We start from the raw sequence: 115343 nt of genomic DNA, 5'->3' as shown, positions 1-115343 counted from the left end.
TCGATACTCCGAGCTCTTTAGCAGTCTTTGTTTTGTTTCCTTTATTCTTCTTCAATATCTTTTGAATTATTTTCGCTTCATACCCTTCCAGCAATTCTGCTAAAGTGTAATCACTAGAGACTGTTTCAGCAGAATCCTGCACTACTTTATCGCCGGTGATAGCCAAGTCCGGAATATGCTCTGTGTCGATAAATACTTCATTGAATTTCATAAAAATGATAGCTCGTCCGAGAACATTTTCAAGCTCCCTCACATTGCCTGGCCAATCGTAGGCAGCGAGGTGATTAATGGCCCGTGGAGTCAACCCTTCCACATTTCTACCGTAATCTTGATTTATTTTTCTTATAAGATGTTCACTTAACGCTTCTATATCTTCTTTTCTTTTACGAAGAGGGGGAATGTGAATAGGCATTCTATTTAAACGATAATACAGATCCTCTCGGAATGACCCGTCTGCAATCCCTTTTTCAAGATTAACATTCGTGGCAGCAATCACTCTGACGTTAATGGTAATTGCTTTTGTTCCACCTACACGTATGATTTCATTTTCTTGAAGAACCCTTAATAGTTTTGCTTGAGTATTAGCAGATAATTCTCCAATCTCATCGAGGAAAATACTACCGTTATTTGCTTCTTCAAATAGCCCTTTCTTGCCACCTCGCTTGGCACCAGAAAACGCACCTTCTTCATAACCGAACAATTCACTTTCCAATAAAGATTCAGAAAGGGCAGCACAATTAACTCTGATAAATTTGTTATATTTGCGGCTGCTTGCGTTATGGATAGCGTGGGCAAAAAGTTCTTTCCCCGTGCCGGACTCCCCTCGTAATAAAACAGTTGCCGGGGTTTTCGCGCCTAGTTTTGCTTGTTCAATGGCAAGGCTCATTTCTTCAGATGATCCGATGATATCCTCAAAAGAATACTTGGCTTCGAGTGTTCTGATAATTTGCCTTGCCCGATCCAACTCAGTGGTAAGCGTCTGTATTTCGGAGACATCGTGAATGACACCAACACTCCCTTTTAACTTGCCATCCACTATTATTGGTGCGACGTTTACAATGACTTCCTTTTTTGATGGACCTACTTTTAAATTAACACCACGAACAGCTCTTCTAGTTTCCAGTACCTTCATATGCATACTGTCACCTTCATAAATATCTGCTGTTGCAGGCTTACCAATGACTTGTTGTTCTTCAAGTCCAGTCAACCTCGAGTATGCAGGATTTATCATCAAGCCCCTGCCATATTCATCTACAACGGAAATCGCTTCATCAGACGACTGAATGATCGCTTCAAGCATGGTCTGAATACCTTTTAGGTTTGTAACTTCCTCTGCAAGGTTCATAACTTCTGTGATGTCCTTGAAAACAGCAAATGCACCAATTACCCTTCCATCTTCATCAATAAGAGGAGATCTTGTTGTAATGATTTTTTTACCGTTTTCAAGTAGCATTTCTTTATTCTTTTCTACTTTTTGCGTATGTATCACATCTTGCAGTCTGCTTGTTGGAACATTTTCCAAAATATGTTGACCAAGCATATGCGCTTTTTTTATTCCTACTATTTTTTCAGCACTTTTATTGTAGATGATAACTTTGCCGTGTTGATCGACCACCATCAAACCATCATGTAGCAGATTAAATATGAGGTCGCGTTTGTGGGATTCATATTTCATTTTTGCAATCAGTTCTTCTTTTTCTTCTACCAGAGTTGCTGTAATGTGAGCCACCGTTCCAGGAACGAGAACCGTTCTCGGGTTCTTCGCCTCACGAAGCTCTCGAAATACCTCGTCCGAACCAGTCGCTTCAATGATTATATCTACCTTCTCAGATAAGAAATCTTTCCAATCTCGACCGACTGTAATTCCCATGTCTTTTGCAAGCTCCAAGCCAGGTGCCGCCTGGTTAATATCGACAACAGCAAGCAAATGGAACATTCCTGAATGCGTTAACATTTTTAATATCGCAGAACCGCCTTTACCAGCACCAACTACTAATACTGTCTGCATAATAAACCCCTCTACACCTGTTACATTTATTTCTCATACTATTTGCGAATTGAAAGAAAATTCACAGTCTTCTTTAAAAGGTATGAAATTTTTTGCACACTTTTATCTTAAATGTTTTTTCTCTTCTATGCAAGGTATTTTCTGCTATAATGGAAACCGAAAGCTTTGAAAGTGAGGCCAACAATTGATATGCAACGAATAATTGCTTTGATTATTTTATTGATTCCAGGAATCATAGCTGTATATGGTATAAAATTAATGCGTGACATGGTATTTAATATTGCACACCCATTAATTCCTTCATTAACCTTGCAATTCATTATCGGATTTCTATTTTTTTTAGTGGGATTATGGTTTGTCGCTGGTTTCATTTTTCACAGAGACCGCAAGCGGAACAATGTTCAAAAACGGTTTCAAAAGAGAGAAAAATAAGAAAACCGGCTGTTCATGGCAGCCGGTTTAATTTTGATATTTTAACTGTACAGCTTTCTTTGGATAATCCGTGAAAAATCCTGCACACCCTTCTTCGAACAGTCTTTTCATGACTTTTTCATCATTGACCGTGAAAGGCCTGACAGGTACTCCGGCATGTTGAGAGCGTTGAATGATACTTGCAGTTGCTGCCTTAATATGAGGATGAATACCGCTTCCACCAACCCATTTTGTATAATCCCACGGTTTATAGATCCCTTCCATATACAAGACTGCTTTTTCTATGTTTGGCGCTAACGTATTCAATCGAGCGATGCTGTAGTGATTAAAGCTTGAAAAGATTATCAGATGCGCCATCTTATATTTGTCCACTAGATCAAGCACTTTCTCCTCCATTCCCGCGTAGGGAAGAATACTGTTCTTTAGTTCTATATTGACTATCGTCTGCTTTCTTGAAGCCCACTCCAACACTTCTTCCAATGTAGGAATTTCTGCATGTTTGAATTGTTTTTTAAATTTATGTACCGCGTTTAATTTTTTCAATTCATGTAAAGTTAAATCTTGTACAAAGCCTTTACTGTCGGTTGTTCGATTCACTTTTTCATCATGTATGACAACAGGAATGCCGTCTTTGCTTAATTGCACATCTAATTCGATTCCATCTGCTCCATCTTTATATGCTTGTTCAAAGCTGATCATCGTATTTTCAGGATGAGTACCCGCTGATCCCCTATGGCCAAAAATTTTCGTCATTTTTACACACCTTTCTACTTCACTCTTGTCAGAAATAATTGTAAACGAACGTATTATTTAGTAAAATTTTTAGATGAAGCGAGGTGAACAGAATGCGCCCATTACAAATATCCGCTGAAACCGCTCAAAAACTTGCTGAGGCTTTGGATGTGCCTATTGAACAAGTCATGCATATTCCTCAACATATCCTTGTTCAAAAGCTTGTAGAATTAGAGCGAAATGAATCCAGTAACAGCAATAAGGAGTAATCCTACTTTTTGATATATGTAACATAAACAAACCCAACATACAAATTTGCATGTTGGGTTTTCATATTGCTGGTATTTCCTATATCTTACCCTCTCAAGAGGCTCTATGCTCCAGTCTTAACTTATCCGCGACCATCGCAATGAACTCACTATTTGTAGGTTTAGCTTTTGACATTGATACGGTATAACCGAACAAAGAGGAGATGCTGTCGATATTACCACGTGACCACGCAACTTCAATCGCATGGCGAATGGCACGCTCGACACGGCTCGCTGTGGTATTGTATTTTTTCGCGATATCAGGATAAAGGACCTTTGTGATGGAGCCCAATAATTCGATATCATTGTACACCATGGAAATTGCTTCGCGTAAGTATAGGTAACCTTTGATGTGAGCAGGCACTCCAATTTCATGAATGATACTTGTAATGTTTGCATCAAGATTTCTACCTTTAGTTTCTGGGCTGGAGGAACGAACAGATGATGAACTAGATCGCTTAAGGATTGGTGAAGCTTTCCCACTCACTTGACGAATGTTGCTCACTAGATTTTCCATATCAAATGGCTTTAAAATAAAATAGGAAGCTCCCAAGTCTACCGCTTTCTTTGTCACATCTTCCTGTCCAAAAGCAGTTAACATAATAACGTTAGGAGATTTTTCTAGGTTTAGACCACGCATTTTTTCAAGTACTCCTAAACCGTCCAAGTGAGGCATAATGATGTCGAGTACTAACACATCTGGATTTTTATCTTGAAGCAACTGAAGACATTCTTGACCATTGTGAGCTACCCCTACAACTTCCATGTCCTCTTGCGCTGAAATATACTCTTCCAATAGACCGACCAATTCGCGGTTGTCATCTACAACACATACTTTAATTTTCATATAACTAGTTTCCTCCTCAGTCCCTATACTTTCTTTAAAGCATTAAGCCTTAAATTTTATTCTAAATGTTAAATTCGACAATGCAACCTCTTTTCCTTTAAAAAATTTAAAAAACCGTAAAAATTATATAAAATCTTTATTTTTCTCCAGAATACTCTTAATTTCGACGCAAACCGCATTCCATTACATTTATTGGATAATATGTCGAATAATCTTTACTATTTTCATCTTAACGTAATTTTAAGCAAAACAAAAGAAAAAAAGTGAGCTGTCTTAGCCCACTTTCTTCTTTTTGTCTTTTTGATAAATATCAATTCCGGCTTCATTCAGCATCCATTCGATATGAACCCCATAACCGCTTGTAGGATCATTAACGAATACATGTGTGACAGCACCGATCACTTTGCCGTTTTGTATGATAGGACTTCCACTCATGCCTTGAACGATCCCACCTGTTTTTTCTAAAAGGGCTGGGTCCGTGATCTTAATGACCATCCCCTTGGTGGCTGGGAATTTTTGAGGAATGCTACTCAGAACTTCTACATCAAACTCTTCAACCTTATCCCCTTCGACCACCGTCAAAATCTTGGCAGGGCCTTCCTTCACCTCAGAAGATAATGCTATAGGCAAGGCTTTGTCCATAATGCCATTTTGAATATCTTTATGCAAGGTACCAAAAATACCGAACGGACTATTCCTAGAGATATCACCAATGGCTGAGCGGTCGCTTGAAAATCGTGCAAGCTTTTCACCCGGAACACCGTTACTGCCTTTATCAATGGAAGTTACCGTGGATCGTACGATTTGACCATCTTGGACAATGATTGGTTTTTTCGTATCCATATCTGATATTACGTGACCTAATGCACCATATTTCATGGTAATGGGATCATAAAATGTCATGGTTCCAATACCTGCTGCAGAATCTCGTATATATAATCCAATTCTAAAGGAGCTTTCTTGCTTGTCTTTTAAAGGAATTAGTTTCGTCTCAATGGTTTCTTTATCACGTGTGATGACAACATCAAGGGGATTTCCGGTTTTTCCGGACTCTTGTACGAATGGAGCAACGTCACTCATTTGTTCAATGGTTTTCCCATTTATCTTTGTAATAATATCGCCAACCTGAATACCAGCTATTTCTCCAGGCGATTTTTTTCCATCTGCTGTGTCCACTTGGTGATGACCTACTACCAATACACCTAATGTATTTAACTTGACGCCGATCGATTGACCACCAGGATACACTTTATATTCAGGTATGACATCTACATTGACTTTCTTAACTGGGATACCTGCCAGTTGTAGAACAACCTGACCTTCACCAGCCTGTTTGCCTTGAAATGCTAACGTTTTATCGTTTGCCTCAATCCCGAGAGAGGAGGAAGAATCTTCATTCACTTTGGCAGTCACCGGAACAGATGACTGGAAATGTAATCCTTGCCCTTCAAATATCGTTATTTTATTTGGGATTTGGACATACTCTTTAAATGGTTGACTTACACATAATACCATGACTGAAACAAGGAGAAATACACCAACAATTTTTCTAATTATATCTTCTCTCAAACATTTTCACTCTCCTCGGTCCTATCCCACACCATTCATGGCTACATTATATAATTTTGCCTTGTCAGGCTACATTTATAACAACGATATTAATTTAAATGCTACCCTTTATGGATAGTTATGTTATTTGAGGGGAATGGGGATAAATATCGGGAGTAGGGATGGGGAATATTATGTAAATATAGGTCTGGTTTGGAGGCGTCGCTGATTTTGCGAATGACTTCGCTTTTTATGTGGCGCGAGGAAAATGTGGTCATTTCTACAGCTGATGGAGAGAAAGCGGCTTCACTTTTAGCGACGCGAGGGCAAATGTCCGAAGATTTTGAAAAGTTGACCGAAGATTTCGGATTTTTGACCGAAGTTTTTCGAAAGTTGACCGAAGTTTTTGCTGATTTGACCGAACCAAAATTGAGAATGTCCGAACCACACTTGAAAGTTGACCAAAGCATGCTTTCAAATGTCCGAACTCACCTACTTTTGAGTGTTCAAATGTCCAAACATTAAGCTAAATTGTCCGAACCGTTTCACACGCCCTAAAATTCATCCAAAAACCAATCAAATTGCTGATTTTGAACAAAACCAATCAAAAAACCGTCCACACCTCTAAATGCGAACGGCCAATCTTAATTCCTTACCCTTGCTTAATACTCCCTGCAATCTCCAACAACTCCCGTGCATGCTCCTTCGTCAACGAAGTAATCTCCACACCAGAAATCATCCGGCCAATCTCACGTACCTTTTCATCTTGATCCAGTCCGCGCACTTTGGTTTTCGTGCGCTCACCGGATACTTCCTTGCTGATGAATAGATGAGTGTCTGACATAGCTGCAACTTGCGGCAAGTGGGAGATACAAAGAACTTGCGAATCGACAGAAACCTGATATATCTTCTCAGCAATAGCTTGTGCCACCCTGCCGCTGACTCCCGTATCGACTTCATCAAAAATAATGGAGGTGATACCTTGATGTCTTGAGAAGATACTCTTCAAAGCAAGCATAATCCGCGAAAGCTCCCCGCCAGAGGCGACTTTTGCCATTGGCTTCAACGGTTCACCTGGGTTTGTTGTCAAATAGAACTCCACAACATCCACGCCGTTTTTACCAAATACGACCTCGCCTGATGCCTTCTCTTTTTTCACATCCATGTTCACATCAAAGATGGCTTTTTCTAGGTACAAGTCTTTGAGCTCTTTATGGATGCTCTTCATCAACTTCTCGGAAGCTTTTCTACGTGCATCAGTTAAGGATTTCGCTTCAAGTGCAAGATCTTGTTTCAGTGACTCTAAGGTCTCCTGTAGCTGGTGTATGTGCGAATCACGGTTTTGCAGCGTCTCTAGCTCTTCTTCTATTTTCGAAGCATATTCCAAAACTTCAGCAACCGTAGTGCCATACTTCCGCTTCAACTGTTTAATCTCATTTAATCTTCCTTCAATAAAATCAAGGCGGTTTGGATCAAATTCTAGCTGATCTATTTCATCTCTAATACGATAAGATAGTTCCTCTAATTGATAATAAGAATTGGATATGATTTCGTGAACATCTTTAAGGTTTTTATCGATTTCTTCGAGACCTTCCGATTCAGACATGGCTTGTCCGACCCAATCAAGTCCCTTTTGTTCCCCGTGCATTGCATGGTAACAGTTGTTGAGCGATTGATAAAGGCGCTCATAGTTACTGATTTTGTTCCGTTCCTCGAGCAACTCATCTTCTTCATTCACGGTTAATTGCGCATTGCTGATCTCTTCTGCTTGAAACTGTAATAAATCAAGGCGATGTGCAACCTTTTGTTCGTTTTCAGTTAGTTCTAGCAGCCTTTTCTCAACGTCCTTAAATGAAGTATAAATATTTCTATACTCTTGAAGTTCCTTTTGTACTGCCGCTCCTCCAAACTGATCTAAAAGAGAGAGATGCAAGTCCGGATCCATCAACTCCTGATGTTCATGCTGACCATGGATATCCACTAATGTTTGTCCTACTTCCCTTAACAGTGCAATGGTGACGAGTTTTCCATTAACACGACATACACTTTTTCCTGTAGCATGAATTTCTCTTCTTAAAACAACCATTTCGTCTTCTATTTCAATTCCGAGCTCCTGACAAACTTTATAAGCAGGGTGATTTTCATCCTCAAGTAGAAATAAGCCCTCTAGTTCCGCTCTTTTTTCACCAAAGCGGACAAACTCGTGTGATCCCCTTCCACCCGCCAACAAGTGGATGGCATCAATAATAATGGATTTCCCCGCTCCGGTCTCCCCGGTTAAAACTGTTAACCCTTTGTCAAAAGATACAGAAAGGGATTCAATAATAGCAAAATTTTTAATGGTTAACTCAGCAATCATATCATCACATCCTCGCGTGATTTTATAGCATATTAATAAAGCGGTCAGATAACTCTTTTGCATCCTCCGGTGTACGGCAAATGATCAAACATGTATCGTCACCACAAATAGTCCCTAAGATTTCCGACCAATCAAGATTATCAATTAAAACACCGATAGCATTTGCATTACCAGGCATTGTTTTCATCACAATCATATGACCTGCTATATCGATTTTCACAAACGCATCCATCAAAGAGCGTTTTAGTTTTTGCAGAGGATTAAAGCGTTGATCTGCTGGGAGGCTGTATTTATATCTACCGTCTAATAGCGGAACTTTTACGAGGTGTAGCTCTTTGATATCTCTTGAAACGGTTGCTTGGGTCACATTGAAACCTAAGCTTTTTAAGCGATCGACTAGCTCGTCCTGTGTTTCTATTTCACTGTTTGTAATTAGTTCTCTAATCTTTATGTGTCTTTGGCCCTTTGTCATGTTGGCACCCCTTAATAATCTATATAACCTAGCTTTATGTTAATGGAAACCTTTCAATATGTAAAAGAAAAAAGGAACAACCATCGTAATAGTTATTCCCCTTTTTCGACCTTCAATTGTAGGTGCGCATCTGCAACTAGAGCGGATATGGAAGTTTCGAGATTATTTTCTGCGTTTTCTTCTGTATGTCCATTCCATTGCAAATGAAGGAGGAATTCAATGTTACCCTCTCCTCCCTTAATCGGGGAGTAAGAGGCATTCATCACGTCATACCCTTCCTTCAAGCTGAAGTCAATAATCTTATCCATCACCGCTTCGTGTATCTTCGGTTCACGGACAATACCTTTTTTGCCGACCTGCTCTCTTCCCGCTTCAAATTGAGGCTTAACAAGCGCCACTACGTCGCTGCCTGATACAAGCAGGGTTTTTAGAACCGGTAATATAAGTTTCAATGAAATAAACGAAACATCAATGCTGGCAAAATCCGGCATGCCTTCATTTAAATCCACCGGTGTAACATATCTGAAATTAGTTCTTTCCATCACGACTACCCGTTCATCTTGACGGAGTTTCCATGCAAGTTGATTATACCCTACATCAAGTGCGTAGCTAAGCTTTGCACCATTTTGCAGTGCACAATCCGTAAATCCGCCTGTAGAAGCCCCGATATCAAGAAGTATCTTGTCTTTCACATCCAAGTTAAAGACTTTTAGTGCTTTCTCCAGTTTTAAACCGCCTCGACTTACATATGGCATAACATTGCCTTTTACAGTCAAAGGTGCATCCATTGCTACTTTTTCACCAGGTTTGTCCAGCCGTTGTTCGTTTGAATATACAAGTCCTGCCATAATGGAGCGCTTTGCCTTCTCTCGTGTTTCCACAAGCCCACGCTCCACTAAAAGTACATCTACTCTTTCTTTTTTCGCCATATATCCTTAAGCCCTTTTTTGTTTTCTTCTAGCTGCAATCAATTTAACATTTTCCACTACTTTTTCTGTTGTTAAATCTATTTCCTGTAGCAGCTCCTTTACACTTCCATGTTCAATGAAGCGATCCGGAATTCCCATTCTTACCACACGGTTCGTATAGCCATTATCACTTGCAAACTCGACAACTGCACTACCGAATCCACCTTGAAGAACTGCTTCTTCAATTGTTACAAAAGGTATGCCTGACTTGAAGAGGTCGTGCAACAACGCCTCATCCATCGGTTTAATAAATCTAGCATTCACTACTTTTACTGACAGGTTTTCCTTTTTCAGATAATCTGCAGCTTCAAGTGCCATTCCGATTGTCGTTCCGAATGTAAGAATAACTGCATCTGTTCCTTCTTTCAGAACTTCCCAAGATCCAATTGGCAACTCTTTTAACTCCTCATCCATTTTGACACCTAATCCGTTACCACGTGGATAGCGAAGTGCAATCGGGCCTTCGTCATACTTATTTGCCGTATATACCATGTGTTGGCCTTCGTTTTCATCTTTAGGCATCATTAGTACCATGTTTGGTAAATGTCTTAGGAAGGCGATGTCAAATACACCTTGATGCGTTTCGCCATCTTCCCCAACCAAACCGGAACGGTCAATTCCGAAGAAAACATTCAAGTTTTGACGACAGACATCATGCACAACTTGGTCATACCCTCTTTGGAGGAAAGTAGAATAAATGGCCAGGAATGGTTTCATTCCTTGTGTTGCAAGCCCTGCTGCCATCGTGACAGCATGCTGCTCTGCGATTCCAACATCAAACATGCGGTCTGGGAATTCTTTTGCAAAACCTTCAAGCTTAGATCCTACAGGCATCGCAGGTGTCAAGGCTACTATGCGCTCGTCTTCACGCGCAAGTCTTCGAACTGTTTCACTAACTACACTACTCCACGCCGGCGGTCCTCCAACAGGCTTTAGGAAGTCACCTGTATCAATTTTATATGGGCCTGTTCCATGCCACGTACCGATCGTGTCCAGTTCAGCTGGCTCATAGCCTTTTCCTTTTTTCGTAACCACATGAATTAAGACAGGTCCTTCTGTCTTCTTAGCATATTTAAGATTTTCAATTAAATCGTTGTAATTATGTCCATCAATTGGTCCTAAGTACGTAAAACCAAGTTCTTCAAAAAACATCCCGCTGACAACAAGGTATTTCAAACTGTCTTTGATACGCTCAGCCGTTGACGCCAGTTTCCCGCCAACTGCAGGTATTTTCTTAAGAAGCACTTCCAGTTCGTCTTTTACCCAATTGTACTTACCAGCAGTACGCATTCTTCCAAGGGCACTATGCAATGCACCGACATTTGGAGCAATGGACATTTCATTATCATTCAAGATAACAATCATGTCTTTCTTTTCATGACCAATATGATTTAATGCTTCAAGTGCCATTCCACCTGTTAAGGCACCATCCCCGATTATGGGAATCACATACTCATCGGTTCCTTTGATGTCTCTAGCAGCCGCCATACCCATCGCTCCGGAAAGAGAGGTGGAAGAATGTCCTGTTTCCCATACATCGTGTTCAGACTCATTCCTTTTCGGAAACCCACAGAGACCTTTATATTTACGCAACGTACCAAAATCACAGGCTCTTCCTGTCAAAATTTTATGGACATAAGCCTGGTGACCCACATCCCATAAAAACTTGTCTTTAGGGCTATCAAACACTTTGTGCAAAGCAACAGTTAGTTCGACTACCCCAAGATTCGGCCCGATATGGCCGCCTGATGTGGAGAGCTGTTCTATCAGAAAACGTCTGATATCCTCACTAAGACTCTCCAGTTCATCTATAGACATTTTCTTTAAAAATTGCGGATTTTTAATCTTTGTAAGATCCAAAAGGGATCACTCTCTTTCCTTGCTAATTTCGCTTATTTTTACGCTTTTTATTTTCTTTCAAGACCACAATATTAAATTTGTTTTCTAGTATATAAAACAGCCTGCCCACTTGAAACAGGATAGGCGTGGAATACTGAATGGCCATCGACTTTCCGAATGCCTTTCCCCCAACTGTAACAGCCGCCACTACGCTTGTGAATACAACTGCCACAATATAATGGAACAAAGAGTCTTCGGTTTGCCCCACCGAAAGGGTGAAGGAAATGACTACAATTGCTGATGCAGTTCCACTGATAATACCAGAAATATCACCGATAACATCATTACAGAAACTTGCAAACCGATCCGCATTCCTGACAATCTGTATGGCTTGCTTGGAACCGTTTACTCTTTCTGCTGCCATGGCATGGAACGGTTTTTCATCTGCTGCTGTGGATGCAATTCCAAGCATATCGAAAAAAATTCCGATAAAGACGATAATAAATACAATGACCATTCCTATTGCCCATGTTACTCCTGAGAGCAGATAGGTGGAAACGATTGAAAAAATAGCCGCTAACACGAGTGTGATAACGGCGATAGCTAAACTCCAATTTATTGCATCTTTCCATTTATTAACCATAGTATAAAATCCCAACTCTATATAAGTAAGCTTTTGTAGTTATCCTACATTTTATTATAGACAATAATTATTAGTCCACCAAACTTCAATAGTTTTATGTATAAGTGGTCATGCACTGAGTAAAAACTGCGGCTTAGGTCCAGTAGGTTTTCCCAAGCAAGTACCAGATGTCGCCATACTGGCGGTTTCCCTTTAAACCTGCCTTAGCCGTGTCGCCATCGACTAGACTGGATTACCACTTAGTCCGCACTATAATCCCCAATACATGTCTTATATTTAGAACAGTCTAGGAGTTTTCCTCTACAGCCCTTAAACCTTGTCTTAGCCTCTTTTGCAGAACGGATTTCATATGGAATACATAGATAGATTCACCGGCCTAGTGAAAAAATCCCCTACCATAATCCCCTCCGACTCCACTCAAGGCAGGCTACGCTGTATATGCCTAACCCAGTTAGACATATAGCAGGTTTATCACCATTTCACCACTTGCTCCCCTAGGGGATAAACAAGCGTGAGAATGGGCCTCCACGGAAGTAGGGTCTTCGCCCACATGCCATTGTGGATCGCCCTACTACCTTAACTCCCAGCATCAACCCAAGGCTGGGCGCCTCAAGCCGACACAAGGAACTTCATCGATGTGCCCTTTAGCGGATTTTTAGGCCCGCCTTCAGAAAAGGTAGACTGACTAGAATACTGCACCACTCATTTGTACCATATACTATACCACAAAAAGAGGAAATGCTCAATTTTGACTGCTACTTTTGTCGATTAATGGTCCCTTTTGGCAATTAGATCGCAAAGTTGCACCAAAAGATCCGACTCTAACGGAATGTCAGCTAGAATTTGCTTCGCCTCATTAATATGATATTCCAACTTTTCTTTTGCCCCATTCATGGTTAGTAGAGAAGGATAGGTCACTTTTTCGTTAAGGGTATCTGATCCTACAGGCTTGCCAATTTTAGACGCATCCCCTTCAATATCCAGAATGTCATCTCTAATTTGGAATGCAAGGCCCAAGTGGTCGGCAAATTGCTCTAACTTGGCAATTTGCTCTTCTGTAGCATCCCCGAGTATTGCACCTGCCACTATACTATAGCCCAGTAGTTTTCCTGTTTTGTTTCTATGTATATATTCAAGGTCTTGAAGTGAAAGTAGTTTTCCTTCTCCTTCCATATCCGCAACCTGTCCTCCAACCATTCCTCTTGGTCCGGAGGCTTTGGCTAATTCCTTCATGAGGGTGACGACTTTCATTGGCTGGACATCTAGATTTAAAAGGTCCTCCATCACCTCAAAGCTATGGGTGAGCAAGGCATCACCAGCCAGTATTGCCATCGCTTCACCATACACTTTATGATTAGTAGGCTTTCCGCGTCTGAAGTCATCATCATCCATACTCGGAAGATCATCATGCACTAAAGAATAGGTGTGTATCATCTCTACAGCACAAGCTACTGGCATACCGAGTTCTTCAGGTTTCCCAAAAGACTTTAACGTTGCAAGCACTAACAAAGGTCGAAGTCTTTTTCCGCCTGCCTTCAAGGAATAATTCATGGATTCCAATAAAACTTCTGGTGCTTCAACAGAATTCATATAGGAATAGAGGGCATCCTCCACAAATTTCTTTCTATCTTTCATAAAAGTTTGTAGATCCATTAGCTGTGACAATTAAGCTTCATCCTCCTGTACTTGGAATGACTCCAATTCGCCATTTTCTTTTAATATCTGTTCCATTTCTGACTCTACATGTGAAAGCTTGTCATGACAAAGCTTGGACAATTTCATTCCTTCTTTGTAAAAAGAAATGGCTTCTTCTAATGGAACATCTCCCTCTTCAAGCTTTTCCACAATGTTTTCCAAATCTTTCATTGCTTCTTCAAATGTAACTTCCTTTTTTTCAGTCATTTCCTTTTCGCTCCTTCACTTCTTGTATTTCACATTCTAATCGGCCATCTTGAAGGTGAACTTGAATGGTATCTCCTTTTTCTGCCTGATTTACATTTTTTATAATAGTACCATCTTCCTGGTATGCAAGGCTGTAACCCCTGTTCATGATTTTAAGCGGACTTAAGGCGTCCATTTTGGAAAGTTTATGTTGAAATTCCCATTGTTTCTTTTGAAGTGTTTGTTGCATCTGCCTCGTTAGCAATTTCGTCTGCTGTTCAAGTGTAAGTTTATCTGCTTCCCATTGCTTTTTCGGATGGTTTCTAGCAAGCCTTCCCGAAAGTTGCTCCCACTTATCAAGCTTGCGTTCTGACATTCTTTTCATCGCCGTTTCTAAATTATCCATGGTACGGTCAAGATCTTGTTGCTTTTGAGCGTATAGGTTTTTCGGAAACCTGAACGCATACGACTTTTGTAAAGCTGTCAACCTGTCCTTATAATGTTGCATTAACTTGTTGGAAGCCCTGTGTAATCGGAATTTACGGTCAGAAAGTCTCTCCATCAATTCGTTTATATGCGGAACAGCCAATTCTGCCGCTGCCGTTGGGGTAGGGGCACGCATATCCGCTACAAAATCAGCTATCGTAAAGTCTGTTTCATGTCCAACTGCTGAAATAATCGGTAGCTTGGAGGCAAAAATTTCTCTAGCCACGACTTCTTCATTAAAAGCCCATAACTCTTCAATCGAACCTCCACCACGCCCAACGATAAGTACATCGAGTTCAGGAAGTTTGTTGGCGGTTTGAATAGCCTTAACGATAGATGGGGCGGCATTCATACCCTGGACTAGAGCAGGAATAACAAGTATTTTCGTTAGTGGATATCTCCTTTTCAACGTGGTGATGATGTCTCTGACAGCAGCACCTGTTGGGGAGGTGATTACTCCGACAGCACGCGGATATTTTGGCAGCGTTTTTTTGTAGTCAGGAGAAAACAACCCCTCCTGGGAAAGCTTCTTTTTCAACTCCTCATAAGCTAAGAACAGACTACCAACCCCATCTGGCTGCATTTCTTTTATGTACATCTGATAGGACCCATTTGCCTCATAGACCGTTACTTCACCACGAACAAGGACCTTCATCCCTTCTTGCGGTTTAAAGGCAAGGTTGCGATTCTGCCCGGCAAACATGACTACCTGGAGTCGAGCGTTTTGGTCTTTTAGCGTGAAGTACATATGTCCTCTACTATGTTGCTTGAAATTGGAAATCTCCCCTTTCAGCCATACATCTTGCAAATGAGGGTCCACATCAAACTTTCTTTTTATGTATTTTGTTAGAGCAGTAACCGTTAAGTACCTGCGTTCACTCATAATAGTTAACTCCTTTTTGAAGCATGGTAATACGAAAAAAAGACGGAAGAACCTTAAGTCCCATCCATCTTCTAAGATACCATATTAACTGGAAAACGTCTTGTTTTCACACGCCTCGTTTTGTGCTGATTGTAGAGTATTGTGCAACAACATCGTAATTGTCATCGGACCGACCCCTCCAGGAACAGGTGTGATATAGCTCGCTTTTTCTTTCACCGCTTCAAAATCCACATCTCCACACAGTTTACCTGTCTCAAGTCTGTTGACACCTACATCAATTACAATTGCGCCATCTTTTACATATTCAGGCCCAATCAATTTTGCACGCCCAACTGCAGCGATTAAGATATCTGCCTGTTTGGTAATGGAAGCTAAATCCTTTGTACGAGAATGACAGTAAGTAACAGTGGCATCCTCTTTTAGGAGCAATTGCCCTACCGGCTTCCCTACTATATTACTTCTTCCAATAACAACGACATGCTTACCAGAAATAGAAACGTCGAGTGATTTAATCATTTCCACAATTCCATATGGCGTACAAGGGAGAAATGATTTCTGATCAATCATCATTCTACCGATATTAACAGGATGAAACCCGTCCACATCTTTACCAGGGGAAATATGTTCAATAACAGCCAGTTCATCTATATGATCAGGCAAAGGTAATTGCACCAGAATGCCATGCACTGAAGCATCACCGTTAAAATGAGTGATTCTTTCCAGCAATTCGTCTTGCGTAATTGAACTTGGGTATTTTTCTAGAATGCTGTTAATTCCAGCTTCTTCACAAGCTTTCTCTTTCGCTCTAACATAGGATTGAGAAGCAGGGTCCTCTCCCACCAAAATTACAGCCAAGCTTGGTTGGATATTCTTTTCCGTATGTAGCTCAGATACCTTTTCTTTAATAAAAGCTCTCTTTTCCTTTGCAAGATCTTTACCTGATACGATAACTGCTGACATGAATAGCTCCCCCTTTTATGCTACTACTTATGCATTATTTTCAATCGTAGTTTTTACTTTAGATAGAACTGCGTTAATAAAACCGCTTGATTTGTCATCACCAAATGTTTTAGCAAGCTCTATCGCTTCATTCATGCTGACATTAACCGGAATTTCTTCGACAAACATCATTTCAAAAACAGTCATGCGAAGAATGGTGCGGTCCACTGTTCCAAGACGGTCAAGTGACCACTTCTCCAAATGGGATTTCAACGTGGAATCGATTTCCTCCTGATGCTCTTTCGTGCCAAACACGATACTGCTTAGGAAATCATCCGGTCTTTCCCCTTCTTCTAATACATTTGTGATTGCTTCATCAGGCGCAATATCACTTAAATCCATTTGAAAAATGGCTTGAAGCGCCTTTTCTCTTGATTCACTACGTTTCATTGTTCGATCTCCTTATCGTGCCTATACTAGTATAAAAAGATAATAGCACATTTTTATAAAAAAACACATGTTTTTCATTCGTTTTTCGACTAAATTACATACAAAATGTTCATACTTTCATCAAATGTTCGGAATTAACCGTTTTCATCATTTGCTCTGGGGGAGCTTGAAAAGTCTAATTCTTCTATTTAATAATGTCAGTTTCATCTTTACCGAGATACTACCCTACTATACTTTTCAATAAAGTCCAGTTAAAAGTAGCGACTAAAATTGTACCTAATTATGTGAGGGAACACAAGGGAAACTTGGCATGGTAATTTCCCAAACAAAAAAATTGTAGACACCCTTCTAATGAGAGTGCCTACAAGGTAACGTACTATTAAATTTCTTGTTCTACTTCCACTTCATTCTTTTGTGCTTCAAATTGTACGCCGACAACATGAATATTAACTTCTGTAATTTCCAAAGCGGTCATATTCAACAATGCTTGACGAATGTTGTCTTGTACTTTTTGTGCAACTGTCGGGATAGAAATGCCAAACTGCATCACACAAAATACATCTACTTTAATGCCTTCTTCGGAAAGGTCTACTTTAACACCCTTCCCGTGATTCTTTTTCCCAAGTCTCTCAACCACACCAGCAGCAAAGTTTCCGCGCATCGCCATGACACCTTCCACTTCGGAAGCAGCGATACCTGCAATAACTTCAATGACTTCAGGAGCAATTTCAACTTTTCCAAGTGAATTGTTGTTTTCCATTTCCAATAAGTTTCTTTCGCTCATAATTAACCCTCCTAAAATAGTTAAGAATTCATGACATCATATTTCTCAAGAAATTTCGTATTAAAGTCCCCATCTTTGAACTTTTCGTGATCCATTAGTTTCAGATGGAAAGGAATCGTAGTATGAACGCCTTCAATAATAAATTCACTTAACGCACGTTTCATTCGTGATACAGCTTCTTCACGTGTTGCTCCATAAGTGATCAGCTTTGCCACCATGGAATCGTAATATGGCGGTATGCTGTAACCAGGGTAAACAGCCGAATCCACTCGAACACCTAGACCACCTGGAGGAAGATACATTTCAATCTTCCCTGGGGAAGGCATAAAGTTCTTTTCAGGATTTTCAGCATTGATACGGCACTCAATCGACCAGCCGTTGAAAACAACATCTTCTTGCTTAAGAGATAAAGTTTCTCCTGATGCAACCCGAATCATTTCCTTGATAAGATCCACCCCTGTCACCATTTCTGTAACAGGATGCTCTACTTGGATACGGGTGTTCATTTCCATGAAGTAAAATTTTCTATCTTGATAGTCATAAATAAATTCTATCGTACCTGCACCCATATAGTCCACTGCTTCAGCAGCTTTTACTGCCGCTTCACCCATTTGAGCACGTATTTCTTCGTCAAGTACAGGGGACGGCGTTTCCTCTACAAGCTTTTGTAGACGGCGTTGGATAGAACAATCACGCTCACCAAGGTGAATCGTATTACCATGACCATCTGCCATTACTTGAATCTCAACGTGACGGAAGTCTTCAATGAATTTTTCCAGATACACACCAGGATTACCGAAAGCGGTAGCAGCTTCCTGTTGCGTAATAGAGATCCCTTTTTTCAGTTCCTCTTCGTTTCTGGCTACACGGATACCTTTACCGCCTCCGCCAGCTGTTGCTTTTATGATAACCGGATATCCAATGTCGTTTGCAATTGTTATGCCGTCGTTAATGTTTTCAATGATCCCTTGGGAACCAGGGACAATCGGCACACCAGCTTTACGCATCGTTTCACGCGCCACATCTTTCGTTCCCATCTTGCTAATTGCTTCTGGACTTGGTCCAATAAATGTAATGTTACACTCTCGGCAAAGCTCGGCAAAATCCGCATTCTCTGCAAGGAATCCATACCCAGGGTGAATAGCATCAGACGCCGTAAGTTTTGCCACGCTAATGATGTTGGTAAAATTAAGATAGCTGTCTTTTGATGTTTTTGGTCCTACACAGTAAGCTTCATCTGCCAACTGTACATGAAGGGATTCTTTATCCGCTTCCGAATAAACAGCCACTGTTTCAATATTCATTTCTTTGCATGCACGAATAATTCGTACAGCTATTTCTCCTCTATTAGCAATCAATACTTTTTTTATCATGAGTGTCGCCCCCTCCTTATACTGTTTTTACAAGGAATAAAGGTTGACCATATTCTACTAATTGGCCATTATCAACCAAAACCTCGACAATTTCGCCTTTGACTTCTGCTTCAATCTCATTGAACAGTTTCATTGCTTCTACAATACAAACGACAGAGTTTTCGCCAACTTTATCGCCTTCCTGTACGTATGCCGCTTGATCTGGTGATGGAGAAGCATAGAATGTGCCTACCATCGGTGATGTAATTTTATGTAGGTTCGCATCTTCCTGTTTTGGTGCCGCTGTTTCTTGTTTTGCTTCAGCTGCAGGTGTATCAGCTTGTTGAACTGGAGCTTGTGCTTGTGGTGCTGCTTGAGTTTGTTGTTGTGGCGCTGCTTGTAGTGCAGGTGCCGCTACTTGTTGCGTGCTCACGACCGTTTGCGCCGCATTCTTTTTCATATTAATTTTGGAACCTTCATTTTCATACGTGAATTCATCTATATTGGATTGGTCAATCAACTTAATAATTTCTCTGATTTCTTGGATCTTTAACATATTTCGTTCACTCCTTGGTCCTATTGATGATTAGTTGCTGCGTTGATGATGCTTGTTGTTGCCTAGCTGTTGCTATGTACATTTTAACAAAATAGTTCATATTCATCATACGATACAAGCTTCCGAAATTCAACTAAAAATAGTAATAGATATTATTACCTAGTGCTAAGTTTGTATGATTCGGCGTGTTACGTTGATGGGCGGATGAAAACGCTTTAGTTTTTATTATAGGGGATTTTGGTTGCGGTGGATAGGGGGAGTGTTGGGGAATTGGTGACTTTAGCGTGGAAGGTTTTGCACATGGTGATGCTGATATGCAAGGAATATTGTTAACTTCTTAGGTGACTTTGCAGAGTGTCAGAAGTTTTTCGGGTTTTGACCGAAGTTTTTCGAAACAGTAATTTGTCCGAACCATTTTAAACGCGCTCAAAACGTCTGCATTTTATGATTTTTTCTCAAATTTCACTTTCATCTCCCATAAAATTTAGGCAGCAGCCCGTCCCCAATATGTGATTTTCACAAATTGTCCGAAGTTTACCGGAAGTTGACCGAAGATTCACGAAAGTTGGCCGAAGATTCACGAAAGTTGGCCGAAGATTTTGCATAGTTGTCCGAAGTTTCAAGAAAGTTGACCGAACCTGTTTTTCAAATGACCAAACACCCCCAATTCTTGTCCGAACTACCACACCTAATTGTCCGAACACCCGTCCAAATCAGTATGAAATTGTCCGAAGTCACAAGTAATTTGTCCGAACCATTTTAAACACTCCTAAAATACCCTCATTTCTTAGGTTTTTCCGCGAAATCCTCAAAACTTTGCACCAAAAGTTCAAAAGATTAATTTGCTAAAAGCTTTCTAATAAAACCTCCACCCCAATACAAAAGGTTCCCAGAAAATTTGACAAGTTTTGCAGGAAAAAGCTACCTCAATGTCAAAAATAGTAACATCTGAAAGAAAAAGGAGCTGTATGCCTATGATCATTTTGAAAGAACGCGAAATGTCTTTAAAAATCAAAGTGTTAGAAGCCTTAAGTCGGCGCCTCCCACATTCTCACCCCATGTTACCGAAAATAAAATCAGATCTCGGTAAAAACATAGCTGGTTTTAAAGGAGAAGAGTCACTTAATTACTATTTGGAATTGCTCCCAGACGTTGAAGGAGAGTTTTATGTTTTACAAGATATAAGGCTACCTTTTAAAGGACATCACTTTCAAATTGACACACTTTTAATCTTTCCTACTTTTTTCCTCATATTAGATGCTAAGTATATGAGAGGCACCCTCGAATTTGACCCGGCCTTCCAACAACTCATTCAAAAATTCACCGAAAATGAAGTGGATAAAACTATCACCTACTCCGATCCCATTATCCAGGTACAAAATCAACTCACTAAATTCAAAACTTGGTTAAAAGACTATAAAATCCAGCCTGGTCCATTTGAAAGTTTAGTAGTCATTGCGAACTCAAGGGCAGAGATTAAATGTATCTCGCACCCCAATCTCGTTAAGAACATGGTAGTTCGCAATTCAGGAGTAGAATTCAAGGTTACAGAGTTCACAAAAAAACACACTAAAGTTATGTGGGACGCTAAAGGGCTACGTAAACTTTCCTCCCTAATTATCAAAAAGAACGAGCCCGTCACTTTTATAGATTTGGAGAAAGATTATGGAGTAACTTCAGATTGTATACTAAAAGGCGTGCAGTGCCAGAAGTGTAATTATATTGGTTGCGAGAAAATTTTTGGTGCTTGGGGTTGCCTTAAATGTAACAGCACATGTAAACATGCACATATCAATCTTCTTCAAGATTATAAGTTATTAATCAGCCCCACTATTACTGTTTCCGAGTTTCAAATAATAACAGGAATAACAAAAGAGCGCACTGCTAGACGTTTACTACTTTCATCAGGTTTATCCTATTCAGGCAACACCAGTAAAAGAGTCTATTATCTATAATACAAAAACCGAAGCCCCACAATTCCCTGGGCTTCGGCACTTTGCCAAACTTCTATTATTCGCCGCCTTCTTCCGTTACTGGTGGGAAGTCGAATGCGATGTCTTCGTTACGTACATCTTTGAATTCTTGGCGTACCATGTGGTAGATGTCGTTTGCCATTTGTGGTGAGTGAGTGGCTGTTTTGACTGTTACTCGGATTTTGCCGTCTGTTACGCGAACAAGTGCATCTTCTACGTCCTTATGGGAACGGATTGTGGATTCTAGGATTAATTCTTTTTCAGAGATTTGTGCAAGTTCGTTGTATTGGTCAACTGCTTTGGAGATTTCTTCTGCTGGTAGATCTGTACTTGCCATCATTTCTTTTAATTCTGCACGGTGAGCGCTGCGAAGGTTTTCCAGTTCATAGCGCATTTCAGCTAATGTCTCATCAGATGAGATGTATTTTACTACAGCACTGCCATCTTCCTCTGTAGCTTCTTCGCCTTCAACGCCTTCCGCACCTTCAGTTCCTTCTTCTTCATCAGTGCCAGCTGCTTCGCCTTCTTCCCCGCCGTGATTTTCAGCGGTTTCAGTTGCTGCTGGTTGTTCTGTGGCGTCATTTGCCAGTTGTTCGCCGGCTTGTTGATCACCGATAAAATAGTAAGCAGATAGGACAAATACGAGACTTAACATAGTTAGTAACCAAACGGTTTGTTTTTTTAATAACACGAATTATTCCCCCTCGGATTTTTTTGGAAGTACTGCTACTTTGTGCTGTGGTACGTCTAGCACTCTAGTGACAGCATCCAAGATCATTTGTTTTACATGTATATTTTCAGCGCCCTTTGCTACAATCAGAACTCCGCGTATGACCGGTTTTTTGGTTTCGGCTACGACCGGAATTTCTTGTTCATTTTTCCTGATGACGAGGACTTGTTCTTCTTCTGAGGTATCAGTGACATCGCGTTTCCCACCTTGCTGGTCAGTTTCGACCGTTGTTTGCTGTGAGGTGGTTTTGTTTGTCTGAAAGACTTTCTTTTCGGAGGCATCGATATTTACGACGACAGAAACGTCATTAACTCCGGTAATTGCCTCAAGTGCATCTTTCAGCTGATTCTCAAAGCTTGCCTCGTAATCAGAGATAGTAGAAGGTGCGTTGGCATCGTCATTTTGTCCAAATACCGGTTCATCTTTCGGTTCTTCCTGCTTCATGGCTGGCAGAACCCCGCCGCCAGGAGAAGTTGCACTGTCTCCTCCGAAGAACAGATTTCCAAATAAGATAAATCCTACACCAAGGACGAGTATGACCGTCATGTATTGGTATTTTGCTTTTTTATCTTTTGACTGATTGGTAAGCAGAGATTTTAGCCATGGAATGAATGCTTGGTTTTTCTTTTCCACCTTGTACTAATCCCCCCCTTCGACTGCTACTGAAATATTGGTTGGTTGTAGTTGCCAACGATCTGCTAGGAAATTTGCTATTTTTCCTTCTTCTTTTGAGGAAGGAGCTGGTTCCTTTTGTCTGGAGGTGTCAATTTGAACAGGTTTTACAACTTGAATGGCTGTCTCGTCTTCCGCTTGTTCCAGTAGAATCACAACGGATTCTATATTTTCTTCAATAGGCAATTCGGTAAGCTGGTCCTCATTTTTTACGACAACTTGCAAGTCTTTCACGGTTACACCATAGTTTTCTCTCAACTCCTCCTCCACATCTTCTTTCATTAGGACAGCCGCTTTATTTAAAATGTATGCAGCATGGGAGGCTTGTATTTCTTTTTTCTTCATTTCTATTAAATTTTCTGTGTTTTCTTTTGATGTGTAGGAAGAATGCGTGGTCATTTTGGCAAAAAGTTCATCCATATCTGTGGAAAGGAGCTTCAGGATGGGAGTTAGAATGACGACAATCAGTAGAAGTCCAATTACTAGCTTCGTATACTTCTGCATGGAAGAATTAGGAAGTAACATTTCTACTACCGTTGCTAAAAGAATAAATAGGATGATACTGGTGATCCATTCTGTTAAGTAACTCATACTCTCCCCCCTTACCTGACCATCACGGTAATATTTCCTGATGCTATGATGACCGTGATGCTTAAGAAGAACATAAAGGAGACAATAGCCAGTGCAGCAAAAATGTAGATGATGCTTTTGCTGATAATATCGAGACATTTTATGACGGTGCCGCCACCCAGTGGTTGAAGAAGCGCCGCGGCAAGTTTATAAATAATAGCAATTGATAGGATCTTCACTGCCGGGAATGCAGCTAATAAAATCAAAGTCGCCACTCCAAGGATCCCGACTGTATTTTTTAATAACACAGAGGCTGTAATTACGGTATCTGTGGCATCTGTAAACATTCTGCCGATTACAGGAATAAAGTTTCCCGTCACAAATTTGGCGGTACGAATGGCAATTCCATCTGTCACCGCTGCCGTTGCACCTTGCACAGAGATAACACCAAGGAATACCGTTAAATAGATTCCTAGAATTCCGATACTTACATTTCGGAGTAACTGTGCAAGTTGGGTTACTTTGTAGTGTTCACTTAACGTGCTGACAATACTTAAAATGGCTGAAAGAAACAACAGTGGAAGCACGACATATTGAATAAGCAGACCGCTTGTATTCATTAAAAATAAAATGATTGGATGGAAAAAAGCTGCCGATACCAATCCTCCTGAAGAGGCAATGAGAGCGATGAGAAGTGGCACTAAGGCTATGATGAACCCTGTCATGCCGGTTATTGCTTCTAGTGTATACGAGATAACGATATGAAAACTGTTGAGCGCGATGATGATCAGAACCATGAACACAACGCTATAGGCGACTTTACTGACTGTTTTTTGCTCAAAAGCATTTTGAAGGGTTTGTAGGAACATGCTGAAGATGGTGAGTAAGATCAGACTGCCAAGTAGTTTTCCGTTTGCTAGGAGTTCATGGAATAAGTATTTTAGGAACCCTTTTGACCATTCTTCTAAGGAAAAGGACTTGTCCCCTTTTACAAATTCCATGAATGAGCCTTTTTGGCTTTCTGGCAAAAATCCTCCGTACTCTTCCATCACTTCTTCCCAGTACACCTTGATTTCCTCTACATCAATTCCTTCTATTTGTTCTGTTACTAATTCTGACGGCGAAGAGGGTGAGGCTTGTACTATTTCAAATGGAATGAACAGTAGGATCAACACGGCTGCAATGATTGCAAGAATGAGTTTCATTGATTTGCTCCCCTCTGAAGGTTCATTTTAAGAAGGAATGAGATTAATGATGGTTTCGATGATGACGGTCAAAATGGGAATGGCCATTGCCAAAATTAATATCTTTCCGGCCAATTCAATTTTGGATGCGATGGCTCCTTGGCCGGCGTCCTTTGTGATTTGTGCACCAAACTCAGCGATGTAGGCGATTCCAACAATCTTCAGTATGGTTTCGACATAAATCAAATTGACATTGGCATTAATAGCAATCCTCTCAAGCATTCTAATAACATCAAACACTTGCTCTACTAAAAATAAGAAAATCGCACAGCCGACAAATACAACTAGCATAAAGGCAAATGTCGGTTTTTGCTCTTTTACTACTAATGCAAGAAAGGTGGCAATTAAGCCTAGACCTACTATTTGGAGAATCTCGATAGGTCAACACCCCTTATCATTGGAACAGGAATACCGATTTTATCTTCTTGAATAGATCGTCGACGATGCTTGCTACCATAAAAAGAATGTAAATGAATCCGAGTAGGGTTACCCAGTGTGCGTATTCTTCTTTGCCGAGTTGTTTTAGCACGGTGTGCAGGAAGGCTACAACGATGCCGATGCCGGCGATTTTGAATATTACGTCTACTTCAATGCCCATGGACGCTCCTCCTATTTTTTACGGTTTGCTTTTGGGGAATTTTCTTTAGTTCAGTCGTTGATTTCCGCAAATGACTTCGCTTTCCGCGGGGTGACCTTGAGCCTCCTCACTTCGTTGCGGGGTCTCAACAATATCGCTACTCCCCCGCTGGAGTCTTCGTCATTTGCTTCAATCCACAGCTAATAGATTTCAATTATTTACAACTACCATTTACCTTTTGTCATGCTAAATCAGTAAAATCACCAGCAGTAATCCTGATAGTACTCCGAGGCTTTTGACCATTCTTTCGTAGCGGTTTTGTTTGTCGCGGGCTTCTAGTTCTTCGCGTTCTAAGTGGGTTAGTGCCAGTTGGATGTGCTTTTGTTGGGTATAGCGGTCGTGTTGGCCGAGTGTTTCGCCGAACTGTTTCATGATTTCGAGTTCAGCCGTTTTATATGCGGTGTTTTTCCAAACATCATCTAAGCTTTCTTGCCAGGCTTCTTTTACTGTAAGACTTGCTTTATCTAATTTATTGGCGAAACTTTCAAAAAACCATGAAAGTGGTTTTTCCAATTGGCTGGAGATATTTTTGGTCGCTTCCGCTAGTGGAGTGTGACCATACATGATTTCAGCTTCAAGCGATTGCAATGCTACCTTCAACTGTCTTAGTTGTCTTGGCCTTTCTGTCAGGTGCCTTGCTGCTTCAAAACCTGCCCAGGAAGTTGCCACGAGAATTAAAACTGCTCCAACTAACTTGATCATCTTCTCACACCCTCTTCCCGGAAGATCTCTTCCCCCACCTCATTAACTATTCTCTTGATGGAGCCTGGTCCATTGGATCTCGTCAGTTCCACGAACCGTTTTACTGCCCGGTATGATAAGATTTCCCTAAGACTAGGTCTGCTTTTTAATTCCTCAAAAGAAAAAGCATGAACAGACATGAGAAGCCCCACTCCTGCATTGACGGCTTCCATCACTGCCTCACTGTCTTCCATTCTTCCTATCTCATCGACTACGATGACATCAGGGCTCATGGAACGAATCATCATCATCATCCCTTCCGCCTTCGGACAACCATCGAGCACATCTACCCTTTGTCCCAAGTCATGTTGAGGAATTCCATGTACACAACCCGCTATTTCAGAACGTTCGTCCACAATCCCCACTTTGCATGATGCCACTCGCTTTTCCTCACAGCCTGAGCTCATCATTCTTGCCAAATCCCTTAATAATGTTGTCTTTCCTGTTTGTGGTGGCCCAATTACCATTGTGCTTAACCATCTACCTTTTTCATAAAGGTATGGCATCAAAGGTTCAGCAACTCCAATTTTTTGTTTGGCTATACGGATATTAAAGGAGGATACGTCGCGGATAGCCTTCACTTTCCCTTGTTCTGTAATCACTTTTCCAGCTAGTCCAACACGATGTCCCCCAGTAATAGTGATATATCCACGTTTGAGCTCTTCTTCCAGCGCATAGATGGAATGCTTACTAATTTTGTTCAAAATGTGAATAGCATCCGTTGGAGTCACTGTATACGACGGAAAATAGGGGTCTCCACCTATTATCAATTCCAAGGGGCGATGCACGCGAACTCGAATTTCTTCCATTCTCTCTAGTAACGGTGGTGAAAGTGTATCAATTACACCGGTTATTTCCGGCGGTAAAACGGTCTTAATACTTGCAAGCATACAGATCCCCTTCTTGTCCTATTATTACTTACAATGTATGCGCGCTTGGACAATATATAACAACGGAATACAATTTCTCATTTATAGATCCCAAATAAGATAAACCCCAGCCCAATCGCTATATAGATCATTTTTGAAAAGGAAATCTCATCAGCCATGCTGATCAAACCTATCATCATGGTGGAAATAAAAATGAGGGGCCCTACAACAGCTAACATCGAGTTCACCACTATTGCTTTTTTTACATCATTTAGACTGAGCATGATGATGGCAGCGGTAATTTCTAATAACCCGGAAAAGATTCGAATCCCTGCCATGGATAGAACGGACGGGTCGAAATGACTTAATATTTTTTTCATGATCCTTTTGTCCTCCCTCTTGCAGCTGCACAATTAGAGCATCTTGTACAACCTATGCGAAGGATATTGAAAGAAGAAGTAAATTAAATTTGAAAGGAATGAAGTAATTTAGGGAATGCTAGCGAAAGGATTACATAGGAAAGGCGTGGTTGTTATGAAAGGAATCGGTAAAGTTTTTTGGATTTCCGTTATCATTGCTGCTTTGTTTGTACTAATTGGGGTTATTTTCCCAGAGCCATTCAGTAAAGGAATGGAACAGGCAAACTCCTTCATTCTAAATGTTTTTGGCTGGTTCTATCAACTGGCGGCTACTTTCTTTCTTTTATTTGCCCTGTTTCTTATTTTTAGTAAATACGGCAAAATAAAGCTTGGAAAGGACAAAGATCTCCCAGATTACTCTACCTTGACTTGGTTTGCGATGCTTTTCAGTGCTGGGATGGGAATTGGACTAGTTTTCTATGGAGTCGCAGAACCGATTTCTCATTTCGCCACTCCTCCACTTGGGGAAGGCGGAACTGCTGCCTCTGCAAAATTAGGTCTTCGTTACACATTTCTACACTGGGGATTTCATGCATGGGCCATCTATGCGACAATCGCTCTTTCCATCGCGTATTTCAAATTTAGAAAAGACGCCCCGGGATTAATGAGTGCTACTTTATACCCTATATTAGGGGAGAAAACAAATGGAGCTATAGGAAAGACAGTAGATATTGTTGCCGTTTTTGCTACCGTTTTCGGTGTATGTGCATCCCTCGGTTTAGGTGCACAACAAATTAATGGCGGACTGAACTACTTATTTGGCATTCCAAATAACTTTGCCATTCAACTGACTATCATGGCAATTGTGACCGTTCTATTTATTATTTCAGCAGGAACAGGCCTATCCAAAGGGATTAAATACTTAAGTAACACCAATATGATTTTGGCTACGCTTTTATTGTTTACTATGTTGTTCATTGGCCCTACAACCTTTTTGTTAAATTTATTTACCACCACTCTCGGGGAGTATATTCAGAATCTTCCAAGCATGGGACTTCGTCTTGCCCCATTCAATAAGGAAAATGCCGAATGGATTGAAGGCTGGACAATCTTCTATTGGGCGTGGTGGATTTCCTGGTCACCCTTTGTCGGGACGTTCATCGCGAGGGTATCTAAAGGACGAACTGTTAGGGAGTTTGTCATTGCAGTGTTATTGGTTCCGACACTTGTATGCGCATTTTGGTTCAGTGTCTTCGGAGGAACCGGCATTCATATGGAGCTATTCGAAGGGGCCAAAGTCTCCGCTCAAAGTTTTGAAGCTGGTCTCTTTTACGTCTACAAATTACTACCTTTCGGTACCTTTTTATCAATTATTACCATTCTGCTGATTGCTACCTTTTTTATTACGAGCGCAGACTCTGCCACTTTTGTGTTGGGCATGCAGACAACCAATGGAGATATAAATCCGCCTTTCTTTGTAAAATTAACATGGGGATTAATTCTCTCTGCCTCTGCTGTTGTGTTAATGTATTCAGGTGGGTTGGAAGGACTTCAAACTGCTATCATCGTGAGTGCTTTCCCTTTAACTTTTGTATTGTTGATGATGGCCTTCTCCATTTTCAAAGCATTTCGCTTGGAGGTTAAAGGGAAGGTTCCTTTGAAAAAGACGAAGGAGAGTTGAGCGGACAAACTTAAATAGACTACTTTAATGGAAGGGACGATTTTCTTATGAATTTTAAAAGTGAATTACAAGAAGCACAAGATATCATTCATAAAGCACACCATCATTTAAAACAAGTTAGTTCAAACACTCCAGAATCAGATGCCTGCTATTTTGCAATAGAAGAACTTGTGAAGGCTCAACAGAAGATCCAACAGGTCCAACAACAAATCAATGAATAATATAGAAAGAGTGCACATCTTCAAATGAAAATGTGCACTCTTTTTAATTAATATCTATTCCAGCTTACAACCTCATCAAGCGGAAGACGTGTTTTCTCAAATCCTGCTTTCGCACCTTTACCTAATGAAATTAACATAATGGCCTCATAATTTTCCGGAACATTGAATGCTTTTACGAATTGCGCTTCATCGTAACCGCCCATTGGAACTGTATCTAAGCCTTTAGCCTTTGCTGCCAGCATTAATTGCATTGCAACAAGGCCACCATCAATGTGAGCAATTTTCGCTAAGCGATCTTTTGTGAAGTTTCCGTACCCATCAAGAATACTGTTCACATACATGTCTTTCACATCTTTTGGCATTCTTCCCTTTTCAGCGATTGCACTATAGATGCGGTCAGCATTTTTGTATGCTTCGCGGTCTCCAAGAACAGCTATAACAACGGATGCATCCACAATTTGTTGCTGATTATTTGCGATTGGCAACAAACGCTCTTTTTCCTTTTGATCTTCAATAACTAAAAATCTCCATGGTTGAAGGTTACTCGAAGACGGTGCTAACGTAGCTGTTTCTAGAATCTCCAAGATTTCATTTTTATCCAATTTGAATTCAGGATCATATTGTCTTACTGAACGGCGTTCTTTTGCGACTGTCAGAAAGTCTGTATCTTCCAACTGCTTAGGCGCTTCTTTGGTTGTATCAATTTCTTTTACTTTATTTAAATATTCTTCTTTACTCATCGTGTTCTTAGACATATTTAGTTCCCCTTTAACTGTATTTTCTACAAGAACAGTATATGACGTTAACTGTTCCTTTGTCAACTACAGTTAATGCAGACAAAATAAAAAAGCAAAACAGCTATGTTTCACTTTTTCATTAAGTCTGCTATGGTCTTTTGTTTTAAACCAGCTATGACCCAGCCTTCCATTTCATCACGCAATGTACAAAGGGATTCGCGAGTAGTGGGAGCAAAACATTCTTTGCTTTCTACATTAAAAAATCCTTTAGGAAATGTTTCTGCTTTCATTGCATCATACACTTCGGACAACTTAATTTCGCTAGGGTCTTTTACAAGGAAATAGCCACCGTCCCGGCCCTCTTTGGCCTGAATTAAATTAGTTTTAACCAGATGCCTTAATATTTTTCTTAAAAAGACAGATTTAGAATCAAGTTTTTCAGCCAATTTCCCGCTCGGACATAGGCCATCATTATTAGCAAGCACGACAAGTGCCTGAATCGCCACACTAAACCATTTTGTACTCGTTACATTTTCAGTCATTGTTTCACCTCTTCATCTACACTTTATTCTGAAACATCTCCCATAAAAAGTCAAAGTGTTTAAGAAGTTGGTAGGTGCCTTTGAAATTATAAACGATTAAATTACTACATGAGTAATTTCAATTTCACCTTACATAAAAATTTTGCATTTGGGCAAAATTTTAAAAACAAGTTTAATTGGAGAACAACATTTATGATTATACTGTCTCTTTTCTTAATGTTAAGTGGGTTATTGATTATTAATACTATTTACGCTTACCAAACTAAGCACATTGACTCTAATTTTTTCCATACTTTATGGTACTATATTAAACTTATTCCTCTTTTCCTGTCTGCTAGTATGATGATTGGATACGGTATCAAATATTTAACAAAAGTCGTAGGTAACTTAACCTTTTCCCTTATTGTATCAAAAGGAATGGAAATCCTAGTTTGTGTTGTAATTGGATACATATTTTTTAAAGAATTTCCTAATTGGCGCACGGCATTGGGTATTACGATTATTTTATTTGGTTTTTGGATACTAAAAGGAAAATAAGGAAAACCTGTAAAGTGACGCTATTTTTTAGTAATTTTAATTTTTTTTGCAATGTACTGCCCTTCAAATATTTCTATCCATACTTTAACCTCTTGATTTTCGTCCAAATCTTTAATGCTACTTAATTTTCCTGATACTTTAGTATTCTTTAAAAAATATATTTCAGGAGTAAACGGTTCCTCTTCTGGATTTACTTTCGTAGGGTATAGGATAAATTTATTCTCTTCTAATTTTCCAACTTTACCACGATAATCTGGTTTAATTACATACCATCCTGATAGGAAAGCCACAACAACAACTAAGAATATGGAGAGTGAAATTAATTCTTTTTTCACTCTGTTTGTCATCGAATTCTACCTCCCTTATTTTTGAATCTGCCCTATTAAAATTGTTAAGACTAACAATAATACCTTAATATAAGATTTCACATTCTTATGTTGTAAAGTATGTTCCATGTACTACTCCTCCTTAATTTACTTAAAACAGAACACCGCTTATTCAAGTAAACTGCCCAATTGCTTAATACCAATTATTTCATAATCTATAAATTCCACCAATTGATATCCTACACCCTGATTAATATAAAATGAGCGTTGATCCTTGTAACAGGTTCGCGCACTTTAATGGAATAACTTTGAATTTACTATGCAAATGAAAGACGGAAGCAAGTTTATCTTACGTTACAAAATTCGATCTAAGCAAAAAATGCATACCATTGGAGACACTAAAATAAAAGGAAATAGATATGACTACGTAGGGATTTGAATAAATTGTCATTTATTTGTTAGGCTAATTAGTAAGAAGTTACATTAGGAGGCACTTGTCTTGGATTTAGATTGGATTTGGAAAGCGGTACTTATTGTGATTGTTGGGTTTCTTATTTTGCGATTAGCTGGAAGAAAATCCATTTCTCAACTGACAGTTGCACAAACAGTCCTCATGATATCTATAGGGAATTTAATTATTCAGCCAGTAACCGAAAAAAACATTTGGATAACCTTTTTAATCGCATTATTACTAGTATTAGTCTTAATAACAATAGAACGATTGCAGATCAAATTTGATAGGTTCGAAACCTTCTTAACTGGAAAAGGAATAGATGTTATAGAGAATGGAGAAATCATTGAAAAGAATCTAAAAAAATTGCGAATCACCGTTGACCAATTAGAAATGCGGTTACGCCAAGATAGCATCTCTAGGATTAGTGATGTGAAAACAGCAACCATTGAACCTAGTGGACAATTAGGGTATGTGCTAAAAGAGTATGCCCAATATGCCACTAAAGAAGATATTAAGGTTATATTAGATTATATTCATAATAAATTTCCTACGGGTCAACAGCCCCCAGATATCACTAAAGAAATAGATATTCATTCTATTTTTTCAGAGGTAAATAGGCATGAGCATGTTATACCTCCCCCTAAGCATTTAGAGTGACCAACTACTTTGCCAGAAGACCTTTTTACACCAACCAAGGTTAACAGGGGTTCAGATTTCAAGAAAATGCAGATTATTCGTTCGACTAAGTACGTATTTACCAAATTACGGTTGAAAAGTACCTATCTAATTTTGAGTTGAAATTAACACCATTTTGGCTTTAAGAAATGAAAATTCATATTGTTAATTGGAAAGTATCTACATCAGTATTTTATAGGCACTTATCATTTACGTTATTCCATTAACTAAGGAGATTGCCCCTCAAGAGACAGTTGCTTGTTCTTGGCGTAATATTTGCTCTCCTTTTATTCCATTAAAGCCCTATTTAATTGAATAAGTAATTTTTATTTAATCTACTTAGATTCTTCTATCAATGCTGTAAAAGCAGATTCTATTTGGCAAATATTCAACTCATATTTTTTAGCTACCTCTATAGCAATCTTGTATAACTCTTTAATGAAAATATCCTCTTGGTCTTTCCTATTGAGGTTAGAGAATTCTTCCCAATTTAATGAAGTTTCAACTTGCAAGATGCCCTTTCTAAGACTTAGTATTTTCAAATAATCACCGTCGTTTGCATCTGTATCAAAAAATATCTGTACTGAACTAATCTTATTATTTCTGCTTACATATTTCTGAATAAAATCATTGAGTTGGTCTTCCAAAGGGTAAAGTAAGCGAAAAGTTTTGGAAACTTGCCTTATGCCTGTTTGTGGTCTTGAACTTAAACGCATATCATACACCTCATTTATTTTTCGCTAGGGTTATTCATCTTGACCTATCCTGCCCCATACTTAAGTATGGAAAGAGGGATTACCTATGCTTCAATCGCCCTAGTTAGTTCAATATCTACCAAAAAACTTTTCAATTTCATCTGAGGCTTTCCTTGTTTCATCTCCCATATACTTATATGCAGTTTGTAGCAATTTCTTGGAGTCACCGAGTCGTGCAAGAATCGTAACACTTAATAATTCTTTGACATCATCATCACCTTGAGTTGCCATCAGCTCAAGAAAATTAAATAATTCTTGAATCTTGACTATATCCTTCTCTTTACCAATCAACTCAACAAAATAATCGTTACAATCCCCAAAGAATACGTGATTTAAAATTTCACCGTTTAAGTCTTTATGTACCTGTAATAAAGGCTTATACTCCTTAAAGTTTTCAGTAAAATGCTTTGCTAAGTCTCTTAAATCCACCTTTTTCCCCCTGTTTCAAAACGTCTTTTCATTTATCATTCTCTAAAGTAAATAGGTTCTCTTATTCAACAATCCTGCCCTATTGCTTAATACCAATTATTTCATAATCTAAAAAGACCTACAATAAGTTGTTTTCTTGTAAACAAAAAATGAGCGATGATCCTTGTAGGGATTGCGCTCGAATTATCAAAGGTAACTATCAATGTACATATCAGATAGCAAAGAACTTATTCTCTAAATAGAACTACCCTCTCTTCATAATCCTCCCAGTCTCCAACAGTGAATGTTATCTTCTTTTTCTTATCGAAGTACTGACATCCATCGCACACCATTCTGATTTTAAACTCATTTGATTCCTTCAGTGAAAATACTCCACCCACACCCAAATTTTCTCCTTTGTCAGTGAATGAGTAGTACATTGTTGGGAGGGTCTTTATTTTCTCATTATCTCCTTTGTATCTAATTTTTGTCTCATATTCTATCTCTGTTCCAACAAGATACATCTGGTGAACAACAAGCCAGTTTTGATCTTCACCTTTAAATGTTATGGAATTTGGTCTTCCAAACAAATTTGTATTTTCAGCACTCGCATAAGTAGCTCTTGAAATGAAAACTAATATAACTAGGCATAACAAACTTAGATTTTTACTCATTAATTTCCTCCTAGTTTTTAGCTTAATATTCAGCATTACTCATCAAAATATTCATATCTTTTTTAAACTAACTTATCTCATTTAATCTCTTTTTAATTAATAAATTCATATATTTAATGAAAACTTCATGATCGATTGGAAAGTAAACTAAACGGAACGTATATTTTTGTGACGAAACACTCCATATTAAGTATCTGTATCACTAAAATTAAGATAAATTATCAGTTATCCATTGTAAAAAAATTTTATCCATTGTAAAGGCACTTATATCAATTGTAAAAATGATATATCCATTATAAAAACGATTTATCCATGTTTACATCCACTTTATCCATTGTAGCTATATCTTAGACTTGTGTTCCACCTTATTTCACGCAAGCAAACGCCAATACAACTGGTATCCGCTGTCTCCTAACAAATTCTTCTTCACTACTAAAATGTTCGCGCTTCGGTGTACCTTCGCGTAAATCTCGTACGGTAAAACCAGCTTGCCTTAATGCTGTGAAATACTGTTCGATCGTACGATGATATTTAACCACCACTTGATTAATCCAAGGCTCTTTCCTTTCACCATCACGAAAATAATCATCCACAATCCAATTCCCTCGCTTATCTCCAGCCTCCTTACTGGCAAAAGATGAGGTTGTAAGCGGATGTTGAATGCTAAAAACAAATCTTCCATCGTCTTTCAGGGTTTCGTAAATATTCCGAAACAGGCGGTCAATGTCTGATACATAATGAATGGCGAAACGTGAGGTTACGAGATCGTATGATTCACTCGGATAATCATAAGATTCCATTGTTTTAGTATGTATAGTTGCCTCGAGTTCAAGTAAGTTAGAGCGCGCGGCTTCTACCATTTGTTCAGAACCTTCGACTCCAATGTAGTGCCTTGCCCCTAATTGCAGCAGTTCTTTACCAAACGAGGCATCTCCACACCCTAAATCTAAGATGGTATGATTTTTAATGTTCCCAACTAGTTCCAACATAATTGGACCTTCAATGGCATTATTTGGACTGTCTATTCTATTCCTTCTATTAAAATAATTTGTAAAGAAATCCGATTGATCGTAAACACTAGATCCTCTGAATTCCATTGAAACATCTCCTATTCTTTGTTTGAGTTACGAACGCTCCAATATATCTCTGTGTGATCATCACAATAAAACCCTTCTAGGTTACACCATTTTATTATTCTATCTATCTTCTTTTTATCATCTGAACATATCATAGAAAAATGGCTATCCCAGTGAGTGGTAATAAGGATGGAGTTATCATGAGTGAACAGATTATGTCTTGCCAATGTATCTTGATCGATTAAGTCATCTATGTACTCTAATTTTCTTTCTGTACCAAATTCATCGCCAACCCAAATCCAGTCATACTTTTCCTTTTTTATTGCTCCTAATAGTTTATTAATCAAAAGCTCAGGCAGCATACCCTCTGTAGGAGGAATAAGATTCTCTTTTTTACTGACAGAGTTAATCATCTCTTTTAATTCCTTATTCTCATACTCCTTATTTAAGCCTAGTATTCGTGTTCGAAGGCCAATATCTAACTCTTCATAACTTTTCATTCCACTAAGAGCTAAAAACTCTTTCCACGTTAAAATCTCACAATGATTGATAATTTGAAACTTGTCAGGATATGATTCTGGATAAAACAGTTCTGAATCAATGGTAAGTGGTTTAATAAAAGGATGAAAAAATATGTAAACTTCATTAAATACATCCTTATAAAAATTCTTGATTGATACGTCCTCACAGGCACAAACTGCATATCTATGGGGTTCCGGAAGCACTCTTTCTACTTTCAAATGTGACACTCCTTCTTCTAGCGTTAAAAACAACTTTGATTCCTCTACCTATGCCCGTCTTTCCTTGCTTGAATATATCCATAATACGCGCATGTCCCATTCTGAGTTAAGTCTTTTACCTCAAAACCGCACTTCTCATAAAACCTGAAATTATTAGCAGAGGTGTGTGCAAACCAATCACCATGAGGAAGTTTTTGAACACAAAGTTCTACGATTTTCTTCCCGATTCCTTTCCCGCGATATTCGGAAAGAATAACTAAATCTATAATGTTTGCAACCATTATTTGGTCCGAGATTACTCGAACCATCCCAATCATCTTGCTTTGATCCCAAACTGTAAATGCCCACGTAGAGTTTTCGAAAATCAGGGAAAACTTTTCTTTTTGCCAAGACGGTGTATTCCTAGCCCAACCTGCATCTTCAAATAGAGCTTCCACATATTCGGCCGGAACGCCTTCTGTTCCTTCCCTTATTACAAAACCATTGAAATATTGGTACATATCTTTCCTCCCCCTACAAAATTCTATTTAATTTACACTTTTCTACTTTCTTAGCAACCTTAGCAATTGGAGTCCATCAGAAGGATGACCATAATATGGTCCCATCCAACGAGGGTAGGTTATCGGAATGACTGTCCAAACAACCATACCCAGATTAATATTGCATACTCCCCAAAAGAATGCACTCAAATCACTTGGGGGTAACGAATATGCTATTCCAGCAAATAAAAACACAAGTAATAACGACATAAGCGGTCCGCCTGCCAAAGCTACAATCCTCTGTCGTTTGTTTAATTCCCCTCTCCATTCAGCAAAGCCTACATAAGACCAATGAATATGGAAACGAAACCTTCCAATTCGAAAATTTTCTTTGTTTTCCTTATTTCTTTTTCCTAAATAAATGTGCGCATCATGTTTTGAAAAGGAAACAACTCCTACACCATGCCCAATTTCGTGCATAAGGACACAAATAGGGATAACCAAAATATAAAACAGAAGAAATAATAGCATATTTTGCTCCTTTACTCATATCTAGTAAACTCATTTTCCGTCCCTTATAATTTTAAATGACAAACTCGACAAAACAAAAGTCAATATCATTAGCAATGGCGCAACCACAAATAATCCTATTAAATCCGTTGTAAGATTCCACGGTACGAAAGCATTCCAGAATATCCCCATAACCTTCCACAACAGAACAAATATAAACACACTAAACAAAAGAAATAATATTTTTTCTAATCCTTTTTTCAACACAGGTAATTCCTTTCCATTATTTTTCCATCTATCAATCAACAAATTTTAAGGCCCATAAACAATCATAAAGATCATGAGACTCAGGTTAAATACAATCAATATCTTTCCAAAAAAATTTTTAAAAGCTAGAACAGAAAAAACCATAGATATTAGAAATGAAGGTATTGCAACTTTTGAGGGGAAATAGGTAAAATCTAAAATCCCTACCATGGGAACCATTAGAATAAGGATGCATATTGAGGTAAATGCGAATGAAAAAAGACATGCAAGAGTGAGGTAGCTAAATGTGACCATACTTTTTATGTGTTGTTTTTCAGAAATATTATTAGACATCTTTATCTCCTTTTTATATAAATTTTTTAATAAACACTACATGGTGGGCAACTTTAACTTCTTTAATTCCTGATACCAATTATTTCAAATTTTTAATATTTACACAATATTAAATTTCATAAAAAAGAAGCTTACCTTTTTTAAGATAAGCTTCCGTAGTATGATTTATTTTCTAGTTAACGGAAATAAAACACAGTCCTTAATCGTATCACAATCTGTTAATACCATCAGTAATCGTTCAATCCCAAATCCCCAACCGGAAATAGGTGGCATCCCATATTCCATCGCCAATAAGTAGTCTTCATCCATTTCCATTGCTTCTGTATCACCGCCGCTTTTCAACATGGCTTGTGCCTCTAATCGTTTTCTCTGTTCTACAGGGTCGACTAATTCTGAATAGGCATTGATGATTTCAGCACCATTTACTACTAGTTGGAAGCGATCTGTTATTGCTGGATTGTCATCATTTGCTCTGGCTAATGGTGACAGATCAATTGGATGGTTAATAAGGAATGTTGGTTCTATTAAGTGTGGGCGACACACTTTTTTGTATAGAAGGTCAATAAAGTTTCCTCTTCCTAATGTCTCGATTTCCTCTCCTTCTAAATGAATATTTCTTCGTTTTGTTTCTTCGTATAAGCTTTTCACATCTGGATATAACTCAATATCAATACCAGTATCTTTTAAAATTAACTCTCTAAATGAGACAACTTTCCACTCTAATGAAAAATCAATCGATTGCCCTTTTATACTTATAACTGTTGAGTCAAATGTTTGTTTAAGGACATAGATAATCATTTCACGCATAAGCTTCATCGTATCTTCATAGTTCCAATATGCTGCATATCCCTCCACCATGGTGAATTCTTGAAGATGTTGAGGGCTGATTCCTTCATTTCGAAAGCATCTTGCAAATTCGAATACTTTTGTAAATCCCCCCACAATTAGCCTTTTCAAATAAGTCTCTGGAGCAATACGTAAATTTAATTCTGTATCCAGAGAGTTATGATACGTTTTAAATGGACGCGCTAAAGCACCCGAAGAAGTATGTTGCAATACAGGCGTTTCCACTTCCATGAAGTCTTTTTCTTCTAAAAACCTACGAACGGCACGCACCAATTTTGTTCGCATTAACATGCGGTTTTTTGTTTTTTTTGTCATCATCAAATCTATATATCGTTGTCTATATCGTGTGTCTATATTACTTAATCCATGCCATTTATCCGGCAGTGTCTGTAACGCTTTCCCAAGTAGCACATAGTTTTCGATACGAAGCGTTTTTTCATTTGTTTTCGTGGAATACATTTTTCCTTCTACACCTATAAAATCGCCTATATCAAAATAGTCGAGGAAATCACTCATAGCCCGCTCCCCTACCTCGTCTTTTTTCAGTAGAAGTTGCAACCTACCTTGTATGTTTGAAATGGTGATGAAACTGAATTTACTAAAATGGCGAATCCCCATAATTCTTCCTGCTACACGAACACCAGATGTTCCATCCTCAAGTGAAGATGCCTCATATAGTTCGTAATTTGTCTGAAACCTTTCAGGATAAACTGGAATCCCCTGTGACCTTAAAGCCTCTAATTTCTCCATTCTTATGGCTCTTTGTTCTTGACTCATTTTTATCAACTCCAATTTTTTTTTACCTATTATCAAGCTGCCATACTATTTTTTAAAACAAAAAAACTCCCACCCCCAAGATTATTCATCTTGAGGACGAGAGTTGTTAACTTCGTGGTACCACCCCAGTTTGTTGACATGTTGCCATATCAACCTCTTCGGGTACTTCTGTTTTTCAAAAAACAATTATACCCTATCTCTATAACGGGAGATCCCGTCGCAGTATCACTAAGAAACCTTAGATCCGTGCAAAGGCTCCGAGGCTTTTTTCATTAAGATCATTATTGCTTCTTCTCACCTACCGAAGCTCTCTGGAAATAATTAATCCTATTTACTCTTCTCTTCACAGCCGTACATTCCGTATGTTTTTTAGAATATTAGCACAAATAATTTGTTTAGGCAATAACTCTTCATTTTTTTTGAAAAATCACTTTCAATTATGATATGGAACATACCCCGACTTTTCTACCAGCAATTGGCCTTCTTCCGATTTAATCCACTCTAAAAATGATGCGAGATTAGGATTGGTTGCAGTTGAGAGATGCACGGCGTAAAACGGACTGACGAACGGATAGGTATCCTTTTGTATAGATTCAATAGAAGGTGCAACTCCGTCCACCTTTAAATGCTTAATCTTATTGTTTTGCACCATCGTTTCCGAGAAGAAGCGGAACGAGAAGCCAATCGCATTTTTCCTATTTTCATAGTCTAGGGTTTCTTTAATAATTCCCCCCATACCTGAAACTCGCTGATCACTAGGTGGATCCATCAACCTTTTGGTTCCCATTACTTTTCGAAGCATCTGTTGGCTCCCACTGTCTTCTGGTCGTTGAAAAGCTAAGATAGGCTCGTCGCTACCACCAAGCTCCTTCCAATTCGTAATCTCACCTGAATAGATTTTTTGGATATCCTCCACGGTAAGATTATTAACAGGATTATCTTTATGTACAAAAAAAACGAATGCTTCTTTTCCAACTGGGGTTAACATCAGCTCCACGTCTCTCGCCTTTGCTTGAGATTGGATAGAGCTTGGAGGTTCTGGAACAAAAATCAGTTCTCTTTCTTCTTTTAGGAGACCAGCCCACGCTCCTGAAGTCTGGGTGGATTGCACTTCACTCATAGAAGAATCATACGCGCCTTCTGGATAAACAGCCTGAGCAAAAGAGGAAAACACAGGGTATAAAGCAGTCGATCCGTCAAGCTTTAATAGAGGTTCTTCTAGCTGCATGGATGCCTCTTTTCCTAAATCCGCAACACGATCATTATTCTGAAATGGTTCATATTGACTTAAATCTACGTCCTGGGTACTCATGATTTTTAAGGAATGGTGATACCAGGCTTTACCGCCTTCGACCGTGACAAAAAGAACAAATATACTAGTCAAACATATAAACGTGTACTTTACGGCTTTTTTAGTAAACTGCCCCCACACCGATAAATTCACGAAAATAAGCAGGGTAAGCACAAATGCTGCTGAAACAAGGCCGTATAGATCCTTACCAGTAGAGATTAATAAAATGATAGTACCGTAAAATCCAAAAAACATAATGGCAATTGAAATAATAAGCGATGTTATAACTCTCATGGTTTCTCCTTTATGAAAATGTTTTGTAAAATCCCTCTATTTCCACTTACTTCCTTTAGGGTAATTTTACACTAAAACAGTAAAAATAACCATAGTTATTTTTATTTTTAGATTATTCACTAGGAAATCCCGCCATTTTTAAAGGGTAACATTCTATTAAGATTTATTACCAACTGAGGGATTGCTTGATTAATATAATCAACCATATCGGCTATCTGCACTAAATAATTCCCATCTTTATCTGGAGGCGGCACAGTTATTGAACTACCAACACCTTTATAAACTTCATTAAAAAGATAAATTCTCTCATTATATTCTTGCTGGATGTAATCCTTATGTTCTTTTCCCATTCCAATTATAATATCGAACTCATCTATTAGTCTCCGATTAAATGAAGTCCTGCTAAATCCATCCGTACTAATGTTTAATTGCCTCATCCTATCAAAATGAATATTAGAAAACGAACTCAAATCACTATCAGCTTTAAATCCCGCTGAAGCAACTATGATATTGGTTATATTGTTTTGTTTTATAAAATGCTTCATACAAAATTCAGCTGTAACACTTCTGGTAAAATTATCTGTACACAGGAACAAGACTCTCACATCAGGGACCCCATTCTATACCTTAATCAAAATCTTGCCTTCATAGTTGCGACTCTCTATTAATTTATGTGCTTGTGCAGCTTCACTTAAATCAAACACCTTGGCAATAGGGAGTGTAATCCTTTCTGAAGCAAAAAGTTCTAAGACCTTCTCTGCTACATCAGCTAATCTTGCAGGATCATGTTTTCTGGTTGTACCTAAGCTAAACCCCTTGATATTTCTACAACTGCTATGAACATCACTTGTTTTAAAGTTGCCTGCTTTTCCACTGCTATTACCAAATTGAACAAGAGTGCCATATAAGGCTAGACACTCTAAGCTTTTACTTGTAACCTCACCGGCAACGGAATCAAAGATAATATTAGCTCCCAAGTTATTGGTTAACTTTAATACTTCCTCAACAAATGATTCATAGGTGCACACAACGTCTGCACCTAGATTTTTCACATAATTTTCTTTATTAAGATTTCCAACTGTTCCGACAATTCTCTTTACACCAGCTAGCTTGGCGAGTTGCACTAGCATGGAACCTACCCCACCTGCTGCACTATGTATTACAATGGTATCCGTTTTTTTCACTTGGCCTATTTCATGGATTAGGATATATGCTAAAATGGATACGGTTGGGGCTGTTGCAGCTTGTTTGAAAGAAAGACTATCTGGAATTTTAAACACCAGTTGTTCATTCGCTACAACATACTCCGCATATGAACCATTTTTCGGAAAAGCTATTACCCGATCGCCCTTTGAGAATGGTGAATCATCGGAAACCTTCTCAATTGTCCCAGCAACATCCAATCCAAGTGTTAATGGAAAATCACCCTTCCCTTTATTACCCATGCGTTTTTTTATATCTGCATAATTTACGCTCGTATATTCTGCTTTTATTAAGACTTCATTTTTGCGAATCTCTGGTAATTCTATTTCTGTATATAAGAGTACATCTGAATTACCAAATTCATTCTGAATGACCGCTTTCATGTTAATCTCCCTTTCAAATTCAATTTACGTATGCAGCCGATCCAAGTCTACTAAAAAATTTGTGACAGTTTTAATGAATCTATCATAATTAGGTATCCATAATTCGTGACCTGAATCTGAGAATTCAACCACGTTCACATTACTCAAATTATTCTTGTATTTTTCTGTAGCTCTCTCCTTTAATAGTGAGTTGTTTGTCCCACCCTTTATAATAAGAACCGGACACTTTATTCTTTTTAGATCTTCCCATAATTCAACTTCTTTTGACTCTTTTTGGATTGCTCTAACGACGTGTTGACGTTCTTCCTTAACAAATCCCTTTGATAAAACCGTATCAACCGATGACTCCGGTATATCAGGATACTTGGCTGGATAATCACATATAATTATTCCTTTTATATGTTCAGGGTAATTAGATGCATGCTTAATGGCGAATGGTACTCCCATAGAGTACGCCATTAAACAATAGCGTTTAAGTTGACTTTCTTTTATCACTGCTTCGATATCTGAGACATGATCTTCCAAGCTATATGCTGAAAGCGGAGCATCGCTTTTCCCATTTCCCCTGAGACTGAGTGACAAACTACGTCTTGGTGATAAAATTCCCATCTCATTCACGAAATGTTCAGCAAATCCCAAAGCTCCAGGAACATATACTAATGGTGTCAGGTCAGGAGAATAATCAGTTGATTCAAGGTAGTGAATGAAAATATCTTTGTTTTTGGAATAACGATCTCTAACTGGCATATTATCTCCCCTTAAAATTTAGAAGTACTTGTACTAGCTGAAGATTCAGCAATAAGTTTTGCCCTCTTTCCCCTTAGTTCAATTGTATATTCCTTATATTCTCTAATGAGACCCTTGCTTCTATGTAACTTCTTATTAGTTTCCAGCTATCAAACTTTTCTTTTTTAAAGGTTTGGAAAAATAAATGTGCAGAATCCATGCTCTAACCTTGTAAAGTCATAGTTGCAGATATAATTACCAATGTCTCATCTGCCCCAAAGGTATAATCGAAATCTTCCAACTCGACTCAGTTTGCAGCTTTATATATACTCCAATAGCCTAATATCCACTTCATCTAAGTAGCCTATTTCTTCTTTTAAGTCCCAAAGCCTTATTTCAGAGGATTCTTCATTTTCTATGAATGGTTGAAGCCTTTCCATTTCTGTAAAATAAACTGGATTGTAAGCAACTTCTCCACTAATTGTTTTTTGGAATTTTAATAACCCCTTAAAATCTAAATCACTTACCATTTGACCAGTTTCCTCAAACAACTCTCTAATCGCACATTCCTTAGGAGTTTCATCGCCTTCTCTACGTCCTGCCGGTAATTCCCATTGTTCACGCCATATGTTGTAACACAAAAGATATTTACCTTTGCATTTTATAACAGCAAAGGAACCGGCTAACGGCAGATAATTATCAATAACTTCCTCAGTCATACTAATGAAATCTAGAAATACTCTTCCATTATTCTTTGTTAGATTCAATAAGATTCCTCCAGATTAGTCCAGTATAATCTCCATTTTTCTACTCTTCGTTGCCATACCAACTGACTCATAAAATTTGATTGCAGAAGAATTTCTTTCTGATACTCCCAATTCAATACTCTCAACATTTAAGCTTCTTCCAAATTCAAAAACATATTGCAAAAGTCTTTTTCCAATACCTTTATTCCTCTTTGTTTCGGCAACACATAAACTGTTTATATATAGTATTTTTCTCGCTTTCACAAATGAATTTTCAATTATATCTTCTTCCTTCATCACAACGATTCCAACTATTTCATTGCCTATGGTTGCCACAAAAATATGCTGCCTGGCATCAGCTAGCTGGCTTTCAAAGAACCCTTGACCAACTGGGGTAGAATTCTCTTTATATAAATCCGGTCTTTCATAGACATGTAATTCATGAACCTGCCTGAATAACGGCAATAAGGAATTGTAATCACTTTTGATAGCTTCTCGAATAGATATGCTCACACTAATCCTACCTCTTTCTATTCTTGAGTCTTTCCCTTTCTTTTTCTTGCTTCTGATTCTACCCTTCTTTTTTCAACCTAATAAAGAATAGACCGCTAACTACTCGGAAAGTGAATAACTGCATCGCTTCCATTACCCACTTTTCCCTGCTTATTTTTACTCTTTCTCGTGAACTTTTACATATACTGTGCCGAACAGGTTATCTCCTACATACGCGTCTAATTTCCACAAGCCGCTTTCAGGAAGAGACATCATAGAAGGTACGTGTTCGTCGGCTCCATTATTTGCCCCACCTAAGGGCCTATCCAATATAGTAAATGATTTTTTATCGTTTTGGTGGGTAGCTGTTACCTTAAATTCACCTTCCAGCTCCTCTTTGTCTCCCCATAGATGCCACATGTATTTTTGTTCTTTGTTTGGGTAAAATCTATCGTTGTTACTATCATCATATATAAAACCAATTCTTCCCTGCTCTCCAATCATCGTAAATCCTCCAGATTCAAAAAGAGCACTTTCCTTCCATTCAGTTTCGGTATCTGTTTTTTCCGAACAACCTAGCAAAAAAGAGGATATAACAACAATCAAACTTAGTAGCAAAAATTGCTTTCTTTCCATCTAATACCTCCTATTTTTTTAATGTTGATTCAACTTCTCAGCTATCTTTTTTAATTCCGCTGCACGCGAAACAATGAATTTTCTCATGTATCTCTCTAAAAACAACTTATCGGCTGCAATGCCAATAATACCGAATGGTGACTGGTATTGGAATTGATCTATCATTAACGTCCCACCATCAGCTTCCAAAAAATGATGCGTGTGGGTAAAAGAATGGAAAGCTCCCTTCACCATAACATCGACAAACTTATGAGGGTGTTCCATTAATGTCACTTTAGCAGTCAACCTTTGTTTTATTCCTAAGTGAATTGCTTCCCAGGTGACAGTATCTCCTTGTTCTAATAAGCCTTCTGTTACTCCGGCAGCAGCTCTTTCCTTTGTTTTAGAAGTGGTCTGAGTATGAATATCTACATTCCTTGCTAGATTAAAACATATTTCAACAGGTGCTTTGATAAATTGACGATGCTCAATCAGAGGCATTGAACTTTCTCCTTTTTACAAATACTTACGAACACTATAATTTCATTTTATGTATTTAATTTTTGTTAGAATCTCTGCAACACACATCGCTATACTTGCATTTAACATTATTAATACAGAAACTATCATTGTTGTATCTTCATAATTAGTAAAAAAATTCATCACAAAAAATATAAAACTTAAGAAAAATACGATAATGCCAAAGGCAAATAAAAACCTATCCATAAACTCACTCCAACCAATTAATGTTCGTCTTTCACTTCCTCCATTTTGCTTAGAATTTACTTCCCAGTAGTTATGGCTGTTTCACTGATAATGGAACTAAGTTTCAAACGGCCCATCCACTTTTCCGATTCACTTAAACTTTTAGTAATTCCATTTATTTCTTCGTGGTATTCTAAACCTTCACAAGGAGCGTAACCGATTTCTAGGTTTGCAATTCTATGTACAATCATCGCCCATTCGGCATCCGTCATTTTTTCTTTCGAATGTTTATTTATATATTCCGCACTACTCCTGGAAAACAAGCAGGAACCAGCTGTTATATCAACATTCATTCCTAACTCAAGAGAACAAATTTTGTTTGTAATATTTTCTGTTTCAATCCATTCCACCGGGTGTGTTTCCATAGCTCTTTCTGAACGTCCTAAAATAAGGTAGTCGCAGTTCGGTAGATTAGAGATTAATAGTTTCAGCTCTTCCAAATGGTTTACTCCCCAAGTTAGAAGTCTGTCCAGGTCGCAATAATGATAATAATCACTGTGACCCGTGAGTCCGAACTTGACCACTTCTCTTCTCGCTGCAGCTGCTCCTTTTTTTGGAATTATTTTTACTTTAAAGTTGCTTTTTTGAACTTGTTCCAAAAGCCTAATGGAGGATTCATCACTTATCGTTATATATAGATCTGAATAGGTGTCCTCCAATTCTTTTTGTAATTCTTTAAATAGCTTAATATTTTTTCCCAATGGATCGTGTGTAACTGTTAAAAGAGCAATATTTGGCAATATATTCACCTCAAATTTCAATTAAAAAAAACCGTTCATTTTACTAAACGTTTATACACATCCCTCATATATCCTCTGCAAAAAAGCGAGTTCTTTGGCTTAAGAGCAATGAGAATTGAATTAATGATATCTGAGGCAGAAATCAACGTGCTGAACCAACTAATAAGTAATAAGATTAAATTTAGATCTCCAGAAACATAGAAAGATAGAATGAAAGGCACAACTGATAATACAATAAAAGGTAAGCTCATAAAGGAGTCCATACTGTCAAATCCAAACTCACTTGTGGTAAATGCCGAAACCATAATATCATAGCCGTTCACCTTCCTCGCCGCTCCTAATAGAGTTAATGGAAGACCTTTCTAATCTTGAATATTTTTTTCTTTATTTTGAATGTATATCTGCTGTAATGTTGAGTGAATATTATTTAAACTTAAAAAGATAAACGATAACATAATAAAAGTTACTATCTCACCCGTAAAAAAAGACACTACCCCAATAATTATAAAATAAAATCTATACCACCAATTCATTTATTCGCTCCTTAAGTAAGACTTCTTTATTTTTTTATTACTCTATTAACCGTCCGTTTTTATTAACCACCAAGTTCATTATTTCATATAATCCATAACTAACTTATAGCACCTTTCTTCTGTAAGTTTTGCTAGCACAGCCACGTATTCCAGGTGCTCTTGCGTACCACCTTTATACTTTAGAGATGCTTCCAATGCACTATCATCTCGATAGGTTATCCAGTTCCTTTGTTCTTCTCTTAACTCGTCCATCTCTTCAGAAGGAAGTTGTGCCTCTAAGACGCCATAAATCTCATTTAATAATTTATCCCATAGTTCCCATCGATCATTTTCCATTTTTTTTAAAGCGTATGTCGATGAATCTGTTGCTTCCAATTCTTCCGCTTCTTTTTTCGTATATTCTAATTGTTGGAGATATTTTTCTTTTACACTTATAGCATCTTCTTCAGCAGTTTCATCAATTGATGTATCAACTTTTTCGTTTGTTTCATTATTATCTTCAAGGTCTTCCTTAGAGTCTTTATTTAAATCCTTTTCAGTTGTTACTTCACTTATAGAACTTTGATTTGTATATTGCGCAGTGTCTAACTCATCAATTAATAGGAAGACCCTTGAATACATTTCTTTAAGATGTTCATTATTTTTAATGTCATTGTGCAGACCAAATCCCCAATGTTTCAAAGTATCATCTTCCTTTGAGGTAAGAATACCAACAGCATAACTCCTGCCAGCTGTCCATTCGGATGTTTTGTCGTATTGCCAATCTTTTTCCGTAAAAAAAGCAAAATTGTCAGTTCCAATAAAGAAAAATGGAATGGTTGATTCTGAATAAACTTCTGCGTATTGGTCTTCAGCAGCTTCTGAAAGGTTATTCTCGGTAATAATAACCGCATCATATGAGGTCAGATTTTCAGGTGTCATTTCATCAAAAGAAATTTCAGTAAATATCACTTGTTCTTCTTTAACTTCTGGTGGCTCTCCAATCACTGCTATGTCTAATTTTTTTCCTTCGTACATTTTAAAATCTACATTCTGAGTACAAGCTGTTACTACAATTACTATTACCATAAAAATTACAGATATAGTAAAAGTTTTTAATATTTTTCTCATAATCAACTGACCTCCCCAATCCCATACTTCATAGCTACCACCAACGAATTTTCTTATTATTCTTCTCCCTTTTTTATGGTTATTAGTTTTAACATGACAAAATGAATCAGTGCAATAGTAAGTAAATAGTCTCTATAGGCCTCGTTTGTTCCTCCGAATAACGGAACAACCGCATAAAAGAATACAAATGAAACCATTATTAACAAGAGAACATAGTATTCCATTTTCAGTTCCATTTTTTCTCCCCCTAGAAACAGCATTAAATAAAACTCAAATCAATCATCTCAAATTCCCAGTATTTCCACAATAAGTAATTGAGGTTATATTAGATCTTCTAAACCATTCCCCCAAACCTGCTGTTACGGATTTGAATATTTTTCATTCTAATACTAAGATTGTAACTCTTCAGTAACTCTTCTCTTTTACACTACAATTATCAATTTAAAGGAGTTGGTTTCCTTATATGTCAGGTAAACGTTTGTGGCTGATGTCGCTTGCTTTGGTATTGGTTTGTGCAAGTACTCTGTTTCCAGGTTCCTACTCTGCTTCAGGTCAGTTAATAAACGGTTCATACGGTGGCAAACCTTATAAACTGTATGTTCCAAATGGGTACGATTCTAATAAAAGCTATCCTTTATATGTCATGCTTCATGGGTGCACACAGGATGCCAGTCAATTTTCTACAGGAACTAAGATGAACGCACTTGCAGATGAGAAAAAATTCTTAGTTCTATATCCGGAACAAACAAGTAGCGGGAACTCAAATAAGTGCTGGAACTGGTTTGAAACAGCACATCAGTCTCGGGGAAGTGGGGAGCCTGCTATCATTGCGAACATGGTAAATACAATAAAGAATAATTATTCAATTCAGGAGAATCAAGTGTATGTAGCTGGACTTTCAGCAGGTGCTGCCATGAGTGTCATCATGGGGGCCACTTATCCTGATCTCTTTTCTGGTATTGGTGTCGGGGCAGGTCTTGAATATAAAGCAGCTACAAGTATGACCGGTGCATTTACAGCCATGTCAAGCGGCGGTCCAAGTCCAAATCAGCAGGGAAATGCTGCCTATCTGGCAATGGGAAGTCGTGCAAAAGTATTACCCGTCATTGTCTTTCATGGAACCTCCGACTATACAGTCTATCCTATTAATGGTGATCAGGTTATATCACAATGGTCTATCACAAATGATTTGGCCCAGAACGGAACAAATGATAGTTGGATTGATGACCAGCCTGAGCGAACAGAGAATCTAACTGTAACAGGAGGGAAAAATTATAGTGTCAGTGATTACGAAGGTGGGGACGGAAATGTCTGGATGAAAAAGGTCACCGTCCAAAGCATGGGGCATGCCTGGTCCGGCGGCAGTTCACAAGGTAGCTATACTGACCCTCAAGGTCCTGATGCAAGCCGAATGATGTGGGAGTTCTTTAACTCTTTTACTAGCGACGGTGGTGGCGAAAGTGATACAACTGCTCCGATTACCTTTGCCAATCCAAAAGGAGGGACGTATAACCAATCTGTACAGGTAGAACTACAAGTAAATGAAGAAGCTTCTACTTTTTACACAACTGATGGCTCAGAGCCAACTATTCAATCTGAATTATATACCGAACCGATTCAACTCACAGAGGATACTACTCTTAGATTTTTCAGTCGTGATTCATCAGGGAATTCTGAGACTATTAAGCAGGAAATCTATGTGATTGACGAATCAGCTCCTCCCAGTGAAGGCATTACAATTCCTTCACTCTCGTTGGAAGATGGATTTGTTGGGCAACTCACAGCTGATGGTAAAGGAACAGGTGACATCAAAGTTGGCGATAAAGGAATGTACAACATAGACACATATAGAGGCATTCTATCGTTCGATACGGGCGGTCTGGGGCAAACAATCATTGATTCTGCAGTCATCCGCCTATACACTAAAACACTCACAGGTACAGTTTCATCAATTCAAGTCGATATCAAAAATGGAACCTTTGGTAGTGCGGCGATTGAACAAAGCGATTATTCGGCTATTGCAAGCCTGAATAACATTGCAAGTAATCCATCACCCACTGCATCTGGATACATTGATTTGGTTCTTTCTGCAAGCGCATTATCAGAAATTAATAAAAGTGGGAAAACTCAATTCAGATTGAAAGCTGCAACCACTCCAGGCTTCCATCAAAATCAAGTAGAGTTTCATGGGGGAGGAAATGATGCACAGTCTCCTGTTTTAATTATCAATGGGCAAACAAATTGATGTTAAAGCTATATATCCTTAAATAACCATTCCCCTTAAATGACCAACTTAGAAAACGATTAGTGGGCCAATCACTAGTCGTTTTCTTAATATACAGCTACTCTTACTTTAATTTGTCCCTATTGGTTATAACACTTCTTAAGTATGACTCCCATAGTGTTGTAAATAATTATGCATTATCTTCTCTGACCCTACCACATCTCAATTATGCAGAGATGTTATACCTCTGAGACCATAGCTCTCAAATTACTAAATATGCCAGATTCTTATCAAAAGTACTTAAAGTTTAATCCCAAATAAATCAAACTTGAAACGGCAATAAATCCAATGAAAAAGAATACTTTATATCTGGTAGACCAATTCTTCATCCAACCCCATCTTTTTCTGTCTGTGTCCAGCCAATAGTAATCGATGAAAATTGTTAAAATAAGAATAAGAAAGATTAAAAAAGAATTCATTAGCTTACCACACTCCTAATAAGCCATTGTATGTTAATACAGAGATTCACAAGAAATTCTAACCTTACCCCTTTCTTTCAGTAGATATACCGTTTCTTTCTTTCATCATTTCTAACTCAATTTGTTTCTCTTTCAAATCAATTTCTCTTAATTTTTCCTTATGTTTCAATCCATTTTTATGAGCGTAATACATTAGTGAAAATGCAACGATTAACGGTAACCATAGCCATTCCAACATTATTCCCCCCTCTCGTCCTTTAACTAAAATGTAATAGCATTTATACCTGATTATTACTTCCTTAGTTTTTTAGTGGGTGATTATTTATTTAGTTCCATCCCATATACTTTAAATATCCTTTAATTTCTTTTAAAAAATAGGCTCTGTTAAAGCATATTGTTGATTTTTGCAGCAACCTAGCTGTTGATTGAAGCAATAGGCGAAGACTCCTCGAAAATGCTACGCATTTTCTTCGTGCGATGTTTCGCTGTCGAAGCCTTCCTTGTCCTGAGGGAGATAGCGTTTAGGGGAGACCCTGCAGGCGCTTTTCCGAGGAGGCTCCCCAAACGCCCCTAGGAAAGCGAAGCCTATTTTGTAAATCAACAGTGGTGTTTAACAGAGCCAAAAAATAAAATAGTAACTTGGAACTAAATTTACCGGATAACTCTTTCATGTCCTTCGATCCTCTTCTTTGCCATCTCTGCCCAATAGCTTAATACCAATTATTTCAAACCTTGAATATTTACTCAAGGTATTTTCCATAAAAAAGAAGCTTACCATTTTAGGACAAGCTCCTGATTGCTGTAGATGTTAATGACCCCTGTGAAATACCGTGGTCATTTAATAGTTGCATTAACTGCTGTGAATGACACATATTAAGATATATTAAGGAAAACATATATTTATCGATACTATAAGAAATTTGATAATATGTTGGTTTTTCATGGGAACTAAGGTGATTCCATCTAATTAATAAAGTGGGGCTTACATAATGACACAACGCTTTGAAAAGTATACTCTTAGATTTTTATTGGTACTCGGACTAATTATGTTTATAAATTTAATCAAGAAGCCTCCTACTAAAGATTGGTTATTAATTTTCTTGTTTAAAGGGTTTATCTCATCTATACTTGACAAAATCATTGTCACAAAAAATAAAATAGTGTATCCTGTAAAGTTATTTAAATCGTTTGATATTAGTTTTATTTTTGACTATTTACTGTTTCCAGTTGTATGTGTTTACTATAACCAGGTTACTAAGACATCCAGTATTTTGTGGATTATCATTAAGATATTTTACTTCAGTGTACCAATGACTTTACTCGAATACTTTTTTGAGAAGCGTACCAATCTCATTAAATTTAATAGGGGTTGGAATATTTATCACAGTTTTATAACTTTAAATGTTACTTTCCTCATTTCTAGAGCATTTATTGCATTAGTTAGAAGTGCTGATAATACGCAAGTCTGATAAAATTAGATTTTTTCTTAAAGTGTTGGAAACTCATTTATGTTTATATGTTCGATTCCTCACTGACATAAGTTTGATAATCGAAGCTACCTTTATTAACAATATAACCATGCACTTTTACCTTACTTGGAATTAAAGGGTTCTTCTTTATGAACCCTATATTACTTTGAATTATATTCTCTACATTGCTTGACCCACTTAGCCATTTCATTACATCATTGCTTCCTACAGCTTTAATATAATTGAGGGTTTCGATCACTTCTACATTTACCCCTTCTTCTTCCATGGGAGCATAAAGATTTTCTGGATTAATGGTGAATGTTTTGTCGTATTTATCCACAATAATATAAATATCTTCTATTTTTTCCAGATAAACAGACAGGATTATATTCCTCATAAGAGAACTATAGCCTTGTGATATTTCTGCTCCGTAGCTATTGATAATAAGTAAGTCTTCTAATTTTCTTTTTGTAATGTCTGGAAAATAACTTTCTACTTCTCTATCTAACCCTGTCAAAACTAATGCTTTCTTGATTCTCCCCATGATAGTACCTCCTAATTAAGTAATTTAGCTATTTCAAAGTATAATGGGATTCCTATAATTAAATTTAATGGGAAAGTTACACCTAACGATAACCCCAAATAAATAGAAGGATTTGCTTCTGGTACCGATGTTTTTAATGCGGCTGGGGCTGCTATATATGAAGCACTGCCTGCTAATACCCCCATCAATGTAGCTCCACCTAGTGATAATCCTATACTGCTTCCAATAAAAACTCCTATTGTCCCCAAAAACAAAGGGGCACTTAACGCAAATAGTAAAAGCTTTACTCCCTGCTGCCTTACTTCAGGTAACCGTTGCCCGGCTATTAGTCCCATATTTAATAAGAAAAGAATAAGAACACTATTATATAAATCCATGAACAAAGGTTTCACCATTGGAATAATCTCTTCTCCAAGAGCTAAACCGATTAATAAGCTACCAAGTAAAAGCAAGATACTCTTACCAAAAAGACTTTCCTTAATAACTTCTTTATCAAATACTTTAATGGATGCTGGCATAAACCCTATGCTGTGATTGGGTACATTTAACGCAGTATGGTTTTTTTCCATTACTTTCATCAAAAAGATAGAAACCAAGATTGCAGGGCTTTCCATTAATACAACCATTGCATTCATAAATCCTTCATAGTCAGTATCACTGCTATCGAGAAAGGAAACGGCAGCCCCATACGTAACAATGCTAATAGAGCCATAGGTGGCTGCAAGACCAATAGAGTTTTTAAAATCCATCTTTATCAAACGCATAATAAATAGGATGAAAATTGGGATCATCCCCCCTAAAAGCAGCGTTGCTAAAATGGGTGTAATAACAGACTGAAGGGAATATTGAGATAGTTCAATTCCTCCTTTGAGCCCAATGGCAATTAGAAGATAAATGCTCAAACCTTCACTTAGTCCATTAGGAAACTTTAAATCTGATTTAAAAATTGCTGCTAAGAGTCCTAAAACAAAGAATAGGACGACAGGTGATAATAAGTTTTGCACAATAATTTCTGACATTGCAGTCTTCCCTCCTTCATTTGATTCAATAAAAAAAACCGACAAATCCAGAAGAATAGCCGTTTAAAGCCATCTCTTCATCAAATTTGTCGGTTTACTTCCAATTGTTAATAAACCCTTGGAAAGTCTCCCTGCTTACTTTTATTTTTTTCCAACTAACTCCTCGAAGTTAATACCTAACCTAAACACCATGACCCGCTCTCCTGTCACAGTACTAATATCTGTATAAAAGCTTTTGGTTTCTTCTCCGGTAATATTTTTAATAATTTCTTTGAGACCTTCGACTCCTGACTCGACTAAATCGGATCGGGTTCTTTTTATGGATATCATTCCCTCTTTCGTACTACATATCGTTAACTCAGCGGGTGTTAGAACTCCCTTTAAATTTACAATAATCATATCGCGCAATATATCCGTTTTAACAGACACAGAGCCGCGTCCCAAATAGTCCTTTTCCCACTGAGTCAAAGCTTTGCTAATTTCTGATTCAATTGAACCTTTTGATTTCATACGTGTTCCTCCCTTACATAACCACAAAAAAAACGGTATACTTCTTAACAGTTTTCCCACGTTAAGAAATATACCGATTTATCTTGATCTCTTTCTAGTTTTGAGCCCGATAAATCTTTTTCACACAATCAATCGATTATTAATTGTGTGCTAAAGCAATCTAAAATCATCAGAAAGGATCCTAATCTGTCGGTTATTAACTTAAATAATACTTTACCTTTTATTATTTTGGATGTCAATCTCTAACTTTATATGTACTCAATCCTCATCTAATAGTGACAATACCCATTCTTTTATTTCTTTCATACGTAAATAGGCAGGCTGTGAGTTAGTTCCTGTAACAACTAAAGGGATCAAAGAGTCTTGTTTATGAAGGCCGCCATGACTCGCACCTCCAACATGAGTCGGGGAGCCTTCACCGATGAACTCATACCCTGGCTTCGCACTGACAACAATAAAATCGCCTTCATGGGAATAAAGACTACTATACAGTCTTTCGAGGGCATCGGGATAGTCCCCATAATGAATTTCATTATTCCTTTTGTTCAAATCCAGTAAATTTAAGTCTCCTTCGAGTTTCCATGATTGGTTATAGGCATCAATCAATGGTCCTCCCTTGCGGAAACGGAGTTCTCCTTCTTGTTTTCCGGCCCGAACTTCTATGTAGGAACCTTCTTTCCAAGCAATCACGTCAATTCGTTCCTCATTTTGCACGGTTTGAACGAGCTCTTCAATTGATAATTTTTGCTTATCTAATGTGTATATATAAGACATCCGTTCATTAACCGCCAACACTATTTGATTTTGAGGCTGAATTCCTTTTTTCAGCTTCATAATGTCATATTCACCTAATAGCTGCCTTAAATCTATTAGGGCTTTTTTTCGGTTGGAATCAATCCATGCCTGGCCATTATCCCCAATCGTTAACCATATATTTTGGTGGATGGCTTCTTCCCAGGTATCATATGCATTCAGCAGTTTCTGCAGATAGTGATCAACTTTTTCTATGCCTAGAATGTCCATGCGACCATGCTTGTGAACCCGCTGGTCCAGTTCGGGAAAGTAAACAATTGTAAATGCAGGTAATTGATCTGTTTTGATTAAATGGGTTAACTCCTGTGTGGTAAAAGAATTATTGAATCCAAACCTCTGCCACAGCCGTTGAAAACGGGTTGAACCACTGATGTTTTTTAACGATCCGTATGTAAATGTGGCTGGAGCAAATGTTGGACGATCTTTTTTTAAAGTTGTGAACCATGTAATTAATTTTGGCAATTTATAATAATGGGGAGAATTGCCACGATAAATAAGTGCATTTATAGAAGCAGACTTTTTACCTTTTTCCTCTATCTCCTCATGTATCGTTTTTACATCTCTGCTGATATGACTACCGTTCATGTTAAATAAAATATCTTCAAGCGACTGGCTTATACCCAGCTTCCATAGTTCACGAATATGACTGCCATAATTCACAAGTCGATTTTCCTTTTTATTGAACCATACCAATCCAGGTAGGCAATGTTCATTGCAATAGGTACCTGTTAAAATTGTTGTATCCACATTAACTGACATGGTTGGGAAAGGACTTACCACATCTGGAAAATACTTGCCCTTCTCTATCAAAAATTTCAGTGCTGGTGCTCGATCGCCTTTAATAGCCTCTTGCAAGGGTGGGTCCATTAATGTATCGATAACAAGCATAATTATTGGCTTTGATTTAGATGACACCATGTAAACCATCCTTGTTCACTTATTTTATGGGAAGCGTCTGCTCTGCAATGTCTAACTAGCATGGCCCACTTCATCAAATGACTCAGTTTTCACATTCTAAAAATGTTTCTCATAACAGCTTACTACTTTGTTATCCCATTCGCTGCTACCATAATACGTAAACCCCATGGACTCCCAAAATTCTCTAGCCTTTTTATTGTTCTTTAATACCCCTAACCTCACACATTTCCATGAGTGCTGAGAGATGATTTTCTCTTCAAAAGAAAGATAAACCTTTTTTCCGTAACCCCTGGAGTGGTAATTATGGTGAATCATTAATAAACCTATCCAGGGATGATTGTCTTTTGGATTATTTTTCAAAAAATCTATTACTCCAATGTATTCTTCTTCCCATTTAACCAAATAACTTTCGGTAAATGTATTAAGAAATTCATTGCTTACCTCTTCTATAGTCCTTGATGGATGACCATTTTCAAGAACATTATAAGATGGATTTGAATTCACAATGTCCCTGGCTATTTCTAATGATTTTAGAGTTATTAGTTCAAAAATCATTAAATTACTCTCCATTTGTTAAACCTCAATAATTATAGGTAGGATCATCGGTTTTCTTTTCATTTGGTGAAACAGATATTGACCCACTGATTTCTTCATACTTTGTTTTATTATGTTCCATTGATTTTTGTCCTCTTTTTTCAAGTCGCTAACCGTCTTCTTGATAAGACTTTTTACCTCTCTGAAGAGATTTTCTGAATCCTTTTGAAACACGAATCCTCTAGAGATGATGTCTGGGTCATGAATTAGCTTTGCTTCCCTTTTACTCATTGTTAGTACCATTATCAGCATACCGTCTTCAGAAAGTTGCTTGCGATCACGTAAGACAATATCCCCAACATCTCCGACTCCGAGGCCATCAATATAAGTATTTCCTGTTGGAATTTTGCGGGTTTGGCGGGCGAGGGAATTGGCAATGTCGACAACATCACCATTATTCATAATGAACGTGTTCCCTTGCTCTACTCCAACTGACTCTGCCAACAAGCGGTGATGGTATAGCATTCTATATTCACCATGTATTGGGATAAAATATGTTGGTTTCATCAAGGTGAGCATCAGTTTTAAATCTTCTTGGTAGCCATGGCCAGAAACATGCATTCCTGAAGAACTTCCCGTTCCATAAATTACTTTTGCTCCTAGTGAAAGTAAATTGTCTACCACACGTGTAACATTTCGTTCATTTCCAGGTATTGGACCAGCGGCAATGATAACTGTATCCTCCGGTAAGATTTCAACTCCCCGGAAGTTCCCTGTTGATAATCTGGATAGAGCAGCTAAGGGCTCTCCTTGACTTCCAGTACATAAAATAGTCACTTTTTCAGGAGCTAGTTCATCAATTTCATGTTGTTCTATCAACATACCATCTGGTACTGTTAAATATCCTCTTTCGATGGCAACATCCACTACATTCAACATACTTCGCCCAAGCAACGCGACTTTACGATGGGTTTTTTGAGCTGCATCGACCACTTGCTGGATTCTATTGATATTGGATGCGAATGTAGAAAGGATTACTTTTCGCTCTGCTTTCATAAAGGCTTCTTCAACATGCTTGCCCACCATTTGTTCCGATGGAGATAATCCAGCACGTTCTGCATTGGTACTTTCAGACAGAAGAAGAAGTACTCCTTCCCTGCCGATTTGAGCCATTTTATGAATATCAGAATGCTCATTATTTGCAGGGGTTAAATCAAATTTGAAATCACCAGTATGTACTATTTTCCCCTCAGGTGTTTGAAACACTATCCCTAAGCAATCTGGTATACTATGGTTTACCTTAAAGAATTCCACACCTATATCATCAAATCGTAAACTTGAATTAGAATCTATTTCAACAAGTTCCGTTTCCCTTAAGAGCTTATGCTCACTTAATTTCAACTCTATTAATCCCAGCGTAAAACGTGTGGAGTAAACTGGGACGTTTATTTTTTTCAAAAAGAAGGGAATCCCTCCAATATGGTCCTCATGGCCGTGTGTAACAATGAGTGCCCTTATGTTTTCTTTATGTTCAAGCAAATAAGTTATATCCGGAACAATTAAATCTATCCCTAACAGACTTTCATCCGGAAATTTATTGCCACAGTCGATAATGACTATATTGTCACCATATTCAATAGCATACATATTTTTACCGATTTCATTGAGACCGCCTAAAGCGTAGATGGATAGTACATTCTCTGTTGAACTCAAAACTTTCCCCTCCAAATTCTTATTAATACCTACTATTTCCATTGAAGTATTTATTTATTAGGGAAGGGGAGAATTGGATGGTATTACAACGTGAAAAGCGTTTATTCATAAGAGAATAAACGCAATCAACACTTACCTAAAATTGAATCTATTTTACGAACCGTATGAATCTCTTTTTTCCAATTTGTAGCACTTCATCGTTCATTAACAAGAATGTAACTTTATGTAATTCAAATTTCCTTTCTATAAAATATCAAAGTTGTATGATTATTTATTTCTTTCGTGACACTTGTTTTGACGTATCCCATCTTTTCATACAAATAACAATTACGTCCTTCTTCTAAAATGGTAGCAAGTTCCCAACTGGTTGCTTCCATAAACCTTTCCTCAACAGAGATAATAGTTTTTTGTGCTATGCCTTTGCCTTGGTATTCAGGAAGAATAAACATGGGACTTATCCAATGTGCGCTTCCTTTATTAACGACACAAATAGCACCGACAATGATGTCATCGACTACAATTTTCAAAAATTCACCATTAGTATTCTTTATTCTTGTTATAACTTTATCAATGGATTCATTTGCTGGGTTTGTATCGAAATCTCTATATTTTGCTAACAATGGCCTAAAAGCTTTTTGTTGCATGTCAAAAATTAAGGACGCATCTTCTTCAGTAGCTTTCTTTAAAACAATTTTTAAAATAATATCCACCCCCACATTAATTCTACCCTACCTAAACCATTCAAGTATCTCAATCTTTTTCTGTAAAAAAAGACGCTTCCATATATGGAATGCGCCATGTTAAAGACTTTACTCATTCAGAATTATTTTTGCTTATAATACGTAATTCCAAGTGCAAAGGCGAGCACCAGGCCTTTAACAATATCCATCGCATAATAAGGAACGGACATCATGACAAGGCCGTTTTGGAGGATTCCGATTAATACTGCACCGATAAATGTCCCGAATGCATTCGGTTTGCCTGCTCCAAGTACGGCAAAGCCTATGAATGCTGCTGCTACAGAATCCATTAAGTACGGGGTTCCAGCATTTATTTCCGCAGTCATGATCCTCGAAGCCAGTACCATTCCGCCAATTGCTGCTAATAAGGCAGAAAATAAATATGCCGCTACCTTGTATTTATTTACTGCAATACCCGAAAGCTTGGCCGCTTCTGCATTGCCACCGATGATGTACATAAATCTCCCATGCTTCGTGTAGGTGAGTAAAATATGAACCACCACCACAATCGTCAGCATGATGACGATAATCCATGGGACCTGCCCAAATTTCTGAAATAACGGACTGATGGTTCCCGTTGCAAACGTACCGTCAGACATGACCATATTTTGCGATATCGTTGAGCCTTTTGTATAGGTTAGCGCGATTCCCTGAATGATAAACATAGTCGCAAGGGTCATCAGCATATCAGGAATTTTTAATTTTACAATCATAAAAGAGTTGAAAGCCCCTACTAACAGTGCTGCTGCGATTGCTGAAAAGATCGCCACTGCTGTATTTTGTGAAAACCAGACAAACATGGAGATGACGATGGCATTGGATAGGGAAGCAACAGAACCTACTGATAAATCGAAGCCATTCACTGTTAGTGAGATGGTGATGCCGATCGCGATAATCGTAACAATTGATATAGATCTTAGGATGTTGATAACATTATTGGATTGGATGAAGGCTGGGTTCACTAGGGCAAAGACGGCAATCAAGACAAAAATGGTAATGATGGTCCCGTATTTATATAAGAAGTCGAATAATTCAAAACGGATGGCCGGTTTTGCATTCTCTTGAACTACTATGTCAGTTTTCATTACTTTGTCCCCCTGTTGAAAGATATAGAAGCTCTTGCTCGTCTGTTTCTGCGGTGGATAGTTCTTTGGTAATCTTGCCATCGTAAAGGACATACACCCTGTTAGTCAGACCGACAATCTCAGAAAGCTCAGATGATGCGTATAGGATCGCCTTACCACGTTTGGCAAGCGCGGTAATCAATTCGAAAATGTCGCGCTTTGCTCCAACATCGACTCCTTTTGTCGGCTCATCAAAGATATAGATATCCGCATCAGAGACAAGCCATTTTCCAATAGCGATTTTTTGCTGATTTCCTCCTGAAAGGGTGTGTACACTTGTGTCGGGTGATGGAGTTTTAATTTGTAAAGCTTCGATGATTTCTTGTGATTTTGTTTTTTGCGCTTTTTTATTAAGAAAATGCAGAGCCTTTGTGAATGCATGGAGGTTAGCGGAAATCAAATTAGTTTGCACAGATTCGTGGAGGATGAGACCTTCTTTTCTCCGCTCCTCTGGAACAAAGGCCAATCCGTTTTGTACCGCAACATGAGGGCTTTTTACCTTTACCGTTTCCCCTTTAATTCGGATAGTTCCAGTAGTTGTGGGTGCATCTCCGAACAGAGCCTTGCACAGCTCCGTTTTCCCCGCTCCAACAAGGCCAGCTATTCCCACCACTTCTCCTGCTTTAACGTGCAAGCTTACATCTTTCACCATACTATGGTCGCTGAGTCCTTCTACTTCTATAATGGTCGCACCAAAGGTTGGGTTGGGTACCGGAAACTGCTGCTCTAGTTTCTGACCGAGCATCCACTCTACAATCTTATCTGGTGTGAGGTTAACCACCAAGTCCCGTTTAACCACTTTACCATTTCTCATAATCGTTATTTCATCACAGATCCCCACGATTTCCGGTATACGGTGCGAAATGAAGATAATTCCTACCCCTTCCTCTTTCAATCTCTTAATTACGGAAAAGAGTTTTTCTGTCTCCCTGTTGCTGAGTGGCGCTGTTGGTTCATCCAGAATCAAAAACTTACAATCTGTTGAAATGGCTCTGGCCAGGAGGACCATTTGCTTCTCTGCCAACGTCAGCGTGTTTACAAGACGCTTGGTTAAGATGTTACTATCCATTTTTTTCAGGTGCGTTTCTGCTTTTTTATGTATCTCTCTCCAACGTATCCATTGCTTGTTTCCAGTCTTCTGAACTGTCTCTTGCAGCATAATATTCTCTGCTACCGTCAGAGTCGGAATCAAAGCCGCATCCACTTCCTGATATACGATTTGTACGCCTGCCTTTTGGGAGTCAGTTGGTTTAGAAATGGAGAGTCCCTTGCCTCCGAGTTTAATTTCCCCGCTAAAATGATCGTACGCTCCCGCCAGCACTTTCATTAACGTCGATTTCCCCGCTCCATTGGCGCCGATTAAGGCATGCACACTTCCGGGTTTTGCGGTAAATGTCACTTGGTCCAGAGCTTTCACGCCAGGAAACTCTATCGATATATCTTTCATTTCAAGTGTTATGTTGGTCATTCTGCTCCCCCCTTTTCAAAAATACAAACACTCTCTCCTGTTGAAGAGAGTGCCTGTTATTATTTTTTGTAATGCTCTTTCAACGTGTTCATCCACTCTTCTAAAAAGGCATCTGACTCTCCCCAGCCTTCTACTACCGATGAAAGGTTGCCCATGTTTACCGCTTCACTAGATTGTTGCAGCTCTTCTTGAGAAATTAATGACGCTTCAAGGTCATATGTTTGTGGCGTTTCTTCCCCGGCAAGCTTTTTCGCAAGCAAGCGAAGGTTAACAGCACCAATCAATTTCGGATCCACTGCTGCCGTGTATTTCCAAGGGCTTCCTTCTGTACTGATTTCCTGCAAGTCTGCATTGGAAACATCGATTCCGTAAATCTTGATTTCCTCTCTGCCGGCCTCTTTCAACGCACGAGCCGCTCCGACTGCGAATGCATCCCATGTAGCAAAAATAGCATCAATACTCCCTTTTGGATGCTTGTTCAACATTGCCGCAACCGCATTCTGTGTTTGAACGGAAGTATCTGCCGCTGCAACACCAAAGCGTTCCACTTCATTCAGACCAGGATTATTCTCTAACGTATCTTTATACACATTGTTGCGTCGAACCATTGGCGGGAAACCGTCCACCCACAGATACACCACATTCGCTTCCCCATTAAAATCGTTGACCAATTGATCAAGTGCCAAAGATGCCAGTTCTTCATCATTTTGAGAAGTTAGCGTCACGCCTTCAATATTGGCCAGGTCTCCGTTGGAATCAAATGTCACCACTTCCTTGCCACTGTCAATAAGCTGTTGAACGCCTTCCACCGTTGCTGCATCATCCCCATGTGAAATAATGACCCCGTCATAATCTTGGTTAACAGTCTGATTAATGGCATCGTGGAACTTTGCACTATCACCATTCGCAGTAAACACATCCACTGTAAACCCAAAGGATTCGCCTTCCTCTTTCGCGCCTGATAAAAATTGAGCTGTGTGATCATCCCCGCCAATCTTACGTATAACTTTAATTTTTTCACCTTCCCCATCAGCAAACTTCTCAGGTACATTCTCAATCGGCCCCGTCGGCTTACTGCTCGCTGCGGTGTCACCACCAGCACTACAGCCAGATAATAATAGAGTTGCTGTTGTTAATGCTACAATTCCTTTTTTAAAAATGTTTTTTTTCATTCTTCTTACTCCCCTTCTGCATAATTTGTCTTTTGTTAAATTGGGACAACATAGCTGTTGATTGGAGCACAGAGCGAAGACTCCTAAGGGAGATAGCGCTAGGTGGAGACCCCACAGGCAAAGCCGATGGGGCTCCAGCAGCGCCCCTAGGAAAGCGAAGCTCAGTGCGGAAATCAACAGCGGAGTTTATTCGAACCCAAAATAAAAAACCTCTCCAAGAAAGAGAGGTTTGAGCGCTAATTGAAAACAAAAAGACTTGTCCCTCTCTTATCTTTCAAAACATCACTGTTTTGCAGGATTTAGCACCAATTCCAAACGGAACGGTTGCTGGGCGTCATAGGGCCAGTCCCTCTGCCACTCTTGATAAGAGATCGAAATATTTAGTTTATTAAAAGAATTAAGTATTACTTTACCGCCTTAAAGGAGAGGTGTCAATGATTTTTTTATTGAATATTAAAAATTTCCGGTTGGTAGTTTAAAGTGTAGTGCACTTCGCCTTTATAGGGTCGATGAGGACCTCTCCTTTCTCTTTCTCACCAAACCGAAGTCTTCATAAGGGCGATGAAGACCTCTCTCCTCCCTTTTTCTCCAAACTGACGTCTTCATAAAGGCGATGAGGACCGGTCTTATTAAACTTTATCTAATTATAGGTTCTCATTACTTCTACACCTAAGAAGTTCCTTACCTTCTCCCAGAACAAGAAGAAAAAGCCCCACCAGAAAGGCGAGACTTCTCCATCAAATAGATTTACTTCGCTAGCACGTATACACGAGTTTCATAAGGCTTCAATGTCCATTTAGACTCTGCTTCATGTGCAGCAACCTCATAGTTTTGAAGACGAAGGTCAGTTGAAGCTACCTCAAGGTCTTCAAGCTCTACCGTTACTTCTTCTTCGCTCAAGTTACATAGTACAACTGCCACTTTGTTATCAAGTGTTCGTGTGTAACCGTAAACTTGTGTGTCATCTTCAAGAATCAGGTTGTATTCTCCGTATACAAATACTTCCTCTTCTTTACGGATTTTGATCATGTCGCGATAGAAGCTTAATACGGAATTCGGGTCATTCCATTGCTTTTCCACATTGATGGTTTTGTAGTTTTCATTTACGCCCATCCATGGAGTACCAGTGGTGAATCCTCCGTTTGGCTCATCGTTCCATTGCATTGGAGTACGGGAGTTGTCACGGCCTTTAGCCCAGATGATCTCCATCACTTTTTGAGCATGCTCTTCGCCTTTAGCACTTTCAATATCGTAAAGGTTTTTCATGCCAACATCATCATAATCGTTAATGCTGTCGAACTTCACATTCGTCATACCAAGTTCTTGACCTTGGTAGATAAAAGGTGTTCCTTGCATTAAGAAGTACAGTGCACCAAGAGATTTCGCACTTTCTACTAGGTACTCTTTATCATTACCCCATGTCGAAACCGAACGAGCCTGGTCATGGTTTTCAAGGAATAATGCATTCCAGCCGTTTCCTTCCAACCCTTTTTGCCATTTCGTTAATGTTTTCTTTAGTTGAAGAAGGTCTACGCCGCCTTCTGTTCCTTTTTCCCAAAGACCAAGGTGTTCAAATTGGAAAATCATGTTGAACTTTCCGTTTTCTTCGCCAACCCACTCATCTGCTTGGTTCAGCTTCACACCATTTGCTTCCCCGACAGTCATGATGTCGTAACGCGCAAACGTTTGCTCTTTCAATTCCTCAAGATGCTTTTGAATTCCTTCCACATTCATCATGTAGTCAAAAGATGGAACATAATCTAAACCTTTTGGGTTCGGCAAGTCTGGGAATCCAGGTTCTTTTTTAATATGAGAAATTGCATCCACACGGAAACCGTCAATCCCTTTGTCCAACCACCAGTTAATCATATCGTACAATGCAAAGCGAACATCTTTGTTTTCCCAATTCAAGTCAGGCTGTTCTGTTGCAAAGATGTGCATGTAATACTGGCCAGTCTTCTCATCCAACTTCCAAGCGGGACCATTGAAAATACTTTCCCAGTTGTTCGGCTCTTTGCCTTCTTTTCCATCTTTCCAAATGTACCAATCGCGTTTTGGATTGTCCTTAGTAGATGCAGATTCAATAAACCACTCGTGCTGATCAGAAGTGTGATTAATTACTAAATCAATGATAAGCTTCATATCGCGGTTATGCACTTCTTCTAGTAACTCATCAAAATCTGCCATGTTACCGAAGTCTTCCATGATATCTTGGTAATCACTAATATCATACCCGTTATCTACATTCGGAGACTTATACATTGGACAGATCCAAATAACATCTATACCCATATCTTTTAAATAATCTAGTTTAGAAATAACTCCTCTTAAATCACCAATACCATCACCATTGGAATCCATGAAACTTCTAGGATATACCTGATAGGCAACTGCTTCTTTCCACCATATCTTTTTCAATCTTGATACACTCCCTTATTAACTACACTCACTATGATAACGGTTGCATGATTGCGTAACCGTTTGCACAAATCTACAAAAAAAATATCACTTGGAATAATTCCACTACTTTACTATACCATCTTTTTCACTAATTTCAACTTAATTTCTGATTTTGTTTTATTCATGAAATGATGGTAGCTGGTAACAATAAGGGGTAGGAATATTTTAGGAGGATTTTATCATGAAATATTTATTGGTTTGCCTTTTGGCTGTATCTGTTGTTTTCGCACCTTTGTCTAGCTTTTCTGCAGCAACGGAACAACCAAAAGTTGCTTTTACAAGATACCATTCCTTATGGCTGTTTGATGGTACGAAAGAAGTCCCATTGCACGAAAACATTGATGTAGGAAAATTCAGTTGGTCAAATGACGGAAAATGGCTTGTATATGAAGCAAAACAGGTGGATCTGCAATCAGATTCTGAGGAATATGACATCTGGTTATATAATACGGAAACCATGAGTTCCAGCAAACTAAAAATTGCCGGGCATGACCCACAGTGGAATCCCGTTGACCGAACATTTGCCTTTCTGACAGGCTCCATTCTCTGTGTTGTGGAACTCACATCCGGAACGCCTATTATTCATCAGCTTACAGGTGGAGTATCTAGTTTCACTTGGGATGCGGAAGGTGTCAACTTACTTGCATCTGCCAGCGCCGCTTTATTTCCTGATGGATGGAGCCACCCAAGACTTTACGAAGTTCATTGGGGCGTAGAAAAAGAAGCCCACGAAATGGATGTAAAAGTAACACCGCTTCACACGATTTCGTCCCCTCTTAAATACGAGGACACTTCTATTTTAGCAGTAGATGTAGAGGATTTTTCTTGGTCTCATGACGGAAAAAGCTTAGCGATGGTGGTTACGCCTACAGCTTCGTGGTCAGCTGACAGCAATATGCTGAGTGTATATGTAAAAGAGAACAAGCTATTTATACCGCTAGGAGAAATGTTACTTGATTCCAACTGGATAAAGTGGGCGCCCACTAAACCTCTTCTTGCCTCAATTCAGGGCGGCGGCAGGATGACTAGTGGTGTTGTAAATAATAAAGTCCTGACAACAAGCACCATTATCCCAAATTATAAAAAGGCACATACACCAAAAGGGTTTGCAGATGTAGATTTTGACTGGCTGGATGATGAGAATATTGTAGTGGCTCGCGGTAGAGAGACCAATGAGAACTCTGAGAAATTTGTCTCTTCTTTATATTTGGTAGGCCTGAAGGAAAAAGAGGCAGTTAAGATTCTGGAAACGCCAGATGGTTATTCTGATGGAGAGCCTGTGGTTTTGGGAGAAGCTTCATCATTGGCTTGGGTTCGCGAAGATGCGGACGGCAGGAGGCATATTTGGATGAGTAAGGTTGATGGATCTGACGGTAGAATGGTTGTGGAGAATGTGTTTGAGGTGGTTTGGTATGGGAATTGAGTTAGGGTATTAATCTATTGGCCTGTTTAAGTGGAGGTTGTTGGGGTTGTTGGGGTTCGGGGGTTGAGAGGGCTTCTCTCTTACCGTTTTCATGGATTTGGTTGTTGTTCGGGCTTTGAGACAGTCAAGTCCATATTAATGTGTAAAAATAGTTACAACGAGATCTAATGATTTATTCTCTATGACGACCGGTCCTCTGCTTTTTCACCCTCACCGGTCATCATACACTTCCTATGACGACGGCTCCTCTGCTTTTTCACCTTCACCGGTCGTCATACACTTCCTATGAAGACGGCTCCTCTGCTTTTTCACTCTTTCCGGCCATCATTGAGACGCCTTCTCTGTTACGGTTTCCCTCTTTCCCACTGAGCTTCGGGCCTTGAGATGGCTTTTCTCTTACCATTTTCATCAATATGTTTCTTGTACGGGCTTATAGATTCCTTTTATTCCCTTTTATTGGACAGTTCACCAGGAATTTGCTGGTGTTCGGGTTTATAGATCCCTTCTATTGGACAGTTCACCATCATTTCACTGGTGTTCGGGCTTATAGATCCCTTCTATTGGACAGTTCATCATCATTTCACTGGTGTTCGGGCTTATAGAACCCTTCTATTGGACAGTTCACCATCATTTCACTGGTGTTCGGGCTTATAGATCCCTTCTATTGGACAGTTCACCATCATTTCACTGGTGTTCGGGCTTATAGAACCCTTCTATTGGACAGTTCACCATCATTTCACTGGTGTTCGGGCTTATAGATCCCTTCTATTGGACAATTCACCATCATTTCACTGGTATTCGGGCTTATAGATCCTTTCTATTGGACAATTCAACATCATTTCACTGATGTTCGGGCTCATAGAATCCTTATATTGGAATGCAACACCACACAAAAAATCCAAAGACAACAACAAAAAGGAGAAGCTCCCCTACCAACACGGGAGCTTCTCCTTTCTTAATTAAACTAAGCTCTTGAAACGTAAGAAGAATCAGTCGTATTGATAATCAATACGTCTCCTTCGTTTACGAAGAACGGTACGTTAACTGTTACACCAGTTTCCATAACTGCTGGCTTGGATCCGCCGGAAGCTGTGTCGCCTTTGATTCCTGGCTCTGTTTCCGCTACTTTTAGTTCTACTGTATTTGGAAGCTCGACTCCAAGTGTCTCGCTTTGGTACATCATGATGGCAACTTCCATGTTTTCTTTTAAGAATTTCAATTCGTATTCGATTTGAGCAGATGGAAGCTCCAACTGGTCATAGGACTCGTTGTCCATGAATACGTGCATGTCGCCGTTTGCATAAAGGTATTGCATTTTGCGGTTGTCGATCTGTGCTTTTGCTACTTTTTCGCCAGCACGGAATGTTTTTTCTTGAATAGCACCATTACGTAGGTTACGTAATTTAGAACGTACGAATGCTGCTCCTTTTCCTGGTTTAACGTGTTGGAAATCCATTACACGCCAAATGCCGTTGTCTACTTCAATTGTTAAACCTGTACGAAAATCGTTTACTGAAATCATTTATAAGTTCCTCCTAAAGCTATGTAAAATAATGCCCTACACGTATTGTATCCTTGAGTGCTTTACTCTAGTCTACAACACGGTAGATACATTTTTACAGTATAATTAGTTCTTTTGTAGAGAAGGAAAGTGTTTCGTTACCCGTTTCTGTAACGATTGTATCGTCTTCGATACGCACTCCGCCTAGTCCAGCAACATAAATACCAGGTTCTACTGTTACAATCATTCCCGGTTCTAAAACTGTGTCTGACTTCACAGACAGAGATGGACCTTCATGCACTTCCATTCCAAGTCCATGACCCGTAGAATGTCCAAAGTACTCTCCATATCCTTTTTCCGTAATGTAATCACGTGTCAATGCATCTGCTTCACGGCCGGTAATGCCTGCCTTGATGCCTCTCATGCCTCGTAACTGTGCTTCCAATACAGTTTCATAGATCGTTTTAAGCTCATCGCTTGGCTCTCCAACAGCAAGTGTTCTTGTAATATCAGAGTTGTAGCCTTTATAGTAAGCTCCAAAATCAAGCGTTACAAACTCACCTTTTTCAATCACTTTATCTGAAGCGACGCCATGAGGCAGAGCGGAGCGGTAACCTGAAGCAACGATAATATCAAAGGATGACGAAACAGCGCCTTGTTTTCTCATGAAGAATTCTAACTCGTTGGAAACATCCAATTCTGTTAGTCCTGGCTTGATGTATGTAAGAATATGTTCAAAAGCTGCGTCAGCAATCTGTGTAGCTTCCTTTAATATCTTAATCTCTTGTTCACTCTTAATCAAGCGTAACTTTTCAATTAGGCCAGAAACAGGGACAAGATCCGCTGTAATCGTTGTTTTGTAGTTTAAATAGGTGGAAAAAGTGACATGGTCTTGTTCGAAGCCAAGTTTTGCTACTCCAAGGTCTTTGACAACATTTGCGATTTCCTCTACCAATCCGCCTTTGTGCTGGACGATGTCAAAACCTTCACATTGTTTGGCAGCTTGTTCGGTGTAACGGAAGTCTGTGATGAATACAGCTTTGTTTTCTGTTACCACTGCCACACCTGCTGAGCCGGTAAAACCTGTGATGTATTGGCGGTTCTTCCCGCTTGTAATTAGTAATGCATCAATTCCTGAAGCTTGAAAGCTCTCTCTAAGTTTTGTTAATTTTGTCATCTTGCTATTCCCCCTTGTTCTGATTTAAAAAAGCTAATAGTGCCAGTTCGTAACCGTAAAAACCAAGCCCTACAATCTGGCCCATTGTAACAGGTGCGGTGACGGATGTATGTCTGAATTCTTCCCGCTTATGTATGTTGGAAATGTGCACTTCCATTACTGGTACAGTTATGCTTGCAATGGCATCGCGGATTGCATAGCTGTAGTGGGTAAAGGCGCCAGGGTTTATGACAATCCCGTCGTATTGGCCTTCCGCATCGTGAAGCTTATCGATAAGCTCTCCTTCGTGGTTGCTTTGGAAACAAGTTAGTTCACACGAGTTTTTGCTTGCGAATGCTTGAAGTTGCGCTTCGAGATCCTGCAATGTTTGACTTCCATATACTGCGGGTTCTCTTAGTCCCAATCTGTTTAGGTTAGGCCCGTTAAGAACAAGTAAGCGCATTCCTAAATCTCCTTTTTTTTACTCTTGTCGATTTCCGTTCCAGGTGTCGCTTTTCCAGAGGGCGGTACGGAAGCCTCCTCGGCTTACGACAAAGCCACTTAAAAATTCTCTGATTTATGATGATTTAGACACCGCTGTTGATCTCCGCAAATGGCTTCGCTTATCCTTTGGGCGGTGCTCGAGCCTCCTCACTACGTTGCAGGGTCTCAAGCTACCGCTATCTCCCACAGGAGTTTCACACCTTCCACTACAATCGACAAGGAAAACACTCTAATTTTTAATAAGAAAAAGAATGTCCAATTACTGAACATTCTATCACATTCCGTTATTCCCTACTACTCATTCGTTGAGGATTGTGTTTGTTCTTGGGAGTGCTGTTTGTCCTGATTCTGCATTTCATTATGCTCGAATGAGATGGAATAGCCTACAAAAACCCCGAACAATATGTACAAGCATACATTTGTCACGTTGGTATCTAGGGTAAGTTCCTTGACTGTCTTAATGGAAGGAAACATTGGGTTCAATAAGAAGAAAACTAGTCCCCATAGTGCAATGCCATAAACTATCCCTATCCAGAATTGCTGAAACTTCTTTAGTGTCGCGGCATAAATGAGCGCAGCTCCGATACCAAACAACCCAAGCAGGATGATACTAATTACATACCCCAGCCATCCCTTTTTCCAATCACCAAGTGCCCAGGGCTGAAGCACCACATTTGGGCTGATTTCGGTAAAGCTGAATATGTAGGCAATATATCCGATAATACTCCAGAACACACCACCGACAAATCCGGTAACGATTACTTTTGTCATAAACCCCATCGGTTGTTCTCTTTGGTTCTGTTCTAATTTCTTTTTATCACTCATGATTTGGCTCCCTTTCTTCTGCATCATTACACATATCTTTCCATAAGAACGACAGAACCATACAGTACCAGGGAACTTTTTCAAACAAAGAATCTTAGGGAGTAGAGGTTTTTTGAAGATTCGGGTAGAATATTAAGTAATAGAAATTTTTTCTTCTTAGAAAAGTTAGGTTGGTGCTATTTATGTCAAATGATTCAAAACCTGTTTATGGAGGACAGGCTGTGGTTGAGGGTGTGATGTTTGGTGGAAAACGCCATTATGTTACTGCCATTCGCAGAAAAGATGACTCCATTGAATATCTGCAAGTGCCAAGAAAAACAAACCCGACATTACAGTCGCTTAAGAAAATTCCTTTTATCCGAGGGATTGTCGCAATAGTGGAAGCAGCAGGGAATGGATCCAAGCATCTGAATTTCTCCACGGAACGATATGATGTGGACCCGAGCCAAGATGAGGAAGAGATTTATAATAAAAAAGAGCCTTCCAAACTAGAAATGATCCTTAGCGTTGCAGCAGTCGGGGTTTTATCGTTTATTTTCGGGAAGTTCATTTTCACCCTTGTGCCCGTTTTTTTGGCAGAACTAACAAAGCCAATTTTCCCGGGGGATTTTGCACAGGTATTGATTGAAACGGTTTTTAAATTGATGCTTTTGTTGGCATACATATACTTCATTTCCTTTACCCCGATCATTAAAAGGGTATTTCAATATCATGGCGCGGAACATAAAGTGATTAACGCTTATGAAAACGGGAAAGAATTAACTGTAAGCAATATACAAGCGCAATCAAGATTGCATTATAGATGTGGCAGTAGTTTTATATTATTTACAGTCGTTGTAGGCTTCTTTATATACCTTCTTGTACCGACAGATCCTTTATGGTTACGAGTTTTAAACCGTTTAGCGCTCATCCCCGTCGTTTTAGGTATCTCTTTTGAAGTATTACAGCTTACAAACAAAGTCCGCGAAATTCCTGTTTTAAAAGTTTTAGGGTATCCTGGTCTTTGGTTGCAACTGCTAACAACGAAGGAGCCAACGGACGACCAAGTAGAGGTTGCCATCCTTTCCTTTAAGAAATTATTGGAGCTAGAAAAAGATTCAGAGAAAAAGATTACCGAAGAAATAGTATAAAAATCCGCAACAAGCCTTATCCTAGAAAATATACTATTAAAACAATCAGTGGTGGTAACCATCGAAAACAAGCATACTGGTTACCTGGGAGGTGGCGAAGATGAAAAGAAGCTATCGTAAACCAATATTTTATACTCTTGTTTCTTTAGCAGCTTTTTATTTGATCATTCAATTATTTAGCAATCCAGGAGGATTATTTACGAGTCTCCTTTTAATTGTAGGGGGTGCAACCGTATTTTATTTGATTTTCCGCTATTTTATCCAAGGGAAAATCGGAGCGAAAACGGATGCCCGGTATAGTAAGGCTGTCAAGCAATCTAAAAAGAAATACGCAGCCACCGGAAGCACAAAACCAACTATCAGCCCAATTACATCTAGCAGAGATCGTGCAAGCTCGAAGCCTTCAAAACCGGCCGTACCTAAACGAAAAGCCCCTTCCCATCTGACCGTCATTGAAGGGAAAAAGGGGAAAAAGAAAAACCGTGCTTTCTTTTAAAGAAGGAAGCTCGGTTTTTTCTGTATTAGTAACACCATTTCATCAGGAATGCCTCAGCTCTTTTTCTCCCTATTTCCACTAATCCCCTTTTCCTTTCCTCCGTTAATGCAAATTCCGTCACAGCAATATGGTCCATCGGGATAAAGATAACATCCTTCTCATGGCGACTTGAGATATGCTTGGCATCATGAGCATCTTTCATCGTCTCAAACAACGCACCGAACATGGTAATGGCATTATTTATTTTGTTGACTGGCCGATCCTCTTGTTTTGCACTTAATTGAATTCCAAGTACAGGGCGCACCTTTGGGATGCGATCATTATCAAATAGCCATATAGGAAAATTACTCAATACTCCACCATCCACAAATAGATAGGTAACTCCTTTTCCTTTAAGCTTAACAGGTTCAAAAAAATACGGAATGCTGCAGCTCATCCTTACTGCTTTGGCTACAGAAAACTTCTTCGGATCCATATTATATTTTGAAAGATCATCAGGAAGGACGGCAATGGTTCCACTTGTCAGGTCAGAAGCAATAATTCTTAGTTGATCCTTAGGCAGATCCCCAAATGTTCTTATCCCCTTTGCAGCGAGCTTTTTCTCTAGCCACCTTTCCAACACTTCCCCCTTATACAAACCTAGTCTCCAATACAAAAGCAGCCACTTCGTAATGGGGGATGGCAACAAAGTCCTTCTCTGATCCAAAAAATTCATGATATCTGTTTCATCTAGCATGTTACGGATTTCGTTTGCCGTATACCCTGCCGCTGTAAACGCTGCTACAATAGAACCCGCACTTGTCCCTGCTAATCTCTGAAACTTTAATCCCCGTTCCTCCACAGCTTGAAGCGCTCCGATAAGCGCAAATCCTTTAATTCCGCCACCTGAAAACACACCATCTATCTTCAATGGAATCCCTCCATCACATTAAACCGGATAACTTCCTTTTACATCTTTAATAAGGAAGAGGTGAAAATATACCCTTTTCCTTATTGGGGGCAAAAAAAAGAGACTGACCCCACTGCCAGATGGCAAGGTCTATCTCTTTACTGGTTCTCTTCATTCTGTTTTTGGATGATTTGCAAAGCTTCGACACGTTCTTTTTCTTCTTCAAAATATTGAACAAGATCACCAATCCGATCAATGGCATTCCAGCTCAAGTGATGCTCTATGCCTTCCACATCTTCATAAATATTTTCCTCATTAACACCTATCACTCTTAAGAACTGCTCGAGTAATTCATGACGATATACTAATCGCTTACCAATTTTCTTTCCTTTAGAGGTAAGAACTAGTCCGCGATATTTTTCATAGATTAAGTACTGGTCTTTATCAAGTTTCTGGACCATTTTTGTTACAGAAGAGGGATGTACCGCCAATGCTTCGGCAATGTCTGATACCCGTGCATATCCTTTATCTTCAATCAACATGTATATTTGCTCTATGTAGTCTTCCATACTTGGGGTAGGCATAATATCCCTCCATTTCCAATCCACGTTCTAAGCCGTCATATAAAATGATACCCTAACTCTCGGGGTATGACAAGCTAGGGCTTAGTTTAATTCGTTTCGTATTCATAACTGTTGAAATGGAAGATTTGCACGTCGACCTTTACCTCTTTCAAGGAATCCTTTTGTAGATAAAAATTTTTGGAGTCTTTTAATTCCTTAAAGGCTTTGGGATGTTTTCGGTACCATTTCTCGCCTGCGTTTAATAAATCCATTTTACTCTCCACTCCTTGTTCATAGAGAGATAGGACTTGTGTTTTGATATCATCTTCCAGTACTTTTTTCAGCTTATCTACAGAAACATCTGTTAATTTTTCAAGCAAGTCAGCGCGAACTGAAAGCTCTATGGAGAAACTTGGGTTGGATTTATCTTTGTCGTAGGTAATCTTCATTTTCGGACTGGCAAGCTTTACTGCTGCAATTAATTCTTCTCCATCTTTCACGGGATGATTTAGCGCTATTTCCTTTTCTACAAGCCAATCGAGTAATACTGCATCTTCTAATGTGATATTTTTTACAAATGCCTGCTGCTGAAATATAGAATATCCACCAAAATAAAGAACGGGATATTCCTTGTCTGAGCGCCATGAGTTTGTATCAATGGCCACGGTAGGAATCTTAGCCACTCCCATCGGTTCATAATACGATCTTAAAAAGTACAAGAGCGATGTCGGTTCTAACTCATCTTGAGCCATCCCGCTTGCTTTCCCTTTAAATAGTACCGTGTACATAGCAGGATACTCAAAAAGTGCATTTACACTAAAAATTTCTTCTATTCTCGCTTCGGTTGTTACAATCCTCAATCTATGCCTAAGTGATTTGTTTCTAGCAACCTCCTCTAAGACTTCTTTTGATTTACTATTAATTAACCGTTGACTAAGAACAAGTGTTTTCACATGACCGAAATAGACGGGCGGCTCTGATTTACTATACAAATCACTCACAGCAAGGTTTAATGTCTTACCCCTTGCAGAACCAACGAAGCTTGGAATTGGTTCAGAAGGCTTCCCACCTTCTTGCTTGGCAACGTTTGCAAAATTCAAGCCTTGTAAATAGACGATGTACTCCTCTTCCATCTCATCATAGTCCATTCCAATTGCCACAATGTAAGTTAAGTCTTGAATGTTCTTAGCGCCACCGCACCCTGTGAGCAAAAGAATACAAAGAAAAACCAATAAGGCTCCTTTTCGTTTCAATTATGCTCCCCCCTTGATGCATCATCAGGACTTGTTGAGGCAGTTCTCATCTTGTAAAATTGGACCGGTGCCTTTAAAAAGGATTTTACTGCCTCGGTTAAGCTAATAGGTGCCGCTGAACCAAAGTAAGGCGCTCCAAATGAATTTAACGAGGAAAAGTAGAAGACGGTTAATATAAATCCAAGGATCACCCCGAAAAGTCCAAAAAATGTACTTAAGAAGATAACGAAAAATCGAACGATGGTGATGGCAGAGCTTAATGACTGGTTCACTAGTGTAAAGGAAGCGATATAGGTGATAGCTGCAACCACTAACATGGTTGGGGATGTCAAGCCGGCTCTTATCGCCGCATCTCCTACAATTAACCCTCCAAGAACTGCTACAGTCTGCCCAATAGCTCTTGGGAGACGTACGCCTGCTTCATTAAATAATTCAAAAAGAAATAAGATGATAAACATTTCTATTGGTGCAGACAACGGCAACCCAAAACGTGAAACCGATATGGTAGCAACAAGTAAATATGGGATTTGTTCTATATTAAAAGCAGAAAAGGCAATCCAAATACCTGGAAAAAAGCCTGAAACCATAATGCCAAGCATTCTAATTAACCGCTCAAGTGATACAAAAGCATAATTTATATATGTATCTTCTGGCGATTTTGTTTGCAACAATAAGCTTATTGGTGCAAATGACACTGTAGGATTCCCATCCACTATTAATGCAAATCTTCCTTGATTCAAGACCTGCACAACAAAGTCGGGTCTACCTGAAAAGTCCATCGTCGGAAAGACGGAATAAGGGCGATCACGAACGGAGGACTCCAACTCATAAGCACTTGTTAAAATATCTAGTTCTACTCCATTTAATCTCTTTCTTATTTCATGAAGAACTTTCTTATCGATGACATCATCTAGGTACATCAAAACAACTTTTGTCTTGCTCCTTTTTCCTATTGTAAATTTCTCCAGACATAATGACGGTGTATGAAGTCTTCTTCTTATTAATGAAACATTTGTTTTTATGTCCTCAACAAACCCGTCCTTTGGTCCTCTAATTGACGTTTCTAGTGCAGATTCTTCCGGCTGTCTCTTTGGAAAATCCCCAGCATTGATACTTAAAAGACTATCACCAACATAGAAAATTACATTTCCATCAAAAAGCAAAGAAGCCACATCTTCCAACGATTTGAAAGTGACCTCTTCTACTTGAAATAATGTCTGCATGTGTAATTTTATGGATGCATCCTTATATTCATTTAATTTTGGTAAAATATATTGATCTAAATATTGCATATTCACGAGACTGTCTATGTAAATGATTTCAAATGTTTCTTCATCGGTTTTATGTTTTTGGCAAACGAAATCCTGGCTTTGACTAAATTGAGATTTTAACTGTGTAACTTTTTCCCAAAGACTGTCCTTACATTCCAGAAGTGTTTTGTTTTCCATGTGAGCCCTCTCTCTTCCTCATTACTAGTACCAATAAGGCTGATATTAGTATTTGGAAAAGAAAAAATACCATACATGCTGGTAAAAAATAACGATAGATAAACTCATAGAAATAAAAAGTTTCTACTTCCATCCACATTACACCGAAGAAAATTACATAAATGCCCACTACCAATAGAGGGTTCACTTTATAATGTTTTTTCTTTTTGGTAAAAAAAGCAGCAGCAAGATAGATAAATAAACCAATTCTTATTATTGCCCCAGTAAGCCATTGATAAAGAGCAAAAAAATCAAGATGCGAAATATAATCACCTATATTTAAGACCCGCCACTGTTCATAGGCAGGATAGCGGAAATTTGCCGATTCCACAGGCCCAAACTCCATGATAGCAGCTGTCAACGGACCAAGAATTAATCCCATTAACAAGGTGATTAAGATGAATACATGTCTAAATTTAATAGGAGATTGTGAATATGGTTGCAATAAAACAACAAGGTAGATTTCAAGCAGACCTGATAAAGAATACATCACCCCTTTTATTACCGGTGTGTACCCTTCACTTAACAATGGGAACAACAGGCTCGGATCTTTGATGGTTGTATTGGTAATGGCAATGAAGATACCAAAAATCATCACTAACGGCAGTAAAAATCCGCTAGAAATGGCCATATACTTTATTCCACCAAGAGTGACCACACAACAGACCAATATCAAAATGAAATTAATCATCGTAACCGAAGCATCTGATAAAAAATAAGAATTAAGCCAAATCATCAAATCTCGTAAGGTGATGTAAGCACTCAAAAAAAGGTAAACAACAACAGGAAATGAAATTACAGCGGAAACAAATTTGCCGAATCTATTTTCAACCATTGCGAAAAACCCTTTATCAGAGCTATTTTTAGTAATAAAATAAACCAACCATGAAAAGACGAGCGCTATCGGGTAGGCTATTAGCACACCAAGCCAGCTGTCCCTGCCTGCAGCATTTAATAGATTCGGTATTAAAATAACGTGATTGAGCAGCCCCGTTGATAGTATCAGCATCAAGAACAGCTGTCTCGGAATTAAAATTTTCAATACGTTCTGCATAGGTCATCACCAGCTTCATAAAGATATATTTATGATGACCCGGATTTGATAAAATATGCCAATTTGAAATCAGATAGATGAGATGGTGGTTATGTGAAATGGTTTTTTGAACTTGCGGGGGCGTATCTATTATCTTTTTTTCTTTTGTTGAGTGGTTTTGGGCGATGACAAGGCTTCTCTGTTTCCGTTTTGGTTTTTTTGGATTGGTTTCGGGCGGTGACAGGGCTTCTCTTTTACCGGTTTTACTTCTCATCCGAGATTTCTGGCGGAGACAAAGCCTCTCTATTCCTAAAGCAAAACAAAAACGAGTATGGAATACACTAGCATTCCTTACTCGTATCGTTACAATTATAAACCGCACTTCAGCTGAGCACCACAATCCGTGCAAGTATTGCAGCCACCAATCTCTTTTACGGTACCAATACGGCATACTGGGCATGTGTTCCCTACTTCTGATCCATACTGGACATTGGTAGAGCGTAGGTCGTTGATTGTTTCTACAAGCACTACCGGCTTTTTGACGACATCTTCCATTTGGATTTGCTCGCCTTCATCCATCGTATTCTCTTCTGCTTTTAGCGTCAGTACTTGGGAGTCACGGCTACCATCCACATAAACGGTACCACCTTTTGCTCCACCTTTATAAAGGCGTTCGTATACTTTCTTCACTTGATCGACCGTATATCCTTTAGGTGCGTTTACCGTTTTGGAAATAGAGCTGTCAATCCAGTTTTGGATAATGCATTGTACATCAGCATGTGCTTCTGGAGCAAGTTCCATAGCAGAGATGAACCAGTTTGGAAGGTTCTCTGAATCCGCTCCTGGGTTCGCATCCAAATATTCTTGAACGATGTCTGCTTTAACTTCAATGAACTTCCCTAAACGACCACTGCGGAAGTAGGAGAAGGAGAAGTATGGCTCAAGTCCAGTTGATACCCCTACCATTGTTCCTGTAGAACCAGTTGGTGCTACTGTTAACAGGTGAGAGTTACGTATGCCTGAAGTCATGATACCTTCTTTAATATCTTCTGGCATTTTGCTCATGAAGCCTGTTTTGGTAAATGCTTCACGAAGGCGATTCGTTTCTTCTGCTGTTGCACCTTCTAAGAACGGGAAGCTCCCTTTTTCTTTTCCAAGTTCCAAAGAAGCACGATACGCAGTAACAGCAATCGTTTCAAATACTTTATCAACAAGCTCATTGCCTTTTTCAGAGCCGTATTCTGTTTCACAATAGATTAGAAGATCGTGAAGGCCCATAACTCCTAAACCAACACGGCGCTCTCCTAATGCCTGCTTTTTATTTTCTTCTAAGAAGTAAGGCGTTGCATCGATAACGTTATCTTGCATTCTAACGCCGACTTCAACTGTTTGTTTTAGTTTTTCAAAGTTTACTGTTTTTGTTTCCTTGTCCGCAAATTGAGCCAAGTTTACAGCTGCTAAGTTACAGACAGAAAATGGTGCGAGGGGTTGTTCCCCACAAGGGTTGGTTGCTACAACCTTTTGTCCGTATGCTTTTGCATTTGTCATATCGTTTGCATTGTCGATGAAGAAGATTCCAGGCTCGGCTGAGTATGTTGCACAAATATTGACTAGGTTCCAAAGTTCTTTCGCCTTAATCTTTCTATACACTCTCACCTTGTGACCAAGTTTCTCCCACTCTCGAACGTCTCCAACTTCTGACCATTGTTCATTGTAGATGGCCATTTCGTCTTTATCGTATGCTTCCACATCAGGGAAACGAAGATCAAAGTCAGCGTCGTTTTCAACAGCTTCCATAAATTCTTTTGTAAGTGTGATGGAAATGTTTGCTCCTGTTAGGAACTCTGAGTTATGAACTGTGTATGTTCCGCCAACTTTCAATTTCTGCTCTGCATCTTTGATGATTGCTTCTGTAAATCCGCCGTACCCAGGAATGTGTTTGAAGTTTGTAACAGATTGGTACATCGTTATTTCTTGATCTGTTAATGGTGTAAACTTCAACTTGTCCTCTGCTGCTTTTTTGATGCTTTCATCATTTGTATTTTCAATAAGGTAGCGAAGAATTCTAGGGTTTTGCATTTTGGAGATGATGAATTCTACGATATCTGGGTGCCAGTCTGCTAGCATGATCATTTGAGCCATTTCGTTACGCCGATTCGCTTAATCGACTCTCTATGTCACCATAGAGATCAGACCATATCTTACACTTTTTATAAAAAGTGTCCTCGCACTTCGGATTCGCTTGAATCCTACTCTACTCACTTCTACCAAACTTCGGCATGTTTTCGATGGTCGTTGAACCTTCACCATTTACAGGTGCTTGGCTGCTGATTATCTTTTTCCACTTGTTGTTTTTAAGCATTCACGCTCACCGTTTCCAGTCACGTTGTAGCCAACAAGTCATAAAAGACTTTCCAGCAATTCACGAGGTTTGTTTATAGACGAGGCACTTAAGCTGATTTACCACGTCTTGATCCACCTTGTTCCACAAGATGCGTCAATTTTGCAATGTCATCCAGCCAGGAGACACTACCAGAGGATTTACCGTTCACTCCCCTTGCAAGCGCGTTTCGTGGACGAAGCGTTGATCCATTTGTACCAACCCCGCCTCCTCGGCTCATGATTTCCATTACTTGCTTACGGTGTTCTGAGATTCCTTCGCGGGAATCTTGAACGAACGGCATCACATAACAGTTGAAGTAGGTTACATCTGTGTCTGCCCCTGCTCCGTATAACACACGTCCTGCCGGTACAAAATTCATGTTAACTAGTTCATGATAAAACTTTTCAAACCATTCCTGGCGCTTCTCTTCGGTCGTTTCTACCGCTGCCAAGCCTTTGGCGTTACGTTTGGCAATTTGCTCGTAGAAGACTTCTAGAGGCTTTTCAATGACATCCAGGGAACGAACAACTACGCCCGTTTCAGCTTCACCTTGCTTTGTCAGAACTCCACGATACTCTTCTTCAATTAGTACAGAAGCCTTCTTGGTAGACCAGTCTATGTCTTGTATAAAACCAAGACCTCTTGCAGGGAACTTAGGATCTTCTTTAATCGTTAATACTACAAAATCTCCAGCTGTAAGGGTTACTTTCTCTGTATCTTTGAATGCGTAACGATCGAGCATGACCAGGCGGGAAACACCTTTATGTGTGGTGGTCATGTCCTCTGTGATGGGGTGTACTTGAGGAAACAAGCTGATGTCCTTGTTCAAGCGTTCTACATTGATTTTCAATTTGTTTTCGTTAATGGCAATGGTCATTATTACAACTCCTCTAAAACTAGTAGTTCTACCAAAAGTTACTTCTGTAAAATTTGTTTGTACAGATAAGGTATCATATCCGCCAACAAAATATCAACATATAGTATATAAAATATTTTCGACACTACTATATATTGATTTCCCGCAGAATAAATCTAAATTTGTCAAATTGTAAAAGGGTCAATTTAGGGAGGATTATCAAGATAAACGAAGATTATAATCTATTTTCGAGGCAGAATGACTTTTTTTGTCGGTTGCGCATTTTTACGAAATATAGCGAGCCTACTGTACCAACGTTTTAAGAAATTCCTTCCTATTTGACGAAAAATATTTTTTTATTTTTCATTCTTGACTTTTACATATCTAGTCGACTCTTTACACTACCCTACTAGATGTAGTGCAAAACAAAAAGATAACGAGAAATATGCTCCTCGTTATCTTTTATAATTCCACTCGTCTGTGGAATATTTCTTCTCCATTATGGCATGTACTTCAGCTAGTTCCGCTTCTGTCAGCTCATATGGTTCAAGTGTAAGGTTAAGCCCTTTTTCAAATCCTTCATAGAAAGCTTTCTTTGCTTCTTCCATGGAAACTGGAGTTTCACGAATAGCATTGATCGCCACCGCTTTATTTTTAAAATTCTTCTGCATTCGTTCCTTTACGCGTTCGCTAGGGTAGTTAAACAGGCTAAACAGCATGTCCTCATCAATATCTAGTAGAATGGAGCCGTGCTGCAGAATGACACCCTTTTGACGTGTTTGCGCACTGCCGGCAACCTTTCTTCCCTCCACTACAAGCTCATACCAGGACGGTGCATCAAAACAAACAGAAGAACGTGGATTCTTCAATCCTTGCTTTTCCTCTTCTGTTCTTGGAATTGCAAAATAAGCATCTAGTCCAAGTGCCTTGAATCCTTCTAAAATACCTTCTGAAATGACTCGATATGCCTCAGTTACCGTTTGCGGCATTTCTGGATGCTCTTCCGAGACAATCACACTATAGGTTAGTTCCTTGTCGTGAAGGACACCTCGACCGCCTGTAGGTCTTCTGACAAAACCAAGGCCAAGTTCTTTTACACGTTTCATATTTATTTCTTTTTCCACTTTTTGGAAATAACCGACAGATAATGTCGGAGGATTCCAACCATAAAAACGGATAGTTGGTGGAATCTTGCCTTTACTGTGCCAATCTAATAATGCTTCATCAAGCGCCATATTAAATGCAGGAGATTGATATTGTGAGTCAATAAACCTCCAAGTTTCTCTCGTCATGTTATGTACCTCATTTATCTTTATATGATGAATTAGTCTACCAAAAGTACACCGGGATTTCAAAGTTAAAGCTTGGCAGTTTTTTATAACTGCCTAGTAGAAAAGGATGACATTTCGGACAAGCTTTTATATAATATACTTTGGTATAAAAAGAAAAAGAGGGGTTGTCTAGTTTGGCTTTGTACGTAACATTAGGAATTTTGGCGGCATTTATTGTCTATTCAGTGATCATGTTTATCTACCAACGTAAAATTCTAACAACCTTAACGGAAGAAGAATTTCGTGCTGGTTATCGTAAAGCGCAATTGATTGATGTTCGTGAACCAAAAGAGTATGAAGGCGGGCACATCCTTGGCGCAAGAAATATCCCTCTGTCTCAAATGAAAATGAGAATAAGAGAGGTCCGTCAAGACCAACCTGTCTATATTTATTGCCAGAATACCATGCGCAGTGGTCGTGCAGCTCAAATGTTAAAGCGTAAAGGTTACACGCAGCTTTATCAACTTAAGGGCGGATTCAAGCAATGGGGCGGTAAAATTAGAACGAAGAACTAATAGATAAGAGCACTCACGTAATGGGACTGTGAGTGCTCTTTTGTGTTTATTGAACGGTGTTGCTTAATGTTTGGTTGATTTGATCGATGTGACGTCGCTCATGGAACCCAATGAGTTGTACCCATTGTTGTGCGGAGAGGTCGCCTATCCAACGGTGATTGAAACCGTATTTATGTAAAATCTCATCGTTCACTTCTTGAATGAATGTGTTCAGGTTAGATCTGGATTGCTCCAGTAGATTGATTAGTTCAGCTTTTGTATAGTGATGTTCAGAAGGAGTAATGTCTTCCGGAGCCACCACTTTATATGTTCTGTTGGCTAGGATTTTTGCCAAATTTAAATCTTTCTCTTCCACTTCATGCTTCACTTCAATCGCTTTTCTTAGGCTGTTGGTGATCTTGTTTTCAATTAAATATAAGTGCTCTACGTTTTGAGAGACGGTCCAGAGGTTTTCGTGTTTTTGATGCAGTTGTTCTTCTGAGATTCCTTTTAATAGTTCCAGCAGTTCTTCTCGTGCTTTATAGGTTTGCTCATAGTACATTTGCTTTCCCTCCCTTTGTTTCTAGTTTTATCTTAAGGGTTTTTGGGGAGTTTGAGAAGTGATATGATACTCAAGTTTGCAAACTAAGATCATGCTGAGCTGTCAAAGAGCTTGCAATGGATAAATGGTGAGTTTCATTGGATAAAATTAATTAACAATGGATAAGTTGCGGCGTAGAATGGATAAATCTGATTTACAATGGATATAACGGATTTACAATGGATAAAACGAATTCCTCGTAAAAGTTCGCCTTTTAATTGTCTTTCAAACTCCCTATATAACAAAAATGCGATGAGTTTACTTCTAAAGCTACACCAAAATCACAAAAAATCACTAAAAAGAGTAAAAAAGAGAACAGGTCCCCCTGTCCTCTCTCTAATCAAATCCTAATAATCAAGCTTCCTTCTGATAACGCAACACAGGCTTACGTGCCGCCAACGTTTCATCCAATCTCTTAATTACCGTCGTATGAGGTGCTTCTTGCACGACTTCCGGATTTTCTTCCGCTTCACGTGCAATTTGGATCATCGCTTCTATGAAGGAATCCAATGTTTCTTTTGATTCCGTTTCTGTCGGCTCGATCATGATGCACTCTTCTACATTCAATGGGAAGTAGATGGTTGGCGGATGGTAGCCAAAGTCAAGCAGGCGTTTGGCAATATCCAATGTACGCACACCAAGCTTCTTCTGACGCTTACCGCTCAATACGAACTCATGCTTACAATGTCTGTCAAATGGCAGGTCGTAGTGCTCTGCCAAACGGCGCATCATGTAATTCGCGTTCAGTACGGCATATTCCGTTACTGCTTTCAATCCATCTGGCCCCATAGAACGGATATACGTGTAGGCACGAACATTAATGCCGAAGTTACCGTAGAATGGCTTCACGCGGCCGATTGATTGTGGACGATCGTAATCGAATCCGAACGTGCCGTCTTCTTTTTTCACTACTAACGGTTTTGGCAGGTAAGGGATTAAATCAGCTTTTACGCCGACTGGACCGGAACCAGGGCCACCGCCACCGTGAGGACCTGTGAATGTTTTGTGCAAGTTCAAGTGAACCACATCAAAGCCCATGTCTCCCGGACGCGCTTTGCTTAGCACTGCATTTAGGTTCGCTCCGTCATAATAAAGCTTTCCGCCTGCATCGTGTACAATGCGTGCCATTTCCAAGATATTCTCTTCAAAAAGACCAAGCGTGTTCGGGTTCGTCAGCATCAAAGCAGCCGTATCTTCCCCTACTACTCTGCGAAGATCCTCTAAATCTACCAAACCGTTTTCGTCGGATTTTACCGTAATGGTTTCAAGTCCAGCAACTGTTGCAGATGCCGGGTTTGTTCCGTGTGCGGAGTCTGGAACGATAACTTTTGTACGGTTATGGTCATTGTTTGCTTCGTGGAATGCACGAATCATCATTAGACCTGTCCACTCACCATGTGCTCCGGCCGCAGGTTGCAGTGTCACTTCGTCCATTCCTGTGATTTCAATCAAATGTTCTTGCAGGTCGTGCATTAATTCCAAAGCACCTTGGACAGTAGACTCATCCTGAAGTGGGTGAATGTGAGCGAAACCTGGGAAGCGTGCCACGTTTTCATTGATTTTCGGATTGTATTTCATCGTACAAGATCCTAGCGGGTAGAAACCAGAGTCCACGCCGTGGTTACGATTACTTAATGCTGTATAGTGACGCATAATATCAAGCTCGGAAACTTCCGGCAGTTCTGGCGCTTCCTCGCGAATATATTCAGCCGGGAAAAGTTCTGCTAAATCTATTTCTGGTACATCGTTTTCAGGCAGGCTGTATCCGATACGACCTTCTCTGGACATTTCAAAAATGAGTGGTTGGTTTTGCTTTTTCATTGTTGATGAGCCCCCATTTCTCTCGCTAGTGTGTCAATTTCCTCTTTCGTGCGCAGTTCTGTAACTGCAAGTAACATATGGTTTTCAAGCTCAGGATAGTAAGTACCCAAGTCATAACCACCGATTAATCCTTTTTCTAGAAGCTTGCGGTTGACTTCTTTGATTGGAGTGGAAAGCTTCACAACAAATTCATTAAAGAACGGACCGCTGAACGTTACTTCAAGGCCTGCAGCTTCCAAGGAACGCTTCGCATATTGGGCTTTTTGGATGTTTTGAACCGCCATCTCTTTAACACCTTTTTTGCCAAGGGCCGTCATCGCAACGGAAGCAGCAAGTGCATTCAATGCCTGGTTCGAACAAATGTTGGAAGTCGCTTTATCACGACGGATATGTTGTTCACGTGCTTGTAGCGTCAGAACGAATCCGCGTTGGCCTTCTTCGTCCACTGTTTGACCTACTAATCTACCAGGAACTTTACGCATCAATTTGGATGTTACCGCAAAATAACCACAATGCGGTCCACCGAATTGAGTCGGGATACCAAACGGTTGTGCATCACCAGTTACGATATCAGCACCAAATTTACCAGGAGGTGTCAAAGCACCAAGCGCCAACGGATTAGAAGAAACAACGAACATTCCCTTTTCTGTATGTGCAAGTTTCTCAATTTGTTGCAGCGGCTCCACTTGACCGAAGAAGTTTGGATATTGAACCATAACTGCCGCAACGTCAGATGACATCATTTCTTCTAATGCAGCTACATCGGTTACTCCATTTTTCGTTGGGATCTCTACCACTTCCACATATTGTCCTTTTGCATAAGAAGTTACCACTGCTTTTGCTTCAGGGTGAACTGCGCCCGAAATAAGGACTTTTTTCTTTTTCGTATGACCGCAAGAAAGCATCGCTGCTTCTGCGAAGGCTGTTGGGCCGTCATACATAGATGAATTTGCCACGTCCATGCCTGTTAGTTCACAAATCATTGTTTGGAATTCAAAGATTGCTTGCAGTTCCCCTTGTGATATCTCAGGCTGGTAAGGAGTGTAGGCTGTATAAAATTCTGAACGGGAGATAACATGGTCAACGATGACCGGCATGTAATGATCATATACGCCAGCTCCCAAGAAAGAAGCATGCTTTCGTAAATCTTTATTTTTAGCAGCAAGCTCACTTAACTCGCGCATCAATTCTGATTCGGATTTTGCTTGTTTGATTTTCAGTTCTCCTTCAAATCGTACGCTTTCCGGGATGTCTGAAAATAGTTCGTCTATACTTTGTACTCCTATTACTTGCAGCATTTCCTGGATGTCTTGGTCTGTCATCGGTAAATAACGATGTTTCATGTGAGTTCCCCTCTCCGGTTAGTTTTTCGGACGTTGATAGAATGGTGCTTTAACCACTTTTGCTTTTAGACGCTTTTTACGAACTTGCACTTCCACTTCTGTTTCAAGCGCAGTGAATTCTTTTTTCAGAAGTGCCAGGCCGACATTTTTCTTTAAAGTTGGAGATTGCGTACCAGTTGTTACTTCTCCGATTTGCTCGTCCCCTACAAATACTTCATAGCCGTGTCGCGGAATTCCTTTGTCTATCATTTCAATTCCAACGATACTGCGTGGTGCGCCGTTTTCTTTTTGCTCTTTTAACACTTCTTTACCGAAGAAATCTTCTTCTTTGTTTGTTTTGACTGCGAAACCGATACCAGCTTCAATCGGAGTAATGTCTTTTGAAAGCTCTTGACCGTAAAGAGCAAGCTTTGCTTCAAAACGCAAGGTGTCGCGGGAACCTAATCCACATGGAACTAGCCCTTCTTCTTTTCCAGCCTCAAGTAACGTGTTCCAAAGATTGACCGCGTCTTCTTGCTGGCAATAGATTTCAAATCCATCTTCTCCTGTGTAACCAGTTCTGGAAACAAGCGCTGAAATACCATTAATATCTACATTTTCTTTAAATTTAAAAAATTTAATTTCTGAAAGGTCAGTACTTGTCAGCTTTTGCAAAACTTTCTCTGCAACTGGACCTTGAATCGCAAGCTGTGCGATATTATCTGAGATATTTGTGACTTCTACTTCTTCTATTGCATGGCTTTTTAACCAATCATAATCTTTTTCTATATTGGATGCGTTCACAACAAGCAGGTAATCCTCATCTGCTTTTTTGTAGACTAGAAGATCGTCTACCGTCCCGCCGTCCGGATAACACATTGCTGTGTATTGTGCACCACCGTCTTTGAGTTTGGAAACATCATTTGTCATCATTTTCTGTAGGTAAGCAAGACTGTCTTTTCCTTTTACTTCAATCTCTCCCATGTGGGAAACATCGAATAAACCGGCTTTTGTTCGAACCGCTTCATGTTCTTCTTTAATACTTGAAAATTGAACGGGCAGATCCCATCCACCAAAATCAATTGTTTTACCACCATGCTCTTTGTACACATCAAATAGTGGTGTTTTTTTAAGTTCAGTCATTACTTTTCTCCTCCTTTAACTAACCAAAAGAATGTAAACCTACTAGTTTGCCTTTTTGCTCTGATCCAAAAAAGGACAGAGAAACTCCTTTTTCAAAAAAGAGTTCTCTGTCCTTTGCACCTGAAAGTTTACCTTATATAGAAGGCTTTCCCCTTTGGTGGTTTATTCCGAATCAATAGGAATAAACGCTCTCCAGAGTTGCGTCCAACAAGAGTCTTTTTGCCTGAGAGATTCACAGTCATTCTGCTTGCTCCTTCGGCGCTGCCGTATTTATGATGGCAGTCTCTCCCCTTGTTCTCATTCGCAATATAATATTTTCTTCAAACATGGTCATACTAATAGAAAGCTACAACATTCATGTTTATATAGCCAGGCAAACTGCCTTAAAAAGCTCACTATTATCCTACCATTAGACAAAGGAATCTGGCAATATAAAAACACTTATTATTATTATTTTTATATAGCTAAATGTTCGTGTTTAAACAAGTAGATTATCAATATTTTCTAATGTAAACGCTATCCTTTTGCAACATACTATAAATTGGATAATTCAGAAAGGATGCACAACAATGAATGTAGAAATTGTTTTTGACAAAGAATGGCAGGACGAACTGTTAAAACGTATGGAAGATGATGGTCCTTGGGCTAATTACGAACTATTCAAGCTTGCGTTAGAAGTGGAAAACCATCTTAGCATCCCAGAATTTGAAGGATTGCTTGCTCCTTCCCACCTGCCACAACTGACTCCACTTCCTCACCAATTGGAAGTTGCCAGAAATGTCGTAGAGGAGATGAATGGGAAAGCCATACTTGCTGATGAAGTGGGGCTAGGTAAAACCATTGAAGCAGGACTTATTCTTAAAGAATATATGATTCGAGGACTAGTGAAGAAGGTGTTGATTTTAGTTCCAGCTTCCCTTGTATCACAATGGGCCATTGAATTGAATCAAAAATTCTACATCCCTGCTATCGGTCAAAAAAAGAGTTATGTGTGGGAGCAATGTGACGTAGTGGTATCTTCCATTGATACGGCAAAAAGGAGTCCGCACCGCGAAATCATTAATAGCCTGGAATACGACATGGTGATCATTGATGAGGCTCATAAACTGAAAAATAATAAAACCAAAAACTATGAATTTGTGCAAAATTTAAAGAAGAAGTTTTGCCTTTTGTTAACAGCCACTCCTATTCAAAATAAAGTGGAAGAAATTTTCAACCTAGTGTCCCTCCTTAAACCTGGCCACTTAGGGAGCGAGAGTAATTTCACAGAAGTATTTCGTGCAAGAGACCGAAAGCTTGAGAACGACGATTATTTAAAAGAACTCGTCAATAAAGTGATGATTCGAAACAGGCGCGGGGATACGGGAATCGATTGGCCAAAACGAAATGTGGAGTCTTGTATCATTGAATTTACAAAAGAGGAACAGGATCTTTATGATGCCATTAATCAGCTAAAGACAGACCCTTATGTGCCGATTACCAGTCAATTCTCTATTATGACCTTGCAGCGGGAAGCATGCAGCAGCAGGGAAGCAGTCTACTATACCGTTAAGAACATGATTGAACGGAAGCAACAAGAAAACCCACATTATCAACCTTCACAGGGGCTGTTGAACATTTTCGAAAAAATTGATTTAGTTGGACGAAACTCTAAGGCAGAGAAGGTTTTAGAGCTGATCAGAAATGTTAATGACAAAGTCATCATTTTCACCGAATATAGAGCGACACAAATGTATCTCCAATGGTTCTTAAAGCAAAATGGCATCACCTCCGTGCCTTTTCGGGGTGGCTTCAAAAGAGGTAAAAAGGATTGGATGAGAGAACTGTTTAAAAATCATGTGCAAGTGCTGATTGCGACAGAAGCCGGGGGCGAGGGAATCAACTTGCAATTCTGTAACCATATTATTAACTACGACCTCCCCTGGAACCCTATGAGACTTGAACAGCGAATTGGGCGGATTCACAGGCTCGGGCAAGAGCGCGATGTAAACATCTATAATTTTGCCACAAGCAACACGGTGGAGGAACATATTTTGAAGCTTCTTTATGAGAAAATCAACCTGTTTGAACGCGTAATTGGAGAGCTTGATGATATCTTGACGAAGATGGAAATCAAGAATTTAGAAGAGCACATACAAGATATAATGCTTCATTCAAAATCAGAGGGTGAAATGAAAATAAAGATGGAGAACCTCTCCTCTATTATTGAATTTGCCGATCAGATGAAAAAGGAGGACGGCCCACATGCAGCAGCAGGAAATTCATAGATTTTTGGAGCGATATTTTTCGGCAAACAGCTGTGAAATAGTCGAGAACACAAACAGCCACCTTGCCGTGCAATTGACCATCGATATGGACAAAGAGCTAATGAACCGACCTTTCTATTGGCACTATCTAGAGAAAACCGGTGGCGTGCCGAATCCAATGAAAATGACATTGATTACGGACAGCAACAAGGCACCTGAAGACTTAAAAGGGGATCATGTCCATTTTGGCTCTCCACGGATGCATCAGATTTTCGAATCGACAAAAAGTCTTGCAGGGTATATTCGGCTGTATGAAAATATTCCTTCTCATACCGGTGCAGGCCATCTTCCGCTGCATCCGTGGCTAAATGTAAATATGAAAGTAAGTTATCAATGCGACCGTAAGAAGGACGTCATTATGTCACTTGGTATCCATCTGATTACTGGAACGATTGTTGAAAAGTTTCAAGAAGAAGTAGAAAAGATCAATCTGACACCAAAAATTCCTGATTTTTGTTTTACCATGACTCCTATTATAAAGCCGGCAAGTGGCCTTACTAGGCTGGAGCATTATGTAAATGGATTTATTGCAAGTGAAGATCATCAATGGGCCGAAGACGCGAGGAAAAGATGGGATCAAGATCTCCAGCTTTTGACACATTTTTATGAGGATGATGAAGAAAAGCCTGAGTCTTATGAAACCGAGATGAAGGCCCTTCAAGAACAATACGAGCCGAAAATTCATGTAACGATTATTAATGGTGGACTTTTTTATTTGGGTCCATCGTTTATCAATAACATACACAGTGGTAGATAAAGACCATTGTGTATGTTTTATGTTATATAGTAATAAATCCAGTACATATGTAGGATATTGACCATACTGTATACGCATACGGCGGTAAGGCAGACACCTTTAAGAATGGCTGATTTAAGTTTGAGATTATTTTGTATGAAGAACAGTAGTAGTATGGAGATGCCAAGTTTAAAGAGTAAAAATAAGGCCGGACTTGTCTCATAGAGGGATTCCATTAATGGATTGCCTTCTTTAATTAATTGAAAGTGCAGGCCAAAATAGGTGGCAACTCCGTCAAAAATGTTTAATAGCAACAGCGCGATTAATAGCTTTTTGACCATCTTACACCTCCACACCGTTTTTGTTCTTTAACAAGAACAATTATACATTATTTATTCGTTATCACGCAAGATTTTTGTTCTTTTTTAAGAACGTTTAACTATTATTATATCTCCAGTGTATCCATTTTAGGTTGGATTATAAGGTGGCGTGGGAGGTTTTTGGAATAGGGTTAAGTTTTTGTATTTTGTATGGTGACAGAAATTAGAGGGTCCTGCACTTTTTGGCATCGTTCGGCTTCTTAGATGACAGAATTTAAGGTTTTCTTTCTTTTTTGGGATCGGTCCACTCCTTAGATGCCAGATTAAAGGACTTCTGTTTTTTCTGGCATCTATAAAGACTTTAGTATCAAAACCAAGCTTGATTCATTTTCTCCAAAAACTCTTTAGTAATAGGAACCCCTGAACTTTCCCCAATAACAGAATCAATTCCGCAATGGGGACACACAGCCGTTTGACTTTGGTCAATCCATTCCGTTATAAGAGAAGGATTGTAAATTTCCAGACAGAAAAAACACCCACATTTCTTATCCTTTTCTAAATCTTTTTTATGATGACTGCTGAATTTGTGAGCTTGTGCAATATTATCTTCCATGATGAAGTACCTCCTCTCCATTTTCAAAAAAATAAGAGTCCACCTTATCAAATCAAGGTGGACAATCTACCATTTATTTTATCGGTATCCAGATCTCCGAGTAAAGGTCTGGATTCGCCGGATCCTCATCCGTGTACAATTCAAAATCAGGTGCTCCAGAATGCTCGTAACTGTTGGATGGAAACCACTCCGAGAAGATCCGCTTCCAAGTATCCTGCATGGCATACGGCATCGGGCCATGCACTTCAAAAACTACCCATTTTGAAGCAGGAATTTCCAACTTATCTAACGTTTCCGGAATCTCCCCTTCTATCGTCGTAGCTACCCAATAATCCATTACTTGCTCAGATTTCATTTCTTCCGTTGTCCCTTCACACACACCAAGGACACCCTTAATGGCACCATTATTTAATGCAAACAGCTTATCTGTAAAACCTTCTGCATTTACTTCCTGCCAAAACTTCGGTATTTCTCTGGACTGTTCATCATTAGCACATGAAAACCTTCGTTTTTTCCCAGCTACTGTAAATGCCTCTTTGTTCACTACACTATACTTCATCGGTTCTGCCCCTTCCAATGTCACCTGGATAACCAGGCGGTTATAAGTTTGCAGCTTCCCTTCATGCTTCCGCACTTCTGTTGGAGAAGTTCCGTGTTGCCTGCGGAATGCCTTCGTGAAAGCCTCGGGAGTGTCGTAACCATATTTGCAGGCGATATCGATGATCTTGTTGTCTGTTGTAAGCAATTCCTGTGCAGCAAGTGTCAACCTTCTTCTTCTCAAATATTCTGCAACTGATGTATCCGTCAACAAACCGAATGTACGTTGAAAATGAAAGGAAGATACATTTGCACGTCTAGCTATATCTTCGATCGTAATGTCTTCTGTCAGATTCTTTTCCATATATTCGATTGCCTGCTGAATCGACTCTACCATCGCCATATTGCCTCACCCCTTATGTCTATCTTATCAGCGTGAACGATTGGTTTCCTGTTCGTTTGTGCTATGTTTTGGCAGGTTTCTTAATCTATCTGCTTCGCTAATATTGTCATGTAAATAGGATTCCGTCCTTGGATGATTGATTATTTCTTCGGTCGTCATCCAATGAACAGCCTCCACTTCATCCGGACTTTTAGGATAAGGCTCGCCACTTTGCCATTCACACAGGAATACGATGTCCACAACTTCCCGGCCATCCGGTAAAACGAAAGAGGTATTGCGGACATACGTCATATTTTCATGAACTTTGATTCCCACTTCCTCCATCAGCTCACGTCTCAAAGTCCGCTCCAAAATATTAGAAGAAGCACCTTCCTGATCAACCGTCCCCCCAACAAAGGAAAGCATCCCTCCTGCATGCTCCTCCTTATGACTCCGCTCAATCATCAGCCATTTATCCCCTCTGTACACCGCACCTTCCACATTAATAAAAAACATCCCTAATCCCCCTTATTTTCTAGCTTTAATAATTAGTGTTGATGGAAATCTGCGAGTTTTGTAAAGAGAATAGTAGCGGTCAGATACCGGGGCGTCCTCAGCTTTGAACCGCTCTCCCACTTCACTTTCCACTACCTTCTCAATGGTAAAACCTGCTTGAATCAGTTCATTTATGTAGGTTGCCAGTTTTCTAGTGTGGATGATCATCGGTGCATCTTCCCCTTTGAACTTTCCAAAGGTGTGCAGTCTTTCTTGCTGATAAGAGCCGTCTAAAGTCAAGACACCATTTTCGCTTTTAATATGAGCGTACAAAGGGTGATCCCAGCTGAAAAGGAAGCTTCCTCCTACTTTCAGATAAGAATAGATTAAATGTAAGGTTGTCTTCAAATCCGTCGTCCACCCTAACGCATAAATAGAATAAACACAATCAAAATAATCTTGTGGAAGGTCGATTTCTTGTTCCATCGGCGCACAAAACAAGCGGGGTTCCAGCCCTTGAAGAGTCTTTTCTGCAGCTGATTTCTGCTCGGCGGAAAGATCCACTCCCCATAGTTCACTTGCACCTTTTTCCTCCGCCATATATTTTAAAGAATGGCCACTTCCAAACCCGATATCCAACACCTTTTTATTTTGAAGATTATCGAACAGTTTCAATTCATCTTCCGTTTGAGTAAAAGGCCCGTAACTCGGAAGGGCATCTACCCCGTTGAAATAATGGGCGATCTTGTTCCAGCTTTTACGATTACTTTCCAACAGTTGATTCACTATTATTACCCCTTTATGTCTTTAATAAATGCAATTAATCTACTTGATTCCTTAAAGCCCATTCCAATGTGGAAATCATAACTTACATGATTGTCCAGGTGGATGTCCGATCCGATTTGCTTGCAGCCCTTCTTTTTAAGCCACTGTTCTCCTATTTCTAAAAGCTTGGCGGAATAACCTTTTCTTCTATAATCAGGCTTCACATATACCCCTTCTATGTACCCTGTAGGTGATGATTCCGTTCCTTCTACATAATCCACCCTGATAGAAAGATGAATAAATGAGACAAACTCAGAACCTAATCGGTAAAATAAAATATTGTCCCGATTGGACGCCATGATCTCTTGAAAAGATTCATGAAGTTCCTTTTCCGTGCTTTCCGGCCATAGGTCTAACGCCATTTCGGTGTATGGTGCCAAATGATTGTTTGAAGCAATTACAACGTTCTTATCTAGGCTCCTTCCTGATGACTTAAGCTCCAGCCTAGCAAGCTGCTCCCCCCACGAAGCCATTTCCGTTTCCACAAAACCAGCGTCCTTATACATCTTTTTCGCTACGTAGTTTGTCGGTTCAAAGCCAAGCACGACATACGGAATAGCAGTGGAATTAATATTTCTAATGTCTTTTAATACCTCATCTAGCGCTGCTCTACCAAATCCGTTTCCTTGTGATTTTTCGTCAATCATCAGTCGGTAGATCCAGTAATTACCGTCATCCTGATCAATTCCATACATCGCAAAACCGACCATCTCCTCTTCCTCATAAACTCCCATTGCTTTAAAATCCGGTAAGAATTGAACTTGTGCAAGGGAATAGAGGTTGGATGCTACGAAGTTCTGTTGGTCCTCTGAAACTTTTAATTGAATTGCCTTTTTCCAATTTTTAGCTGTAATTTGCCGTAGTGTGATTTTCATAATCTTGTCCCTCTTCTATTTTTTAGTTTTCTTCATACTAATAGAATAGTGTGTATTTCCCCACTATTTTTTAATTAAGGGTGATCTAGATGACTGATAATACAATAGACAAACGAATCCCTCAACCAATCAGAAGCGATGGGGCAGGAGCATTGGACCTTGGACCCCGAAATGTACTGAGAGATTTACAGAATCCTGATCTGCTCGTTCCACCAAAAACGGATGCCGGTATCGTTCCAAATCTGCGTTTCTCTTTCTCCGATACTTCTATGATTTTAAAACATGGTGGATGGTCCAGAGAAATTACGGTCAGAGAGCTTCCTATCGCCACCACTTTGGCTGGTGTTAATATGAGTCTGACTGCCGGTGGTGTTAGAGAGCTCCATTGGCACAAAGAAGCAGAATGGTCCTATATGATTCTTGGCAGGGCCCGCATTACAGCAGTAGATCAAGATGGCAGGAACTTCATTGCCGATGTCGGCCCTGGTGACTTGTGGTATTTCCCACCAGGCATCCCCCATTCCATTCAAGGATTGGAGCATTGTGAATTCCTGTTAGTTTTTGACTCTGGCGATTTTTCCGACCTAAGCACCCTTTCCATTTCCGACTGGTTTGCCCATACACCAAAGGAAGTATTATCTGCCAACTTCGGAGTACCTGAGAGTACATTTGACGACCGGCCAAAGGGACAACTATACATCTATCAAAGCGAGGTGCCCGGACCTCTTGAAACGCAGACTGTCTCATCTCCTAATGGAAAGGTTCCACTTCCATTCAAATATGAAATGCTTAAACAGCCACCACTTGAATTTTCTGGAGGATCGGTCCGCATTGTCGACTCCACCGTTTTCAAAATATCCAAAACCGTCGCAGCTGCCCTCGTCGAAGTAAAGCCTGGAGGAATGCGGGAACTCCATTGGCATCCAAACAATGATGAGTGGCAATACTATCTTACCGGCAAAGCCCGCATGACCGTCTTTCTTGGAGACGGAACAGCCAGAACCTTTGACTATATGGCAGGCGATGTCGGCTACGTCCCATTTGCCACTGGACATTACATCCAAAACACAGGTGACGAAACGGTCTGGTTTCTCGAAATGTTCAAAAGCGATCGATTTGAAGACGTGTCCCTGGCCCAGTGGATGGCACTGACGCCAAGACAGCTGGTGGACAGTAATATCAATGTCCGTTCCGCCTTTACAAAAAACATACGAAAAGGAAAAGAACCTGTAGTGAAGTTTCCACCCTATACGTATAAGCCAAAGAAAAACTAAGACTGATCGAGAGCCCGGTTAATGCTGACGGGTCTCTCTTTTACTTGCATACCTCAAGGAATAAACTATAAAAAGAACAAAAGCCACAATCCCTAGCAAAATATATGGCAGAAGATCGGTCCAATAAAAAGGAGCTTCATGGAGGTAGACAGCTTTTACCCACTCCCCACTACGTTCTTCAATTGCTATGGCTGTATCCGGAGCAACTCCCTCAATTTCATAATACTTTGTGCCTCTATCAAAATGGTTAGATGCATCTCCATAATAGTTGCCAGAGTACTCATCAGCCTTTCTTTTCACCTCACCAATCTCATTACCGATTGCTCCATTAGTGAGTCGTTCTTCAGTCACCTCATACACTCCGCCTTTATAAACCACAAATGTATAAGCCCAGTCCATGGCATATACATTATTAGAAGCAAAGAATGTGAAAAGGAGACAAAGTATCAATTTCTTTTTCAACTACTCATCCCCCCCAATAAAACTAGCCTTTCTAATAGTTCTATTTCAGTTAGTCTAAAACCTTCCCTCTTTAACATCAAATAGAATACTCCTTACCAGTTTTAGAAAATCTTTCTTTTAATTTTAAAGAAAGAAAAAAGCAGGAGAATTTCTTTTTGAAAAGAAATTCTCCTGCTCTTTGTTTAGATGGCCCATTCACCATCTGTCATAATTGCTTCTTTAACTCCATCTTCCGTTTCTCCTTCTATGTTCAGCTCCCCTGAACCAATCATAAAGTCCACGTGGATCATGCTGGTGTTGATTCCCTTTTCTTCTAACTCTTCTTTGCTCATTTTTGCGCCACCCTCAATATTGATTGGGTAGGCAGACCCTAGAGCCAAGTGACAAGAGGCATTTTCGTCAAACAGTGTATTATAGAAGATGACTTCTTGTTTGGAAACTGGTGAGCTGTGTGGTACAAGTGCAACTTCTCCTAAATGAAGAGCTCCTTCATCCGTTTCTAAAAGCTTTTTCAAAACTTCATATCCTTGCTCAGCTGAAAACTCCACCACTTTACCTTCCTTGAACGTAAGGCTGAAGTTATCAACAAGGTTACCATTCAGATTTAACGGTTTCGTGGAAGCTACCACTCCGTTCACTCCTGTTTTCACAGGTGCTGTAAACACCTCTTCTGTTGGAAGGTTCGGAACAAAATAAGTACCTTGGTCATTGTTCATTCCGCCTCCAAGCCAAACCTGTTCGTTTGGAAGTTCGATAGATAGGTCCGTTCCTGGTGCTTTGTAATGAAGCTTTTTGTATTTTTTCGTGTTTAGTACTTGTAACTTTTCTTGTAAGGTTTTGATGTGCTTATTCCAAGCTTCTACAGGGTCGTTTTCATTAACACGTGTTACTTGGAAAATGTTTTCCCACAGGCTTGCAACCTGGTCTTCAGGAGATTTATCAGGATATAACTTAGCTGCCCACTCTTGTGAAGGGACGGAAACTATCGCCCAGCTGACTTTAGCTGTTTGGATGTATTTTCGGTAGTTTTGCATGGCTTTTGCCTGCGCTTTATTAGAAATGGAAACGCGCTCAGGGTCTACGTCTTTCAGAAGATCCGGGTTGGAAGCAACGATCGACATAAATGCCGCACCTTCTTCTGCCATTTCCTCCATTCCTTTCACTTTCCACTCGCGAACAGTTTGGAGGGAGTCGGTCGAAGCCGTTTCATATGTAATCTTAGTTAGTTGTTCGTCGTTCCATTCAGTATGTACGTATTTGGCACCAAGCTTGTATGCGATTTTTGCAACTTCTCTGACAAATGGTGCGGCTGATATTGGGGCATTGATGACTAGAGGTTGATTCTCTTGCAGGTTAATCCCAACTTTTAACGCAAGTTCAGCGTATTTGGTCAATTTATCTTGTATCACTATGTATTTCCTCCTTTTGGTTGATGAGAATATTGTATCATAGGATGCGATATTGTAGGTTTAGGGAGATTTTAAATATTTTCATGTGGAAACTTCACTGGCTCGACTAGGATTGTAACTTTTGAAAGGGTTATTGTAACTATTTTTAGGCTGATTGTGACTTTTTCATGGGTCATTGTGACTTTTCTGACGCTCATTGTGACTTTTTGAGCCGTCATTGTAACTTTTAAACCAACCACCCTTAACCCACCCATCAAAAAAAGACCAACTCCCCCTAAAAGGAAAGTTGGTCTCGCTCTATTCCATGCTTACACATTAAACTTCTCTTTTACAAATTCCACCACTTCTTCTGCTGTGCTCATGCCAAGGATCTCTTCACGGTAGGAAGCAGCTTCCTCTTTAGAGATGCCACGCAATTGGCTCCTTGCAGGCAGGATGGATGTCGCGCTCATGCTGAACTCGTCCAGTCCAAGCCCAAGAAGGATTGGAATCGCGATTGGGTCGCCAGCCATTTCTCCACACATGCCGGCCCATTTGCCATTTTTGTGTGCAGCTTGAATGACATTATCCACTAGGCGCAGAATTGCAGGGTTGTATGGTTGATACAAGTAGGAAACCTGCTCGTTCATACGGTCCGCCGCCATTGTGTATTGAATCAAGTCGTTTGTTCCGATGCTGAAGAAGTCTACTTCCTTCGCAAAAATATCGGCCATGACCGCTGTTGATGGAATTTCTACCATAATACCGATCTCGATATTCTCGTTTACAGTGGTACCGTTCTTCACAAGCTCTTCCTTCTCTTCTAAAAGAATGGCTTTTGCTTGGCGGAACTCGTCCAATGTTGCAATCATCGGGAACATGATTTTCAGGTTTCCGTAAGAACTAGCACGCAGTAATGCACGAAGCTGTGTACGGAAAATGTCTTGTTCCTCTAAGCAAAGGCGAATTGCGCGGAAGCCTAGGAATGGGTTCATTTCTTTTGGAAGGTTCAGGTAAGGAAGTTCCTTATCGCCGCCGATGTCCAATGTGCGGACAACAACCGGTTTGCCTTCCATGCTTTCAAGAACCTCTTTATAGGCTTTGTACTGCTCGTCCTCTGTCGGAAGTTCGGTTCTACCCATGTAAAGGAATTCTGTACGGTAAAGACCGACTCCTTCTCCGCCATTGGATAGAACACCCTTCACATCTTTAGGAGTACCAATGTTTGCAGCAAGTTCGACTTCTTGTCCATCAGAAGAAAGACTCTTCTCATTAACAAGCTTAGCCCACTCTTTTTTCTGCTCTTCATGTTTCTGTTGCTTTTCTTTGTAAGAAGCAATTTCTTCTTCTGTCGGATCGACGATTACCACACCGTCCAAACCATCAATAATGACCATTGTGTCATTTTGGATAGTTTCCATGACGTTCTTTGTTCCAACTACTGCCGGAATTTCCATAGAACGAGCCATAATCGCAGAGTGAGACGTTCGTCCACCAATATCAGTCGTAAATGCTTTTACAAATTGACGGTTCAGTTGAGCAGTGTCAGAAGGAGTCAAGTCTTCCGCAATGATAACAACTTCTTCAGAAATAAGGGCAGGATTGGACACCGCTACACCCAGTAGGTGGGCAAGAACACGTTTTGTCACGTCGCGGATATCCGCTGCACGCTCTTTCATGTACTCATTGTCCATTTGTTCAAACATGTTGATGAACATGCCTGCTGTTTCATCCAAAGCATACTCAGCATTTACACTGTCGTTTTTAATTTTATCTTTAATTGGATTTAAAAGTTCTGGGTCACTTAATACAAGAAGGTGTGCAGAGAAGATTTCCGCCTTGTCTGCTCCAAGTTCCTTGTTTGCGTGCTCCTTGATTTTTTCCAATTCAGTTTTGGAGATTTCTACTGCTTTTTCAAATCTTTCCACTTCCGCTTGGGCATTGTCGATCGTCTTTTTGTCCACAGAAAGCTCCGGGTTTTCAAGACGATATGCTTTCGCAATGGCAATCCCGCTAGAAGCAGGTATACCTTGAATCGTGTTTGACATTATTCCCCTAACCCTTCTGATTTCAAAGTTTCTTCAATCGCAGAAATTGCCTCGCTCTCATCAGAACCTTCTGCAACAATCTTGATTTCCGCTCCTTGAGGAATTCCTAGAGACATTACACCCATGATGGATTTCAAGTTTACAGATTTACCGTTGTACTCAAGGTTTACATCCGCATCAAATTTACCTGCAGTTTGTACTAATTGAGTTGCCGGACGTGCGTGAATTCCTGAATCTGCTGTTACTTTAAAAGTTTTTTCTGCCATTGTAATCAAACTCCTTTGAGATATGTGTATTTTTTCTTTAAGAAACTATTCAACTAAAAGAACCTTGTTCCCTCTAATCCTATACCCTGTAGCTTTCACCAGTAACCGCGGTGAATATGTAGGAAAGAGTATAGAAAAAGGCATGAGCGAGGGGATTGTCTCTATAAAAGGGTACACTCGTCCCCTTAGTATGGATCAAAACCTCTTCACTCATGCCTGATCGTATCAGTAACACGTAAAGATCTTATCTATGTTGAAAGCATTTGCATGAACATTTAGTTGAACGCTTCTTAACTGTCCGATGAGATTGTAGCATAAAAAACAAAAGTTTGGCAATACTTTTGCCTTACTTCTTCTTTTTGAATATCATCATAATGGCATATGGAATGACGCCAAACAGTTGGAAAGCGATTGGAGAACGCTCCTGCTTTCTAATTTGCCTTTGCTCTCGTTTTACTTCTTTCGGTTGATCCATGTAGGTAACCAATTGTTGTGTCACGTACTTTACATAATCATTTGTCTTCAATATCATTCACCACCAAAAGGAAATACTTTTGCCTTTAGTGTTGACGGTTATTCCATGTTTTAATCGCTTTATGTACAGCCTCAACCGCTTCATCCAAAGAAAGGTCTGTTGTATCCAATGTAATATGGGCTTGTTTGTAGAACAGGAGACGATTGCCAAATAACCCCAGAACCTCTTCCTTTTTTCTTTGTTGAATGAGAGGTCTTGTTGTATCATTTTCTAACCGATTCCAAATTACTTCTGGATCTGCGTAAAGAAAAATTACACACCCATTTTCTTTCATCCATTCCATGTTTTCTTGCCTCGTTACAATTCCTCCTCCAGTGGTGACAATTACATCCTTGGAAGGAAGCACTGTTAAAATTTTTGTCTCTAGGTCACGGAAATAATTCTCTCCATACTTTTCAAAAATGTCCTTTATTAGCATGTTTGTGCTACTTTCAACCATGAAGTCCGTATCTATAACAGAGACGTCGAGTTTTTGCGCTACTGCCTGCCCAATAGTGGTTTTCCCTACCCCCATAAAACCTGTAAGATAAACGTTTTGCATGCCGATTCCTCTCTTTCCTAACTGCTTGAACCATATCACCATTATAGGAGAAAAAGCACTTGCTGGAAACGGCAAGCACTTTTTCATCACTCTTTTTAATTATCTGGCATGATCCAAATTATTTCAGCAGTCCGAATGAAAAAGCTGGAGTCTCCTGCCATTAGTACTATATGATCCGGCTTTACGTCTTTCAAATTGCCTCTAATGGAACCACGTGTTGTCTCAATTACCACTTCGGTCCCGATGATGCTCTTTAAAGTATGGTACACATATGGCTCTACCACCATATATTGAATGGGCATATCATTGTCCGCTTGATGCATTAGGCGAAAACCTCCTTTATCACTGTACATTTATATGATTAGGTCAGTGAGATGGTGAAGAAAAAGGACTAAATTTAATTGGTTTCATACCAAGCAATAACTTCATGAATACCCATATCATAGATTATGGTCGCCTTGTACTCCCTTCCTTCCGTTGTGGAGCAAATAATCATTATTTCCTTTATCTCATCCACATCTTTTGAGGTGACGGAAGCTTCCCCCGTCGGAAAAATATAAATCGGAGCGGGATTGCTGCCTACCAACAATGACTCAGCTTGAATCGTATCCCATGTGTATTTCATCATAGCCTCTAATTCCAACTGCTGATTGGTTTCGTGATAAAATAATTTCTCAAGCCGGTAACTCTCAATTTGATGCAGTAAGAAAGCAGACAAAAAAATACTCATAAATAACGTGACGGGAAAAATATACCCTGCTTCCCTCTTACTCTGGATGCCATTTGATTGGTATAGCACTAACTCTGAATTCATAGGTAGCATTATCACTTCCTTCCAAGATGAAAATTGCTCCATTTGCACGCTCCGCAAAATCAACATTTTTAACTTGGTGAAGGAGTAATTCGTGCCCCGTACCATCTACTCTTCTTCTTATTTTTTGTTGAAAGAATTCATATGTCACCCTTTGTCCTCCTTGGTTGATGATGACAAAATCTCCTGCTTCGACTGAAGTTTTTTTGGCTGTCCTTACTTCTCGCGTTGCCTGTTGAATAAAAACCTCTAGCTCAAATGGATGGATACCTTGCTTCTTTTCAGTCAAGGTATCCAAATTTTTAATCAAAATAGGAAATAATGACGTTAGAATCATGATGACGGAAAAGCAAATTAGTACTTCCAAGAGGGTAAATCCACCGTCTTTACGGATAACGGACATATAGACACCTTTCTTTCACCAATAGCTTATAATCACTATACGAGACACATAATGTCGGAGGAATGGTTTCTTCCTTTAATGTAACGATGTAGAAATTGCCATCTTTATTAAAGGTCTTTTCCTGAAACACCCCTTTTTCTGAACGTATGCTTTCCAGTTCAAGCGTCAAAATAAATCGTGCCTGTTGCTCTAAAACAAATCCTTTTCGTTCTTGATTCATTTTTACAAGACCGGGAAGTAGTACAGATGCGATCACCATCCAAATGACAAGCGTTGCCAATACCTCTAGCAAGGTGAATCCTCTATGATTTTTCCACATAAAAGCGGCCCTTTCCAAGCGTAAAGACATATTGATAGTGTTCTTTTTCATCCACATATATTGCAAATGCCCCTGATTTGTTGATACTGCCGTTGCCGAGATAGGTAACCCTCTGCCCCATCGTTCGTGTGTCAATTCTTATGGAAGAATGATACTTCCTCACCACAAGTTCATTTATTTGAAAGGTTCCCTGCCAAATTCGATAATAGTTCTCGTTTGGCGTAAAGACGATATAAACACTGTTCTTTGAGCTTAGTGCATATTGTTGGGCGAACAAGAGATCATTGCTTAATTGTTCGTTAAAATGCTCGCCTACATAGCTTTCCTGTGTAGAATTTAATGTAAGCACTGTCACGGAAAGAATGACAGAAATGATAGTCATGACAAGTAATGACTCGAGGAGTGTGTAGCCTCCATTAGACTTATAGTTACTGTCCTGCACTACTTGCGATCGCCTTATTATCATCAATTGTAATGACACTTCCGTTCGGACAATTCAATGTTGCCGTTGTCTCATCAAAACGATCAGCTAGGTAATCCGAAGTATTCAGGTCGTCTATTGTTGTTACATTACTTCCAGTATCCAAACGATAGGCTTGCATCTGTGCTTCCACCATGCTTAGAAGTGCCTCGCAACCCTTATCGCCGATCACACTTGTATTCTTTGTGACGTTTGGAATCATAATTAGCAACAACACAGTGATGACTAGCATGACCAAAAGCATTTCTACCAACGTGAACCCGCGATCATTCATCAGATATTTCCCCATTTATAACCCTCCTAATAATTGAAACATTGGAATGAAAATACAAAGATATAAAACAAAAACAAACCCGCCTACGCCAAGGAATAAAATAGGTTGTATTCTTCCTAACAACTTTTCACTAAACTCCTGCATCTTTACTAGTAAAAGCTTGCTGTATTGTTCGAGCTCTAAACCTAATTTACCGTTCTTTTGTCCGTGAACAATTACGATGGAAAGCCCGTGAACAAACACTTTCTCACTTTCCACTAACTTTTCTAATTTTTCACCTTCTACCAGCCTGTACCGAAATTCTTTTGCTTTCACATGGAAAAAAGGGTGATAGCGTTGCTGCTCAAAAACAGTGATGGCTTCATTAATGGTCAACCCGCTTAATAGCAAGGTGCTGAGCTGTTGTGTGAAATAATGTGAATAATGAAGGGAGAGGAAGGTATTTACTATGGGAATTCGCATTAACATGCTTACCCTCTTGGAAGGTGATATTCTTTTTTCATAAACCTTGAAAAAAAGATAGGTTGCAAGAAAACAGAACACGATAATTGATACAAGGATTGGAATACGGACTACAAGATTGAAAAATAGGGAGATGACTGGACTTAAGGAGATATTCATTTGAGAAAAAAGCAGATGAAACTGAGGCAGTAGAATCAATTGAACAAAAATGAACATGATTAACACGAGAAAAATAAGTAGTATCGGATACTTGAGAATAGACATGGTTTTTTCACGATACTGCCTTTTCCGCTCAAGCAAATTTCCCCCTGTCCTAAATGCCTGACCTAGGTTACCATGTTTCTGGGAGAAGAACAATAAGGACAATATATCCTGATGGAATCGAAGTCCTTCTAATACCCGATGAATGCTGTATCCTTTTTGCAATTCCTGTATTGCTTCTAGTAAATTACGTTTTTTATCGGCTTCAAAGTGAATACTCATCAACTCTAAAGCCTCTAACAAAGAATACCCATTAGAATATAGCTCCCCCATCCTTTTTAAGAAATCCTCCTGAACTTTCAATGACCACCCCTTATTTGTTTTTTCCATCAGTTACCCATCTTTCATATTCCCTCTGGTGAATAAAACCTAATGCTATCCCTTTTTTAATTACTTCTTTCAAGGTTGGATAGCATAGTTGCACTTTTGTTCCTTTGCATTCCTCCATCACCTTTGACAATTCCCGCCCATACAAGAGTTCATATACACTTGCTAACCTGTGTACTCTATATTTTTTGCAAAAAGTAGTACATTCCCTTTGGCAATAAGGACATTTCAACTCCACTAATCTTTGTGCCGAAATTGCTATTAATGTTTGTTCAAGCTCCTGTTGGGTGACTCCAAACTCCAACAGACGATGAACCGCTCCCTTTGCATCTCTCGTATGCAAGGTGCTTAAAACTAAATGGCCTGTCAACGATGCCCTTATCGCAATCTTGGCCGTTTCCTCATCCCTAATTTCCCCTACCATAATAATATCCGGATTATATATCAATGTTTTCATTTCATTTTATTTTGTTTCATTTAATGAAAACCCCCTGTTTTTAAGGATTTCATCACTCGACATGTTGAAGTTTTAGTTTTAATTAATTTCATTTTATTTTAATTACGTGGTCAAAAAAGTGGTCAACGTGGTCAAACACGTTGGCTTTTTTGTGCATTAAAATAAGCAGCTGTTGTCAGCTGCCCTCCACATACTCTGCTAGATCATCTACGTTGCAATTCAGTAATCGTGCCAATTCATGAGCCTTTTCAAAGTTAGGGTAACTGATACCCTTTCTCCAATTATAAATGCTACGTTTCGAAACATTTAGCTTCTTAGCTATATGATCATCTGTAAATCCAACCTCTTCAATTAAGGCCCCAATATTACTCTTCAACATATTCATCACCTGGTATTACATTTCTACATCAGATCAAGACAATCCTTTATGAAAATAATTAGTAATTTTTAAGAAAATAAATGGAAACAAGGACAAGAAGTGCCCATAAGTATATACCATACCACGATGAAAGGAAGGTTCGCATATGAAAAACTTCAAGATTTATCTATCTAAAGAAGGTCAGAAGAAAGTAGCAGCTGGTCAAATGCCGGAACAGTTAAAGAAGGTGCTAACTGTTGTCACTAATCGGTAGTATATTTGCAGGTGCCAGAGGATCCAGAGAGAAGAAACACCGCAAGTATGAGTATGATCGTTTAACCACTACACCGTTTTTGCATGGATCTGAATATCTGAATGAACTGTGTGAGGGTGCACAGAAGAAGGAGGAATATGAGTGTATCTTGCAACACATCTACAACCATCAAAATGTGGGGGTGCTTGAGATTGAGTCATATCAATCCATTGAACAGAAAATCGTTGAACGTTATCGGTGAGTGGATAGAGGAAACGGATGGTTCTCAATTTTACAATACAGAGGCAGGTGATTTTATCACTTTTAAGAACGGTCAATTTCTATTAGATGGCGAAGAAGAATGTCGTGATGAAATAGCTGATATCATCTGGAAATCTAAAATCGGTCGGAGGGTTAGATGATGTGGTGGAATAACGTTAAAACCGTACCTTATCACGATTTCATGGCTGGCACATACAAAATCGGCAGCATTCAAGTGTTCTCTGGTTTTGAATCCATGCTCGATGGTGGACTCATGTTTTTCGGAGGGATCGCCGTTGTGACCATCGGATTAGCGCTGGCAGAAAAGCTTGGTTATAACGTAGACTCGTCCAAAGTAGTTGCTACATTATCTGTCCTATTTTGGCTGGGGCTGTTTCTTCTCCTTGTGCTAAAGAATCCACTATTTGGGTTCATTCGATAAGAATGTTCCCTTCTCTCTCTATTAAATTGTCTACACTTGTTCGGTACGTTCGTTTAGTTTGGGATTATTCTACTTTTTTATCTGTTTTTTGTTGATATTTTATAAAATATCATTTGGAGGTGCTGGCTTGCTTTCAGAAGAGCTTAGGAACATTGCTTATAACTTGAAGTTGTCTTACGACTTACTATTAGAGTTATCGGAAGTTGCAGATGTTCGTGGTGATGAATTAAAAAGTTTGGCGGGGGACATCATGAATCAAATTCAAAAATTATATCCAGTTGATTATTAGGAGGTTCAATGTATGGAAGTATTCTTATTAAAAATGATTGCGTACACTTGGTTCTTTTTATTAGGGGGTTGGTTTGCTTCGTCTAATGATAAATATGAGGTAGTCAATGTAAAGAAGGATAGGTGCTCATGATAGAAATTTTACTCATTCCGGCTGCGGTCGGAGCAATTGGAATACTTGGCCCGAAGTTTGGAAAGATGTCCGATAAAAAGAAAGTGGAGAAGATATTCAAAAATGTTGGCATCGGTATTAAGGATAAAGTGGTGAAAGATGGTCATGAGGTGACGAAGTGGACGTATCCTCGATTCCACAAGAAGGAAATCATTAAGGACGGGGAAGAACAGGTTGGAACCAGGTACACCTACTCCATGCCACTTGGTAGCAGCTCAAAAATATTGGATAAGGTAAAAGAGGCGCATATATTTGTGGAGGGCTTAAATAAGCCTGTGGACGTGGAATATGACAAAGTAATAGGTAAGGTTCACATAGACGTGTTTGACCGCCATACACCGGAGAGGGTGGAGTTAAAAGACATTCCTGAAACAAAGGGGTGGAAGGTTCCCATTGGTCAGAATTACAAGGAAACAATATGGCACGATTTCGAGAAGATTCCGCATCAAACTGTGGCCGGGACCACTCGTTACGGGAAAACCGTATTCATGAAGTCCAGCATGACCTATTTAATTGAGAACCACCCTAAAGAAGTAGAGTTTATCATCATCGACTTAAAGGGAGGGTTGGAGTTCAACCCTTACAAAGGATTAATGCAAGTACAATATGTAGCATCAAACCCCGAGGAAGCTTACAAAGTTTTGACCATTGTCATAGAAAACATGCGAAAACTAGAAGAGTATTTTAAGCGGAACTACTGGAGTAACATTGTGGACTCCCCACTTAAAAAGCGGACCTTCATTTTAGTGGATGAAGCTGCACAACTCGCTCCAGAAGGGTGGATGCCTAAACAACAGAAACAATTACTAGGTGCTTGTCAGTCCATGTTAAGCGAAGTGGCCCGTATAGGCGGAGCTTTAGGATATCGGCTCATATACGGAACACAGTATCCTACCGCCGACACATTACCCCGTCAAATAAAACAGAATGCTGATGCGAAGGTGAGCTTCCGTCTCCCTACCGGATATGCTTCAGCGGTGGCGATAGACGATTACGGGGCCGAAGAATTACCAAGCGGAAAACCTGGTAGGGGATTATTCAAAACGCATGAATTAAGGGAGTTTCAAGCTCCTTATATATCGGATGAAGAAATGAGGGAAAGGCTCATGAAATATGAGATTGCAAAAGTACTGGATGTGAATCCAGATGATGTTGTCGAATATGCAGAAGAAAATGATACGAGAGGAACAGATCTTGTTAAGTTTAGATAAAATGGAGTTTGCTACACGAAGTCAATTACAGGAGCTTCATGGACTCTCTAGCAAGCGTAATGCTTCAAGGGTCCTGCACAACATGAAAGAATATTTACACGTCAAGAGGATGGAAGAGAATATCTATTGGCTTAATTCTTTAGGGAGGAAGGTTATACGGAGTAATAAGAAGGAACCGAAATTCACCTTGCAAGTTCCACATGCAATTATGAGAAATGACATTTTCATCTATTACAACCAGCCGGATGATTGGGAAGTAGAACGTCATATTGATGTGGAGGTAACAGAGATTCAAAATGGAATTATGTTCAAGAAGGTAAAGTCGGTTAGACCGGATGCCAGATTTACGATAAACGGACAGTGGCACTTCTTGGAGGTAGATCGCACCGCCAAGATGAAAACAAATGAAGACAAGATTCGACTGTATCATCAAATTTTGCCGAATTTCACTAAATCGTTTCATCGACCAAAGATTATCTTTTATACGGATATAGAGAGCAGAAAAGAGAAGTTGCTGCAGTTGGGGAAGGGGTTGGATATGGAGGTATTGACAAAGAGAGATATTTATTAGTTAAAAACAAAAAAGCCCCCACATTCGGAGGCTCTTTTTTTATGCTTCTTTCATCATTTTAACTTGCTTCTTCATACGTTTATCAGCTTTTTTCTCATTAACCACCAAAATAGCATGAATTGCTCCTGGAATCCATAAGCATAGAGTCAACAAAAGGTTGATCAATGCTTGAAAAGGTTTCCCGGCAAATAAAACTGCCACTGGTGGTAACAAAATCGCTAATAAATACATCATAAGAATCACTCCTTGAATAGGTATTATGCTTATTTCTATACCTATGACCGGAATACCTTCCTAGAATTGGTATTTTATCTTATTCTTCAACAATATATGTCGAATATCCATCTTTCTTTAAACGATCAGCCATCTTTTCCGCATTTGTTTTGTCGGCATAAGCACCAACTTGCACCTTATATAGTTTTCCAGACGGTTTAGGTTTGGCTACCACCTTCTTCTTTAATCCAAGAAATTCAGCTACACCCTCCACATGACCTGCTGCAATGGTTTTAAGGTGCGTTTGTTTCTTTAAGTTCGCTGCATCTCCACTGTTGTCAATAAACCCACATTCGGTTAATACGGCCAGCATTTTAGATTCTCTTACCATATGGAAGTTAGCACGCTTTTTTCCACGATCTGCGAAGAACTGGCATCTGTTCATGATACGTTTGTGTACAACATTTTGCAAAGATACGTTAGCAGCTTCATCCACACCGTAATAATTACCGTTGTAGATAAAGGATTCAAATCCTTTACCACCACCAGCATTGATGTGGACGGATACCAAAACATCAGCTCCCCATTTGTTCGCTTCGTCAGTGCGTTGGGAGAGTGTTAAGGACTTATCTGATAATCTGCTAAACTTGTGTTCTACATTTTCGTATTCACCCATTAGTGAATCAATGTATCTACCAATTGCTAAGACAACATCTTTCTCATGCAAACCATTCCCGATAGCGCCTGGATCTGTACCGCCATGACCTAAATCAAAGTATATTTTTTTCTTCGCCATTTTTCTTTTCCTCCTCGTCTTTATTAATGACATGCAATTTATCCGTAATCACCGTAGGAACTTTTACTCCAATCTGTGCAAGATTCTCCAGAATGCTCAACCCTTCATTGGCAATATAAAAAAGAACCGTAGCATATGCCACCGCCCCATTTAACCCCAGTATATTGTCAAGTACGTTTGCTACGATTATAACCCCAAACACCAGCATCTTTCTGGCGTATCCAAATAGTGCATTCCTGCTGCGTAATCGTTTTTGTTTGATGGCCTTAAAAATACCCGTCACGATATCGATTAACATTAACAAAGCTAGAAAATCCAGAAACTTTACTCCCCCGAACAAATACGCTTGTACCACTTGTAAGTTCTCTATATTAATCCACATCCTTTTATACCTCCTGAGGTGTTGCGGTTATTTGATCATATTCTTCTTGCGTGATAAAACCTTTGACAACGTAACTCTGCAACCGTTCTTCATCTACCCTTTTTTCCTTCCACATCCTTAAAAGGAAATCGTACATAACCTCACACCCAATCCATTAGCGTTAAAACTGTTTCTTCCAGGCTTTTTACGCGGCCTTTCAACTCTTCATTCTCTTGAATGAGATTCTTCTTTTGTAACTTCGTTTTTTCATCCAAATCGATTATGCTCTGGTCTATTGTCTCGCCTATTTCAACCTCATCCGGCAGAACGATAAAATTTGCCTTAATCCCTTTTACAGCTCCATCATTCCAAGTAACTTCATCTGTCCCTGCTTCTACTTTACTTATATTCTTGTAGACATCTAAAACCTTATTTTCGTTATTGTACAAAACTAACTTCAACTCATCACCTCCTTACTCGTAAGTGATTTCTAATTTTGCGTCTACAAAGAACTTGGCGTAGTTTGCTTCGCTTGTAGAGTTGATATAAATCCCTATACCTTTATAACTGCCACTCTCGAACCCTGCATAAAAACTAGATGGAATGGTAATCCACTTGGCTTCATTCCACTTAAATGCCGCCTGCGTACTAGGTGATTGAAAAGATGGAACGCTCCCGGGCCGGCCGGTGTAGGTATGCGGCTTGAAATAACAAGTCACAGAGCCACCACTCCCACCACTATTTTTTCGGTGAGCATATAACCGCATGGATTTTATTGTCTTTCCTGTTACTGCCGTAGAAGGTGATGAACCAAAGAACCATAGACCTCTGTAAATACCAAACCCACCGTAATAACCTTGTACTACTGCATCCTCACCATATCCGTCTGTAAACCATTGACCCCCAAAATTATCACGCCAAGAGTCTCCTTTATAAGTTCCGGTGCTGTTCCATGTGCTCGTAGTTTCCGGTTCTGGCGGAGGTGGTGGTGGTTCTGTATAAGGATAGTCGAATGTTGCAAAAATCTTACCTCCTGCATTTTCAGATTGGTTCACAGTATTTCCTTCGGGAGCCGTTCCATGCCCTACTACATATCCGCCATAAGCATATATTCCTTGACTTGTACATACACCTGTATTATCCCTAGCCCATACCGTAGCTCCGTAACGTCCTAGAATACCTTGACTTACACTTTGCACATCACATTCTGACACTTGACCGTAACCACTTTGCAAAAAGTCAAATCCTCTATCTGAGCTATTGCCATGAAGGTTGATTTTGTGGAAATTAGCATAACTATTTTGATAAGAAGAAACAACTGCGTAACTACCTGACCGACCATTAATCGTGAAATCGTGAAAATCTAAATTAAGTAGGTTGCTTCCTGCTGAAATGTTTCCAACAATTTTCGTCCCTGTTCGATTTTGACCATCAATTTCAATTCTACCTCTACCTACAAAGCCCCTTAATACGACATCTCCATAATGAGTGCCGCCGGAGTTCAACCATATTTTCGCGGAGCCATCGTAGTATAGAGGTATTCTTCTTAATGCCTCGTTTATTGTTGCCAGTGGCTCCGACCAACTTGTCCCATCATTGTCATCATTCGGATCAATTGCTCCTGTATATTGTGTTAATTTCTTGTCTGACACATAAAAAGTAAAGTTTTTTGCACTATAATTCACCACAGTAGGGGATTCAAACTTCGATGCGTATAGATTTTCATAGGCTGCGTTATTTCCGTCCACATCGGCATTTACTTCTCCGTTTTCATTCAACACTAGCATTCTACCGTTACCATTATCAGGACCGCCCAAGGTCAACGTACCGCCCTTAATACGGTCAAAGAGCATCGTACCTACTACAATGAGATCTGCCACGATACCTTCACCTGTAATGGCTTCTCGGAATGTCTGACCATTATCCACACTGACACCTACACCGGCTGAAGATACTAACACAAGATGGTCAGGGTTTATTTTCGACCTGGCCACTAAGCCATTCTCTGTGTACTCTAGTTCCGTAGCAGAGCCTAGAAGCATTTCTGTTGCCCTTCTAACCGCCTGATCTAACACGCTAATAGGAAGGGTACCAATACCGTCTAATAAGTCCTGATAGCTTTTAGACGTTTGCTCAAGACGTGTGATGCGGTCAGTTGTTTTTCTTCTAGGATTAGCTAACGTAACATTGGTTTTATCAACCACCCATTCACCGTCAACCTCTTTAAAAAGTTCATCTAATTCGACCACGCGAGCCTCGATTATTAAATCTTTCATAGGTTCATAGATGATGTAACCGTAGTCACCTTCATTAGCTATGTTGTGGGTGTAACCAGGTATTTGGACAATATCCACCTTTAAACTGAGCTGAGGTTCGTCTACCAGCAATTGTTGCAACTTGCTTTGCATGCCATCCACAGTTGTGATGTTTTCGTTGTAATATGCTTTCGCTTCTTTATCCCCGATATTGTCATAATTAGGTGATATATACACTTCTTCGATTGGATAGTTTCCATCGTCATCAGGCTTACCCCCATAACCTCTTATCCAACTATTTATATTCTTCGTGCTGATCTGTTTATCTATAGATTTAATGTTCATACCATAACGGTATTGAAAATCCGTTTTAACACCGATTTCGCGCTTCAAATATACTGTGTTCCCCGTAATGTAAAATTCTGCTCCATAACGCTGTAAAACTGTTTCAAATAATGCTAAACGGTTATCTCTTCCGAAGTTTTCAAAGGGTTGAGCAAGAAAGGAGTCTAGGACTATGAATGAATATCCTGTATCTTCAAATACGAAGGTTAATGCTGCGTCAAATGTCATGGATCCATTATGCAAATCATGCTGCTGTATATTAATAAGGTCATCAAAAAACTTGTGGACGGCATCCACATGCTTGATTGTAGAAAGACCATAATTTCGTTCGTTTACTGATTTAATTACATATTCTTCGCCTTTAAACTTAAAGATTGCTTCTGGTTCTACTAAAACAAAAGCATGTTCATTATATTCATTAGGGATAACTGAAAACTTTATGGTTTTTTCACCATTAACTTTTCTTTTTCTGTTTAAACCTTTGATGTTAATTAAATTTTCAGTTGTATCATTTAACGTAATCGGTAACATATAATCACATCCTTCCAATAAAAAAAGAGCCTCAAAGGCTCTATTGCACTAAAAATCTCTTATGCTGTTGTCTTTTTCGCTCTTCTGTTATCTGTGCGTATCTAATCGTTGTTTCTGGAGAGCTATGGCCTAAGAGTTCCTGCACAGCTGCTATCTCAGCACCATTATTTAAAGTAAGGGTTGCAAAGGTGTGACGCATGACGTGTGGGCTTACCTTCTTTTTAAGTCCGGCAGCATTCGCAATCTTCTTAATTTCACACTGTATGCCTCGTTTGGAAAGTCTCCGATATGGCCTGCGTTCTGTTACCATTAACGCTTCACATTCATCATCTCTACTTTTCAGGTACATGTCCAAATGGATTAGCGCACGATCAGACAAATATACTTCTCTTTCTTTGTTCCCCTTACCCACAACTCTTGAGCTCATGGACTGTAAATTAATATCCGCTTTGTTCAAAGAGTGGATTTCTGCAAGACGGCAGCCGGTCGCATACAGTATTTCCAGAAACGCTCTTTGCCTAACTGTTTTACAGGCTATTCTCATCCGTTCCAATTCAGAAATGGTCAGTGCTTTTGACATACGCTTTTCGACTTTAGGGGTCTTTAGTTTGGCTGTGGGATCTCTTTGGATAATTTCTTCTCCGGCTAACCAACTGAAGAAGCTTTTAAGTGTAGTTAGCTTTTTCCCCACAGTGCTCATCTTTAAGTGACTGTATCCGCCAAGGAACACCCGTATGTCTGCAGAAGAAATATTCTCTGCACGTTTCTTCACTTTCTCTGCAAATATGCGTAACTCTAAAGCATAGCCGGTTAAGGTACTGGAAGCTAGTCCTTCAAGCTTCTTAGTGGATAAGAACAGTTGGATCTTCTCTGTGAGGTCTGGGTGGATTTCATCATTTTCCACTTTTGTGACGTGATAGTTTGTAAGAATAGTAGATAATTCGTTTTTGGTTTTATCAACATGAATAGGGACCTGTTCCGAAATATAAGAAGCAACTTGTGATATGAGCATTTCTCCAGCAGTGTTCATTAAATTTCCTCCTTTTGATACGAATATCGTAGTCGTTATATACATATACTACTATGATACTATTTACGAATCAATAGGAAATTGCTACTATATTCGTATCACTTTAAAAGGAGGGATATTATGATCATCATTAAACTGGATGAATTACTGAAAGAAAAAGGGATTTCTCAACGTGAGTTGTCAAGAAGAACCGGTATCAGGCAGCCAACCATTAGTGAGATGTGCTTGAATACATCAAGATCATTGCCGGTTGAAAATTTAAACTTAATCTGCACCGAATTAGATTGTGATCTACACGAAATTTTGGAATTCAAAAAGCCACTTAGAGATTAATCTAGGTGGCTTTCTTTTTGATTTGATTTATTGCACAGTAGTATCCACTAGTCCCAAGTTGACAAAAGTGTTGATATATAAGGATTTCTAACCACCTTTATACAACTGTAAATAAAACTGTGCAGTAATTTTGTGCAAGAAAAAAGCACTCATTTTTCTGAGCGCTTCTTCATACGGTATTCTTCGATCATTTGCTCTTCTTCCAAAAATTCATCCAATTTCGCATTAACCCATGTGGAAAACTTGATACCTTTCTTTGTTGCCAGTCGATAAAATTCGTCCAACTTATCTTTATCAACTGTAATATTAACTCGCTCCTTCGCCAAATCGACATCACCCCTTAAGAGTAATTGTCAACTATTGGCATCCATAATACAATACTTTTAGCTTCTTTTTGATTAGCAACCTTTCATCTTCGGTTGTCTCGGAGCAATCATTTTTACCTTCGTAATGCTCTATTAAAATATTCACTAACTCACAAACATCCAAATCAAGTGACTTTAACAGTTTTATTTCTTCCACCAACAGCACTCCCTTTCTTGGTTATGTTAGAAGTTTATGCAGGGAGTGCTTGGTTGTTTACACTAATGTATATAAATGTTTATTAATACACATTAATACGCAGTAGTTTCCAAAAGTTCATTAGTAGTTAAAGTAATCTTTTAAATGCGTAGCGATTTGCTTATCTGTATTGTCAGTAGCGATTACCTTACCAAACTTATTTACAACAATGTAAGGTTGGTCAAGAAACCATCCTTCACGATAAATAGTGCCGCCTTCCGGATCGCCTAACTCATACACGTTACCGAAATGCTTCATGGCTTCTGTTCGTGTTGTGATTTTGATGCCTTTTTCAATAGCTTTACTAATCAGGTATTCCAATTTTGACGAAGTAAAGGCAGTTTGCCA

General features: G+C 39.4%; 130 protein-coding genes, 5 pseudogenes, 3 riboswitches and 1 other annotated feature (1 of these 139 running past the window's edge). Of the genes and pseudogenes, 24 read left to right on the top strand and 111 right to left on the bottom strand.

Features of this window, described 5'->3' with window-relative positions; all coding sequences use genetic code 11:
- On the bottom strand, positions 1–2008 hold the 5' portion of the coding sequence (locus FZC76_RS10505) for a sigma 54-interacting transcriptional regulator (protein ID WP_148988148.1). Its footprint begins 44 nt before the window's first position; 2008 of the gene's 2052 nt are visible here — the first part of the coding sequence; its start codon is at positions 2006–2008; its stop codon lies beyond the left edge, outside the window.
- Positions 2009–2197: 189 nt separating this feature from the next.
- Here FZC76_RS10505 and FZC76_RS10500 point away from each other — a divergent pair, with 189 nt between their 5' ends.
- Complete coding sequence (locus FZC76_RS10500) at positions 2198–2440, top strand: DUF2627 domain-containing protein (protein ID WP_148988147.1); 243 nt, start codon at positions 2198–2200, stop codon at positions 2438–2440.
- 27 nt (positions 2441–2467) lie between these two features.
- Here the strand turns inward: FZC76_RS10500 and FZC76_RS10495 are convergent, their stop codons facing one another.
- A complete protein-coding gene (locus tag FZC76_RS10495; RefSeq protein ID WP_148988146.1) occupies positions 2468–3193 on the bottom strand; it encodes a glycerophosphodiester phosphodiesterase in 726 nt (241 codons plus the stop codon).
- 92 nt (positions 3194–3285) lie between these two features.
- Here FZC76_RS10495 and FZC76_RS10490 point away from each other — a divergent pair, with 92 nt between their 5' ends.
- On the top strand, positions 3286–3441 hold the full coding sequence (locus FZC76_RS10490; RefSeq protein WP_148988145.1) for a YycC family protein: 156 nt from the start codon (positions 3286–3288) through the stop codon (positions 3439–3441).
- Positions 3442–3535: 94 nt separating this feature from the next.
- Here the strand turns inward: FZC76_RS10490 and spo0A are convergent, their stop codons facing one another.
- Together spo0A and spoIVB are read right to left on the bottom strand one after the other, a co-directional pair.
- Positions 3536–4327 carry a sporulation transcription factor Spo0A gene (spo0A, locus tag FZC76_RS10485; protein WP_148988144.1) on the bottom strand — a complete coding sequence of 264 codons (792 nt, stop codon included), beginning with the start codon at positions 4325–4327 and terminating at the stop codon, positions 3536–3538.
- Positions 4328–4600: 273 nt separating this feature from the next.
- Positions 4601–5896: a SpoIVB peptidase gene (spoIVB, locus tag FZC76_RS10480; RefSeq protein WP_148988143.1), complete on the bottom strand. Its 1296-nt coding sequence runs from the start codon at positions 5894–5896 to the stop codon at positions 4601–4603.
- Between the two features lie 210 nt (positions 5897–6106).
- On the opposite strand from spoIVB, the gene FZC76_RS23020 reads away from it, so the two are divergent.
- Positions 6107–6400: a hypothetical protein gene (locus tag FZC76_RS23020; RefSeq protein WP_187442035.1), complete on the top strand. Its 294-nt coding sequence runs from the start codon at positions 6107–6109 to the stop codon at positions 6398–6400.
- Between the two features lie 127 nt (positions 6401–6527).
- Here the strand turns inward: FZC76_RS23020 and recN are convergent, their stop codons facing one another.
- From recN to accB, 13 genes are all read right to left on the bottom strand, one after another.
- On the bottom strand, positions 6528–8234 hold the full coding sequence (recN, locus tag FZC76_RS10475; protein WP_148988142.1) for a DNA repair protein RecN: 1707 nt from the start codon (positions 8232–8234) through the stop codon (positions 6528–6530).
- A gap of 22 nt (positions 8235–8256) precedes the next feature.
- A complete protein-coding gene (gene ahrC / locus FZC76_RS10470) occupies positions 8257–8706 on the bottom strand; it encodes a transcriptional regulator AhrC/ArgR (protein WP_010194884.1) in 450 nt (149 codons plus the stop codon).
- Positions 8707–8798: 92 nt separating this feature from the next.
- A complete protein-coding gene (locus FZC76_RS10465) occupies positions 8799–9635 on the bottom strand; it encodes a TlyA family RNA methyltransferase (RefSeq protein WP_148988141.1) in 837 nt (278 codons plus the stop codon).
- Between the two features lie 6 nt (positions 9636–9641).
- Entirely contained in the window at positions 9642–11534 is a 1893-nt protein-coding gene (gene dxs, locus FZC76_RS10460) for a 1-deoxy-D-xylulose-5-phosphate synthase (protein ID WP_148988140.1), read from the bottom strand.
- Positions 11535–11556: 22 nt separating this feature from the next.
- The gene (locus FZC76_RS10455) at positions 11557–12156 is read right to left on the bottom strand and encodes a hypothetical protein (protein ID WP_148988139.1); all 600 of its coding nucleotides are present in this window, start codon (positions 12154–12156) and stop codon (positions 11557–11559) included.
- Between the two features lie 768 nt (positions 12157–12924).
- Positions 12925–13809: a polyprenyl synthetase family protein gene (locus FZC76_RS10450; RefSeq protein ID WP_148988465.1), complete on the bottom strand. Its 885-nt coding sequence runs from the start codon at positions 13807–13809 to the stop codon at positions 12925–12927.
- Between the two features lie 12 nt (positions 13810–13821).
- Entirely contained in the window at positions 13822–14058 is a 237-nt protein-coding gene (locus FZC76_RS10445; RefSeq protein WP_148988138.1) for an exodeoxyribonuclease VII small subunit, read from the bottom strand.
- Positions 14051–15406 (bottom strand): exodeoxyribonuclease VII large subunit, encoded by a 1356-nt coding sequence (xseA, locus tag FZC76_RS10440; RefSeq protein ID WP_148988137.1) that lies wholly within the window; start codon positions 15404–15406, stop codon positions 14051–14053. Before xseA ends, FZC76_RS10445 begins: the two co-directional genes overlap by 8 nt.
- 84 nt (positions 15407–15490) lie before the next feature.
- Complete coding sequence (folD, locus tag FZC76_RS10435; protein ID WP_148988136.1) at positions 15491–16366, bottom strand: bifunctional methylenetetrahydrofolate dehydrogenase/methenyltetrahydrofolate cyclohydrolase FolD; 876 nt, start codon at positions 16364–16366, stop codon at positions 15491–15493.
- A gap of 27 nt (positions 16367–16393) precedes the next feature.
- Entirely contained in the window at positions 16394–16795 is a 402-nt protein-coding gene (gene nusB / locus FZC76_RS10430) for a transcription antitermination factor NusB (protein WP_148988135.1), read from the bottom strand.
- 379 nt (positions 16796–17174) lie between these two features.
- Positions 17175–17579, bottom strand: coding sequence for an Asp23/Gls24 family envelope stress response protein (locus FZC76_RS10425; protein WP_148988134.1), 405 nt, complete (start codon positions 17577–17579; stop codon positions 17175–17177).
- 20 nt (positions 17580–17599) lie between these two features.
- The gene (gene accC / locus FZC76_RS10420; RefSeq protein WP_148988133.1) at positions 17600–18952 is read right to left on the bottom strand and encodes an acetyl-CoA carboxylase biotin carboxylase subunit; all 1353 of its coding nucleotides are present in this window, start codon (positions 18950–18952) and stop codon (positions 17600–17602) included.
- A 16-nt stretch (positions 18953–18968) separates the two neighbouring features.
- The gene (gene accB / locus FZC76_RS10415; protein ID WP_148988132.1) at positions 18969–19487 is read right to left on the bottom strand and encodes an acetyl-CoA carboxylase biotin carboxyl carrier protein; all 519 of its coding nucleotides are present in this window, start codon (positions 19485–19487) and stop codon (positions 18969–18971) included.
- Positions 19488–20461: 974 nt separating this feature from the next.
- Here accB and FZC76_RS10410 point away from each other — a divergent pair.
- Positions 20462–21442, top strand: a complete 981-nt coding sequence (locus FZC76_RS10410; protein WP_187442034.1) for a nuclease-related domain-containing protein — start codon at positions 20462–20464, stop codon at positions 21440–21442.
- Between the two features lie 55 nt (positions 21443–21497).
- Here FZC76_RS10410 and FZC76_RS10405 read toward each other — a convergent pair whose 3' ends face one another.
- The 9 genes from FZC76_RS10405 to FZC76_RS10365 form a co-directional block, all read right to left on the bottom strand.
- Positions 21498–22151 (bottom strand): SpoIIIAH-like family protein, encoded by a 654-nt coding sequence (locus FZC76_RS10405; protein ID WP_148988130.1) that lies wholly within the window; start codon positions 22149–22151, stop codon positions 21498–21500.
- A 3-nt stretch (positions 22152–22154) separates the two neighbouring features.
- On the bottom strand, positions 22155–22823 hold the full coding sequence (spoIIIAG, locus tag FZC76_RS10400) for a stage III sporulation protein AG (protein WP_148988129.1): 669 nt from the start codon (positions 22821–22823) through the stop codon (positions 22155–22157).
- Positions 22824–22829: 6 nt separating this feature from the next.
- On the bottom strand, positions 22830–23453 hold the full coding sequence (gene spoIIIAF, locus FZC76_RS10395) for a stage III sporulation protein AF (RefSeq protein ID WP_148988128.1): 624 nt from the start codon (positions 23451–23453) through the stop codon (positions 22830–22832).
- 11 nt (positions 23454–23464) lie between these two features.
- Complete coding sequence (gene spoIIIAE / locus FZC76_RS10390) at positions 23465–24637, bottom strand: stage III sporulation protein AE (RefSeq protein ID WP_148988127.1); 1173 nt, start codon at positions 24635–24637, stop codon at positions 23465–23467.
- A 27-nt stretch (positions 24638–24664) separates the two neighbouring features.
- On the bottom strand, positions 24665–25054 hold the full coding sequence (gene spoIIIAD / locus FZC76_RS10385; RefSeq protein ID WP_082380912.1) for a stage III sporulation protein AD: 390 nt from the start codon (positions 25052–25054) through the stop codon (positions 24665–24667).
- A 16-nt stretch (positions 25055–25070) separates the two neighbouring features.
- Positions 25071–25274, bottom strand: coding sequence for a stage III sporulation protein AC (gene spoIIIAC, locus FZC76_RS10380; RefSeq protein ID WP_060666334.1), 204 nt, complete (start codon positions 25272–25274; stop codon positions 25071–25073).
- Between the two features lie 225 nt (positions 25275–25499).
- Positions 25500–26015, bottom strand: a complete 516-nt coding sequence (gene spoIIIAB, locus FZC76_RS10375) for a stage III sporulation protein SpoIIIAB (RefSeq protein WP_148988126.1) — start codon at positions 26013–26015, stop codon at positions 25500–25502.
- On the bottom strand, positions 26012–26944 hold the full coding sequence (gene spoIIIAA, locus FZC76_RS10370; RefSeq protein WP_148988125.1) for a stage III sporulation protein AA: 933 nt from the start codon (positions 26942–26944) through the stop codon (positions 26012–26014). Before spoIIIAA ends, spoIIIAB begins: the two co-directional genes overlap by 4 nt.
- Positions 26945–27021: 77 nt before the next feature.
- Positions 27022–27303 carry a YqhV family protein gene (locus tag FZC76_RS10365; RefSeq protein WP_148988124.1) on the bottom strand — a complete coding sequence of 94 codons (282 nt, stop codon included), beginning with the start codon at positions 27301–27303 and terminating at the stop codon, positions 27022–27024.
- 154 nt (positions 27304–27457) lie between these two features.
- On the opposite strand from FZC76_RS10365, the gene FZC76_RS10360 reads away from it, so the two are divergent.
- Positions 27458–28963 (top strand): glycine betaine uptake BCCT transporter, encoded by a 1506-nt coding sequence (locus tag FZC76_RS10360; protein ID WP_148988123.1) that lies wholly within the window; start codon positions 27458–27460, stop codon positions 28961–28963.
- 47 nt (positions 28964–29010) lie between these two features.
- Positions 29011–29184 (top strand): hypothetical protein, encoded by a 174-nt coding sequence (locus FZC76_RS23015; RefSeq protein WP_187442033.1) that lies wholly within the window; start codon positions 29011–29013, stop codon positions 29182–29184.
- A 47-nt stretch (positions 29185–29231) separates the two neighbouring features.
- On the opposite strand, the gene FZC76_RS10355 is transcribed toward FZC76_RS23015, so the two are convergent.
- Together FZC76_RS10355 and FZC76_RS10350 are read right to left on the bottom strand one after the other, a co-directional pair.
- Entirely contained in the window at positions 29232–29939 is a 708-nt protein-coding gene (locus FZC76_RS10355) for a nitroreductase family protein (protein ID WP_148988122.1), read from the bottom strand.
- A 110-nt stretch (positions 29940–30049) separates the two neighbouring features.
- Positions 30050–30463: an RrF2 family transcriptional regulator gene (locus FZC76_RS10350; RefSeq protein WP_148988121.1), complete on the bottom strand. Its 414-nt coding sequence runs from the start codon at positions 30461–30463 to the stop codon at positions 30050–30052.
- Positions 30464–30655: 192 nt separating this feature from the next.
- On the opposite strand from FZC76_RS10350, the gene FZC76_RS10345 reads away from it, so the two are divergent.
- Positions 30656–31000, top strand: coding sequence for a hypothetical protein (locus FZC76_RS10345; protein WP_148988120.1), 345 nt, complete (start codon positions 30656–30658; stop codon positions 30998–31000).
- Between the two features lie 20 nt (positions 31001–31020).
- Here the strand turns inward: FZC76_RS10345 and FZC76_RS10340 are convergent, their stop codons facing one another.
- Complete coding sequence (locus tag FZC76_RS10340; protein WP_148988119.1) at positions 31021–31347, bottom strand: hypothetical protein; 327 nt, start codon at positions 31345–31347, stop codon at positions 31021–31023.
- Positions 31348–31825: 478 nt separating this feature from the next.
- On the opposite strand from FZC76_RS10340, the gene FZC76_RS10335 reads away from it, so the two are divergent.
- The gene (locus FZC76_RS10335) at positions 31826–32437 is read left to right on the top strand and encodes a DUF421 domain-containing protein (RefSeq protein ID WP_148988118.1); all 612 of its coding nucleotides are present in this window, start codon (positions 31826–31828) and stop codon (positions 32435–32437) included.
- 353 nt (positions 32438–32790) lie between these two features.
- Here FZC76_RS10335 and FZC76_RS10330 read toward each other — a convergent pair whose 3' ends face one another.
- The 20 genes from FZC76_RS10330 to FZC76_RS10225 all read right to left on the bottom strand — a co-directional run bounded on the left by FZC76_RS10330 (position 32791) and on the right by FZC76_RS10225 (position 48454).
- Positions 32791–33171, bottom strand: a complete 381-nt coding sequence (locus FZC76_RS10330; protein ID WP_148988117.1) for a hypothetical protein — start codon at positions 33169–33171, stop codon at positions 32791–32793.
- Between the two features lie 108 nt (positions 33172–33279).
- Entirely contained in the window at positions 33280–33639 is a 360-nt protein-coding gene (locus FZC76_RS10325) for a DUF7674 family protein (protein ID WP_148988116.1), read from the bottom strand.
- A gap of 227 nt (positions 33640–33866) precedes the next feature.
- Complete coding sequence (locus FZC76_RS10320) at positions 33867–34292, bottom strand: hypothetical protein (RefSeq protein WP_148988115.1); 426 nt, start codon at positions 34290–34292, stop codon at positions 33867–33869.
- Positions 34293–34657: 365 nt separating this feature from the next.
- Entirely contained in the window at positions 34658–35389 is a 732-nt protein-coding gene (locus FZC76_RS10315) for a class I SAM-dependent methyltransferase (protein ID WP_148988114.1), read from the bottom strand.
- Between the two features lie 11 nt (positions 35390–35400).
- On the bottom strand, positions 35401–36108 hold the full coding sequence (locus FZC76_RS10310; protein ID WP_148988113.1) for a DUF2711 family protein: 708 nt from the start codon (positions 36106–36108) through the stop codon (positions 35401–35403).
- Positions 36109–36152: 44 nt separating this feature from the next.
- Positions 36153–36608, bottom strand: a complete 456-nt coding sequence (locus FZC76_RS10305) for a GNAT family N-acetyltransferase (RefSeq protein ID WP_148988112.1) — start codon at positions 36606–36608, stop codon at positions 36153–36155.
- Between the two features lie 42 nt (positions 36609–36650).
- Positions 36651–37118, bottom strand: a complete 468-nt coding sequence (locus FZC76_RS10300; RefSeq protein ID WP_148988111.1) for a zinc metalloprotease — start codon at positions 37116–37118, stop codon at positions 36651–36653.
- 744 nt (positions 37119–37862) lie between these two features.
- Entirely contained in the window at positions 37863–39320 is a 1458-nt protein-coding gene (lysS, locus tag FZC76_RS10290; RefSeq protein WP_148988110.1) for a lysine--tRNA ligase, read from the bottom strand.
- A gap of 89 nt (positions 39321–39409) precedes the next feature.
- Positions 39410–39676, bottom strand: a binding site (T-box leader).
- 77 nt (positions 39677–39753) lie between these two features.
- Complete coding sequence (locus tag FZC76_RS10285) at positions 39754–40905, bottom strand: PstS family phosphate ABC transporter substrate-binding protein (RefSeq protein WP_148988109.1); 1152 nt, start codon at positions 40903–40905, stop codon at positions 39754–39756.
- A 119-nt stretch (positions 40906–41024) separates the two neighbouring features.
- Positions 41025–41510 (bottom strand): arsenate reductase/protein-tyrosine-phosphatase family protein, encoded by a 486-nt coding sequence (locus FZC76_RS10280; protein ID WP_148988108.1) that lies wholly within the window; start codon positions 41508–41510, stop codon positions 41025–41027.
- A 15-nt stretch (positions 41511–41525) separates the two neighbouring features.
- Positions 41526–42491 carry a quinone oxidoreductase family protein gene (locus tag FZC76_RS10275; RefSeq protein WP_148988107.1) on the bottom strand — a complete coding sequence of 322 codons (966 nt, stop codon included), beginning with the start codon at positions 42489–42491 and terminating at the stop codon, positions 41526–41528.
- A gap of 24 nt (positions 42492–42515) precedes the next feature.
- Positions 42516–43238: an alpha/beta fold hydrolase gene (locus FZC76_RS10270; protein ID WP_148988106.1), complete on the bottom strand. Its 723-nt coding sequence runs from the start codon at positions 43236–43238 to the stop codon at positions 42516–42518.
- 299 nt (positions 43239–43537) lie between these two features.
- Positions 43538–43984: an NUDIX domain-containing protein gene (locus FZC76_RS10265; protein ID WP_187442032.1), complete on the bottom strand. Its 447-nt coding sequence runs from the start codon at positions 43982–43984 to the stop codon at positions 43538–43540.
- A gap of 15 nt (positions 43985–43999) precedes the next feature.
- Positions 44000–44476: a GNAT family N-acetyltransferase gene (locus FZC76_RS10260; protein WP_148988105.1), complete on the bottom strand. Its 477-nt coding sequence runs from the start codon at positions 44474–44476 to the stop codon at positions 44000–44002.
- Positions 44477–44632: 156 nt separating this feature from the next.
- Complete coding sequence (locus FZC76_RS10255; RefSeq protein WP_148988104.1) at positions 44633–45091, bottom strand: hypothetical protein; 459 nt, start codon at positions 45089–45091, stop codon at positions 44633–44635.
- Between the two features lie 18 nt (positions 45092–45109).
- Entirely contained in the window at positions 45110–45571 is a 462-nt protein-coding gene (locus FZC76_RS10250) for an SRPBCC family protein (protein ID WP_148988103.1), read from the bottom strand.
- Positions 45572–45852: 281 nt separating this feature from the next.
- The gene (locus FZC76_RS10240; protein WP_148988101.1) at positions 45853–46575 is read right to left on the bottom strand and encodes a hypothetical protein; all 723 of its coding nucleotides are present in this window, start codon (positions 46573–46575) and stop codon (positions 45853–45855) included.
- A 35-nt stretch (positions 46576–46610) separates the two neighbouring features.
- Positions 46611–46880, bottom strand: coding sequence for a DUF3267 domain-containing protein (locus FZC76_RS10235; RefSeq protein ID WP_262372567.1), 270 nt, complete (start codon positions 46878–46880; stop codon positions 46611–46613).
- A 306-nt stretch (positions 46881–47186) separates the two neighbouring features.
- Positions 47187–48218, bottom strand: coding sequence for a lysozyme inhibitor LprI family protein (locus FZC76_RS23455; RefSeq protein ID WP_262372536.1), 1032 nt, complete (start codon positions 48216–48218; stop codon positions 47187–47189).
- A 56-nt stretch (positions 48219–48274) separates the two neighbouring features.
- Positions 48275–48454, bottom strand: coding sequence for a hypothetical protein (locus FZC76_RS10225; RefSeq protein WP_148988100.1), 180 nt, complete (start codon positions 48452–48454; stop codon positions 48275–48277).
- 227 nt (positions 48455–48681) lie between these two features.
- Between FZC76_RS10225 and FZC76_RS10220 the strand changes: the two genes are divergently transcribed.
- Positions 48682–50463 carry an extracellular catalytic domain type 1 short-chain-length polyhydroxyalkanoate depolymerase gene (locus tag FZC76_RS10220; RefSeq protein ID WP_262372534.1) on the top strand — a complete coding sequence of 594 codons (1782 nt, stop codon included), beginning with the start codon at positions 48682–48684 and terminating at the stop codon, positions 50461–50463.
- Positions 50464–50732: 269 nt separating this feature from the next.
- On the opposite strand, the gene FZC76_RS10215 is transcribed toward FZC76_RS10220, so the two are convergent.
- Both FZC76_RS10215 and FZC76_RS23010 read right to left on the bottom strand, forming a co-directional pair.
- Positions 50733–50921, bottom strand: a complete 189-nt coding sequence (locus FZC76_RS10215; RefSeq protein WP_148988099.1) for a hypothetical protein — start codon at positions 50919–50921, stop codon at positions 50733–50735.
- A gap of 64 nt (positions 50922–50985) precedes the next feature.
- Positions 50986–51159 (bottom strand): hypothetical protein, encoded by a 174-nt coding sequence (locus FZC76_RS23010; RefSeq protein WP_187442031.1) that lies wholly within the window; start codon positions 51157–51159, stop codon positions 50986–50988.
- Between the two features lie 751 nt (positions 51160–51910).
- Between FZC76_RS23010 and FZC76_RS23685 the strand changes: the two genes are divergently transcribed.
- A complete protein-coding gene (locus FZC76_RS23685) occupies positions 51911–52390 on the top strand; it encodes a CBO0543 family protein (RefSeq protein ID WP_392396830.1) in 480 nt (159 codons plus the stop codon).
- Positions 52391–52433: 43 nt separating this feature from the next.
- Here the strand turns inward: FZC76_RS23685 and FZC76_RS10210 are convergent, their stop codons facing one another.
- From FZC76_RS10210 to FZC76_RS10160, 11 genes are all read right to left on the bottom strand, one after another.
- Positions 52434–52934 (bottom strand): carbonic anhydrase, encoded by a 501-nt coding sequence (locus FZC76_RS10210; protein ID WP_148988098.1) that lies wholly within the window; start codon positions 52932–52934, stop codon positions 52434–52436.
- Between the two features lie 11 nt (positions 52935–52945).
- Entirely contained in the window at positions 52946–53953 is a 1008-nt protein-coding gene (locus FZC76_RS10205; protein ID WP_148988097.1) for a sodium-dependent bicarbonate transport family permease, read from the bottom strand.
- A gap of 141 nt (positions 53954–54094) precedes the next feature.
- Positions 54095–54463, bottom strand: coding sequence for a DUF2294 domain-containing protein (locus FZC76_RS10200; RefSeq protein ID WP_148988096.1), 369 nt, complete (start codon positions 54461–54463; stop codon positions 54095–54097).
- A gap of 258 nt (positions 54464–54721) precedes the next feature.
- Complete coding sequence (locus tag FZC76_RS10195; RefSeq protein ID WP_148988095.1) at positions 54722–56194, bottom strand: alkaline phosphatase family protein; 1473 nt, start codon at positions 56192–56194, stop codon at positions 54722–54724.
- Positions 56195–56290: 96 nt separating this feature from the next.
- Positions 56291–56749, bottom strand: a complete 459-nt coding sequence (locus FZC76_RS10190; RefSeq protein ID WP_187442030.1) for a GNAT family N-acetyltransferase — start codon at positions 56747–56749, stop codon at positions 56291–56293.
- A gap of 18 nt (positions 56750–56767) precedes the next feature.
- Positions 56768–58441, bottom strand: a complete 1674-nt coding sequence (locus tag FZC76_RS10185; protein WP_187442029.1) for a ribonuclease J — start codon at positions 58439–58441, stop codon at positions 56768–56770.
- Positions 58442–58671: 230 nt separating this feature from the next.
- The gene (locus FZC76_RS10180; protein WP_148988460.1) at positions 58672–59085 is read right to left on the bottom strand and encodes a GNAT family N-acetyltransferase; all 414 of its coding nucleotides are present in this window, start codon (positions 59083–59085) and stop codon (positions 58672–58674) included.
- Between the two features lie 179 nt (positions 59086–59264).
- Positions 59265–60266 carry an ABC transporter permease gene (locus FZC76_RS10175; protein WP_148988092.1) on the bottom strand — a complete coding sequence of 334 codons (1002 nt, stop codon included), beginning with the start codon at positions 60264–60266 and terminating at the stop codon, positions 59265–59267.
- A complete protein-coding gene (locus FZC76_RS10170; RefSeq protein WP_148988091.1) occupies positions 60256–61773 on the bottom strand; it encodes a sugar ABC transporter ATP-binding protein in 1518 nt (505 codons plus the stop codon). Before FZC76_RS10170 ends, FZC76_RS10175 begins: the two co-directional genes overlap by 11 nt.
- 59 nt (positions 61774–61832) lie before the next feature.
- Positions 61833–62945, bottom strand: a complete 1113-nt coding sequence (locus tag FZC76_RS10165) for a sugar ABC transporter substrate-binding protein (protein ID WP_148988090.1) — start codon at positions 62943–62945, stop codon at positions 61833–61835.
- Between the two features lie 264 nt (positions 62946–63209).
- Positions 63210–63315, bottom strand: a riboswitch (SAM riboswitch).
- Between the two features lie 377 nt (positions 63316–63692).
- Positions 63693–65363, bottom strand: coding sequence for a glycoside hydrolase family 13 protein (locus FZC76_RS10160; protein ID WP_148988089.1), 1671 nt, complete (start codon positions 65361–65363; stop codon positions 63693–63695).
- A gap of 223 nt (positions 65364–65586) precedes the next feature.
- Here FZC76_RS10160 and FZC76_RS10155 point away from each other — a divergent pair, with 223 nt between their 5' ends.
- Positions 65587–66828, top strand: a complete 1242-nt coding sequence (locus tag FZC76_RS10155; protein ID WP_148988088.1) for a TolB-like translocation protein — start codon at positions 65587–65589, stop codon at positions 66826–66828.
- 964 nt (positions 66829–67792) lie between these two features.
- On the opposite strand, the gene efp is transcribed toward FZC76_RS10155, so the two are convergent.
- From efp to FZC76_RS10135, 4 genes are all read right to left on the bottom strand, one after another.
- A complete protein-coding gene (efp, locus tag FZC76_RS10150; RefSeq protein WP_060664926.1) occupies positions 67793–68350 on the bottom strand; it encodes an elongation factor P in 558 nt (185 codons plus the stop codon).
- 94 nt (positions 68351–68444) lie between these two features.
- Positions 68445–69506 carry a M24 family metallopeptidase gene (locus tag FZC76_RS10145; protein WP_148988087.1) on the bottom strand — a complete coding sequence of 354 codons (1062 nt, stop codon included), beginning with the start codon at positions 69504–69506 and terminating at the stop codon, positions 68445–68447.
- A gap of 4 nt (positions 69507–69510) precedes the next feature.
- Entirely contained in the window at positions 69511–69948 is a 438-nt protein-coding gene (gene aroQ / locus FZC76_RS10140; protein WP_148988086.1) for a type II 3-dehydroquinate dehydratase, read from the bottom strand.
- Positions 69949–70283: 335 nt separating this feature from the next.
- Positions 70284–70814 (bottom strand): YqhR family membrane protein, encoded by a 531-nt coding sequence (locus tag FZC76_RS10135; RefSeq protein WP_148988085.1) that lies wholly within the window; start codon positions 70812–70814, stop codon positions 70284–70286.
- 182 nt (positions 70815–70996) lie between these two features.
- Between FZC76_RS10135 and FZC76_RS10130 the strand changes: the two genes are divergently transcribed.
- Positions 70997–71944, top strand: a complete 948-nt coding sequence (locus FZC76_RS10130; protein ID WP_148988084.1) for a DUF1385 domain-containing protein — start codon at positions 70997–70999, stop codon at positions 71942–71944.
- 100 nt (positions 71945–72044) lie between these two features.
- Positions 72045–72440, top strand: a complete 396-nt coding sequence (locus tag FZC76_RS10125; RefSeq protein ID WP_148988083.1) for an SA1362 family protein — start codon at positions 72045–72047, stop codon at positions 72438–72440.
- Between the two features lie 25 nt (positions 72441–72465).
- Here FZC76_RS10125 and FZC76_RS10120 read toward each other — a convergent pair whose 3' ends face one another.
- The 8 genes and pseudogenes from FZC76_RS10120 to FZC76_RS10085 form a co-directional block, all read right to left on the bottom strand.
- Entirely contained in the window at positions 72466–73350 is an 885-nt protein-coding gene (locus FZC76_RS10120) for a patatin-like phospholipase family protein (protein ID WP_148988082.1), read from the bottom strand.
- Positions 73351–73487: 137 nt separating this feature from the next.
- Entirely contained in the window at positions 73488–73913 is a 426-nt protein-coding gene (mntR, locus tag FZC76_RS10115; RefSeq protein ID WP_148988081.1) for a transcriptional regulator MntR, read from the bottom strand.
- Between the two features lie 86 nt (positions 73914–73999).
- A complete protein-coding gene (locus tag FZC76_RS10110; RefSeq protein WP_148988080.1) occupies positions 74000–75145 on the bottom strand; it encodes a Ger(x)C family spore germination protein in 1146 nt (381 codons plus the stop codon).
- Positions 75142–76593: a spore germination protein gene (locus tag FZC76_RS10105; RefSeq protein ID WP_148988079.1), complete on the bottom strand. Its 1452-nt coding sequence runs from the start codon at positions 76591–76593 to the stop codon at positions 75142–75144. The genes FZC76_RS10110 and FZC76_RS10105 overlap by 4 nt, the downstream gene beginning before the upstream one ends.
- Entirely contained in the window at positions 76565–77641 is a 1077-nt protein-coding gene (locus FZC76_RS10100) for a GerAB/ArcD/ProY family transporter (RefSeq protein ID WP_262372566.1), read from the bottom strand. The genes FZC76_RS10105 and FZC76_RS10100 overlap by 29 nt, the downstream gene beginning before the upstream one ends.
- Before the next feature lie 393 nt (positions 77642–78034).
- Positions 78035–79804, bottom strand: a pseudogene (locus tag FZC76_RS10095) (vitamin B12-dependent ribonucleotide reductase); the annotation flags it as partial.
- 323 nt (positions 79805–80127) lie between these two features.
- Positions 80128–80925 (bottom strand): annotated as a pseudogene (locus FZC76_RS10090) (ribonucleotide reductase N-terminal alpha domain-containing protein); the annotation flags it as partial.
- A gap of 434 nt (positions 80926–81359) precedes the next feature.
- Positions 81360–82196: a lipoate--protein ligase family protein gene (locus FZC76_RS10085; RefSeq protein WP_148988076.1), complete on the bottom strand. Its 837-nt coding sequence runs from the start codon at positions 82194–82196 to the stop codon at positions 81360–81362.
- 173 nt (positions 82197–82369) lie between these two features.
- Between FZC76_RS10085 and FZC76_RS10080 the strand changes: the two genes are divergently transcribed.
- Positions 82370–82750 carry a rhodanese-like domain-containing protein gene (locus FZC76_RS10080; protein WP_148988075.1) on the top strand — a complete coding sequence of 127 codons (381 nt, stop codon included), beginning with the start codon at positions 82370–82372 and terminating at the stop codon, positions 82748–82750.
- A 46-nt stretch (positions 82751–82796) separates the two neighbouring features.
- Here FZC76_RS10080 and FZC76_RS10075 read toward each other — a convergent pair whose 3' ends face one another.
- The 4 genes from FZC76_RS10075 to gcvT form a co-directional block, all read right to left on the bottom strand.
- The gene (locus FZC76_RS10075) at positions 82797–83291 is read right to left on the bottom strand and encodes a DinB family protein (RefSeq protein ID WP_148988074.1); all 495 of its coding nucleotides are present in this window, start codon (positions 83289–83291) and stop codon (positions 82797–82799) included.
- A 393-nt stretch (positions 83292–83684) separates the two neighbouring features.
- Positions 83685–85151 carry an aminomethyl-transferring glycine dehydrogenase subunit GcvPB gene (gene gcvPB / locus FZC76_RS10070; protein WP_148988073.1) on the bottom strand — a complete coding sequence of 489 codons (1467 nt, stop codon included), beginning with the start codon at positions 85149–85151 and terminating at the stop codon, positions 83685–83687.
- A complete protein-coding gene (gene gcvPA / locus FZC76_RS10065) occupies positions 85148–86494 on the bottom strand; it encodes an aminomethyl-transferring glycine dehydrogenase subunit GcvPA (RefSeq protein WP_148988072.1) in 1347 nt (448 codons plus the stop codon). The genes gcvPB and gcvPA overlap by 4 nt, the downstream gene beginning before the upstream one ends.
- An 18-nt stretch (positions 86495–86512) precedes the next feature.
- Positions 86513–87616 (bottom strand): glycine cleavage system aminomethyltransferase GcvT, encoded by a 1104-nt coding sequence (gene gcvT, locus FZC76_RS10060; protein ID WP_148988071.1) that lies wholly within the window; start codon positions 87614–87616, stop codon positions 86513–86515.
- Positions 87617–87721: 105 nt separating this feature from the next.
- A riboswitch (glycine riboswitch) is annotated at positions 87722–87814 on the bottom strand.
- A 3-nt stretch (positions 87815–87817) separates the two neighbouring features.
- Positions 87818–87917, bottom strand: a riboswitch (glycine riboswitch).
- A 268-nt stretch (positions 87918–88185) separates the two neighbouring features.
- Here gcvT and FZC76_RS10055 point away from each other — a divergent pair.
- On the top strand, positions 88186–89883 hold the full coding sequence (locus FZC76_RS10055; RefSeq protein ID WP_148988070.1) for a DEAD/DEAH box helicase: 1698 nt from the start codon (positions 88186–88188) through the stop codon (positions 89881–89883).
- Entirely contained in the window at positions 89861–90679 is an 819-nt protein-coding gene (locus FZC76_RS10050) for a YqhG family protein (protein ID WP_148988069.1), read from the top strand. The genes FZC76_RS10055 and FZC76_RS10050 overlap by 23 nt, the downstream gene beginning before the upstream one ends.
- Positions 90680–90696: 17 nt before the next feature.
- Here FZC76_RS10050 and FZC76_RS10045 read toward each other — a convergent pair whose 3' ends face one another.
- The 7 genes and pseudogenes from FZC76_RS10045 to FZC76_RS23445 all read right to left on the bottom strand — a co-directional run.
- A complete protein-coding gene (locus FZC76_RS10045; protein WP_148988068.1) occupies positions 90697–90999 on the bottom strand; it encodes a DUF5658 family protein in 303 nt (100 codons plus the stop codon).
- A 346-nt stretch (positions 91000–91345) separates the two neighbouring features.
- Positions 91346–91591, bottom strand: a complete 246-nt coding sequence (locus FZC76_RS10040) for a cytoplasmic protein (RefSeq protein WP_148988067.1) — start codon at positions 91589–91591, stop codon at positions 91346–91348.
- A 73-nt stretch (positions 91592–91664) separates the two neighbouring features.
- Positions 91665–92531, bottom strand: coding sequence for an AraC family transcriptional regulator (locus FZC76_RS10035; protein WP_148988066.1), 867 nt, complete (start codon positions 92529–92531; stop codon positions 91665–91667).
- 27 nt (positions 92532–92558) lie between these two features.
- Positions 92559–93026 carry an NUDIX hydrolase gene (locus tag FZC76_RS10030; protein WP_148988065.1) on the bottom strand — a complete coding sequence of 156 codons (468 nt, stop codon included), beginning with the start codon at positions 93024–93026 and terminating at the stop codon, positions 92559–92561.
- A 12-nt stretch (positions 93027–93038) separates the two neighbouring features.
- Complete coding sequence (locus FZC76_RS10025) at positions 93039–93791, bottom strand: class I SAM-dependent methyltransferase (protein ID WP_392396829.1); 753 nt, start codon at positions 93789–93791, stop codon at positions 93039–93041.
- A 5-nt stretch (positions 93792–93796) separates the two neighbouring features.
- Positions 93797–94192 (bottom strand): annotated as a pseudogene (gene aac(6') / locus FZC76_RS23450) (aminoglycoside 6'-N-acetyltransferase); the annotation flags it as partial.
- 72 nt (positions 94193–94264) lie between these two features.
- Positions 94265–94708, bottom strand: a pseudogene (locus tag FZC76_RS23445) (GNAT family N-acetyltransferase); the annotation flags it as partial.
- 86 nt (positions 94709–94794) lie between these two features.
- On the opposite strand from FZC76_RS23445, the gene FZC76_RS10015 reads away from it, so the two are divergent.
- On the top strand, positions 94795–95979 hold the full coding sequence (locus FZC76_RS10015) for an oxalate decarboxylase family bicupin (protein WP_148988063.1): 1185 nt from the start codon (positions 94795–94797) through the stop codon (positions 95977–95979).
- Positions 95980–95997: 18 nt separating this feature from the next.
- On the opposite strand, the gene FZC76_RS10010 is transcribed toward FZC76_RS10015, so the two are convergent.
- The 16 genes and pseudogenes from FZC76_RS10010 to FZC76_RS09935 all read right to left on the bottom strand — a co-directional run bounded on the left by FZC76_RS10010 (position 95998) and on the right by FZC76_RS09935 (position 105393).
- Positions 95998–96441 (bottom strand): hypothetical protein, encoded by a 444-nt coding sequence (locus tag FZC76_RS10010; protein WP_148988062.1) that lies wholly within the window; start codon positions 96439–96441, stop codon positions 95998–96000.
- Positions 96442–96623: 182 nt separating this feature from the next.
- Positions 96624–97850, bottom strand: coding sequence for an aminopeptidase (locus FZC76_RS10005; protein ID WP_262372532.1), 1227 nt, complete (start codon positions 97848–97850; stop codon positions 96624–96626).
- A 71-nt stretch (positions 97851–97921) separates the two neighbouring features.
- The gene (locus FZC76_RS10000) at positions 97922–98107 is read right to left on the bottom strand and encodes a hypothetical protein (RefSeq protein ID WP_148988060.1); all 186 of its coding nucleotides are present in this window, start codon (positions 98105–98107) and stop codon (positions 97922–97924) included.
- A 51-nt stretch (positions 98108–98158) separates the two neighbouring features.
- Positions 98159–99877, bottom strand: a complete 1719-nt coding sequence (gene ptsP / locus FZC76_RS09995; protein ID WP_148988059.1) for a phosphoenolpyruvate--protein phosphotransferase — start codon at positions 99875–99877, stop codon at positions 98159–98161.
- A complete protein-coding gene (locus tag FZC76_RS09990; protein WP_010194663.1) occupies positions 99877–100143 on the bottom strand; it encodes a phosphocarrier protein HPr in 267 nt (88 codons plus the stop codon). The genes ptsP and FZC76_RS09990 overlap by 1 nt, the downstream gene beginning before the upstream one ends.
- Before the next feature lie 346 nt (positions 100144–100489).
- Positions 100490–100669 carry a YqzE family protein gene (locus FZC76_RS09985; RefSeq protein WP_082380817.1) on the bottom strand — a complete coding sequence of 60 codons (180 nt, stop codon included), beginning with the start codon at positions 100667–100669 and terminating at the stop codon, positions 100490–100492.
- 34 nt (positions 100670–100703) lie between these two features.
- Positions 100704–101219 (bottom strand): shikimate kinase, encoded by a 516-nt coding sequence (locus FZC76_RS09980; protein ID WP_148988058.1) that lies wholly within the window; start codon positions 101217–101219, stop codon positions 100704–100706.
- A gap of 95 nt (positions 101220–101314) precedes the next feature.
- The gene (locus FZC76_RS09975; protein ID WP_262372531.1) at positions 101315–101542 is read right to left on the bottom strand and encodes a YuzF family protein; all 228 of its coding nucleotides are present in this window, start codon (positions 101540–101542) and stop codon (positions 101315–101317) included.
- 74 nt (positions 101543–101616) lie between these two features.
- The gene (gene comGG / locus FZC76_RS09970; protein WP_148988057.1) at positions 101617–101937 is read right to left on the bottom strand and encodes a competence type IV pilus minor pilin ComGG; all 321 of its coding nucleotides are present in this window, start codon (positions 101935–101937) and stop codon (positions 101617–101619) included.
- 49 nt (positions 101938–101986) lie between these two features.
- Complete coding sequence (gene comGF / locus FZC76_RS09965) at positions 101987–102433, bottom strand: competence type IV pilus minor pilin ComGF (protein WP_148988457.1); 447 nt, start codon at positions 102431–102433, stop codon at positions 101987–101989.
- Entirely contained in the window at positions 102417–102752 is a 336-nt protein-coding gene (locus FZC76_RS09960) for a type II secretion system protein (protein WP_187442027.1), read from the bottom strand. The genes comGF and FZC76_RS09960 overlap by 17 nt, the downstream gene beginning before the upstream one ends.
- Positions 102736–103218 (bottom strand): competence type IV pilus minor pilin ComGD, encoded by a 483-nt coding sequence (comGD, locus tag FZC76_RS09955; RefSeq protein WP_262372563.1) that lies wholly within the window; start codon positions 103216–103218, stop codon positions 102736–102738. Before comGD ends, FZC76_RS09960 begins: the two co-directional genes overlap by 17 nt.
- Positions 103181–103522, bottom strand: coding sequence for a competence type IV pilus major pilin ComGC (comGC, locus tag FZC76_RS09950; RefSeq protein WP_316246603.1), 342 nt, complete (start codon positions 103520–103522; stop codon positions 103181–103183). The genes comGD and comGC overlap by 38 nt, the downstream gene beginning before the upstream one ends.
- Positions 103523–104560, bottom strand: a complete 1038-nt coding sequence (gene comGB / locus FZC76_RS09945) for a competence type IV pilus assembly protein ComGB (RefSeq protein ID WP_148988054.1) — start codon at positions 104558–104560, stop codon at positions 103523–103525.
- Positions 104544–105005 (bottom strand): annotated as a pseudogene (locus FZC76_RS09940) (ATPase, T2SS/T4P/T4SS family); the annotation flags it as partial. The pseudogene FZC76_RS09940 and the gene comGB, both read right to left, overlap by 17 nt.
- A gap of 184 nt (positions 105006–105189) precedes the next feature.
- Positions 105190–105393, bottom strand: a complete 204-nt coding sequence (locus FZC76_RS09935) for a helix-turn-helix transcriptional regulator (RefSeq protein ID WP_262372530.1) — start codon at positions 105391–105393, stop codon at positions 105190–105192.
- A gap of 236 nt (positions 105394–105629) precedes the next feature.
- Between FZC76_RS09935 and FZC76_RS09930 the strand changes: the two genes are divergently transcribed.
- From FZC76_RS09930 to FZC76_RS09910, 6 genes are all read left to right on the top strand, one after another.
- Positions 105630–105887 (top strand): hypothetical protein, encoded by a 258-nt coding sequence (locus FZC76_RS09930; protein ID WP_148988053.1) that lies wholly within the window; start codon positions 105630–105632, stop codon positions 105885–105887.
- Positions 105838–106047: a hypothetical protein gene (locus tag FZC76_RS09925; protein WP_148988052.1), complete on the top strand. Its 210-nt coding sequence runs from the start codon at positions 105838–105840 to the stop codon at positions 106045–106047. The genes FZC76_RS09930 and FZC76_RS09925 overlap by 50 nt, the downstream gene beginning before the upstream one ends.
- Entirely contained in the window at positions 106044–106328 is a 285-nt protein-coding gene (locus tag FZC76_RS09920; RefSeq protein WP_148988051.1) for a hypothetical protein, read from the top strand. The genes FZC76_RS09925 and FZC76_RS09920 overlap by 4 nt, the downstream gene beginning before the upstream one ends.
- A gap of 127 nt (positions 106329–106455) precedes the next feature.
- On the top strand, positions 106456–106617 hold the full coding sequence (locus FZC76_RS23000; protein WP_187442026.1) for a hypothetical protein: 162 nt from the start codon (positions 106456–106458) through the stop codon (positions 106615–106617).
- A 128-nt stretch (positions 106618–106745) separates the two neighbouring features.
- Positions 106746–107999 (top strand): FtsK/SpoIIIE domain-containing protein, encoded by a 1254-nt coding sequence (locus FZC76_RS09915; RefSeq protein ID WP_148988050.1) that lies wholly within the window; start codon positions 106746–106748, stop codon positions 107997–107999.
- Positions 107983–108570, top strand: coding sequence for a replication-relaxation family protein (locus FZC76_RS09910; protein WP_187442025.1), 588 nt, complete (start codon positions 107983–107985; stop codon positions 108568–108570). Before FZC76_RS09915 ends, FZC76_RS09910 begins: the two co-directional genes overlap by 17 nt.
- Positions 108571–108609: 39 nt before the next feature.
- Here the strand turns inward: FZC76_RS09910 and FZC76_RS09905 are convergent, their stop codons facing one another.
- The 7 genes from FZC76_RS09905 to FZC76_RS09875 form a co-directional block, all read right to left on the bottom strand.
- The gene (locus FZC76_RS09905; RefSeq protein ID WP_148988048.1) at positions 108610–108804 is read right to left on the bottom strand and encodes a YqaE/Pmp3 family membrane protein; all 195 of its coding nucleotides are present in this window, start codon (positions 108802–108804) and stop codon (positions 108610–108612) included.
- Between the two features lie 79 nt (positions 108805–108883).
- Entirely contained in the window at positions 108884–109579 is a 696-nt protein-coding gene (locus tag FZC76_RS09900; protein ID WP_148988047.1) for an N-acetylmuramoyl-L-alanine amidase, read from the bottom strand.
- Positions 109554–109961, bottom strand: coding sequence for a phage holin family protein (locus tag FZC76_RS09895; RefSeq protein ID WP_148988046.1), 408 nt, complete (start codon positions 109959–109961; stop codon positions 109554–109556). Before FZC76_RS09895 ends, FZC76_RS09900 begins: the two co-directional genes overlap by 26 nt.
- Before the next feature lie 4 nt (positions 109962–109965).
- Positions 109966–110076 carry an XkdX family protein gene (locus tag FZC76_RS09890; protein ID WP_262372562.1) on the bottom strand — a complete coding sequence of 37 codons (111 nt, stop codon included), beginning with the start codon at positions 110074–110076 and terminating at the stop codon, positions 109966–109968.
- Positions 110077–110101: 25 nt separating this feature from the next.
- Positions 110102–110401, bottom strand: a complete 300-nt coding sequence (locus FZC76_RS09885; RefSeq protein WP_148988044.1) for a hypothetical protein — start codon at positions 110399–110401, stop codon at positions 110102–110104.
- Between the two features lie 12 nt (positions 110402–110413).
- On the bottom strand, positions 110414–113071 hold the full coding sequence (locus FZC76_RS09880) for a prophage endopeptidase tail family protein (RefSeq protein ID WP_148988043.1): 2658 nt from the start codon (positions 113069–113071) through the stop codon (positions 110414–110416).
- A 40-nt stretch (positions 113072–113111) separates the two neighbouring features.
- Positions 113112–114101 carry a tyrosine-type recombinase/integrase gene (locus FZC76_RS09875; RefSeq protein WP_148988042.1) on the bottom strand — a complete coding sequence of 330 codons (990 nt, stop codon included), beginning with the start codon at positions 114099–114101 and terminating at the stop codon, positions 113112–113114.
- Positions 114102–114221: 120 nt separating this feature from the next.
- Between FZC76_RS09875 and FZC76_RS09870 the strand changes: the two genes are divergently transcribed.
- The gene (locus FZC76_RS09870; protein WP_262372529.1) at positions 114222–114434 is read left to right on the top strand and encodes a helix-turn-helix domain-containing protein; all 213 of its coding nucleotides are present in this window, start codon (positions 114222–114224) and stop codon (positions 114432–114434) included.
- Between the two features lie 149 nt (positions 114435–114583).
- On the opposite strand, the gene FZC76_RS22995 is transcribed toward FZC76_RS09870, so the two are convergent.
- From FZC76_RS22995 to FZC76_RS22985, 3 genes are all read right to left on the bottom strand, one after another.
- The gene (locus FZC76_RS22995; protein WP_187442024.1) at positions 114584–114760 is read right to left on the bottom strand and encodes a hypothetical protein; all 177 of its coding nucleotides are present in this window, start codon (positions 114758–114760) and stop codon (positions 114584–114586) included.
- Positions 114761–114791: 31 nt separating this feature from the next.
- A complete protein-coding gene (locus FZC76_RS22990; RefSeq protein WP_187442023.1) occupies positions 114792–114959 on the bottom strand; it encodes a hypothetical protein in 168 nt (55 codons plus the stop codon).
- Between the two features lie 117 nt (positions 114960–115076).
- A partial coding sequence (locus FZC76_RS22985; protein ID WP_187442022.1) for a hypothetical protein occupies positions 115077–115343 on the bottom strand: 267 nt, incomplete at its 5' end.

The organism is Sutcliffiella horikoshii (assembly GCF_008180725.1).
GTDB classification, from domain to species: Bacteria; Bacillota; Bacilli; order Bacillales; family Bacillaceae_I; genus Sutcliffiella_A; species Sutcliffiella_A horikoshii_B.
Note: the sequence above shows the minus strand (reverse complement) of the source record. Positions and strands in the feature narration are given on the sequence as shown.

Excerpts from the sequence above, each read along its gene's own strand:
- FZC76_RS10500 (WP_148988147.1), top strand. The coding sequence starts at position 2,198 with ATGCAACGAATAATTGCTTTGATTATTTTATTGATTCCAGGAATCATA.
- FZC76_RS10495 (WP_148988146.1), bottom strand. The coding sequence starts at position 3,193 with ATGACGAAAATTTTTGGCCATAGGGGATCAGCGGGTACTCATCCTGAA.
- FZC76_RS10490 (WP_148988145.1), top strand. The coding sequence starts at position 3,286 with ATGCGCCCATTACAAATATCCGCTGAAACCGCTCAAAAACTTGCTGAG.
- spo0A (WP_148988144.1), bottom strand. The coding sequence starts at position 4,327 with ATGAAAATTAAAGTATGTGTTGTAGATGACAACCGCGAATTGGTCGGT.
- recN (WP_148988142.1), bottom strand. The coding sequence starts at position 8,234 with ATGATTGCTGAGTTAACCATTAAAAATTTTGCTATTATTGAATCCCTT.
- ahrC (WP_010194884.1), bottom strand. The coding sequence starts at position 8,706 with ATGACAAAGGGCCAAAGACACATAAAGATTAGAGAACTAATTACAAAC.
- FZC76_RS10465 (WP_148988141.1), bottom strand. The coding sequence starts at position 9,635 with ATGGCGAAAAAAGAAAGAGTAGATGTACTTTTAGTGGAGCGTGGGCTT.
- FZC76_RS10455 (WP_148988139.1), bottom strand. The coding sequence starts at position 12,156 with ATGGTTAATAAATGGAAAGATGCAATAAATTGGAGTTTAGCTATCGCC.
- FZC76_RS10450 (WP_148988465.1), bottom strand. The coding sequence starts at position 13,809 with ATGGATCTACAAACTTTTATGAAAGATAGAAAGAAATTTGTGGAGGAT.
- FZC76_RS10445 (WP_148988138.1), bottom strand. The coding sequence starts at position 14,058 with ATGACTGAAAAAAAGGAAGTTACATTTGAAGAAGCAATGAAAGATTTG.
- xseA (WP_148988137.1), bottom strand. The coding sequence starts at position 15,406 with ATGAGTGAACGCAGGTACTTAACGGTTACTGCTCTAACAAAATACATA.
- folD (WP_148988136.1), bottom strand. The coding sequence starts at position 16,366 with ATGTCAGCAGTTATCGTATCAGGTAAAGATCTTGCAAAGGAAAAGAGA.
- nusB (WP_148988135.1), bottom strand. The coding sequence starts at position 16,795 with ATGAAACGTAGTGAATCAAGAGAAAAGGCGCTTCAAGCCATTTTTCAA.
- FZC76_RS10425 (WP_148988134.1), bottom strand. The coding sequence starts at position 17,579 with ATGAGCGAAAGAAACTTATTGGAAATGGAAAACAACAATTCACTTGGA.
- accC (WP_148988133.1), bottom strand. The coding sequence starts at position 18,952 with ATGATAAAAAAAGTATTGATTGCTAATAGAGGAGAAATAGCTGTACGA.
- accB (WP_148988132.1), bottom strand. The coding sequence starts at position 19,487 with ATGTTAAAGATCCAAGAAATCAGAGAAATTATTAAGTTGATTGACCAA.
- FZC76_RS10410 (WP_187442034.1), top strand. The coding sequence starts at position 20,462 with ATGATCATTTTGAAAGAACGCGAAATGTCTTTAAAAATCAAAGTGTTA.
- spoIIIAF (WP_148988128.1), bottom strand. The coding sequence starts at position 23,453 with ATGAGTTACTTAACAGAATGGATCACCAGTATCATCCTATTTATTCTT.
- spoIIIAE (WP_148988127.1), bottom strand. The coding sequence starts at position 24,637 with ATGAAACTCATTCTTGCAATCATTGCAGCCGTGTTGATCCTACTGTTC.
- spoIIIAC (WP_060666334.1), bottom strand. The coding sequence starts at position 25,274 with ATGGGCATTGAAGTAGACGTAATATTCAAAATCGCCGGCATCGGCATC.
- spoIIIAB (WP_148988126.1), bottom strand. The coding sequence starts at position 26,015 with ATGATCAAGTTAGTTGGAGCAGTTTTAATTCTCGTGGCAACTTCCTGG.
- spoIIIAA (WP_148988125.1), bottom strand. The coding sequence starts at position 26,944 with ATGCTTGCAAGTATTAAGACCGTTTTACCGCCGGAAATAACCGGTGTA.
- FZC76_RS10365 (WP_148988124.1), bottom strand. The coding sequence starts at position 27,303 with ATGAAAAAAATATTAAGTCATTTCGACCCGTCCGTTCTATCCATGGCA.
- FZC76_RS10360 (WP_148988123.1), top strand. The coding sequence starts at position 27,458 with ATGAAAGGAATCGGTAAAGTTTTTTGGATTTCCGTTATCATTGCTGCT.
- FZC76_RS23015 (WP_187442033.1), top strand. The coding sequence starts at position 29,011 with ATGAATTTTAAAAGTGAATTACAAGAAGCACAAGATATCATTCATAAA.
- FZC76_RS10355 (WP_148988122.1), bottom strand. The coding sequence starts at position 29,939 with ATGTCTAAGAACACGATGAGTAAAGAAGAATATTTAAATAAAGTAAAA.
- FZC76_RS10350 (WP_148988121.1), bottom strand. The coding sequence starts at position 30,463 with ATGACTGAAAATGTAACGAGTACAAAATGGTTTAGTGTGGCGATTCAG.
- FZC76_RS10345 (WP_148988120.1), top strand. The coding sequence starts at position 30,656 with ATGATTATACTGTCTCTTTTCTTAATGTTAAGTGGGTTATTGATTATT.
- FZC76_RS10340 (WP_148988119.1), bottom strand. The coding sequence starts at position 31,347 with ATGACAAACAGAGTGAAAAAAGAATTAATTTCACTCTCCATATTCTTA.
- FZC76_RS10330 (WP_148988117.1), bottom strand. The coding sequence starts at position 33,171 with ATGCGTTTAAGTTCAAGACCACAAACAGGCATAAGGCAAGTTTCCAAA.
- FZC76_RS10320 (WP_148988115.1), bottom strand. The coding sequence starts at position 34,292 with ATGAGTAAAAATCTAAGTTTGTTATGCCTAGTTATATTAGTTTTCATT.
- FZC76_RS10315 (WP_148988114.1), bottom strand. The coding sequence starts at position 35,389 with ATGGAATTCAGAGGATCTAGTGTTTACGATCAATCGGATTTCTTTACA.
- FZC76_RS10305 (WP_148988112.1), bottom strand. The coding sequence starts at position 36,608 with ATGTACCAATATTTCAATGGTTTTGTAATAAGGGAAGGAACAGAAGGC.
- FZC76_RS10300 (WP_148988111.1), bottom strand. The coding sequence starts at position 37,118 with ATGCTATTATTTCTTCTGTTTTATATTTTGGTTATCCCTATTTGTGTC.
- lysS (WP_148988110.1), bottom strand. The coding sequence starts at position 39,320 with ATGAGTCAAGAACAAAGAGCCATAAGAATGGAGAAATTAGAGGCTTTA.
- FZC76_RS10285 (WP_148988109.1), bottom strand. The coding sequence starts at position 40,905 with ATGAGAGTTATAACATCGCTTATTATTTCAATTGCCATTATGTTTTTT.
- FZC76_RS10275 (WP_148988107.1), bottom strand. The coding sequence starts at position 42,491 with ATGAAAGCGGTCATTCAGAATGAATTTGGTAATTCAGATGTACTCTTA.
- FZC76_RS10270 (WP_148988106.1), bottom strand. The coding sequence starts at position 43,238 with ATGCCAGTTAGAGATCGTTATTCCAAAAACAAAGATATTTTCATTCAC.
- FZC76_RS10255 (WP_148988104.1), bottom strand. The coding sequence starts at position 45,091 with ATGGAAAGAAAGCAATTTTTGCTACTAAGTTTGATTGTTGTTATATCC.
- FZC76_RS10250 (WP_148988103.1), bottom strand. The coding sequence starts at position 45,571 with ATGCCTCTGATTGAGCATCGTCAATTTATCAAAGCACCTGTTGAAATA.
- FZC76_RS10235 (WP_262372567.1), bottom strand. The coding sequence starts at position 46,880 with ATGGTTTCGGCATTTACCACAAGTGAGTTTGGATTTGACAGTATGGAC.
- FZC76_RS23455 (WP_262372536.1), bottom strand. The coding sequence starts at position 48,218 with ATGAGAAAAATATTAAAAACTTTTACTATATCTGTAATTTTTATGGTA.
- FZC76_RS10225 (WP_148988100.1), bottom strand. The coding sequence starts at position 48,454 with ATGGAACTGAAAATGGAATACTATGTTCTCTTGTTAATAATGGTTTCA.
- FZC76_RS10220 (WP_262372534.1), top strand. The coding sequence starts at position 48,682 with ATGTCAGGTAAACGTTTGTGGCTGATGTCGCTTGCTTTGGTATTGGTT.
- FZC76_RS10215 (WP_148988099.1), bottom strand. The coding sequence starts at position 50,921 with ATGAATTCTTTTTTAATCTTTCTTATTCTTATTTTAACAATTTTCATC.
- FZC76_RS23010 (WP_187442031.1), bottom strand. The coding sequence starts at position 51,159 with ATGTTGGAATGGCTATGGTTACCGTTAATCGTTGCATTTTCACTAATG.
- FZC76_RS23685 (WP_392396830.1), top strand. The coding sequence starts at position 51,911 with ATGACACAACGCTTTGAAAAGTATACTCTTAGATTTTTATTGGTACTC.
- FZC76_RS10210 (WP_148988098.1), bottom strand. The coding sequence starts at position 52,934 with ATGGGGAGAATCAAGAAAGCATTAGTTTTGACAGGGTTAGATAGAGAA.
- FZC76_RS10205 (WP_148988097.1), bottom strand. The coding sequence starts at position 53,953 with ATGTCAGAAATTATTGTGCAAAACTTATTATCACCTGTCGTCCTATTC.
- FZC76_RS10200 (WP_148988096.1), bottom strand. The coding sequence starts at position 54,463 with ATGAAATCAAAAGGTTCAATTGAATCAGAAATTAGCAAAGCTTTGACT.
- FZC76_RS10195 (WP_148988095.1), bottom strand. The coding sequence starts at position 56,194 with ATGGTGTCATCTAAATCAAAGCCAATAATTATGCTTGTTATCGATACA.
- FZC76_RS10190 (WP_187442030.1), bottom strand. The coding sequence starts at position 56,749 with ATGATTTTTGAACTAATAACTCTAAAATCATTAGAAATAGCCAGGGAC.
- FZC76_RS10180 (WP_148988460.1), bottom strand. The coding sequence starts at position 59,085 with ATGCAACAAAAAGCTTTTAGGCCATTGTTAGCAAAATATAGAGATTTC.
- FZC76_RS10175 (WP_148988092.1), bottom strand. The coding sequence starts at position 60,266 with ATGAAAACTGACATAGTAGTTCAAGAGAATGCAAAACCGGCCATCCGT.
- FZC76_RS10170 (WP_148988091.1), bottom strand. The coding sequence starts at position 61,773 with ATGACCAACATAACACTTGAAATGAAAGATATATCGATAGAGTTTCCT.
- FZC76_RS10165 (WP_148988090.1), bottom strand. The coding sequence starts at position 62,945 with ATGAAAAAAAACATTTTTAAAAAAGGAATTGTAGCATTAACAACAGCA.
- FZC76_RS10155 (WP_148988088.1), top strand. The coding sequence starts at position 65,587 with ATGAAATATTTATTGGTTTGCCTTTTGGCTGTATCTGTTGTTTTCGCA.
- efp (WP_060664926.1), bottom strand. The coding sequence starts at position 68,350 with ATGATTTCAGTAAACGATTTTCGTACAGGTTTAACAATTGAAGTAGAC.
- FZC76_RS10145 (WP_148988087.1), bottom strand. The coding sequence starts at position 69,506 with ATGACAAAATTAACAAAACTTAGAGAGAGCTTTCAAGCTTCAGGAATT.
- aroQ (WP_148988086.1), bottom strand. The coding sequence starts at position 69,948 with ATGCGCTTACTTGTTCTTAACGGGCCTAACCTAAACAGATTGGGACTA.
- FZC76_RS10135 (WP_148988085.1), bottom strand. The coding sequence starts at position 70,814 with ATGAGTGATAAAAAGAAATTAGAACAGAACCAAAGAGAACAACCGATG.
- FZC76_RS10130 (WP_148988084.1), top strand. The coding sequence starts at position 70,997 with ATGTCAAATGATTCAAAACCTGTTTATGGAGGACAGGCTGTGGTTGAG.
- FZC76_RS10125 (WP_148988083.1), top strand. The coding sequence starts at position 72,045 with ATGAAAAGAAGCTATCGTAAACCAATATTTTATACTCTTGTTTCTTTA.
- mntR (WP_148988081.1), bottom strand. The coding sequence starts at position 73,913 with ATGCCTACCCCAAGTATGGAAGACTACATAGAGCAAATATACATGTTG.
- FZC76_RS10105 (WP_148988079.1), bottom strand. The coding sequence starts at position 76,593 with ATGGAAAACAAAACACTTCTGGAATGTAAGGACAGTCTTTGGGAAAAA.
- FZC76_RS10100 (WP_262372566.1), bottom strand. The coding sequence starts at position 77,641 with ATGCTGATACTATCAACGGGGCTGCTCAATCACGTTATTTTAATACCG.
- FZC76_RS10085 (WP_148988076.1), bottom strand. The coding sequence starts at position 82,196 with ATGACGAGAGAAACTTGGAGGTTTATTGACTCACAATATCAATCTCCT.
- FZC76_RS10075 (WP_148988074.1), bottom strand. The coding sequence starts at position 83,291 with ATGTACTATGAGCAAACCTATAAAGCACGAGAAGAACTGCTGGAACTA.
- gcvPB (WP_148988073.1), bottom strand. The coding sequence starts at position 85,151 with ATGAAAAAGCAAAACCAACCACTCATTTTTGAAATGTCCAGAGAAGGT.
- gcvPA (WP_148988072.1), bottom strand. The coding sequence starts at position 86,494 with ATGAAACATCGTTATTTACCGATGACAGACCAAGACATCCAGGAAATG.
- gcvT (WP_148988071.1), bottom strand. The coding sequence starts at position 87,616 with ATGACTGAACTTAAAAAAACACCACTATTTGATGTGTACAAAGAGCAT.
- FZC76_RS10055 (WP_148988070.1), top strand. The coding sequence starts at position 88,186 with ATGAATGTAGAAATTGTTTTTGACAAAGAATGGCAGGACGAACTGTTA.
- FZC76_RS10050 (WP_148988069.1), top strand. The coding sequence starts at position 89,861 with ATGCAGCAGCAGGAAATTCATAGATTTTTGGAGCGATATTTTTCGGCA.
- FZC76_RS10045 (WP_148988068.1), bottom strand. The coding sequence starts at position 90,999 with ATGGTCAAAAAGCTATTAATCGCGCTGTTGCTATTAAACATTTTTGAC.
- FZC76_RS10040 (WP_148988067.1), bottom strand. The coding sequence starts at position 91,591 with ATGGAAGATAATATTGCACAAGCTCACAAATTCAGCAGTCATCATAAA.
- FZC76_RS10035 (WP_148988066.1), bottom strand. The coding sequence starts at position 92,531 with ATGGCGATGGTAGAGTCGATTCAGCAGGCAATCGAATATATGGAAAAG.
- FZC76_RS10030 (WP_148988065.1), bottom strand. The coding sequence starts at position 93,026 with ATGTTTTTTATTAATGTGGAAGGTGCGGTGTACAGAGGGGATAAATGG.
- FZC76_RS10015 (WP_148988063.1), top strand. The coding sequence starts at position 94,795 with ATGACTGATAATACAATAGACAAACGAATCCCTCAACCAATCAGAAGC.
- ptsP (WP_148988059.1), bottom strand. The coding sequence starts at position 99,877 with ATGTCAAACACGATTCAAGGTATACCTGCTTCTAGCGGGATTGCCATT.
- FZC76_RS09990 (WP_010194663.1), bottom strand. The coding sequence starts at position 100,143 with ATGGCAGAAAAAACTTTTAAAGTAACAGCAGATTCAGGAATTCACGCA.
- FZC76_RS09980 (WP_148988058.1), bottom strand. The coding sequence starts at position 101,219 with ATGCAAAACGTTTATCTTACAGGTTTTATGGGGGTAGGGAAAACCACT.
- FZC76_RS09975 (WP_262372531.1), bottom strand. The coding sequence starts at position 101,542 with ATGCATCAAGCGGACAATGATATGCCCATTCAATATATGGTGGTAGAG.
- comGF (WP_148988457.1), bottom strand. The coding sequence starts at position 102,433 with ATGTCCGTTATCCGTAAAGACGGTGGATTTACCCTCTTGGAAGTACTA.
- FZC76_RS09960 (WP_187442027.1), bottom strand. The coding sequence starts at position 102,752 with ATGTGGAAAAATCATAGAGGATTCACCTTGCTAGAGGTATTGGCAACG.
- comGD (WP_262372563.1), bottom strand. The coding sequence starts at position 103,218 with ATGATAATAAGGCGATCGCAAGTAGTGCAGGACAGTAACTATAAGTCT.
- comGC (WP_316246603.1), bottom strand. The coding sequence starts at position 103,522 with ATGGGGAAATATCTGATGAATGATCGCGGGTTCACGTTGGTAGAAATG.
- comGB (WP_148988054.1), bottom strand. The coding sequence starts at position 104,560 with ATGGAAAAAACAAATAAGGGGTGGTCATTGAAAGTTCAGGAGGATTTC.
- FZC76_RS09935 (WP_262372530.1), bottom strand. The coding sequence starts at position 105,393 with ATGTTGAAGAGTAATATTGGGGCCTTAATTGAAGAGGTTGGATTTACA.
- FZC76_RS09920 (WP_148988051.1), top strand. The coding sequence starts at position 106,044 with ATGATGTGGTGGAATAACGTTAAAACCGTACCTTATCACGATTTCATG.
- FZC76_RS09915 (WP_148988050.1), top strand. The coding sequence starts at position 106,746 with ATGATAGAAATTTTACTCATTCCGGCTGCGGTCGGAGCAATTGGAATA.
- FZC76_RS09905 (WP_148988048.1), bottom strand. The coding sequence starts at position 108,804 with ATGATGTATTTATTAGCGATTTTGTTACCACCAGTGGCAGTTTTATTT.
- FZC76_RS09900 (WP_148988047.1), bottom strand. The coding sequence starts at position 109,579 with ATGGCGAAGAAAAAAATATACTTTGATTTAGGTCATGGCGGTACAGAT.
- FZC76_RS09895 (WP_148988046.1), bottom strand. The coding sequence starts at position 109,961 with ATGTGGATTAATATAGAGAACTTACAAGTGGTACAAGCGTATTTGTTC.
- FZC76_RS09890 (WP_262372562.1), bottom strand. The coding sequence starts at position 110,076 with ATGTGGAAGGAAAAAAGGGTAGATGAAGAACGGTTGCAGAGTTACGTT.
- FZC76_RS09880 (WP_148988043.1), bottom strand. The coding sequence starts at position 113,071 with ATGTTACCGATTACGTTAAATGATACAACTGAAAATTTAATTAACATC.
- FZC76_RS09875 (WP_148988042.1), bottom strand. The coding sequence starts at position 114,101 with ATGAACACTGCTGGAGAAATGCTCATATCACAAGTTGCTTCTTATATT.
- FZC76_RS09870 (WP_262372529.1), top strand. The coding sequence starts at position 114,222 with ATGATCATCATTAAACTGGATGAATTACTGAAAGAAAAAGGGATTTCT.